Source organism: Paraflavitalea sp., from assembly GCF_059502485.1.
This window is the reverse complement of the sequence record NZ_JCACET010000010.1, coordinates 1,557,133-1,672,475: the sequence shown is the minus strand read 5'-3', so window position 1 is coordinate 1,672,475 and position 115,343 is coordinate 1,557,133. Positions and strand designations below refer to the sequence as shown.

At 45.7% G+C, this 115,343-nt stretch carries 101 protein-coding genes (2 of these 101 only partly in view); 75 read left to right on the top strand and 26 right to left on the bottom strand.

Annotated elements, in window-relative coordinates; all coding sequences use genetic code 11:
• Nucleotides 1–612, top strand: the 3' portion of a protein-coding gene (locus AC5JBY_RS23915; RefSeq protein WP_495907185.1) for a GNAT family N-acetyltransferase. The gene continues 405 nt to the left of window position 1, outside the view; only the last 612 of its 1,017 coding nucleotides appear in the window; its start codon lies beyond the left edge, outside the window; it ends in the stop codon at nucleotides 610–612.
• Here AC5JBY_RS23915 and AC5JBY_RS23910 read toward each other — a convergent pair.
• On the bottom strand, nucleotides 609–1,289 hold the full coding sequence (locus AC5JBY_RS23910) for a 2-C-methyl-D-erythritol 4-phosphate cytidylyltransferase (RefSeq protein ID WP_495907184.1): 681 nt from the start codon (nucleotides 1,287–1,289) through the stop codon (nucleotides 609–611). The genes AC5JBY_RS23915 and AC5JBY_RS23910 overlap by 4 nt on opposite strands.
• A 588-nt stretch (nucleotides 1,290–1,877) precedes the next feature.
• Entirely contained in the window at nucleotides 1,878–2,252 is a 375-nt protein-coding gene (locus AC5JBY_RS23905) for an STAS domain-containing protein (RefSeq protein ID WP_495907183.1), read from the bottom strand.
• A 94-nt stretch (nucleotides 2,253–2,346) separates the two neighbouring features.
• Between AC5JBY_RS23905 and AC5JBY_RS23900 the strand changes: the two genes are divergently transcribed.
• The 8 genes from AC5JBY_RS23900 (at nucleotide 2,347) to AC5JBY_RS23865 (ending at nucleotide 12,536) form a co-directional block, all read left to right on the top strand.
• Entirely contained in the window at nucleotides 2,347–4,869 is a 2,523-nt protein-coding gene (locus tag AC5JBY_RS23900; protein WP_495907182.1) for an ATP-dependent Clp protease ATP-binding subunit, read from the top strand.
• Between the two features lie 452 nt (nucleotides 4,870–5,321).
• Nucleotides 5,322–6,011 carry a (d)CMP kinase gene (cmk, locus tag AC5JBY_RS23895; protein WP_495907181.1) on the top strand — a complete coding sequence of 230 codons (690 nt, stop codon included), beginning with the start codon at nucleotides 5,322–5,324 and terminating at the stop codon, nucleotides 6,009–6,011.
• A gap of 240 nt (nucleotides 6,012–6,251) precedes the next feature.
• A complete protein-coding gene (locus tag AC5JBY_RS23890) occupies nucleotides 6,252–7,643 on the top strand; it encodes an MBOAT family O-acyltransferase (RefSeq protein WP_495907180.1) in 1,392 nt (463 codons plus the stop codon).
• Nucleotides 7,644–7,655: 12 nt separating this feature from the next.
• On the top strand, nucleotides 7,656–8,546 hold the full coding sequence (locus AC5JBY_RS23885) for a hypothetical protein (RefSeq protein ID WP_495907179.1): 891 nt from the start codon (nucleotides 7,656–7,658) through the stop codon (nucleotides 8,544–8,546).
• A 390-nt stretch (nucleotides 8,547–8,936) separates the two neighbouring features.
• Entirely contained in the window at nucleotides 8,937–10,550 is a 1,614-nt protein-coding gene (locus AC5JBY_RS23880; RefSeq protein ID WP_495907178.1) for a T9SS type A sorting domain-containing protein, read from the top strand.
• A gap of 490 nt (nucleotides 10,551–11,040) precedes the next feature.
• On the top strand, nucleotides 11,041–11,484 hold the full coding sequence (locus AC5JBY_RS23875) for a TerB family tellurite resistance protein (protein ID WP_495907177.1): 444 nt from the start codon (nucleotides 11,041–11,043) through the stop codon (nucleotides 11,482–11,484).
• A 249-nt stretch (nucleotides 11,485–11,733) separates the two neighbouring features.
• Nucleotides 11,734–12,030, top strand: a complete 297-nt coding sequence (locus AC5JBY_RS23870; protein ID WP_495907176.1) for a hypothetical protein — start codon at nucleotides 11,734–11,736, stop codon at nucleotides 12,028–12,030.
• Nucleotides 12,031–12,260: 230 nt separating this feature from the next.
• Nucleotides 12,261–12,536 (top strand): hypothetical protein, encoded by a 276-nt coding sequence (locus tag AC5JBY_RS23865; protein WP_495907175.1) that lies wholly within the window; start codon nucleotides 12,261–12,263, stop codon nucleotides 12,534–12,536.
• 101 nt (nucleotides 12,537–12,637) lie between these two features.
• Here AC5JBY_RS23865 and AC5JBY_RS23860 read toward each other — a convergent pair whose 3' ends face one another.
• Nucleotides 12,638–13,108, bottom strand: coding sequence for a hypothetical protein (locus AC5JBY_RS23860; RefSeq protein WP_495907174.1), 471 nt, complete (start codon nucleotides 13,106–13,108; stop codon nucleotides 12,638–12,640).
• Between the two features lie 478 nt (nucleotides 13,109–13,586).
• Between AC5JBY_RS23860 and AC5JBY_RS23855 the strand changes: the two genes are divergently transcribed.
• Nucleotides 13,587–14,366, top strand: a complete 780-nt coding sequence (locus AC5JBY_RS23855) for a hypothetical protein (protein WP_495907173.1) — start codon at nucleotides 13,587–13,589, stop codon at nucleotides 14,364–14,366.
• A gap of 316 nt (nucleotides 14,367–14,682) precedes the next feature.
• On the opposite strand, the gene AC5JBY_RS23850 is transcribed toward AC5JBY_RS23855, so the two are convergent.
• Together AC5JBY_RS23850 and AC5JBY_RS23845 are read right to left on the bottom strand one after the other, a co-directional pair.
• Nucleotides 14,683–16,875 (bottom strand): glutamine synthetase III family protein, encoded by a 2,193-nt coding sequence (locus AC5JBY_RS23850; protein WP_495907172.1) that lies wholly within the window; start codon nucleotides 16,873–16,875, stop codon nucleotides 14,683–14,685.
• 170 nt (nucleotides 16,876–17,045) lie between these two features.
• On the bottom strand, nucleotides 17,046–18,284 hold the full coding sequence (locus AC5JBY_RS23845) for a hypothetical protein (RefSeq protein ID WP_495907171.1): 1,239 nt from the start codon (nucleotides 18,282–18,284) through the stop codon (nucleotides 17,046–17,048).
• A 47-nt stretch (nucleotides 18,285–18,331) separates the two neighbouring features.
• On the opposite strand from AC5JBY_RS23845, the gene AC5JBY_RS23840 reads away from it, so the two are divergent.
• Nucleotides 18,332–19,492, top strand: a complete 1,161-nt coding sequence (locus tag AC5JBY_RS23840) for a glycosyltransferase family 4 protein (RefSeq protein ID WP_495907170.1) — start codon at nucleotides 18,332–18,334, stop codon at nucleotides 19,490–19,492.
• A 16-nt stretch (nucleotides 19,493–19,508) separates the two neighbouring features.
• Here AC5JBY_RS23840 and AC5JBY_RS23835 read toward each other — a convergent pair whose 3' ends face one another.
• A complete protein-coding gene (locus tag AC5JBY_RS23835; RefSeq protein WP_495907169.1) occupies nucleotides 19,509–20,525 on the bottom strand; it encodes a glycosyltransferase in 1,017 nt (338 codons plus the stop codon).
• 92 nt (nucleotides 20,526–20,617) lie between these two features.
• Between AC5JBY_RS23835 and purL the strand changes: the two genes are divergently transcribed.
• The 3 genes from purL to proC all read left to right on the top strand — a co-directional run bounded on the left by purL (nucleotide 20,618) and on the right by proC (nucleotide 24,718).
• Nucleotides 20,618–22,852: a phosphoribosylformylglycinamidine synthase subunit PurL gene (gene purL, locus AC5JBY_RS23830; RefSeq protein WP_495907168.1), complete on the top strand. Its 2,235-nt coding sequence runs from the start codon at nucleotides 20,618–20,620 to the stop codon at nucleotides 22,850–22,852.
• A gap of 68 nt (nucleotides 22,853–22,920) precedes the next feature.
• Nucleotides 22,921–23,910 (top strand): ADP-glyceromanno-heptose 6-epimerase, encoded by a 990-nt coding sequence (gene rfaD / locus AC5JBY_RS23825; RefSeq protein ID WP_495907167.1) that lies wholly within the window; start codon nucleotides 22,921–22,923, stop codon nucleotides 23,908–23,910.
• A 10-nt stretch (nucleotides 23,911–23,920) separates the two neighbouring features.
• Nucleotides 23,921–24,718 (top strand): pyrroline-5-carboxylate reductase, encoded by a 798-nt coding sequence (gene proC / locus AC5JBY_RS23820; RefSeq protein ID WP_495907166.1) that lies wholly within the window; start codon nucleotides 23,921–23,923, stop codon nucleotides 24,716–24,718.
• A gap of 65 nt (nucleotides 24,719–24,783) precedes the next feature.
• Here the strand turns inward: proC and AC5JBY_RS23815 are convergent, their stop codons facing one another.
• Complete coding sequence (locus AC5JBY_RS23815) at nucleotides 24,784–25,860, bottom strand: hypothetical protein (protein ID WP_495907165.1); 1,077 nt, start codon at nucleotides 25,858–25,860, stop codon at nucleotides 24,784–24,786.
• 370 nt (nucleotides 25,861–26,230) lie between these two features.
• Between AC5JBY_RS23815 and AC5JBY_RS23810 the strand changes: the two genes are divergently transcribed.
• From AC5JBY_RS23810 to AC5JBY_RS23795, 4 genes are all read left to right on the top strand, one after another.
• Entirely contained in the window at nucleotides 26,231–26,416 is a 186-nt protein-coding gene (locus AC5JBY_RS23810; protein ID WP_495907164.1) for a hypothetical protein, read from the top strand.
• 300 nt (nucleotides 26,417–26,716) lie between these two features.
• Nucleotides 26,717–28,366, top strand: a complete 1,650-nt coding sequence (pyrG, locus tag AC5JBY_RS23805) for a CTP synthase (RefSeq protein WP_495907163.1) — start codon at nucleotides 26,717–26,719, stop codon at nucleotides 28,364–28,366.
• A 228-nt stretch (nucleotides 28,367–28,594) separates the two neighbouring features.
• Entirely contained in the window at nucleotides 28,595–30,421 is a 1,827-nt protein-coding gene (gene yidC, locus AC5JBY_RS23800; RefSeq protein ID WP_495907162.1) for a membrane protein insertase YidC, read from the top strand.
• A 285-nt stretch (nucleotides 30,422–30,706) separates the two neighbouring features.
• Entirely contained in the window at nucleotides 30,707–31,360 is a 654-nt protein-coding gene (locus AC5JBY_RS23795; RefSeq protein WP_495907161.1) for a hypothetical protein, read from the top strand.
• Between the two features lie 30 nt (nucleotides 31,361–31,390).
• On the opposite strand, the gene AC5JBY_RS23790 is transcribed toward AC5JBY_RS23795, so the two are convergent.
• On the bottom strand, nucleotides 31,391–31,735 hold the full coding sequence (locus tag AC5JBY_RS23790) for a hypothetical protein (protein WP_495907160.1): 345 nt from the start codon (nucleotides 31,733–31,735) through the stop codon (nucleotides 31,391–31,393).
• Nucleotides 31,736–32,028: 293 nt separating this feature from the next.
• Here AC5JBY_RS23790 and AC5JBY_RS23785 point away from each other — a divergent pair, with 293 nt between their 5' ends.
• From AC5JBY_RS23785 to AC5JBY_RS23775, 3 genes are all read left to right on the top strand, one after another.
• Nucleotides 32,029–33,447 carry a tetratricopeptide repeat protein gene (locus AC5JBY_RS23785; RefSeq protein WP_495907159.1) on the top strand — a complete coding sequence of 473 codons (1,419 nt, stop codon included), beginning with the start codon at nucleotides 32,029–32,031 and terminating at the stop codon, nucleotides 33,445–33,447.
• A gap of 104 nt (nucleotides 33,448–33,551) precedes the next feature.
• Nucleotides 33,552–34,322 (top strand): phosphosulfolactate synthase, encoded by a 771-nt coding sequence (locus tag AC5JBY_RS23780; protein ID WP_495907158.1) that lies wholly within the window; start codon nucleotides 33,552–33,554, stop codon nucleotides 34,320–34,322.
• Nucleotides 34,322–35,056: a shikimate dehydrogenase family protein gene (locus AC5JBY_RS23775; protein ID WP_495907157.1), complete on the top strand. Its 735-nt coding sequence runs from the start codon at nucleotides 34,322–34,324 to the stop codon at nucleotides 35,054–35,056. The genes AC5JBY_RS23780 and AC5JBY_RS23775 overlap by 1 nt, the downstream gene beginning before the upstream one ends.
• A gap of 35 nt (nucleotides 35,057–35,091) precedes the next feature.
• On the opposite strand, the gene AC5JBY_RS23770 is transcribed toward AC5JBY_RS23775, so the two are convergent.
• From AC5JBY_RS23770 to AC5JBY_RS23750, 5 genes are read right to left on the bottom strand one after another with little or no spacing between them, the layout of a single operon-like run.
• A complete protein-coding gene (locus tag AC5JBY_RS23770; RefSeq protein ID WP_495907156.1) occupies nucleotides 35,092–35,523 on the bottom strand; it encodes an acyl-CoA thioesterase in 432 nt (143 codons plus the stop codon).
• A gap of 12 nt (nucleotides 35,524–35,535) precedes the next feature.
• On the bottom strand, nucleotides 35,536–36,459 hold the full coding sequence (locus tag AC5JBY_RS23765; protein ID WP_495907155.1) for a hypothetical protein: 924 nt from the start codon (nucleotides 36,457–36,459) through the stop codon (nucleotides 35,536–35,538).
• Nucleotide 36,460: 1 nt separating this feature from the next.
• Entirely contained in the window at nucleotides 36,461–37,039 is a 579-nt protein-coding gene (locus AC5JBY_RS23760; RefSeq protein WP_495907154.1) for an RNA polymerase sigma factor, read from the bottom strand.
• A 54-nt stretch (nucleotides 37,040–37,093) separates the two neighbouring features.
• The gene (gene rdgB / locus AC5JBY_RS23755; protein WP_495907153.1) at nucleotides 37,094–37,684 is read right to left on the bottom strand and encodes an RdgB/HAM1 family non-canonical purine NTP pyrophosphatase; all 591 of its coding nucleotides are present in this window, start codon (nucleotides 37,682–37,684) and stop codon (nucleotides 37,094–37,096) included.
• Nucleotides 37,685–37,714: 30 nt separating this feature from the next.
• Nucleotides 37,715–38,395, bottom strand: coding sequence for a hypothetical protein (locus AC5JBY_RS23750; RefSeq protein ID WP_495907152.1), 681 nt, complete (start codon nucleotides 38,393–38,395; stop codon nucleotides 37,715–37,717).
• A 136-nt stretch (nucleotides 38,396–38,531) separates the two neighbouring features.
• On the opposite strand from AC5JBY_RS23750, the gene AC5JBY_RS23745 reads away from it, so the two are divergent.
• From AC5JBY_RS23745 to AC5JBY_RS23730, 4 genes are all read left to right on the top strand, one after another.
• Complete coding sequence (locus AC5JBY_RS23745; protein WP_495907151.1) at nucleotides 38,532–39,596, top strand: branched-chain amino acid aminotransferase; 1,065 nt, start codon at nucleotides 38,532–38,534, stop codon at nucleotides 39,594–39,596.
• 116 nt (nucleotides 39,597–39,712) lie between these two features.
• Nucleotides 39,713–40,093 (top strand): 30S ribosomal protein S12, encoded by a 381-nt coding sequence (gene rpsL / locus AC5JBY_RS23740; RefSeq protein WP_054281116.1) that lies wholly within the window; start codon nucleotides 39,713–39,715, stop codon nucleotides 40,091–40,093.
• A 95-nt stretch (nucleotides 40,094–40,188) separates the two neighbouring features.
• Nucleotides 40,189–40,656 (top strand): 30S ribosomal protein S7, encoded by a 468-nt coding sequence (gene rpsG / locus AC5JBY_RS23735; protein ID WP_495907150.1) that lies wholly within the window; start codon nucleotides 40,189–40,191, stop codon nucleotides 40,654–40,656.
• A 333-nt stretch (nucleotides 40,657–40,989) separates the two neighbouring features.
• Complete coding sequence (locus AC5JBY_RS23730) at nucleotides 40,990–44,895, top strand: T9SS type A sorting domain-containing protein (RefSeq protein WP_495907149.1); 3,906 nt, start codon at nucleotides 40,990–40,992, stop codon at nucleotides 44,893–44,895.
• A 56-nt stretch (nucleotides 44,896–44,951) separates the two neighbouring features.
• Here AC5JBY_RS23730 and AC5JBY_RS23725 read toward each other — a convergent pair whose 3' ends face one another.
• A complete protein-coding gene (locus tag AC5JBY_RS23725) occupies nucleotides 44,952–47,579 on the bottom strand; it encodes a S8 family peptidase (RefSeq protein WP_495907148.1) in 2,628 nt (875 codons plus the stop codon).
• A gap of 507 nt (nucleotides 47,580–48,086) precedes the next feature.
• On the opposite strand from AC5JBY_RS23725, the gene fusA reads away from it, so the two are divergent.
• From fusA to AC5JBY_RS23560, 33 genes are all read left to right on the top strand, one after another.
• The gene (fusA, locus tag AC5JBY_RS23720; RefSeq protein ID WP_495907147.1) at nucleotides 48,087–50,237 is read left to right on the top strand and encodes an elongation factor G; all 2,151 of its coding nucleotides are present in this window, start codon (nucleotides 48,087–48,089) and stop codon (nucleotides 50,235–50,237) included.
• 163 nt (nucleotides 50,238–50,400) lie between these two features.
• Nucleotides 50,401–53,331: a T9SS type A sorting domain-containing protein gene (locus AC5JBY_RS23715; protein ID WP_495907146.1), complete on the top strand. Its 2,931-nt coding sequence runs from the start codon at nucleotides 50,401–50,403 to the stop codon at nucleotides 53,329–53,331.
• 246 nt (nucleotides 53,332–53,577) lie between these two features.
• Nucleotides 53,578–57,144: an FG-GAP-like repeat-containing protein gene (locus AC5JBY_RS23710; protein WP_495907145.1), complete on the top strand. Its 3,567-nt coding sequence runs from the start codon at nucleotides 53,578–53,580 to the stop codon at nucleotides 57,142–57,144.
• Between the two features lie 313 nt (nucleotides 57,145–57,457).
• On the top strand, nucleotides 57,458–61,132 hold the full coding sequence (locus tag AC5JBY_RS23705) for a T9SS type A sorting domain-containing protein (RefSeq protein WP_495907144.1): 3,675 nt from the start codon (nucleotides 57,458–57,460) through the stop codon (nucleotides 61,130–61,132).
• A 664-nt stretch (nucleotides 61,133–61,796) separates the two neighbouring features.
• Nucleotides 61,797–63,998 (top strand): S9 family peptidase, encoded by a 2,202-nt coding sequence (locus AC5JBY_RS23700; RefSeq protein WP_495907143.1) that lies wholly within the window; start codon nucleotides 61,797–61,799, stop codon nucleotides 63,996–63,998.
• A 13-nt stretch (nucleotides 63,999–64,011) separates the two neighbouring features.
• Nucleotides 64,012–64,800 (top strand): hypothetical protein, encoded by a 789-nt coding sequence (locus tag AC5JBY_RS23695; RefSeq protein WP_495907142.1) that lies wholly within the window; start codon nucleotides 64,012–64,014, stop codon nucleotides 64,798–64,800.
• A 98-nt stretch (nucleotides 64,801–64,898) separates the two neighbouring features.
• A complete protein-coding gene (locus tag AC5JBY_RS23690; protein WP_495907141.1) occupies nucleotides 64,899–66,701 on the top strand; it encodes an LTA synthase family protein in 1,803 nt (600 codons plus the stop codon).
• A gap of 87 nt (nucleotides 66,702–66,788) precedes the next feature.
• Nucleotides 66,789–67,625, top strand: coding sequence for a hypothetical protein (locus tag AC5JBY_RS23685; protein ID WP_495907140.1), 837 nt, complete (start codon nucleotides 66,789–66,791; stop codon nucleotides 67,623–67,625).
• A gap of 53 nt (nucleotides 67,626–67,678) precedes the next feature.
• Entirely contained in the window at nucleotides 67,679–68,506 is an 828-nt protein-coding gene (locus AC5JBY_RS23680; protein WP_495907139.1) for a hypothetical protein, read from the top strand.
• Between the two features lie 123 nt (nucleotides 68,507–68,629).
• Nucleotides 68,630–68,935: a 30S ribosomal protein S10 gene (gene rpsJ / locus AC5JBY_RS23675; RefSeq protein WP_014220852.1), complete on the top strand. Its 306-nt coding sequence runs from the start codon at nucleotides 68,630–68,632 to the stop codon at nucleotides 68,933–68,935.
• 437 nt (nucleotides 68,936–69,372) lie between these two features.
• Nucleotides 69,373–69,990 (top strand): 50S ribosomal protein L3, encoded by a 618-nt coding sequence (gene rplC / locus AC5JBY_RS23670; RefSeq protein WP_495907138.1) that lies wholly within the window; start codon nucleotides 69,373–69,375, stop codon nucleotides 69,988–69,990.
• 65 nt (nucleotides 69,991–70,055) lie between these two features.
• Entirely contained in the window at nucleotides 70,056–70,694 is a 639-nt protein-coding gene (gene rplD / locus AC5JBY_RS23665) for a 50S ribosomal protein L4 (protein ID WP_495907137.1), read from the top strand.
• Nucleotides 70,695–70,725: 31 nt separating this feature from the next.
• On the top strand, nucleotides 70,726–71,025 hold the full coding sequence (rplW, locus tag AC5JBY_RS23660) for a 50S ribosomal protein L23 (RefSeq protein WP_495907136.1): 300 nt from the start codon (nucleotides 70,726–70,728) through the stop codon (nucleotides 71,023–71,025).
• Nucleotides 71,026–71,120: 95 nt separating this feature from the next.
• On the top strand, nucleotides 71,121–71,960 hold the full coding sequence (gene rplB / locus AC5JBY_RS23655; RefSeq protein WP_495907135.1) for a 50S ribosomal protein L2: 840 nt from the start codon (nucleotides 71,121–71,123) through the stop codon (nucleotides 71,958–71,960).
• 44 nt (nucleotides 71,961–72,004) lie between these two features.
• A complete protein-coding gene (gene rpsS, locus AC5JBY_RS23650; protein WP_276481263.1) occupies nucleotides 72,005–72,277 on the top strand; it encodes a 30S ribosomal protein S19 in 273 nt (90 codons plus the stop codon).
• A gap of 85 nt (nucleotides 72,278–72,362) precedes the next feature.
• Nucleotides 72,363–72,707, top strand: coding sequence for a 50S ribosomal protein L22 (gene rplV, locus AC5JBY_RS23645; protein WP_495907134.1), 345 nt, complete (start codon nucleotides 72,363–72,365; stop codon nucleotides 72,705–72,707).
• A 25-nt stretch (nucleotides 72,708–72,732) separates the two neighbouring features.
• The gene (gene rpsC, locus AC5JBY_RS23640; RefSeq protein WP_495907133.1) at nucleotides 72,733–73,590 is read left to right on the top strand and encodes a 30S ribosomal protein S3; all 858 of its coding nucleotides are present in this window, start codon (nucleotides 72,733–72,735) and stop codon (nucleotides 73,588–73,590) included.
• A 69-nt stretch (nucleotides 73,591–73,659) separates the two neighbouring features.
• Nucleotides 73,660–74,082 (top strand): 50S ribosomal protein L16, encoded by a 423-nt coding sequence (rplP, locus tag AC5JBY_RS23635; protein ID WP_495907132.1) that lies wholly within the window; start codon nucleotides 73,660–73,662, stop codon nucleotides 74,080–74,082.
• Between the two features lie 40 nt (nucleotides 74,083–74,122).
• Nucleotides 74,123–74,332 (top strand): 50S ribosomal protein L29, encoded by a 210-nt coding sequence (gene rpmC / locus AC5JBY_RS23630; protein WP_495907131.1) that lies wholly within the window; start codon nucleotides 74,123–74,125, stop codon nucleotides 74,330–74,332.
• 107 nt (nucleotides 74,333–74,439) lie between these two features.
• Entirely contained in the window at nucleotides 74,440–74,697 is a 258-nt protein-coding gene (gene rpsQ / locus AC5JBY_RS23625; protein WP_119051018.1) for a 30S ribosomal protein S17, read from the top strand.
• A 114-nt stretch (nucleotides 74,698–74,811) separates the two neighbouring features.
• Nucleotides 74,812–75,180 carry a 50S ribosomal protein L14 gene (rplN, locus tag AC5JBY_RS23620; RefSeq protein WP_167290996.1) on the top strand — a complete coding sequence of 123 codons (369 nt, stop codon included), beginning with the start codon at nucleotides 74,812–74,814 and terminating at the stop codon, nucleotides 75,178–75,180.
• Between the two features lie 105 nt (nucleotides 75,181–75,285).
• The gene (gene rplX, locus AC5JBY_RS23615) at nucleotides 75,286–75,624 is read left to right on the top strand and encodes a 50S ribosomal protein L24 (RefSeq protein ID WP_495907130.1); all 339 of its coding nucleotides are present in this window, start codon (nucleotides 75,286–75,288) and stop codon (nucleotides 75,622–75,624) included.
• Nucleotides 75,625–75,638: 14 nt separating this feature from the next.
• Nucleotides 75,639–76,202 carry a 50S ribosomal protein L5 gene (gene rplE / locus AC5JBY_RS23610; RefSeq protein WP_495907129.1) on the top strand — a complete coding sequence of 188 codons (564 nt, stop codon included), beginning with the start codon at nucleotides 75,639–75,641 and terminating at the stop codon, nucleotides 76,200–76,202.
• 82 nt (nucleotides 76,203–76,284) lie between these two features.
• The gene (gene rpsN / locus AC5JBY_RS23605; RefSeq protein ID WP_495907128.1) at nucleotides 76,285–76,554 is read left to right on the top strand and encodes a 30S ribosomal protein S14; all 270 of its coding nucleotides are present in this window, start codon (nucleotides 76,285–76,287) and stop codon (nucleotides 76,552–76,554) included.
• A gap of 110 nt (nucleotides 76,555–76,664) precedes the next feature.
• The gene (rpsH, locus tag AC5JBY_RS23600; protein ID WP_495907127.1) at nucleotides 76,665–77,063 is read left to right on the top strand and encodes a 30S ribosomal protein S8; all 399 of its coding nucleotides are present in this window, start codon (nucleotides 76,665–76,667) and stop codon (nucleotides 77,061–77,063) included.
• 146 nt (nucleotides 77,064–77,209) lie between these two features.
• Complete coding sequence (rplF, locus tag AC5JBY_RS23595) at nucleotides 77,210–77,764, top strand: 50S ribosomal protein L6 (protein WP_495907126.1); 555 nt, start codon at nucleotides 77,210–77,212, stop codon at nucleotides 77,762–77,764.
• A gap of 49 nt (nucleotides 77,765–77,813) precedes the next feature.
• Nucleotides 77,814–78,164 (top strand): 50S ribosomal protein L18, encoded by a 351-nt coding sequence (gene rplR / locus AC5JBY_RS23590; protein WP_495907125.1) that lies wholly within the window; start codon nucleotides 77,814–77,816, stop codon nucleotides 78,162–78,164.
• Nucleotides 78,165–78,205: 41 nt separating this feature from the next.
• Nucleotides 78,206–78,724 (top strand): 30S ribosomal protein S5, encoded by a 519-nt coding sequence (rpsE, locus tag AC5JBY_RS23585; protein WP_495907124.1) that lies wholly within the window; start codon nucleotides 78,206–78,208, stop codon nucleotides 78,722–78,724.
• 78 nt (nucleotides 78,725–78,802) lie between these two features.
• Nucleotides 78,803–78,985 carry a 50S ribosomal protein L30 gene (gene rpmD / locus AC5JBY_RS23580; protein WP_495907123.1) on the top strand — a complete coding sequence of 61 codons (183 nt, stop codon included), beginning with the start codon at nucleotides 78,803–78,805 and terminating at the stop codon, nucleotides 78,983–78,985.
• A 54-nt stretch (nucleotides 78,986–79,039) separates the two neighbouring features.
• Nucleotides 79,040–79,489 (top strand): 50S ribosomal protein L15, encoded by a 450-nt coding sequence (rplO, locus tag AC5JBY_RS23575; RefSeq protein ID WP_495907122.1) that lies wholly within the window; start codon nucleotides 79,040–79,042, stop codon nucleotides 79,487–79,489.
• A 178-nt stretch (nucleotides 79,490–79,667) separates the two neighbouring features.
• Nucleotides 79,668–81,008: a preprotein translocase subunit SecY gene (gene secY, locus AC5JBY_RS23570; protein ID WP_495907121.1), complete on the top strand. Its 1,341-nt coding sequence runs from the start codon at nucleotides 79,668–79,670 to the stop codon at nucleotides 81,006–81,008.
• 80 nt (nucleotides 81,009–81,088) lie between these two features.
• Nucleotides 81,089–81,904, top strand: coding sequence for a type I methionyl aminopeptidase (gene map, locus AC5JBY_RS23565; protein ID WP_495907120.1), 816 nt, complete (start codon nucleotides 81,089–81,091; stop codon nucleotides 81,902–81,904).
• Nucleotides 81,905–81,991: 87 nt separating this feature from the next.
• On the top strand, nucleotides 81,992–83,224 hold the full coding sequence (locus AC5JBY_RS23560) for a BaiN/RdsA family NAD(P)/FAD-dependent oxidoreductase (protein WP_495907119.1): 1,233 nt from the start codon (nucleotides 81,992–81,994) through the stop codon (nucleotides 83,222–83,224).
• 109 nt (nucleotides 83,225–83,333) lie between these two features.
• Here the strand turns inward: AC5JBY_RS23560 and AC5JBY_RS23555 are convergent, their stop codons facing one another.
• Nucleotides 83,334–83,789 carry a DinB family protein gene (locus AC5JBY_RS23555; RefSeq protein WP_495907118.1) on the bottom strand — a complete coding sequence of 152 codons (456 nt, stop codon included), beginning with the start codon at nucleotides 83,787–83,789 and terminating at the stop codon, nucleotides 83,334–83,336.
• A 278-nt stretch (nucleotides 83,790–84,067) separates the two neighbouring features.
• Here AC5JBY_RS23555 and rpsA point away from each other — a divergent pair, with 278 nt between their 5' ends.
• A complete protein-coding gene (gene rpsA / locus AC5JBY_RS23550) occupies nucleotides 84,068–85,996 on the top strand; it encodes a 30S ribosomal protein S1 (RefSeq protein ID WP_495907117.1) in 1,929 nt (642 codons plus the stop codon).
• A 416-nt stretch (nucleotides 85,997–86,412) separates the two neighbouring features.
• Here the strand turns inward: rpsA and hxpB are convergent, their stop codons facing one another.
• Nucleotides 86,413–87,069, bottom strand: a complete 657-nt coding sequence (gene hxpB, locus AC5JBY_RS23545) for a hexitol phosphatase HxpB (protein WP_495907116.1) — start codon at nucleotides 87,067–87,069, stop codon at nucleotides 86,413–86,415.
• A 123-nt stretch (nucleotides 87,070–87,192) separates the two neighbouring features.
• Here hxpB and AC5JBY_RS23540 point away from each other — a divergent pair, with 123 nt between their 5' ends.
• The 5 genes from AC5JBY_RS23540 to AC5JBY_RS23520 all read left to right on the top strand — a co-directional run bounded on the left by AC5JBY_RS23540 (nucleotide 87,193) and on the right by AC5JBY_RS23520 (nucleotide 90,791).
• Nucleotides 87,193–87,732: an RNA methyltransferase gene (locus tag AC5JBY_RS23540; protein ID WP_495907115.1), complete on the top strand. Its 540-nt coding sequence runs from the start codon at nucleotides 87,193–87,195 to the stop codon at nucleotides 87,730–87,732.
• Nucleotides 87,733–87,742: 10 nt separating this feature from the next.
• On the top strand, nucleotides 87,743–88,687 hold the full coding sequence (locus AC5JBY_RS23535; protein ID WP_495907114.1) for a UbiA-like polyprenyltransferase: 945 nt from the start codon (nucleotides 87,743–87,745) through the stop codon (nucleotides 88,685–88,687).
• 16 nt (nucleotides 88,688–88,703) lie between these two features.
• A complete protein-coding gene (gene ruvX, locus AC5JBY_RS23530) occupies nucleotides 88,704–89,117 on the top strand; it encodes a Holliday junction resolvase RuvX (RefSeq protein ID WP_495907113.1) in 414 nt (137 codons plus the stop codon).
• 80 nt (nucleotides 89,118–89,197) lie between these two features.
• Nucleotides 89,198–89,776 (top strand): peptide deformylase, encoded by a 579-nt coding sequence (gene def / locus AC5JBY_RS23525; RefSeq protein WP_495907112.1) that lies wholly within the window; start codon nucleotides 89,198–89,200, stop codon nucleotides 89,774–89,776.
• 82 nt (nucleotides 89,777–89,858) lie between these two features.
• Nucleotides 89,859–90,791, top strand: coding sequence for a hypothetical protein (locus tag AC5JBY_RS23520; protein ID WP_495907111.1), 933 nt, complete (start codon nucleotides 89,859–89,861; stop codon nucleotides 90,789–90,791).
• Nucleotides 90,792–90,946: 155 nt separating this feature from the next.
• Here AC5JBY_RS23520 and AC5JBY_RS23515 read toward each other — a convergent pair whose 3' ends face one another.
• Nucleotides 90,947–92,017 carry an RluA family pseudouridine synthase gene (locus AC5JBY_RS23515; protein ID WP_495907110.1) on the bottom strand — a complete coding sequence of 357 codons (1,071 nt, stop codon included), beginning with the start codon at nucleotides 92,015–92,017 and terminating at the stop codon, nucleotides 90,947–90,949.
• Nucleotides 92,018–92,090: 73 nt separating this feature from the next.
• Between AC5JBY_RS23515 and lipB the strand changes: the two genes are divergently transcribed.
• Nucleotides 92,091–92,846 carry a lipoyl(octanoyl) transferase LipB gene (gene lipB, locus AC5JBY_RS23510; protein ID WP_495907109.1) on the top strand — a complete coding sequence of 252 codons (756 nt, stop codon included), beginning with the start codon at nucleotides 92,091–92,093 and terminating at the stop codon, nucleotides 92,844–92,846.
• Here lipB and AC5JBY_RS23505 read toward each other — a convergent pair.
• Together AC5JBY_RS23505 and AC5JBY_RS23500 are read right to left on the bottom strand one after the other, a co-directional pair.
• On the bottom strand, nucleotides 92,843–93,796 hold the full coding sequence (locus AC5JBY_RS23505) for a hypothetical protein (RefSeq protein ID WP_495907108.1): 954 nt from the start codon (nucleotides 93,794–93,796) through the stop codon (nucleotides 92,843–92,845). The two genes, lipB and AC5JBY_RS23505, sit on opposite strands and share 4 nt — an antisense overlap.
• Nucleotides 93,797–93,945: 149 nt before the next feature.
• A complete protein-coding gene (locus AC5JBY_RS23500) occupies nucleotides 93,946–94,866 on the bottom strand; it encodes a 1-aminocyclopropane-1-carboxylate deaminase/D-cysteine desulfhydrase (protein WP_495907107.1) in 921 nt (306 codons plus the stop codon).
• A 58-nt stretch (nucleotides 94,867–94,924) separates the two neighbouring features.
• Between AC5JBY_RS23500 and AC5JBY_RS23495 the strand changes: the two genes are divergently transcribed.
• Nucleotides 94,925–95,824, top strand: coding sequence for a nucleotidyltransferase family protein (locus AC5JBY_RS23495; protein ID WP_495907106.1), 900 nt, complete (start codon nucleotides 94,925–94,927; stop codon nucleotides 95,822–95,824).
• Nucleotides 95,825–95,910: 86 nt separating this feature from the next.
• On the opposite strand, the gene AC5JBY_RS23490 is transcribed toward AC5JBY_RS23495, so the two are convergent.
• Both AC5JBY_RS23490 and AC5JBY_RS23485 read right to left on the bottom strand, forming a co-directional pair.
• Nucleotides 95,911–97,023: a S1 family peptidase gene (locus AC5JBY_RS23490; protein ID WP_495907105.1), complete on the bottom strand. Its 1,113-nt coding sequence runs from the start codon at nucleotides 97,021–97,023 to the stop codon at nucleotides 95,911–95,913.
• Nucleotides 97,023–97,595, bottom strand: coding sequence for an RNA polymerase sigma factor (locus AC5JBY_RS23485; RefSeq protein ID WP_495907104.1), 573 nt, complete (start codon nucleotides 97,593–97,595; stop codon nucleotides 97,023–97,025). Before AC5JBY_RS23485 ends, AC5JBY_RS23490 begins: the two co-directional genes overlap by 1 nt.
• A gap of 212 nt (nucleotides 97,596–97,807) precedes the next feature.
• Between AC5JBY_RS23485 and AC5JBY_RS23480 the strand changes: the two genes are divergently transcribed.
• The 6 genes from AC5JBY_RS23480 (at nucleotide 97,808) to AC5JBY_RS23455 (ending at nucleotide 105,827) form a co-directional block, all read left to right on the top strand.
• Complete coding sequence (locus AC5JBY_RS23480) at nucleotides 97,808–98,005, top strand: hypothetical protein (RefSeq protein WP_495907103.1); 198 nt, start codon at nucleotides 97,808–97,810, stop codon at nucleotides 98,003–98,005.
• Nucleotides 98,006–98,650: 645 nt separating this feature from the next.
• Complete coding sequence (locus tag AC5JBY_RS23475; protein ID WP_495907102.1) at nucleotides 98,651–100,009, top strand: UDP-N-acetylmuramate--L-alanine ligase; 1,359 nt, start codon at nucleotides 98,651–98,653, stop codon at nucleotides 100,007–100,009.
• 17 nt (nucleotides 100,010–100,026) lie between these two features.
• Nucleotides 100,027–100,794 (top strand): exonuclease domain-containing protein, encoded by a 768-nt coding sequence (locus AC5JBY_RS23470; RefSeq protein WP_495907101.1) that lies wholly within the window; start codon nucleotides 100,027–100,029, stop codon nucleotides 100,792–100,794.
• 77 nt (nucleotides 100,795–100,871) lie between these two features.
• A complete protein-coding gene (locus AC5JBY_RS23465) occupies nucleotides 100,872–101,669 on the top strand; it encodes a polyprenol monophosphomannose synthase (RefSeq protein WP_495907100.1) in 798 nt (265 codons plus the stop codon).
• Between the two features lie 32 nt (nucleotides 101,670–101,701).
• Nucleotides 101,702–102,595: a DMT family transporter gene (locus AC5JBY_RS23460; protein WP_495907099.1), complete on the top strand. Its 894-nt coding sequence runs from the start codon at nucleotides 101,702–101,704 to the stop codon at nucleotides 102,593–102,595.
• Between the two features lie 160 nt (nucleotides 102,596–102,755).
• Nucleotides 102,756–105,827: an alpha/beta hydrolase family protein gene (locus AC5JBY_RS23455; protein ID WP_495907098.1), complete on the top strand. Its 3,072-nt coding sequence runs from the start codon at nucleotides 102,756–102,758 to the stop codon at nucleotides 105,825–105,827.
• 92 nt (nucleotides 105,828–105,919) lie between these two features.
• On the opposite strand, the gene AC5JBY_RS23450 is transcribed toward AC5JBY_RS23455, so the two are convergent.
• A complete protein-coding gene (locus tag AC5JBY_RS23450; protein ID WP_495907097.1) occupies nucleotides 105,920–106,636 on the bottom strand; it encodes a hypothetical protein in 717 nt (238 codons plus the stop codon).
• 98 nt (nucleotides 106,637–106,734) lie between these two features.
• On the opposite strand from AC5JBY_RS23450, the gene AC5JBY_RS23445 reads away from it, so the two are divergent.
• Nucleotides 106,735–107,229 (top strand): SixA phosphatase family protein, encoded by a 495-nt coding sequence (locus AC5JBY_RS23445; RefSeq protein ID WP_495907096.1) that lies wholly within the window; start codon nucleotides 106,735–106,737, stop codon nucleotides 107,227–107,229.
• A gap of 173 nt (nucleotides 107,230–107,402) precedes the next feature.
• Here AC5JBY_RS23445 and AC5JBY_RS23440 read toward each other — a convergent pair whose 3' ends face one another.
• On the bottom strand, nucleotides 107,403–108,770 hold the full coding sequence (locus tag AC5JBY_RS23440) for a dihydrolipoamide acetyltransferase family protein (RefSeq protein WP_495907095.1): 1,368 nt from the start codon (nucleotides 108,768–108,770) through the stop codon (nucleotides 107,403–107,405).
• 101 nt (nucleotides 108,771–108,871) lie between these two features.
• Nucleotides 108,872–110,128: a CinA family nicotinamide mononucleotide deamidase-related protein gene (locus AC5JBY_RS23435; protein ID WP_495907094.1), complete on the bottom strand. Its 1,257-nt coding sequence runs from the start codon at nucleotides 110,126–110,128 to the stop codon at nucleotides 108,872–108,874.
• Nucleotides 110,129–110,616: 488 nt separating this feature from the next.
• Between AC5JBY_RS23435 and dacB the strand changes: the two genes are divergently transcribed.
• Nucleotides 110,617–112,029, top strand: a complete 1,413-nt coding sequence (gene dacB / locus AC5JBY_RS23430; protein WP_495907093.1) for a D-alanyl-D-alanine carboxypeptidase/D-alanyl-D-alanine endopeptidase — start codon at nucleotides 110,617–110,619, stop codon at nucleotides 112,027–112,029.
• A 279-nt stretch (nucleotides 112,030–112,308) separates the two neighbouring features.
• Here the strand turns inward: dacB and AC5JBY_RS23425 are convergent, their stop codons facing one another.
• Both AC5JBY_RS23425 and AC5JBY_RS23420 read right to left on the bottom strand, forming a co-directional pair.
• Nucleotides 112,309–112,719 carry an acyl-CoA thioesterase gene (locus AC5JBY_RS23425; RefSeq protein WP_495907092.1) on the bottom strand — a complete coding sequence of 137 codons (411 nt, stop codon included), beginning with the start codon at nucleotides 112,717–112,719 and terminating at the stop codon, nucleotides 112,309–112,311.
• Between the two features lie 116 nt (nucleotides 112,720–112,835).
• Complete coding sequence (locus AC5JBY_RS23420) at nucleotides 112,836–113,243, bottom strand: DoxX family protein (protein WP_495907091.1); 408 nt, start codon at nucleotides 113,241–113,243, stop codon at nucleotides 112,836–112,838.
• Between the two features lie 276 nt (nucleotides 113,244–113,519).
• Between AC5JBY_RS23420 and AC5JBY_RS23415 the strand changes: the two genes are divergently transcribed.
• Nucleotides 113,520–115,343, top strand: partial view of a tetratricopeptide repeat protein gene (locus tag AC5JBY_RS23415; RefSeq protein WP_495907090.1) — the 5' portion only. 1,203 nt of this gene lie beyond the right edge of the window; the window shows 1,824 of its 3,027 coding nt (coding positions 1–1,824); the start codon lies at nucleotides 113,520–113,522; the stop codon falls past the right edge of the window.

The following is a 115,343-nucleotide window of genomic DNA, read 5'->3' as shown; positions in this document are numbered from 1 at the left end:
GAGACTATTTACAACGAATACAGGAACAATGTGCGCCGGAATGTTAAAAAGGCGCAGCAGTTGAATTGCCGTTATGCAACTGATATTCCGTTGGATGAAATAATCACGCTGGCGCGATGGCAGATACAACAGCAGGTGACCAATATAGGGGAAGAGGATTACACGCACTTTAAAGAGCTGTTCAATTACCTGGTATCGTTGGGTGAGGAAGGGGGTGTTGCGGAACGCAACGGAATAGAGCTTCGAGGCTACAAGCCTCGAAGAGCGACGGCCTACAAACCTTGCAGCGCAGCAACCAGTGGGGTATATACTTCAAATAATGAGCTGGTGGCTTCCTGTGTGTGGTTTTATTCACATGGGAGGGCTTACTACATTTTAGTGGGCAATCATCCCAATGGGAAAACGATAGGTGCTTCGCACTTCCTTATTGACCGGTTCATTCATGAACATGTGGGGCAGGAATTGTTGTTGGATTTTGAAGGTTCTGATGTTGCCAGTCTGGCATTCTTCTATAGTAGCTTCGGCGGGGTGAAGGAAGTATACCCGGCTTTGCAGTTTCAGCGTTTGCCCTGGTGGCTGCGTTGGAAAAGCAAAGGCTACCCGACTCTCTAAATCCCCATTTCTCTTTCTTCGAGTATCTTCTCTGCGATCAGCACATCGATGGGATGGGTGATCTTGATATTGGTAGATTCTCCGTCAATGAGGTGGATCTTTACGCCCAGCCGCTCTACTACACTGGCTTCGTCGGTGAAAGACTCTTCGTACTCCTGTTCGAAGGCTGCTTTGACGATATCGCTGTAAAACGTTTGTGGGGTTTGAATGATGCGCACCTTGCTGCGGTCGATGAACTCATTGCCATCGAAGGTCTGGATGCGGATAGAATCAACCGCACCGATGGCGGGGATGGCGTTGCCACGTTCCTGTGCCATCTGGTAGCAGCGGCGTATCAATTGGGGGGTGAGCAGGCAACGTACTCCGTCGTGCACAAAAACGATTGAATGGTGGTGGATATGTGACAGGCCATTGCGGACGGAATGAAAGCGTGTTTCCCCGCCTGCCGTCATCCAGATGCGATCGGGAGCGTGGGTGGAACGGAGTATTTCCTGACCGGTTTCAAGATGGGCTTCAGGGAGTACCAGGATGATCTCAAGATCGGGGAATGCGTCCAGGAAAGCGGTAAGCGTATACCACAATACTGGCTTGCCCTGAAGGGGGAGAAACTGTTTTGGAACAATGGTGCCCATGCGCATACCTGAACCGCCGGCTACAATTACTGCGTATTTTTTCATGTAAGGGTTAGCGTCAACTTTATTATAATGTACTGGTTAAGAGTACAAATAGATTTAATTAGCTGCAAAAAACTTTTAGCGAATCCGGATTATCTGGTTTTTCAGTAGGAATGTATCGCCCGCTCGGTTTTTAACCCTGATGCAATCCAAAAAAAAGCGACTGCCGGGTGTTAGTCGTTTGACAAGAGAAACAGCCACTGGCGACAATGAATCAGAAGAACAATAGGTTTCGGCATAGCAAAGAATACCTGGGCCTTTTGAGCCTAACCTAAAACTGAACACGGTAAGGGCTGGGTGGCTGCATTGGAGCTTGCCTGCTTTCAAAACGGCGTCTACCGTAATTAAATCGGTTTGGCCGGCAATGGAAACCTTGTAGGGAAGCTGCTTTCCCTGGCAGCTATCCTGGGCAATCGTTAGGAATGAGAACAAAAATAAACACAGGAAAGATAAAACAAAGATTCTCATATTAACCGTCTCTTCCTGTTATAACGTTGTCATTACACATAAAATTATAGCACAATTGTACTAAGTCCTGTCTTGTATGATTGGTATCCTGATACCCGTATCGGGTTGATCCTGACACGAAATTTACTCTCCTCCCAGGAGTTCCCGCTCGATCTCTTCCATTTGGACAATGTCCCAGGCTTCGCTCTCGGTAGGCGTTACATTCATCAGCTCAAGGATACCAGCTTTTTCCAGGGATTCTTCTACGTCTGGTTGCAGCTCGCAGATGACGAAGGAGGCTCCCTGCTCGTAGAAGGTTTGTTGTAACTTTAACAGGTACTCTCCGGCAGCATCGTCCACCTCGTTAATGTCTTTAACAATCAGGATGATGTTTTTAACGTCATTTTGGAGGAAGGGAAGTAAACATTCATCCAGTTCTGCTGTCATATTAGCAGATAAAACTGGTTCAATGATCGTTATGGCATGGAATTTTTGCTTGGTATCAATTTTGACCTGCATACACACTTAATGTTTGTTAACAGCCGTTAATAAAGAGGCGAGAACATAAGTCAAAAATATTCGTTATTATTGTATAACACAACAAATTACAAAAATGGATAACAATTTTTCAGCCCAGGTAAAGGAGATTATTTCGTTTAGCAGGGAGGAGGCTTTGAGGCTGGGGAATGATTTTATCGGTACTGAACATTTGTTGCTTGGGTTGATTCGGGAAGGTGAAAATACGGCAGTGCGAATACTCAAGAGCTTCAATGTTGATCTCTACGAACTGCGTAAAGAAGTAGAATTGGCCGTCAAGGACAAAACCGGTAAGAACATCGCCAACATAAACAGCTTACCCCTGACCAAACAGGCAGAGAAGGTCATCCGGGTAACAGTGCTGGAGGCGAAGGCCCTAAAGAGCCCTACTGTAGAAACGGAGCACCTTATGCTCTCCATACTCAAGAACAAGGAAAACATAGCTACTCAAATCTTAAATCAGTTTGACGTGGATTACGATTTATTCAGAAACGAATTAGGCGTAGTGAAGAGCAATGATGTTCGTAGCGAATATGCCGATGAGAACGAAGACGATTTCGATGAGGAAAAGAAATACTCACAACAGAAGTCTCGCCAGGCAGGTAATGCCAAGAGCAAGACGCCTGTACTCGACAATTTCGGTCGTGATATCACGCGGTTGGCCGAGAGCGGAGCACTGGACCCCATCGTAGGCCGGGAAGAAGAGATCGAGCGTGTGTCTCAGATCCTTTCCCGTCGTAAGAAGAACAATCCGATCCTCATTGGTGAGCCCGGCGTTGGTAAAACAGCGATCGTAGAAGGTCTGGCGCTGCGTATCGTGCAGCGTAAAGTATCCCGGGTATTATTCGACAAACGTGTTATTTCACTCGACCTTGCTGCCCTGGTGGCAGGTACCAAATACCGTGGCCAGTTTGAAGAGCGCATGAAAGCGATCATGAACGAGTTGGAAAAGAACCGTGATGTGATCCTCTTCATCGATGAGATACACACGATCGTAGGTGCCGGTGGCGCCAGTGGTTCACTGGATGCTTCCAACATCTTCAAACCAGCCCTTGCCCGTGGCGAACTCCAATGCATTGGCGCTTCTACACTGGACGAGTACCGCATGTACATCGAAAAGGATGGTGCCCTCGACCGTCGTTTCCAGAAAGTAATGGTTGAACCACCAAGCGTGGACGAAACCATCCAGATCCTCAATAACATCAAGTCTAAATACGAAGACTACCACAACGTTACTTACAATGACGAGGCTATCGATGCCTGCGTGAAGCTGAGTGACCGCTACATTACAGACCGTCTGTTGCCCGACAAGGCTATCGACGTGATGGATGAAGTAGGCGCCCGTGTGCACCTGAAGAACATCAATGTGCCTAAGGAGATCCTGGACCTTGAAAAGAAGATCGAGGATGTGAAGGTGGAAAAGAACAAAGTGGTAAAGAGCCAGAAGTTTGAAGAAGCTGCCTCCCTCCGTGATACTGAGAAGCGTTTGCAGGAAGAGCTGGAGAAAGCAAAAGCAAGCTGGGAAGAAGAAAGCAAACACAAGCGCTACCCCATAGATGAAGAGGCCATTGCCGAAGTAGTGAGCATGATGACCGGTATTCCGGTGAAGAGAATGGTGCAGGCCGAAACTGAGAAGCTGCGCAACATGACGATCGACATGCGCAATATGGTGGTTGGTCAGGACGACGCCATTACAAAGGTGGTGAAAGCCATTCAGCGTAACAGGGTAGGGTTGAAAGATCCTAAGAAACCTATCGGTACATTCATTTTCCTCGGACCTACCGGGGTCGGTAAAACCGAGTTGGCAAGAGCGCTGGCCCGCTACATGTTCGACTCAGAAGATGCGCTTATCCGTATCGATATGAGTGAATACATGGAGAAGTTTACTGTAAGCCGTTTGATTGGTGCGCCTCCCGGCTATGTAGGATATGAAGAGGGTGGTCAACTTACCGAGCGTGTACGCCGTAAGCCATACTCTGTGATCCTTCTGGACGAGATCGAGAAAGCTCACCCCGATATCTACAACATTCTGTTGCAAGTGCTGGATGATGGTCAACTGACCGACGGCCTTGGCAGAAAGGTAGACTTCAAGAATACATTGATCATCATGACCTCGAACATTGGTGTACGCCAATTGAAAGACTTTGGTGATGGTGTAGGGTTTGCAACAGCTTCCCGTCAGCAAAATGCGGAAGAGAACAATAAAGCAGTAATTGAAAAGGCCCTGAAAAGGACTTTCTCTCCTGAGTTCCTCAACCGTATCGATGATGTGGTGATCTTTAACTCACTGGGCAAGGAGCATATCTTCCTGATCATCGACATCCTGATGAAGGGTGTAATGAAACGGTTGAACAGCCTTGGATTCAGCCTTGAGCTTACTGAAGAGGCCAAGAACTTCATCGCTGAGAAGGGATATGACTCTCAATTTGGAGCGCGTCCGCTGCACAGGGCTATCCAGAAATACCTGGAAGATCCGCTGGCTGAAGAGATCCTGAACCTCAATATCAAGCAAGGTGATGTAATGCTTGCCGACCTTGATAAGGACAAGACCAAGATCCTCTTCACGCTGAAAGTGACCAAAGAGAAGTCTGAAGCATAAACATTCGTAACAGTTCTATATAAGAAACCCTCTCCATTAACCGGAGAGGGTTTTTTGTTGCCTGCTGGCGACAGCCTATCGAAGCAACAAGCCTTCACTCGTTGCCTTTATGCCTCACAATGCCTTGTTGCCTGTAACTTTCTTGATTTCGATCACACACTATTAAATATCACATAGCGTTTATATTGCAAGTCCCTCTGTTTTTTATGCTGGAGCCTGGCCTGGACATTTTCGCAATGTCGATCCCCCGGTTACAGACAATGGTAAAATCCAATGCTTATGATAACAAGGTGACTTACGCGTAGTAGGTCCGGTAAATCGTCCCGCTACATTTTTAATGCCGTTCTACCTGTGTGGAGCGGCATTAACTTTTAATTGCTGTCCAATATTACTTTTACGACACAGGTTTAGCGATGCTTTTGCCAATTCATTGTATTTCTTAGTTTTGCGGAGTGGAAAAAAAGATCATCATTACTATTGACGGCTGGTCATCCTGTGGCAAGAGCACCGTTGCCAAGCAATTGGCGCGTGAGTTGGGCTATGTATACATCGACAGTGGTGCTATGTACCGTGCTATTACCCTGTATTTTCTGCGTAATCACTTAGACTGGACTCACCACGAGGCGGTAGAAGATGCTTTGAAGAAAATAAAGCTCGAGTTCCTCTCCAATCACAAGAATGGTCAAAGTGAGATCTACCTCAATGGGGAGAACGTGGAGTATGTTATCCGCGACCTGGTAGTGGCTGAAAAAGTGAGTGAAGTGGCTGCCATTAAAGAGGTGCGCCAGTTTGCCGTGAAGCAGCAGCAGGACATGGGCAACAAGAAGGGTATTGTGATGGATGGGCGCGACATTGGTACCGTGGTGTTTCCCAGTGCCGAACTGAAGATCTTTATGACTGCTGATAAGGCTATCCGTGTTCAGCGCCGTTTCCGCGAACTGTATGAAAAGAATCCCAACATCACCATCGAAGAGGTGAAATCCAACCTGGAAATGAGGGACTATATCGATTCTCATCGTGAGATAAGCCCCCTCCGTCAGGCTGAAGATGCTTTACTGCTCGACAATTCCAAGCTCACCATGCGGGAACAACTGGATATTGCGCTGGGCTGGGTGCACGAGCGGCTTAAGGATACCGAATAGGCACAGGCTGGGGAATTTAATGGCTTTTCGGCTTTACGTCTCTATCCTATATAATAAATTTTCCTATATTGACGTTTAACTGGGTAATTTTCAGTTGGCAATAACGCAACGCGGTACGGGCCGTTTCCGGTTATGGACTGATTTGCTTTACTTTGCCCCCGGTTTCTTTTACCCTTAAGCTAAGCCAGGATGGTATTCAACAGTATTACATTCTTAATTTTTAGTGGTATTTTTTTCCCTTTGTATTTCCTTACCAAGGGAAAGCTGCGCCTGTGGTGGATCCTGCTGGCGAGCTACGTGTTTTATGGTTGGTGGGACTATCGTTTCCTGGCCATTATCATGATCTCCACGTTCATGGACTTCAATTTCGGTAAGCTGATCGGGGCTACGGAAGACAAGACCAAGCGACGTACTTACCTCATCTTCAGCATGATCATGAACCTTGGCTTTCTGGGGTATTTCAAGTATTTCAACTTCTTTATCGACAGCTTCGTGGTCATGATGCACAAGTTTGGCTTCCAGCCTTCTATTGGCACCTTGCAGATCATGCTGCCCATCGGTATCTCGTTCTATACTTTCCAGAGCTTATCGTACACCATCGATATCTACCGGCGTGAAATTCCGGTGGAGCGTGACATGCTTAAGTTTGCGGCCTTTATCGCGCTCTTCCCGCAGCTGGTGGCCGGGCCTATCGTTAGGGCCAGGGACCTGCTGCCACAAATGAATACCGATAAAAAGTTTGATTGGGATAACTTCAACTCCGGCCTTGGCCGTATCCTATGGGGTTTCTTCAAGAAGGTAGCAATCGCCGATTCGCTGGCGCCCTTTGTCGACCAGTGCTGGGCCGACCCCTCCAAATTCTCTTCTTCACACCTCTTTATAGGCGTCATCTTCTATTCGTTCCAGATATATTGCGACTTCTCGGGTTATTCCGATATCGCTATCGGTCTGGCGCGCATCATGGGTTATCGCTTCGTGGAGAATTTCAAAACGCCTTATTTCTCGCAAAGTTTCAGTGAGTTCTGGACCCGCTGGCATATCTCTCTTTCCGGCTGGTTGCGCGATTACCTGTACATTCCTTTGGGAGGTAACAGAAAAGGGAAGTTCCATACGTACAAGAACAACATGATCACCATGCTGCTGGGGGGGCTATGGCACGGGGCCAACCTCGCCTTTATATTCTGGGGCTTCTTGCATGGTGTATACCTAATTGTGCAGCGTATTACCACGCCCATCTGGCGAAAGTTTGTGGCGATCGTGCGTATGCCGGCATTTATCAACTCGGCCATTTGTATTGTGATCGTATATGCTTTGACTGTACTGGCGTGGATCTACTTCCGTTCGGGAAGTATGGGGCATAGCGCCTTTTCGGTGGCTAATACTATTATTGGCCGGATAGCTTCTTTGGAAGACTTTACCTGGTTTAGCGTGCTTAACAAATATCAGGTGATGAAGGGCATGTTATTATTGTTCATCTTGTTGAGCGTGGAGATCACCAACCAACGTTGGTCATGGAACGTGTCGCAGCTGCAGCGTCCTGCGTTGCGGATAGCGCTCTTTGTTTCTGTGTTGTGGCTGATTGCCTTGTTTGGTACGTTCTCTGCAAACTCTTTTATATACTTCCAGTTTTAATCTGAATAGCGCATGAAGAAAGGAATTTGGGTTATAATGTTTCTGGTCGTCCTCTTCCTGGGTGACCGTTTGATAGGCTGGTTTTTTCAACAGCAGATCACCAAAAGTCAGTTCCGCTATTCGCGTATGTACCGGGGCGAAGGCGAGGCCGATATTCTCATTGTGGGAAACTCCCGTGGTCTCAACTTTTATCAGCCTACCGTAGAGAAAGCCACCGGCCTAAAAACTTTCAGTCTTTGTTATTATAGTATGCCTTGTGAAATAGCTACGGTGCTTACGCAGGATTACCTTGATAAATATCCCAACGTTAAAACTGTACTGGCAGAGATCACCATGGTAGAAATGTCGGATGATAAACTGCTGCCGGGCTTTACTACTTATATTCCTTATTCTGAAAGGATCGATTCGGTGCTGAAGAACAATGTGAAGGAGACCTGGAATTACGCTCATTTCTCTCATGTGTACCGCTTCAATAATGAGGTGTTTCAACGGGCCATGTATTATCGCAGTAAGCTCGATGACGACTGGTATTTTGACCATACTATTACGCCTGACCTCATCGAACAGGCGGCTCACCGCAGCGTAGAGTTTAAGGTGCCTGAGAAGCATGTAGCAAACATCAAAAGGCTGGCTGATTATTGCCGCGCTAAAAATATCAATCTTCAATTGGTAATAGCCCCTTTCTTCCCGGGCTATACGGTTAAACGGCTGGATGTGCTGAAGCAGCAGGTGGAAACCGCCACCGGCTATCCTGTGCATGATTACAGCCATGCTGTGACCGATACGCTGTCTTTTACCGATTACCTGCACGCCAACCTCAAAGGGGGCGCTGCGATCGTAAATATCATGGTAAAGGATGGGGTGCTGCCTGTAGCCAATAAACAGGTCGCTAACAACAAATAATTATAATACCGGTTGTTTCTCTGCAAGAGCTTAATGCTCTAACCAGATGCCGTTCCCGGGGCGTTAGCCCGTGAATTGGCCTGTTCTGTTCATGTTGCTCCGTATTTTCTGTAGTTGCGTATAGTAAAATATCTATTACTGCCTGATTTTCAATTATTATCACATCATTTCTGGAACTACTTTCCATGAATGGGAAAAATTCCCACCTCTTTTTGTATTGTGTATCTGGTACAATAAAAATATAATGGTGTTTAGTCATTGGTTGTAATTTGTTGATTGATAGCGTGCTACGTAGTAGGTAGGGGCTCATGTATCTGGGTATATCGATGGTCATTTTTCAAAATTGGCGCGTCGTTGGAATCTACCATGCCAACCAACTGATCGTAGAAAATGAAGCATCTGTACCCTAAACATCTTATCAGCAGTGGGCTGATGTTGATCACCACCATCACCTTTCTGCAGCCTGCAGCGGCTCAATGTCCCGCAGGTAGTATTTCTAATACAGCCGGTAACTATAACAATGGTCAAACGGTTTGTATCTCCACCAACTTCAGCGGTAATATCAAGATTACCAATGGCGCTAAAATGGTCATTGTGAGTGGTGGTAATTATACTGGTAACATCGACGGTAACCAAGGTTCCACGATAGAAGTAAAAGCAGGAGGGACATTTAATCCAGGTACTGCCAACAACCTGGCTTCGGTAATCACTGTTGCGAAAAATGGAACGGCGATATTGTCTAATGCAGGTTTTTCAAATGGATTTGGCGTAACTAATAGCGGCTCATTTACCTGGGGCAGCTTTAACCAGAACCAGGCTATTACAGTTTCCAATACTTCCTGCGGTACCATGACTTTTTCGCAGGACATCAATTTACAGAATGGAACTACGCTTAATAACAGCGGTACTATGACCATGCAGGGATTGAATACCAACAGTGGTACTACGATCGATAATCGTGGCAGGCTTACTGTGAATGGGAATATCAATTTTGCCGGGCTTTTAAAGAATCAATGGCAAGCGGTTTTCAAAGGAAGTACCAACAACTTCAATAACGGAGACTCTATTATCAACTTGTATACATTGGTATTCAGGAATGCTATACAGGGCTCTTTCAGGATGCGTAACGATGGATTGTTCTGGGTAGGCGGTTCTTTCCAATACAACGGAGGTGCTATCCAGATGAATCGTACCAATGCACAGGTAAGGGTGAGTGGAGCATTGTCTAACAATGGCACCATGAGAGGTAACGGCAAAATATACATAGCGGGTTCATTTTCCAATGGCGGTGGAACGCTTACCGGTAAGAGCGGTGCTGAAAGGCTTTTTATCAGTCAATCGGTGCCCAATGGTAGTGCCACCAATGTACAGGTAAACAATGGTATGGCGGCAGAAGATACAGCCACTTATGCTGGCGGTGCTGGTAACCCTGATGTGTCCTGTGCTATGTTATTACCGATGGTCGTATCATCACTAAAGGGAACCTACGATGGAAGTGTGATCAACCTTAGCTGGGCTACTACTTCTGAAATAAACGGCAAGCAGTTTATGGTGGAATACAGTACTGATGGTTTGAACTTTACAACAGCTGGTGCTGTGGCTGCCAAAGGAAACAGTACTGAAAGGGTGAATTATCAATATCAATTTACAAAGGTAAACAGTGCGACGCTTTACTTCAGGTTGATGATGGTGGATGTTGATGGCCGTACTGAATATAGTAATACCATCCTGGTAAAAACTGTCGGTTCGCAAAAGATCACAGCGGGTGTATATCCCAATCCTTTTGCCGAGAAGCTGGAAGTAACGACTACGCTTACGAAATCATTGCCGGTGAATGTAAGGCTGCTGGATATGAATGGACGGCTGGTTAAAAGTCAGGTATATTCCGGTCAAAGTGGATTCAATAAATGGACGCTCACAGGCTTGAACGAGCTTAACAAGGGCCTGTATATTATAGAGGTGACGGCTGGTGAAGAAAGGTGGATGCAAAAAATTATCAAATAAGCATAAGTGGTTTTATAGGTAAGTACAAGGTGGTTTATTTTTCATTAATCAGTGGTGAAGAAGCCCCGTCGTAAAGACGGGGTTTTCTTTTTGGCGCCGGGAATAATGGCTTTTTGGCAGGGAGCGTGTAAAAAATTGAAAATCATTTGGGGGCTGGTATAATAAACGGTGGAAAATGACCGTTAATGGAATCCACTGTTTTTGTGATAGAACAGTGTGGTATATGGAGCCTGGAGGTGTACTGATGCGGATCTGTGGGTGTTTTTTTAATGGATGATGTTACCAAAATACACTAACGATTATGATAATGCATTAGGTTAAACCTTACCCTGTGATACAGGATTGCTCTGAAACCTGCTAAAAGAAGCCCGTAGCATTCGCCGCCCCGCCTGGCGCCTTATGCTCCGGGCTTCGCCAATTATAATCACTGCTTTCTCTCTTTTCAACTTTCCAACCTGTCAACCCTCCCCGTGGCCTGAAAATTGAAGCGATGCACCCAAAAGAACCTATGTATACTTCTGTAATAAATAGTCAGGACCAGGCGCTGTGTCACCTGTTTTTCCATTGCATATTGAAGGATGGTGAAATGGCGGATAGGGAATTGGATGCTGTATCGGATAAACTGGTGCAGGCCGGTCTGAATAAAGCGCTCAATTTCAAAGACGAGATCATTAGTTACCGTGAATACAGGGATAGTGTTGCTGATGAACAGGAATATTTGCAATACCTGATCGAGCAGATCAATCCTGTGAATGAACTGGCATTGTACACTTATTGCGCGGAGTTGTTGTTAAGTGATAATGTATTGACGGAGGAAGAGGAAAGTTTATTAAACAGCATTGGTGAAACATTGGGGCTTGATGATCATGAGCAGGCTACTGCAAAAAAAATAATGGTGCAACGGAAGGTTGTAGAAACGGAGAAAATATTCTGATCATAGTTTTGATGGCTTTTGATTTTTAAGGATGGCATTTATGTCATCCTTTTTTATTGATGCATGTCAAGGCTAATTGCTTATTGATATAAGTGATTAATTCATTTGTTAAAGGGTTTCTAAAAGAATGAATACTCAAGTATTTGATAGTCATAGTTTCTCCTGATTTATTAACGTGATTGGGGCTGTAAGTGGCACGGGCATTGAATAGTAGGGGTAGCACAGCATTATTCACCAAAAAGCACGGCTATGAAACAATCGTTCAACATCAGGTTCAAGTACCCGTTCAAGGAAAAGAATATTTCCATTGAACTTACGGGAGATGTAACGCCGCATAACTCTACGCCCTATTTTATAGTGAGCAATATTCGTTTTGCGAATCATCCGGAAGGACCGTATGATGCATTTCCTGAAATCAAACTTCAGCAACGTGAATTGCATGGCGAAAAGGTATGGGTGCACATGGACACTCAGAAAGAGAGTGAACTGAGCCATATCGTTGGTCAGGCAATTGAAGATTATTTGTCACGCAATGCTTCATCGTAAGTTGACTATAGTTCAATATATTCCTATGGACCACGCCGGGTAATAACCGGTTATACGGAGACCGGGGGCTTAACAGCTTCCGGTTTTTTTTATGCCTGTGGAATGTGTCTACGCAAGGGTGTGGAAATTTTTCCTTATGGGGAATGGTTCAAAGGGGGCTTGTTGTGGCATCGTTTTTTAACCTATTACCATGAAGTATAAATCATTTTATTCACCTAAAATGAAATGTTATGACACGAGGAAATAGAGCTAACAGATCAATTGGTGGCGCCGGCCTGGAACAAGGCGGTCCTAATTTAGGTAATGATTATAGTCGTGATATAAGTCGCGAGAATGCTGCTGATGATACTACCAGGGTAGTAGTACCTCATAATAATCAACCTCAGGATAAAAGGAAACAAGGTAATCAAACCTGGAAAGAGGATGAGCAGTCTTCTACCTGGAAAAATGATCCAAATAAGCAGCATAATCAACAGTGGAAAGAGGACGATAGCATTAATGATTAGCGATAGATATTAACTAATATCTGTCGTACATATGAGTGAACAATCTGAAACGCAGCAAAGATTGCGAAAAAGGTTGTTCACTTTTTTATGCTACTGAAATGTTACTCGCCGTGCATATAATCGTCGATGTTTTCGAGTGCATCGTCATTTAAAAACTCCTTGCAGGTGCAATATTCGCCCAGGGGGCAGGAGGGGGGATCGTAACTGCACAATTCAAATGTATTGAGGTTGTTGTTGCTGATCTCTGTTTTAATATCCAGCGTACTGACCAGCAGTTCATATTCTTTAGTTAAAGGAACATCATCGGGAATATCAGTATCGAGGTTCCAGGTGAACATCATTTTGCTGAATGCGGCGCATATTCGTTCTAACTGTAAGCTATTTAATAAATGAGTAGGGGGGAACTGCTCCTGTTTCAGCCCGCAGTAATACCCGAATGTGTACTGGGGATCATTTTCATATTCTTCTAATTCTTCATCTGCCATATCCGGGTAAACATAGCTGAGCACGGGCTGAACGGGGCGTTCTGCCTCCAGGATATCGGATAAAAGATGTACTACATACGCTTCCATGAGCTTGAGCTGTTTTATTGCCCTATACTGATATACGAGAAATAGCGATAAAGGATTTCGGATATAACCAACTAACCAAAAGAAAAGTTTAGCTATAGGTTGTAAGCTTGCGTGAATGAATGGAAAACTGTACTAAGTGTTTTAGTCAGGTTGTAGGTTACAGGGCTTCGGTTGTAAGGATTGAGCGGCTACTCAAAGGTGTTGATTGTGAAGCGACTGAATATTTTTGTATATGGGAAGTAATTAGAAGAAACGCGATCTCCGTTTTAGTGAAGTACGCCTTTAATATGGCGTTGACCGGGAGCATCCATGGATCATCTCTTCAGGAACCCGGGAGTAGCCCAACAGGACCAGGATCAGAAAGTCTTTGAGCGTTTTCGGGCAATCCGGACAATTCGGTCAATTTGGCCTAAAATGGCCTATACCTGTTGTCCGGTTTGATGAATATAATTAAATTCAGGCATATAATCCAGTTCCCATGGCAAAACAAATAGCCGGACTCTGTTTCCTTGAAGGCACCTTCGATGGTCTAACTCTCTATAAAATGGATGGGCAGTATTATGCCCGCGCCAAAAGTTCTCTCTCCTCCGAACGAGTTAAAACGAGCCCCGAGTTTCGGTGGACGATGGTCTACGCACGACTGTTGGCCCGTGCCTCAAAGATCGGTTCGCAGATCTATAGGGGGCTGCCACCCGGCTGGCGACAGTTCTGGATGTACCGCAGTTTTACCGGAGAGGCTTTTACTTTATTAGAGGAGAATGCCTACAGCGACGAGGAAGTAAAACAGCTTTTGTGGACATGTTATGTTGAATACTGGGAGGAGCGCAAGGTTGTTGATCCTGATAACCTTATCTGGCAGCCCAGGCCTAAGAAGGTAAGAAAGAAAAGGAAATACAGTGAGGAATCTATACAGCGTATGCTGAAACGCAAGGGTAAGGATGGCAAACCTAAGTGGAGAGATCCGGAGGAGGAAGAGCGGAAACGGCAGCATAAAGCGATGAATGATGCGTGTTATGAGCGTACGATGGAGCGGCAGCGGCTGGCATTGATTGAAGAAGAAAAGCTACAAGCTACGCCTCGCAGAGCGTTTGAGGGCACCGTTGTGGAGTCAGAGATGCTGCAGCGGGGCTATGCATGGAATAGCCTGTACGTTGATTGGTGGGTGGCGAAGGAACGGGATAAAAAAGAAACCCCGCCTTATAAAAAGCGGGGGTGCTCCCATTCATATGCGTTAACCATTAAACCTTATCCTATGTAATAAACTACGGAACATCATGCCGGAAAGATTTCAAAAATGAAAAAAAAGACGGTTTGTGTGTTTTTTGTGGATAGGCTATCAGTAATGCACATGTTTTTTAGGGCATTGATCTTATGTGGGTATTTTTTGACCTTGTAGGAGGTCGAATAATTTCTATGCAGAAGTCGTGAATTCAGGAGGAGGGTACTGTTCCTAACGGGGTAAAGTACTTGTAGTGGGTTATTGCGTGTTGCCACAAAATAAAGAACCCCTCTACTTTCGTAGAAGGGCCCCTTTGCTTGTCATGTCAGTGTACCTATTTGATGATTGTACCTGATTATCTCAGGAACAACATTTCGCGGTATTTAGGCAGCGCCCAGAAATCGTCAGCTACCAACAATTCCAGTTTGTCAACACTGTAACGGATATCATCGAAGAAAGCATCCTTTACCTGGCTTTGGTAAGCGATGGCCTTTGTACGGGTATCGCTCATAGCATTGGCAGTTTTACGTGCTTCGATCATCTTCTCTACCAGTCCGCTCACCTTGCTGATGTGCTCAGAGATCTTTTCGAGTATTTGCTTTTGGTTGGCATAGGTCTCTTCCTTCAGGCCAATCTCTTTCAGACCCTTGATATTCTCGATCAGGGTATTCTGATACTTGATAGCTGCAGGCAGTACATGGCTGGTGCAAAGCTCACCCATGATACGGGCTTCGATCTGTACGCGCTTGATGTATTTTTCCAGCTCGATCTCGTGACGAGCTTCCAGCTCTACGTGGTTCAGTACGTTCAGTTGTTCGAACAGTGCTTTGGAGCTCTCTGTAACCATTGCATCCAATGCCAGTGGTGTAGTGCGTACGTTGGGAAGACCGCGTCTTTCTGCTTCGTGGTGCCATTCGTCGCTATAGCCATCACCTTCAAACAATACCTTCTCGCTGGCTACGATGTACTCGCGGATCACGTGCATGATGGCGATCTCTTTTTTCTCACCCTTTTCGATCAGCGTATCTACATCTTTCTTGAATTGCTTCAGCGTAGCAGCCATGATACTGTTCAGAGTAGTCATTGCGTTGGCGCAGTTTGCACCTGAACCTACCGCGCGGAACTCGAACTTGTTACCGGTGAAGGCAAAAGGAGAAGTACGGTTACGGTCGGTGTTGTCGAGCAACAGTTCAGGAATGCTGCGGTGCAGGTCGAGCTTCAGGATGGCTTCATCCTGCTCGTCGAATTTACCACCTACTCTTTCTTTCACGTCAGCCAGTACCTTGCTCAGGTATTGTCCGATGAATACAGAGATGATGGCAGGAGGAGCTTCGTTGGCACCCAGACGGTGGTCATTACCGGCAGAAGCGATAGAAGCCCGCAGTATTTCAGAATAATCATGAACAGCCTTGATCGTATTTACGAAGAAGGTCAAGAACATGAGGTTTGTCTTTGGTGTTTTACCAGGAGCCAGCAGGTTTACGCCTGTATCTGTAGCAAGGCTCCAGTTGTTGTGCTTACCACTACCGTTGATGCCGGCAAATGGCTTCTCATGCAACAGCGCGCGCAGTTTGTGACGACGGGCAACGCGGTCCATGATGTCCATGAGCAAAGTATTGTGGTCAACAGCTACGCTCACTTCTTCGAAGATAGGAGCACACTCGAACTGTGCAGGAGCCACCTCATTGTGACGCGTACGTAAAGGAATACCCAGTTTGTAAGATTCTGTTTCGTAATCGCGCATGAAAGCATACACTCTTTCGGGGATAGAACCGAAGTAGTGGTCTTCCAGTTGCTGGCCTTTAGCAGGCGCGTGACCAAATACGGTGCGGCCGCTCATTACCAGGTCAGGACGGGCGTTGAACATCGCTTCGTCGATGATGAAATACTCTTGCTCCCAGCCTAATGTTGCAGAAACTTTGCTTACGTTCTTATCGAAGTAGTTACAAACTTCTACTGCAGCTTTGTTCAGGGCTTCGAGTGATTTCAGCAGGGGAGCTTTGTAATCCAGTGTTTCGCCGGTATAGGAAACGAAGATGGTTGGAATGCAAAGTGTTTTACCAGTGCCGATCTCCATAACGAAGGGAGGAGAAGAAGGATCCCAGGCTGTGTAACCACGTGCTTCAAAAGTAGCGCGGATACCACCGTTGGGGAAAGAAGAAGCATCAGGCTCTTGTTGTATAAGTGCGTCACCGTCAAAGGTTTCGAGGGCACTGCCATCGCCTTTCAGGGTGAAGAATGAATCGTGTTTTTCAGCTGTTGTACCTGTTAATGGTTGAAACCAGTGTGTATAGTGTGTAACACCTTTGCTTTCAGCCCATTGACGGAGGCCGGCAGAGATTTGATTTGCCATAGCCCTGTCGATCTTCTTGCCACCTTTGATAGAGGTCAGCAGGCTTTTGTAAGCCTCATCACTTAAGAATTCACGAGCTGTTTTAAGCGTAAATACGTTCTCACCAAAGATCCCGGTAATTTTGGTTGACCCGTCCACCGCCGTACCGTTCGAATGCGTCAGGTCGTTGATAGCTTTAAAGCGTAATGATTCCATTTCTTATTTTTTTGCGTGTTGTGCAAATAAACAATAAATGAAGGGGATAAAAAACTTTTTGGGTGTAATGTGCATTTTTTAAATAAAATGTGAGGAAAAGCATGTTATTTTTGAATGAAATGCTAAAAAAGACCCCAAAATACCTGTTAGATTTAATATTTTTCTTTTTACTAATTTAATGCCTGCTTACGGGTTTTGAGCACCAGGGCAAAACAGGCTATGAGGAGTAGCTCCGGAATGATCTTATACCGCACGATAGCGCCGGGAAATGGGGTTATATATCCAATAAATAAATAGAGAGAAACGCTGAATATCAATAATATTAATAACAGGGGGTGAGTACTGAATCCAATGCTTTTGTCGCGCCGCACTGTTGCGAAGAGTATCAGTGCCCATAAAAACATGATTTCCAGGGCTGTCATAATTTGCAAAATGCCTTGTGCTTCCCATATAAAAGGCCGGAGAAATGTATTGCTTATTGCCTGAGGCAGTACTTGTAAGAAGCTGCCGATGGTTGGGTGGAGTGTATCGAGTTGAAATCGTGTATTGCCTTTCAGGGCCATAAACTCCTCCTGACGGATTACAATCATTGCCGGCAGGTTGGGTACACCCGGCAGCCAGGTGCTTCCGAAGAATACTATAACGGCTATCCCATAAACGATTGATAATACAGGTATTGGTTTACGGTTGAACCGTACTATTATCCACCAGCTGATCAATGCCGGTGCCAACAACAATATGATCTCGTTTCTGAGTATAAAGATGCCTGCCAGGCCCGCCAGCAAGTACAGGATAGAAGTCTTTCGGTGTTGTTCTATCCATTTCCAGGCATGCAGCAGCAATAGGGATAAGAAGACCAGGATCAATCCATCGGCGCGTATGCCACTGAGCCAGAATACTACTGGTGGAAAGAAGAATATGATGGCAAGCAGTATCTTCCTTTTTTGCGGGAATATGCCTGCGAGGAGTTGGAACAGCCAATAGTGGCCCCAGAATGTAAGAAAGCTAAAGAAGATGGCATTGGCATAATAATTTCCACGGCTGATGATGTTGAAGATGCCGAGTGTTTTGGCGATCATGCAATATTCGAGGTCAACGAGGTAGAGGCTCAATGCCTGCCATATATGGCCACCCGAATTGCGCCATGCTGTGGCTGGCGTCAGTTCCCAAAAAAACTCGCCGGGATGCTCCATTAATAGCTTGTATTCGTGCAGGGATAGTTCATTGTATTTCCAGGTGTCGTCGCCACCGTAGTAATGCATGAACAGATAGCCATAAGCGCAGGCCATGAGTGCCTTAAATGCAAAGGCCATGAGGGTTTCCGGCATGGTGAGGCCGGGGGTGGCGCGGCGTACCAGACGGACTATCAGGAAGACAAACAATAAAAATAATAGCAATGTAATGACCATGTGAAGGGCTCCTGGTTATGGTAATTGCGTCCAAATCTATACATTTGATGGAATATTTGCCAATGTCCGGTATTTCTGCTTCACATAAAAGTTGCATAGCCTTCGTGTCGAACAGTGCCTGGTCGGTGTATAATTTCCGGCTGGATGTGATCAATAACCTGCTTGCTCAAGGCTATGATGTGATCGTGCTGGCGCCGGATGATCCGTATTCGGGCCTGCTCCGGGAAAATGGCTGTCGTTTTGTTCCTATCTCTTTCGACAATAAAACAAAGAATCCTTTTCGAGACTTTTTGTTCTACCGCCAGCTGAAAAGGCTGTATGGTCAGTTCAAGCCTGATTTTATTTTTCATTATGTGGCAAAGCCTAATATTTATGGGTCTCTTGCTGCTGCTGCGAATGGTATTCCTTCTGTGGCTGTGGTTACGGGACTGGGGTATGCGTTTGCCCGGCGCAACTGGCTTTACCGTATAGTGAGGAGGTTGTACAAAGTGTCGCTGCGCAAGGCGAAGGAGGTATGGTTCCTCAATAATGAGGATGCGCGTGTTTTTATCGATGAAAAGATCGTGAATATTGAAAAGGTGAAGGTGCTGCCGGGCGAGGGTATCAATACTGCTTATTTTGCTCCCATCCAATCCAACCGGCATGCTGATCAGTCTTTTACTTTTCTGATGAGTACGCGCCTGCTTAAAAGTAAAGGAGTTGGGTTGTATGTGGATGCCGCCCGTATTTTGAAAAAGAAGAATTACGATGTTCGTTTCGAGCTTATCGGGTTCTTTGAAAATCATCATCCTGATTCTATTGCGCAGGAAGACTTGTCGCGCTGGGAAAAGGAAGGGCTTATTCACTATGGTGGTTTTGCTGAAGATGTGCGTCCCTGGCTGGCTAAGGCTGATTGTTTTGTATTTCCCTCTTTTTATAATGAAGGTATTCCGCGTTGTCTGATGGAAGCTGCTGCGATGGAATTGCCTGTCATCACTTCTATGAACCGGGGTTGTAAGGAAGTGGTGTTGAATAATTCTACTGGTTATATCTGCAATCGTCATGACCCTTTTGATCTTGCCGATAAGATGGAAAGGATGATCAATCTTTCACTCGATGAGCGGGCGCGCATGGGAAAAAATGGCCGTTCGCTGGTAGTGCGTAAGTTCAATATCACGAACGTGATCGATGAATATACGGATACGTTGCAGGGAGATCTGCCGGATTGATTTTGGGATAGATAACTCACAGACTAAACGCCTGCGGAAACTTCGATTGTAGAAATTCTATTACGCCCGATTTTTTTATTTGTTGTTCCCAGCTCCATGTTGATAGGTCTGGATATGTGTAGTTGTATGCATTTACTTTCTCCCAGGTGAAGTTGGACAGGTCCGATTCCAGGAAAAAATAGTTGCCTCCATACTGTTGCTGGAAGTTGTGCATCCAGGCAAAATGAGTGGTAATGATGGGTGTTTGGCAGGCTGCATACTCTAATAGTTTGGTAGAGGTTTGCTGGTTGTGGGGTGCTATATCGGGTTTATAGTTGATCGTAAAACGTGATTGACGGATCAGCTCCAGAACCATTGATTGCTCTACAGGTCCTTTAAAGACAATATTGGTTGCTAAGCTGTACCTGGCTTGCAGGTGTTCATAATTTTTGCTCACCACTAATAATGTATATCCGGCCATGGGGGCGCCCGGCTTAAAATGGTCCAATAAGGTATCTATGTGGGTGTCTGGTGTTATGGAGCCTACATAAATGAAGTCATATAATTTATCGGCAGCAGGTGGTGCTGGTGATAATTGTTCATCCCACAGTCCCATATCGCGGAAGCCGTAGGGCACATTGTCTCTAAATGAAAGGCGTTGTTTTACATATTGATTCAGGAACAACCGGTAATCCGGCCGGCTGTTCAGGTAGCGTTTGGTGAGGTCTTTCCATTGACGGGCAGGTGGAACGGATGCAGATGCGTATTCATGGATGCGGTAGATGTCTTTTTGCCGTTTGGAAAAATCGGTTCCCATCAGCCACCATTCTACTTCTCTTTTTTGTTGACTGAGCTGGTCCGGCGCAGCTGTTATGCAGGTAATATGGTACCTGCTTAAAAAGCGTCGATAGGCTTCTATTTCAGGCAGAAATGCTTTGTTGTTATGTACAAATACGATCGTCATCAGGGTTATCAAACAGCGATAAAAATAAATGTTTCTGTGGTAAAAGCGGGCAAGCTGCTTGTCAATCAGCCGCTTGTACTGGAATTTCAAACAGTGTAAGCTACTTTTTATCAACATTTTGCATAAAAAGAATGCTAAATCAGGAATCCTAAATCCAAAATCGGACGTACTTTTGCGGCACCATGGAAATATCAGTTAAAACGGCGCAACAGTTGCGCCTTACTCCCGAAGAATTTGAGCTCATTAAAGAAAAAATTGGTCGAACTCCCAACTTCAACGAATTGTGTGCCTTCAGCGGCATGTGGAGTGAACACTGTAGCTACAAAAATTCGATTAAATGGTTAAAAACGCTGCCCCGTGATGGTCAAAAAATGCTCGTAAAGGCTGGTGAAGAGAATGCCGGTCTGATGGATATTGGCGATGGTTATGGCGTAGTTTTTAAGATAGAATCTCACAATCACCCTTCTGCTATCGAGCCCTTCCAGGGTGCCGCTACCGGCGTAGGGGGTATTCACCGCGATATTTTTACCATGGGCGCGCGTCCTGTGGCTTCTCTCAACTCTTTGCGTTTTGGCCACCTGAAGGATGCCAAAACCCAACATCTGCTGTCGGGCGTTGTACACGGCATTGGTCACTATGGCAACTGCTTTGGAGTTCCTACAGTGGGTGGGGAGATCTACTTTGAAGGTCGTTATCACACCAATCCGCTGGTTAATGCGATGAGTGTTGGTATCGTGAAAAATGGCGAAACTATTTCTGCTACTGCTGCCGGTATTGGCAACCCTGTATTCTTTGTGGGTTCTGCTACTGGTAAGGATGGTATTGGTGGTGCTTCTTTTGCCTCGGCTGATATCACTTCTGAAAGTGTGCAGGAATTGCCAGCTGTTCAGGTGGGTGATCCTTTCCAGGAAAAGAAATTGCTGGAGGCCTGCCTGGAAGTGATTCAAACGGGTGCTGTGGTTGGTATGCAGGACATGGGTGCTGCCGGTATTATTTGTTCTACTGCCGAAATGAGTGCTAAAGGTGGTGTTGGTATGCGGATCGACCTGGATAAGGTGCCTACGCGCCAGGCGAACATGAAAACATGGGAGCTGTTGTTGAGCGAAAGCCAGGAGCGTATGCTGATGGTGGTGGAAAAAGGCAAGGAAGAAGCTGTTAAGAAGGTATTTGAGAAATGGGACCTGCCTTGCTCAAACATCGGTGAAGTAACTGCTGATGGCCAGCTGAAATTTTACATGCATGGAGAACTGGAAGCCGAGTTGCCTGCTGAACTGCTGGTGCTTGGTGGCGGTGCTCCTCAATATACCCGTGAATATAAAGAACCAGCTTACCTCGAAAAGATCAAAGCTTTCGATGCTGCTGCTATCGCTGTGCCTGATGATCTGAAAGCTGTAGCGGAAGAACTGGTGACTATTCCCAACATCGCTTCGAAGCGTTGGGTGTATGTTCAATATGATAGTATGGTAGGCGCGGGTAATGCTTCTACCAATGAGCCGAGTGATGCGGCGGTGGTTATTGCCAAGCCAACTGATAAGGGGCTGGCGCTGACTACTGATTGTAATAGTCGTTATGTTTTTGCTGATCCTTATAAGGGTGCGATGATCGCGGTGGCTGAAGCTGCGCGTAACATTGTATGTAGCGGTGGTTTACCATTGGGTGTAACGAACTGTCTCAACTTCGGTAATCCTTATGATCCGGAAGTTTATTATCAATTTGTGCATGCCATCAAGGGTATGGGCGAAGCTTGTCGCAAGTTCGACACGCCTGTTACCGGTGGTAATGTGAGTTTCTATAATCAGAATCCTGATGGTGCTGTTTATCCTACGCCAACCATTGGTATGGTAGGTTTATTGGATAGTGTGAAGGATAAGATGACCATGTTCTTTAAAGAGGAAGGTGATGTGATATTCCTCGTTGGTAAAGCGAGTGGAGATATCAACTCTTCTGAATACCTGCATAAAATTAAAGGGGTAGAGCACAGTCCTGTTCCTCATTTCGATCTGGACGAAGAGTTTGCCCTGCAACAAAAAATAGCTGAACTCATCAAGGCTGGCGCCATCGAGTCTGCTCACGATGTGAGTGAAGGCGGTTTGTTCATTACTTTGCTGGAGTCTTCTTTCCATGGTAACCTCGGTGTCGATGTGGTAGCTTCTGATAGCGCCATCCGTAAAGATGGTTTCTGGTTTGGTGAGGCACAAAGCAGGGTAGTGGTGAGTGTGAAGCCTGCCAAGGTAGCGGCTTTCCGCAAACTGCTGGGCGATCATCCTTTTGAAGAGCTGGGTTTTGTGACCAATGGCTCTATCGAGATCGATGGCATGAACTGGGGTAATATCATTACCTGGAAAGAAAAGTATGATACGGCTATCGAGAACCTGTTGGCTGGTACACAGTCTGAGCAGGCTTTGAGTGCGCTGTAATGGTGAGTGGTGAGTGGTGAGTAGTCAGTTGTGGGTGGAGATGGTTAATGTGCATAAAAAATCAACAAATGGACAAAGCTTCAACGATAGTAGTAACCGGTGCTGCCGGGTTCATCGGCAGTGCCCTGGTTGGCTTTCTTAATGAAAAAGGATATAGTAATCTGATCCTGGTAGATGAATTTGAGCGTACTGATAAGTATCCTAATCTGCAAGGCAAGCGTTTTGTGGAAAAGGTGGACAGGGACCAATTTTTCACCTGGCTGGAAAAGCAAGCCAAGCCGGTTGACTTCATCTTTCATATTGGTGCACGCACTGATACTACTGAATTCGATTATTCGGTGCATGAGCGACTGAACGTAGAATATACCAAGAGCGTATGGGCCTATTGTGTAAAGCACCGTGTGCCACTGGTATATGCCTCTTCTGCAGCTACGTATGGTGCCGGAGAGTTGGGTTATGATGATGATCATGAAGTACCGTATAGGCTGAAACCTTTGAATCCTTATGGTGTTTCAAAGAATGAGTTTGATAAGTGGGCTTTGGAGCAGGCACTTCAGCCTCCTTTCTGGACTGGATTGAAGTTTTTCAACGTATATGGCCCTAATGAGTATCACAAGGGCCGTATGGCCAGTGTGATATGGCACTCTTTCAACCAGATAAAGAAGGATGGGGTAGTGAAGTTGTTCAAATCGCACCGTCCTGATTTCAAGGATGGCCAGCAGTTGCGTGACTTTGTATATGTGAAGGATGTACTGAATGTTTGTTTCTGGCTGATGGAGCATTCCGGTGGCGGGGTTGGCAATGGATTGTACAACCTTGGTACCGGTAAGGCAAGGAGTTTTGAAGATCTCGTGAAGGCTACTTATGCCGGACTGGACAAGGATTCCAACATTCAGTTTATCGACATGCCGGAGGATATTCGCGATAAGTATCAGTATTTCACAGAGGCCAATATGCAAAAGCTGATCAATGCCGGTTATTCTCAACCTTTTTATTCACTTGAGCAAGGGGTAGACGACTACGTGCGTAATTACCTGGCTCAGGGTAAGTTCTATTAAACCTATTTCCATGAGCAACAAGATCGCTATCATCGGTGGCGGTAACCTGGGTACCGCGATTGCTGAAGGGCTCATCAACAGTGGCTTTTCAAAACCTGAACATATTCTTATCACCAAGCGGAATGTGAAGACTTTGCATGGTTTGCAACAAAAGGGTGTGCTAGTGAGTGATGATAACGTCGAGGCAGTAGGTTTTGCCAACCTCGTCATCCTGGCAGTAAAGCCTTTCCAGGTGAATGATGTGGTGGGTAAGCTGAAGGATGTGCTGGACCCTGCAAAGCATGTGCTGGTATCTGTGGTGACCGGTATTACTATCGATCACCTGGTGAAAGCGGCTGGTAAGAAAGTGCCCATCATTCGCGCCATGCCTAATACGGCTATTGCGATCCAGGAAAGCATGACTTGTTTGGCTGCTCATGAAGTGAGTAAAGAACAGGTGAGTTATACGGAAGATCTGTTTAACCAGCTTGGCCGTGTTGTGTGGATCGATGAGAAGCTGATGGATGCCGCTACTGTGTTGGGAGCTTGTGGTACGGCTTATGCAATGCGTTATATTCGCGCTAATATTCAAGGTGGCATAGAAATTGGATTTGATGCGGCTACTGCCACGCTCATTGCGGCGCAGACAGTGAAAGGGGCGGCTGAGTTATTGTTGAAGAAGGGGTCGCATCCTGAGCAGGAGATCGATAAGGTGACCACGCCCAAGGGCTGCACTATTGCCGGGCTGAATGAAATGGAGCATCAAGGATTCAGTTCTTCGCTCATCAAGGGCATCGTGGCCAGTTATGATAAGATTGCTAAAGATTAGTTTTAGTTACACATAAATCGTCCATCTTCAGGGTGAGTACTTGCTTAAGTGCTCACCTTTTTTTATTAGTAAAACTTTCCGTTCTCGATATCGACCTGGAAGGCACGGAGGTTGACGAGGCGCTTTTCGTATTGTGAAAATTCATTGGCGCCTGCTGAAGCCAGCATAACCGGCAGGCCCATACCTGCAATGACCGGCATACGCAAGCCCAGTGTTTCCATTGACGCCGATCCATAAAATTCCCAGGTCTTGTTCTGGTTGTACAGTGGAAAGAAGTTGGAGCCCATTCTGATAAAGACAGTATGTCCATCGCTAAAGCCCCATATATTTTTTTTAGCGTAGTACTGTCCATCTTTTTCTTTTACATAAACTACATCGGCCAGTGATTCGAATCTTACCTGGAAATCGGTGCAGGAGGGATGGCTGCTTTTGAATTCATTGTATGATAGGTAAACTCCTTTTGCTGGTTGTGGCAATGCAGGGGCGTTTGTATACTGGTTGTTGAATGCGTCGATGTCGGTTTGTGTCAGTTTTCGCTTGTTGAGTACGCGTGCATAATCGATGCGACTGAGTGTTTCCAGTCCTTTTACAAAGCTGGATGCAATGAAGCCGCCGGAGGTATAGCTGTTGGTCTTGCGTACATAGATCACAGAATCCATGCGGTAAATCGGGTGGTATGTTTCTTTTGTCTGGAGGTATATCTCTGCTTTGAGGTATAGCCAGGCATTGCGCACATGGGTATTGTGGAGGTTCAGTTCTGCGGAGTCGAATTCGGACAGCCATAATTTTTTTACATAGATCACCAACTTGTCGCCGGAGGTGGACGTGAGGTTGTTTTTGAAATGATTGTTTAAAAACGCTGTGAGTTCATCGGCTGTGTTGGATGCAAAGCGGTATTTGTAGGAGCGCCTGTCTTTGGTAGAGCGGTAAAATCCCAGCTTGGTGGTATCAGGACGTATGTCTCTGATCTCAATGGCTGAAAAGGGCAGGGCTATTGTTTGTTCGTTGTTATCCGCCAACGGGTAAATGACTTTGTACCTGCTTTTATTAGATGGAGATAGCTCTGTTGTTACTTTGTTTTGTGCAAAGCTGGTTATTGACAGCAGAAGGGTGCCGGCAATAATTGTAATCAACCTGTTCATGCGAAATAATTAAAGCAGTTATGAAATGAGTGCAGGGCTCATCCACAGGCTAATTGATTTTGAACGGTTCTTGTAAAGGGAGAGAGGATCAACAGGAGGGTATACATTCTATCTGATCCTAAAGTACAAAACTTACCTTGAATTCGCCAAATTTCTGGCCTCAGTGTGTTAAATATAATATAGCTGCGTGATATTACCCGTATAAGGTCGAGATACCCATAAAAGGCAAATATTATTCGTAAAAAATTCGTTGCCAGCCACGTATTCATACGGAAATGTCAATAAATCCTGTTTCAAGCCTTGCTTATGAAATAAAAATTGCCTTACTTCGTTTTAGAATTTACCTTTAATTCCCTGATCCAATTTTACTATGAAAAGTGAGAGGTTTACTTTATTCGTCTTACTGGTAGAGATTATCGTGATTGGTGTATTACACACCGCCAAAACCAGCCGGCCTCAGACGCCCATCCAAACTGCTGTAACTACAGAGCAAAAGCCGCCTACGCAGGCTACTTATCAATGGAATAATAATTTTACCCTTATCAGATTGAAGTAGCTATCCGACAGTTTTTCCACATTATCATTTCGTGATTTTTGCCAGCTAAAAAATTGCTGTATCTTTGCATGACCTTCAGGAAATAATTATATCCCCTAATGTGGTTTTCCGCTGGTCAGTAACCGAACTGGTTCAATAATCAAGCAAAAAAGTAGTACGCCAGATAATGCAGACATCGATGTACCCCTGTTAATCCATTTGGCAGGGACCCTCAACGATGTGTGTGTGGCTTATTGTTTTGTACCTGTGTCCTAAACCAAAGCAGCTGATAATATTGTAAACTGATTATAACCATATATTATGGCCAAGTACATTTTTGTTACAGGAGGCGTAACTTCTTCATTAGGTAAAGGGATCATTGCCGCATCTTTAGCGAAGCTATTGCAGGCAAGGGGTTTAAGGGTAACCATTCAAAAATTCGATCCTTACATCAATGTTGACCCTGGTACGCTGAATCCCTACGAGCATGGGGAGTGTTATGTTACTGAGGATGGTGCCGAGACTGACCTGGACCTTGGTCACTACGAGCGTTTCCTGAACATTTTTACCACGCAGGCTAATAACGTTACTACCGGCCGTATCTATCAAACTGTTATTAACAAGGAGCGGGAAGGCGCTTTTCTCGGTAAGACGGTGCAGGTAATCCCGCACATTACTGATGAGATCAAGCGCAGGATGTTGTTGCTGGGCAAGAACAATGAGTATGATGTAATCATTACCGAGTTGGGTGGTACTGTGGGTGATATTGAAAGTCTTCCTTTTATCGAGGCGCTGCGCCAGTTGCAATGGGAGCTGCCTGAGGAGGATACTGTGGTGGTTCACCTGACGCTTATTCCTTATTTGAAGGCTGCTAAAGAATTGAAAACCAAGCCTACTCAACACAGTGTGAAGATGTTGAGCCAGGAAGGTGTTCACCCGGATATCATTGTGTGCAGAACTGAAAGGCCGTTGTCGCCCGATCTGCGCCGTAAAATTGCGCTGTTTTGTAATGTGAAGGCGGAAGCGGTGATCGAAGCTGCTGATGCGCCTACTATTTATGAAGTGCCATTGGCCATGATGCGGGAGAAGCTGGACCTCATTTGTATGAAGAAGCTGAACCTGAAGCTTACCAATGAGCCTGATCTTCATCGCTGGAAGGAATTCCTCGATAAATTGAAATATCCCAAGAGCCAGGTTACTATTGGCCTTATTGGTAAATATATCGAGCTGCAGGATGCTTACAAGTCCATCCTGGAGGCTTTTGTTCATGCCGGCGCCATCAATGAATCTAAAGTGCAGGTTGTCAACGTGCACAGTGAGTTCATTACTGAGGATAATGTTGCTGAAAAGCTCGCTAATCTCGATGGTTTGCTGGTTGCTCCCGGCTTTGGCCACCGTGGGGTAGAGGGTAAGATCATTGCTGTGAAGTATGCCCGCGAAAATAACCTGCCTTTCTTCGGTATTTGTCTTGGTATGCAGATGTCGGTGATCGAATTTGCGCGGGATGTGCTCGGTTTGCAGAAAGCTCATTCCACTGAAATGGATCTTAATACCCCTGATCCGGTTATAGACCTGATGGAGGAGCAAAAGAAGATCACTGCCAAGGGTGGTACTATGCGTCTTGGTTCTTATACCTGTCAAACGCTGGAAGGCAGTCTGGCCCGTCGTATTTATGGCAAGGAAATGATCACTGAGCGTCACAGGCACCGTTGGGAGTTTAATAACCAATATCTTACACGTTTTGAGGAGGCAGGTATGGTTGCCAGCGGTAAGAATCCGGAGAGTGGTCTGGTAGAGATTGTTGAGTTGCCTAGGCACCCCTTCTTTATCGGTGTTCAATACCATCCTGAACTGAAAAGTACGGTGGAGAACCCACATCCGTTATTTGTGCACTTTATTAAGGCTGCCAAGGATTATGCTGATCAGAAGAATGCTGTGAAGAATCCTTTGTTGCAGAGTGAAATGATATAATTAGCTGAAGTCAGGTGTTCTGCGTTCAGCTTCAATAGCCGGGAGTCAGTTTATTGCTGATTCCCGGCTTTTTTGTAACAAGTGGCCCCGGACGGCGACATATGTGCAGGTTATCTGACTTTCCTACTTCCGGTTGCAGGCTCTCGATTCTTGCTCCAGACTCTGAACTCCCGACTCAGGACTGACCCAGATTCCCCTATCTTTGCACCTCTTCTAAATTTTGTACTAATGAACATGGATCGCAATACGATCATTGGCTTTGTATTACTGGCGGGCTTATTATTCGCTTACCTGTTTATCTCCACTAAAAATTCTCATGATCTACAGGGGCAGCGCCAACATTATGAGGATTCTGTAGCCCGTGTAAAAAGGGCGATGGATTCCGTTGCAGCTATTGCTCAAAAGGATACTACTATCAAGGCTATTCTGGGTAATGACAGCCTTGCAAGAATTACTCAAGGCGTAGAAAAGCTGGTTGTTGTAGAAAATGAAGTGCTTAAAATTACTTTTTCCAATAAGGGCGGTCAGCCGGGTAAAGTAGAGCTTAAGAAATACAAATCTGTTGATAGCAACCTGGTGGTGCTGAACGGTCAATCTTTCGATAAGATATCTTACCGGGTCAATGCCGGTTCTCAAAATTCTGCAGAGGTCGCTGATCTTTATTTTCTTGGTGGCGATGTTGTAAAGAATGCTGATAACAGTCAAACTATCACTTTCCAGATGCCGCTTTCCAATGGTACACTGGTGCATAAGTTTACTGTGCGGCCTAATGATTACCTGATCGACTGGAATGTGCAACTGGGTGGGGCTGATAAATTGTTGACGCAGGGTGCTTTCAACCTGACCTGGCAGGATCAGCCAACCCAGCATGAAAGTGATGTGAAGTATGAGCGTTTGCAAACTAATATCGGTTATTACTCTGATAATGATTTCGACTATATCATGTCGAAGACTGAGAAGAAGCTTGACAAGCAAGTGCAATGGGTATCTGTATCTCAGCAATTCTTCAACACCACGTTGATTGCCAAGAATGGTTTTTCTTCTGCCGATATCAAGTGGTTAAGGCATGTTGATTCTACCAACAAGATCGCTGATGTAACGACTTCTTTGCAGACTAAACTGCCCTTGGGTGCTGATGCTGCTTTTCCAATGCAGCTTTATTATGGTCCTAACGATTACCGCATTCTGAAAAGTCAGCCGGTACCGGAAATGGATAAGATCATCAACCTCGGCCGTGACTTGTATACTTTTGTGCGCCCCATCAACAAGTATATTGTGATGCCGGTGTTCAATTTCTTTGATAGTTTCATCGGCAGTATGGGTGTGGTAATTTTGCTGCTGACGTTATTCATCCGTTTGCTGACTTCTCCATTGATGTATCCAGGTTATCTTACCAGTGCGAAGATGAAGATCTTAAGGCCTGATCTGGCTAAGCTGAAAGAGAAGTATCCTGATCAGCAGCAGTTTGCTATGGAGCAAATGAAGTTTATGCGTGAGGCGGGTGTTAATCAATTTGCCGGTTGCTTACCCAGCTTGTTGCAAATTCCTATCTTCTTTGCGTTGTATAGTTTCTTTAACTCCAATATCTCTCTGCGTGGTGAAGAATTCCTGTGGGCCAAGAACCTGGCGTCGTATGATGTGTTGTTCCAGTTTAATTTCGAGATCTGGGGATTGGGTAATCACATTAGCTTGTTTACCATTACGGCCTGTCTTACCAGCTTTTTGATCTCTTTCTATAACATGGCTTCTACGCCTGACCAGGGCAACCCAGCATTGAAATACATGCCTTATATCTTCCCGTTTGTTCTGTTGTTCGTATTCAATAAACTGCCGGCGGCTTTGACATGGTATTACACTGTGTCGAACATCATTACGTTGTTGCTGCAGTTTGTGATCCAGAACTACATTATCAACCACGATAAGCTGGTAGCGAAGATCGAAGAGACGCGCAAGAAGCCGAAGGCAAAGTCCAAATGGGCGGAGCGCCTGGAGCAAGTGCAGGAGCAGCAAAGGAAGATGCAGGAAGCGAAGGCAAAGCAGCAGGGGAAGAAGTAGTTGAGAGTTGATATGTTGAAAAGTTGATAGGTTAAAAGGTTTAAAAGAGATACTACTACGAATCAAGTGTTCAACAATATGACCGGCTGGTACTTCCAGCCGGTTTTTTATTGGGTAGTTTCTTTTCTTATTAACTTACCAACTTGTTAACTTTTATACTTTCTATTCAAGTATTTCGTTAAAAACCAGGCTAATAGTGCCTTAAATTGGCCGGTTGTTATTATTTTAGGCAACGGTTTTCAATACTTGTCTCGTCTTTATGACATCTGATCAACCCGGATAAACATGAAAAAGTATATTGGTCTTTTCACGCTGAACCTGCTCCTGCTGCTGACAGCTATGGGGCAGAAGAAGGTTTCTGAGCTGACCCTTGTGTATGATGCTTCTATTTCTTCTGGCAGCAAGGAACCTAAAATGGCTGATGCGCTGGATGGTGCTACGACTACTGTTTATCTCAAGGGTAATATGAGCCGCACGGAGATGGTGAGTGCACTTTTTTCTTCCACGACTATTCATGATTCTAAAGCTGGTACTGCTGTGATCTTACGGGAAGTAAGTGGTCAGAAGATCCTGATCAGGATGACAGCCGACAACTGGTCTGAGAAAAATAAGCGGTATAATGGGATGACGTTTACCGACACCAAGGAGACCAAGTCGATTGCTGGTTATAATTGTACGAAGGCCGAGGCCAAGCTGGCTGACGGCACTACTTTTACTGTTTATTATACTACCGATATAATCCCCGAGAATAAGGATTACGACTCTCAGTTCAAAAACCTGAACGGCCTGCCCCTGGAATATGAGCTGGTTCAGGGTAAACTTACCATTAAATACACCGTGTCAAAGATCAACCTAAACCCGGTGCCTGCCTCTAAGTTTGACATACCAAAGAGTGGCTATCGTGAGTTGACCTACGACGAAAGCAAGAAGATGAATTAATGACTTTTAATGATCTTTTAATCGTAAAGCTTACTTATGAAGCTTTATTTTAAGATCTAAGAGGTTGAGATTTGACTTAAACGTAGGTTTAGTGTTCATCTTTACCTGCTGTGGCAGCATGTAAACTGTACTGCCTCTTTGGTAGGTAACTACCGTGTTGTAGGTGATGAAATTTCTGCTACGTTCGCTGCTGAAGATGTGACTTCCTGCGTAGGAAGGTCCAGCTTTTAACGTGAAGCCATTAGTGGTTCTAATGGGCGTGTAGATTGGTTTTAGCGGCGTCTCTGACTTCTTCTTACCACCACCGCTGCTGGCTACTGCCGCAAGCGCTACCGCCCCAATCATCGCACAACTGATGAGGGTCTTTTTAAGCATGTGGTTAAGTTTAAGTGTAGAGTTTGCCTTCATATCTAACGCAAAAATAGTTAAAAAATTTTAGAAACCTTTAACCGATCATCCCAAAGATTATAATCTCTTTAACGATTAGAGATGTCGAATTGTTAGTATTTCCATAAAAATGACACTGCTTTTTTGGAGAATGTTGCATGTTAACGTTAAAATATTCTAAATCAATGACTTTGTTAATCACTTATTAACATGATGTCAATAAGAAAAAATTGGTATGGTTCCATGAAAAAGCTATTTTACATAAACCTTTGCTTAAATACATGAGAGACAATCCATCACGTAATGACAATGAGGAACTTAGGGAGTTGGTGAAGCAGTTTCAAAACCTTAAGTCAGGCCGCAGTCACTCTTTCCTGGACGAGGAAGCGTTTGAGCGAATTATTGACTATTTCGACGACCGGGAGGATCTGCAACAGGCATTGGAAGCTGCCGAGTTGGGTATCGAGCAATACCCGTATTCGGCCATGTTACTCATCAAAAAGGCTGACCTGCTCATTGCCACCCGCCACTATCATGAGGCGCTGCGTATTTTGCAGCATGCCGAGTTGCTGGACAGCAACGATATCAACCTTTATATATTGAAGACCGACGCTTTCCTGGCGCTTGACCAGCAGGAGAAGGCGGTGGAGTTGCTGGAAAACGCGCTGCAGCTTTTTGAAGGGCAGGAGCGTATCGAGTTGTTGTTCGAGCTGGCCGACGTGTATGACGATTACGAAGAGTTTGATAAAATATTCGATTGCCTGAAGCTGATCCTTGAGCAGGAGCCTAACAATGAGGAGGCACTGTATAAGATCTGCTTCTGGACCGACTTTACTGGTCGTAATGAGGAGAGTATCCGCCTGCACCAGCAGATCATCGAGGAGTACCCGTATAGTGAGCTGGCCTGGTTCAACCTGGCGGCTGCCTTCCAGGGGCTGAAGCTCTACGAAAAGGCTATCGATGCCTATAAGTACGCGATTGTTATTGACGAGAAGTTTGATTACGCTTACCGTAATATGGGAGATGCTTATATCCGGATGCGTAAGTATAAGGATGCTATCGAGGTGCTGGAGAAGGTGTTGGAGCTTTCAAGGCCCGAAGATGTGATCTATGAGGCTATTGGTCATTGCTACGACCGGATGAAGAATTTCGCGCAGGCAAGGTTTTATTATCGTAAGGCTTCGCACCTCAACGTTGAGGATAGTAAGCTGCATTATAAGATCGCCTGTACTTATATTAATGAAGCGCAGTATACTACTGCCATCAAGCACCTGGAAACTGCTTTATCGATCCATCGCATGCAACCTGAGTATAATATGGCGATGGGTGAATGTAAAATGCAGCTGGGTGAATTCAAGGAAGCTATTCAATATTTTTCCAATGTGGTGCGTCAGCGTCCACGGAATATCTCCAGTTGGGAGGCACTGATCCGTTGTCTGTATAATGGCGAGTTTTATGAAGAAGCGCTTGAACAGGTGAAGGCGGCGATCAAGATGACGGAAGGCAAACCGCTCTTTCTCTTCTATCTATCAGGTGTTTATTTTGCACTTGGTAAGGTAAAGGAGGCTTTATTACAGCTGGAAAATGCCATGAGCGTAGCTCCCAAAATGGTAAAGAAGCTGGTTCAATTGAATCCTGCTATCCTACAGCACCAAATGGTGGTGGATGTGGTAGCGCGCTACAAAAAAAACAAGTCATAACAGCCAACTGAAATTCAGACAAAGGAACCGGGGCAGCGCAAAATTTATCTCTTTCCCCTATTTTTGCGGCTGCTTTTGAAAATCCTAATAGTAAAATCCAGCGAATGAATTTCAACCTCTCTCAGATGCCCGATAGAAACTCTAAGCCTCGTACCAACGGTATTACGATGGTAATGGACAAGGGTCTTAGTATTCCTGAAGTGCATAATTTCCTGAGTGTATCCGGCCCACATGTAGATATCGTGAAGCTGGGATTTGGGACTTCTTTCGTCACTCCCAACCTGCGTGAGAAAATAGAAGTTTATCAATCCTACAATATTCCCATTTATTTTGGTGGTACTTTGTTCGAAGCTTTCCTGGTGCGCAACCAGTTCAATGACTATATCGAGGTTTGCAAAGACTACGGTATTAAATATATGGAAGTGAGTGATGGATCCATCACTATTCCTCATGCCGAGAAATGTGGTTATATTGAAAAGCTTACCAAGCACGCTATTATCCTCAGTGAAGTAGGTAGTAAAGATGCTGCTCATATCATTCCTCCTTATAAGTGGATCGAGTTGATGCGTGCCGAGCTGAATGCCGGTGCTACTTATGTGATCGCTGAAGCGCGCGAAGCGGGTAACGTGGGTATCTATCGTGGCAGTGGTGAAGTTCGCGAGGGGCTGGTTCAGGAGATCCTTACTCAAATTCCTGGTGAGAAAATCCTTTGGGAGGCTCCTCAAAAGGCACAGCAACTGTATTTCATCGAGCTGCTGGGATGTAATGTGAACCTTGGTAATATTGCTCCTACTGAAATGATCTCTCTTGAAGCGATGCGTGTTGGCCTTCGTGGCGACACTTTCAGTTTATTCCTTAATAAAGAAGAAGCATAATGAAACTGTTTGGGCTGATCGGTTTCCCGTTAAGCCACTCTTTTTCCCAGAAATTCTTTACTGACAAATTCAGGGTAGAGGGTATTGCTGGTTGTACGTACCAGAATTTCCCCCTTGAAAATATCGATGCTTTGCGGGAGGTGCTGGCGCAGCATCCACATCTTGCAGGGCTCAATGTGACTATTCCTTATAAGGAAAAGGTGATCCCTTATTTGCATCATCAAAGTGATGTGGTAAAGCAGATCGGCGCCTGCAATTGTATCAAAATAGTGAATGGTGAATTGCATGGTTACAATACTGATGTAACGGGCTTTGAGGAGTCGCTCAGGCCGTTGCTGGAAACGCATCACCGTAAGGCGCTGGTGCTGGGCACTGGTGGCGCTGCCAAGGCTGTTCACTTTGTGCTGGAGAAGCTGGGTATCATTTTCCTGGAGGTGTCCCGTAATCCTTCTTCCGGCCGGCAGATCAGTTATGAGCAGCTGACACCTGCTGTGTTAAACGATCATACGCTTATCATCAATACTACTCCGGTGGGCATGTATCCTAATGAACATGACTGCCCGCCTTTGCCTTATTCGGATCTCACTCCACGTCATTATTTGTTTGACCTGGTATATAACCCGGCTAAGACTTTTTTTCTCCAAAAAGGGGAGGAGCAAGGGGCTGCGATCAAAAACGGGTCTGATATGCTGGTGATCCAGGCTGAAGAGAGCTGGAGGATTTGGAATAGCTGATCCTTCGCGACCCTTCGACGGGCTCAGCGTGACATTTACGATTGAAGTTTTACTTTTACTTCTTCTGGTATGGCGGCTACTTTTTTCTTTGCATAGTCGTAACAAACCATGCCTGTTTTGGCGGCGGCTACCAAGACTGTCTTTTCACTTGTTTCTTTTTCCAGTTTGTAGTAGAGCTCAAATGCTATTTTGGAGAATTCGGTGGCTACTACCGATACTTTTACCTGGTCGGCATAGAATAGTTCGTGTTTGAACTCAATGCCTACATCGCTCATGATAACTCCCAGGCCGGCCATATCCAGTTCGCCATAGCCATGGTGTTGCATGAACTGCACTCTTGCTTCGTGTATGATGGAAAGGATGGTATCGTTGCCGACATGTCCGCCATAGTTGAGGTCTGTGATACGGATGGGTATGGTTGTCGTAAAGGTGAATTGTTCGGGAAGGTCGACTTTGATGCGTGCCATGAATATTTGTTCTTATTGTTCTTCTATCAGCTCTTTCAGTGTCAGTATATCCAGGAAGTTGTTGGCTGTGGGTGCGAAGGATGCCTGCTGCATGAGTTTTGAGCGCCATTGGCTGAAGCGGCTTTTCCATATATTGTTTTCCCGTATCACTGCATCGAAGTATTCGGCCGGATCGGTAGCTGCATTCAGGTCGGTCAATACCGGCAGGAATTTGGCGGAGATGCGTGTTTGTTCTCCGTTGGGGCAAGTGATGATGATGTAGTTGTTATCGTGTGTAATGATCAGGCTTTTGTCCATGATCACATTGCCGCTGGCATCTTTGATGAGTGGGGCTTTAATTCCATTGCGTAGGGTCGTGACCTGGGCACGCAAGCCATCTATTTCCGCATGTTGAATATCTTCCATGGGATCTATCTCTGGCATGGTATTGCTCACATAATTGGCGTTCAATGCTTCGGTGACATTTACGCGGCGGGCAACATTAATGGTTGTACGACGGCGGCCTCCAATGGATGCATCGATAGCTGGCAGCGAAGGTTGTACCGGCAGATCGTTATTGATGGTGGTATTATTACCAGGTGTTGTCGGTTCCTGTGTGCGTTGCACAATGTTCGTATTATCCGGAGCGCTGTTTAGGAAGTTCCAGGTGAGGAAGCCTACTATGGCCAATACAGCTGCCGCTATGGCCACTTTGCGAAAGGGCAGGCGGATCACTTTGGCGGGTGCTTCCTGGGGTGCTGGTGTGATCTGGAGGGCCAGTGCAATATGATCCCAGGCAGCGGATGGGGGTGGTGTTTCCCAATCGTATAGTTTTTCTGCGATCTTACTTTCGCTGGCATCAAATTCTGTATCGAGGCGGGTGCTAATAGTATCCCACGCGCCAGGTGGCGGTGCTGCTTCGAGGTTGAGGAGGATATGTTGTACGTTAGCAGACATATTAGCGGGTAAAGGACTTTTTTGTATCGCTTAAGTATTGCGTGATCTTCTTTTGTAATATCGACTTGGCCCGTGCCAATTGCGACTTGCTGGTTCCTTCACTGATACCCAACATTTCTCCGATCTCTTTGTGTGAGTATCCTTCTACTACGTACAGGTTGAACACTGTGCGGTAGCCGGGTGAAAGTTCCTGGACAAGGTTTATGATATCTTTTTCTGCCAGGCTGTCGAGTGCTGTTATATCCGCATCTTCTATTGTATTTTCTTCTTTTTCACTTACGCTGGATAGCTGGGCCGTTTTTTTACGGAAGTGTTCAATAGAGGTGTTTACAAACACTCTTCTGACCCATCCTTCAAATGACCCTTCTGCCCGGAAGCGATGCAGGTTTTTATATACCTTGATAAATCCTTCCTGCAAGAGGTCCTGGGCATCATTTGTATTATTGGCATAGCGCAGGCACACGGCATACATTTTAGGGGCAAACCTGCGGTACAGTTCTTCCTGCATACGCCTATCGCCCGCAATACTGCCCTTTATCAAGTCGGATTCAGAGATGTTATAGTTGCTTTTTTGATCCAAATTTTAATATAATAATATGAATTGTGAGGTCGGGCTGTTATTCAACAGGCCATATTAAGCTTGTTGCACCACTTGCTGCAAAAAAGAAACCAGCTTGTCTGCCGCCTTTTTCCGGTGGCTGTACTGTCCTTTTTCCTCCAGGGTCATTTCGGCAAAAGTACGGGTACTTCCTTCCGGAACAAAAACAGGGTCATATCCAAAGCCTCCGGTCCCTTTTTTATCGTGGATAATTGTCCCTTCACAAATGCCTTCAAACAGGTATTCCTGATCGCCCCACAATAAGGATATTACGGTACGGAACCGGGCTGTGCGTTGGGGATTATCTCCCAGTTTGCCCAGCAATTTTTCAATATTCTTATCGAATGCTTTGTCTTCTCCTGCATACCGGGCGCTTTTTACGCCTGGTTCTCCATTCAACGCGTCTACTTCCAGGCCAGTATCTTCACTGAAGCAATTTTTACCGGTCAATTGCTGTATGGTGCGGGACTTCTGTGTGGCATTGGCCTCAAGCGTATCGTAGGGCTCGGGGATATCAATGTCGATACCTGCTTCTTTGAGGCTGATCACCGTAATCTGGTGGCCGATGGCTGCCTGTATTTCCTGCACCTTGTGGGCGTTGTTGGTAGCGAAAATAAGTGTAAGCAATGTGTATGGTTTGTTTTTTAGGCTTTTGTTCTATACTCCGAATATCTTCTTCAGGTTATCCCACAGTCTCCGCTTCAACAGTTTTCCTTCTTCAGATTCCTGGTTCAGTTCTTCCAATGATGGGGTGTACAGGTAGGTTGTTCCTGCGTATTCCTGGGGTTTGAACATGGGGAAGGAGAGGGGCAGGCCTGTTTCTTCGGGGCTGATGCCGAATAAGAGGACCTGTTTGGGGTATAATTGCTCTTTCAGCTGATTAATCTCTACTTTCCGACTGGCATCGTTGACAATGGCAACATCGCCCAGGTTGAGTTTGCAGGCGCCCAGCATCTTCGTGAGTAGTTGCAGGTGTTGCTCCGGCAGGAATGCTTCTCCGTCAAACTGTACGATGATGGCCACGTGTTGCTGGTTTTTGCCCAGGAACTTGTAGGCGCCGGTGTCGGCCGTTGCCGGTTGTGCCGTTGGTTTCACTGCTGGTGCAGTGGGCTGTATTGTTTCTACGGGTGCTGTTGCGGCGGTAGTGACCGGCGGGTTCGAATCCTGTCTTCCCGGCGTAGCAGCAGTAGTTGCTGCTTTCGCTTCAACTGGCGCTGGCGCTGACTCGGGCGCGAATGTTACTCCGCCTTCCACGGCTTTTCCTTCTCCCTGCACTACGGCTTTTTTGTAGAGCCCGGCAATGACTACTCCCGGCAATTGTATATTAAAGGCTGACATAATAATATTATTTAATAGCTTCTGTACTTCAACTTTCCTTGACTTATGTCGCACTAACAATTGTTAGCAATTTATGCCTGGATTTTTTGCAGGCAAAAACTTTAATTGTTTCTTTGTGGCTCAAAAATACTGGATTATGATCGATGCTTATAGTATACCTGTGACAAAAATTGAGCGGAGTAAATTGAATGATATTCCATTGGAAAACATTCCTTTCGGTAAATATTTCACTGACCACATGCTGGAGGCTGATTATGAGAATGGTGAGTGGAAGAATGTGGAGATCAAGCCTTACCAACCACTGGTACTGAGCCCTGCCCTGGCTTCTTTGCACTATGGTCAGGCTATTTTTGAAGGTATCAAGGCTTACCGTAATGATGATGGTGAGGCTTATATTTTCCGTCCCCAGGATAATTTCAAGCGTTTTAATATATCTGCTACGCGCATGCAAATGCCGGAAGTGCCTGAAGAGCTTTTTATGGAGGGTATGCGTCAACTGATCCAACTGGATAAGAACTGGATCCCTGCCAGAAAGGATCACTCTTTGTATGTGCGCCCTTTCATGTTTTCTACTGATGAGGTGATTGGTGTAAAGGCTTCCGATACTTATAAATTCATGATCATCCTTAGTCCGACGGGTCCTTACTATTCAGCACCTGCGCGGATCTATGTAGAAGAAAAATATACGCGTGCCGCTCCGGGTGGTGTTGGTTATGCAAAGGTGGCCGGTAACTACGGCGCCAGCATGATGGTGACTGCTGAGGCCAAGAGCAAGGGTTATGACCAGGTGCTGTGGACTGATGCTGTTGAGCACAAGTATGTCCAGGAGATCGGTACCATGAACGTGTTCTTCATTGTGGGTAACAAGGCGCTTACGCCTGACCTGGGTGCCGGGACGATCCTGAACGGTGTGACCCGCGCCAGTGCGATCACCATTTTACGAGAAATGGGGTTGACGGTGGAGGAAAGGCCTGTGAATATTGAAGAAATGATCGAAGCTTATAAGGCTGGCCAGCTCCGGGAGGTATTCGGCACCGGTACGGCTGCTACTATTTCGCCTATTAAAGAGCTGAAATACAAGGATTTTGTGATGACCTTCAACGTAGATGCGTGGACAACTGCGCCTGAAATGAAGCGTCGTTTGGATGATATCCGTGAAGGAAGAACGGCTGATAATCATGGCTGGATGTACAAGATTTAGGGCTTTTTGCAGGAGTTATCCACATAATCAGGGAGAATTCTTCAAAATTTCAAGTAAGATTTGGTATTTAATGGGCTGAGGTTTACCTTTGCCCTCCCAAAAATAAAAGGTTCAGAATGCCTACAATTCAACAATTGGTAAGAAAAGGAAGAGAGATCATCAAGGCCAAGAGCAAGTCAAGGGCTTTGGATAGCTGTCCGTTCCGTCGCGGTGTTTGCACCCGTGTATATACAACTACTCCCAAAAAGCCTAACTCGGCTTTGCGTAAGGTAGCTAAGGTACGTTTAACGAATAAGGTAGAGGTGATTGCCTATATACCCGGTGAAGGACATAACCTGCAGGAGCACTCCATTGTGTTGGTTCGTGGCGGTCGTGTAAAGGACTTACCAGGTGTACGTTACCATATCGTACGCGGTAGCCTTGATACTGCCGGTGTGAAGGATCGTAAGAAGAGCCGTTCTAAATACGGTACTAAACGTGAAAAGGCTAAGAAATAATAATCGCGTATTACGCGGATTGTTAAGATTTCACAGATAAAAAATACAAGGATAGACCGGCCAAATCCGGTTAATCCATCAAATCAGCGATAACAATGAGGAAGACTAAAGCCAAAAAAATTGCCCCGGCTCCAGACGCAAAATATAATGATGCACTGGTTACCCGTTTTGTAAACAACCTGATGTGGGAGGGCAAAAAGAATACGGCATTTACCATTTTCTATGATGCTATGGATCGTATTTCCAAGCAAACCGGTGAGAATGGTTATGAAATATGGAAAAAAGCTTTATCCAACGTTACTCCGGCGGTAGAAGTACGCAGCCGTCGTATCGGTGGTGCTACTTTCCAAATTCCTGCTGAGGTACGTGCAGACAGGAAGATCTCTCTGAGCATCAAGTGGCTCATTCGCTACACCCGCGACAGGAATGGTCGTAGCATGGCTGAAAAGCTGGCTAACGAAATCCTGGCTGCTGCCAAGGGTGAAGGTGGTGCTTTCAAGAAGAAAGAAGATACGCACCGTATGGCTGAAGCCAACAAGGCTTTCGCTCACTTTAAAGTATAATCTGCCCGGCAGATCATCATATTCAAAGGCCATCCCATATATGGGATGGCCTTTTTCATGCTCCAACATATCAAGTTATTCACATTCATGTTACGCCTTCGAAAATTTAATCTTCCGCCAGGAAGGCTCTCCTCAGCAGACCTAAAGCTGCTCTTAATCAACGGTTCTGTGCATAATTAAATGGGTTTATGTGTTTCGGATTGGTACATGACAAATGTCATTTTATTAGCAACTTATCCATACTGGCTTGCATTAATGCCTAAAACCTATTTACTTTATCCTGTATTTATTGAGATCATATCCTATAGAAAAATAATCCGAAATCGTACCCTAATGAAGAGCCTGTTGAAACTGACGCGCAGGGGGCTTCTTGTAATTCCCCTACTTATCCTGCATCCGCTTATTGGGTGGACCCAGGATTGTTCTACACTTAATTTTACCGTTACTACCACGGAGTCGCGATGTATTGCCACGGGCGGCATCAAGGTGAATATCACCGGAGGTTCCGGCAGTTATAACATTAAAGTAACGGGACCTGTCTCCACCGCTTATACTTCTTCTACCAACATTACCGGTCTTTCGGCTGGCGCCTATGTGGTGAGTGTAAAAGACATCAGCACCAATTGTGTGATTGATAAGTATAATGTAGTGGTGCCTGGTACTTATGCCGATCCGCGGTTTGTACTGACTAAGACCGATGTGACCTGTATAAACGGTACCGATGGTACCATCAGTGTGGCGGGTATGCAGTTTGGCCGATCCCCATTTACTTATACTCTTGTAGCGCCTTCTCCTGTCGGAGTAGGCACTACCAATTCTACGGGTACCTTTACCGGTCTGATTGCTGGTGAGTATGCTGTGCAGTTGAAGGATTCCTGCGGTGGTCAACAGACGCGCCGCGCTACTATTCTCAACTACCAGTGGTGGATCGATGGTGTGACGGTAGCCAAAGTTGGTTGCGACAGTGCCCAGGTGACGGTGAAGTTGAAAGACAGTAAGGGTAATACCACCGGCTTCAGTGGTTTCAGTTATGGTGTGGTAAGAGCGGCAGGTGATACTGTATGGTCTTCCAACAGTAATTTCCGTTTTTACCTTGGTAATAAGCGTTCGGTAAAGGTGGTTATCAAAGACCCTTGCGGAACCATGCAGGTTACCAACTGGGTTGACCCCAACGTACCTACTGTGAATGCCAATGTGAATACTTCGAACTTTACGTGTAACACTTTCAATGCTACAGTAACTGGTCAAAACAATCTTACTAACCCTATTTACAGATTATATAATAGCAGCAATGTATTGATTTCTACTAATTCTACTGGTTCTTTTACTGGTCTCGCTTATGGCAATTATTGTGTTGACGTACGAGACAATTGTTACGATACTACTATCAGACGTTGTTTTTCAGCTACCAGGCCCAAACCCGCATTGGGTAACAACGTCAATATCTCCAACAGGGTGTGTGCCACTTTTTCTGCTACCATAACCGGGCAAACGAATCTTACGAACCCGACTTATGAGTTGTATAATAGCAGCAATATCCTGATCGGTACCAATACGAATGGTGTGTTCAATACCATTCCTTATGGCAGCTACTGTATCAAAATGAAGGATGGTTGTTATGATACGACCATTACCCGTTGCTTTACTGAGACTGCGCCGAAACCATCGGTAGGTCTTAATATTGGCACCAGCAATGTGGGTTGTAATACTTTCACTGGTAGTGTGCAAGCTCAATCTAATCTTACCAATCCGCAGTACTGTTTATATAACAGCAGTAATGTGCTGATTGGTTGTAATACCATCGGTACGTTTAACAATCTGGCGTATGGTACAAATTATTGTATCCGCATCAAGAATGATGTGTGTTATGATACTACTATCACCCGTTGCTTCAATGTGCCAAGGGCGTTGCCCAGTGTTGGTAACAATCTTAATCTTACGCAGAACTGTAGCAGCTTTAACGTGAGCGTAAATGGTCAGACCAACCTGAATAATCCCAACTATTGCCTGTATAATTCAAGTAATGTGCTGGTAGGTTGTAACTCTACGGGTCAATTCAATAACCTGCCTTATGGTTACTATTGTATGCGTATCAGCAACGATCCTGGCTGTTATGATACAGTTATTGTGCGGTGTTTTGAGCCGGTAAGGCCGAAGCCTTCTCTTTCTTCTGTTGTGAATATCAGCAACAAGGGTTGTGATGGCGTAACGGCCAAGATCTCTGGTTCAAATCTGACCACGCCTAAGTATATTTTGTATAATTCGCTGAATCAGCCTATTGACAGTAATACGAATGGTACGTTCAATAATGTGCCTTATGGTTATAACTGTATCAGGGTGAGGAATAGTTGTTATGATACGCTTATGGAAAGGTGCTTTACGGTAAATCGTGATGTTCCTTCTGTAACGAACGTATCTATCACCAACAAGGCTTGTTCTGGGTTTGATGCCCGGGTAAATGGTCAGAACAACCTGAAGAACCCTGTGTATAATGTTTATGATACGCTTGGAAATCTGAAGGCTACCAATGGTACGGGCATTTTCTATAACCTGCCTTATGGTTATTATGATGTGAAAATCAAGGATACCTGTTATGATACGGTGATCGTTCGCCGCTTCAATGCTGATCCTGTTCCGATCGATATTGGTGTATCGGCTATGGAGTCCTGTACTTTTGGTACTACCGATGTGCGGGTAACGTTCAATACGGGTAATGCTCCTTATCGTATCGATGTACTGAACCCTGTGGGTGTATTGGTAACGTCTGTGACGTCGGCTACCAGTCCTGTAATGATCAATGCGCTACCTCCGCTTAGTGGTGGTCAGCAGTATAAAGTGATCGGTATCGATAATTGTAATGTGCGTGATACTGCGTTGGTAACACCGAAGCCCAGTATTGTGAACAAGACGAAGTTCGTGAAGTCGAAATGTCCGTCGGGCGCCTGGGAAAATGGTGCTACTGATATTGACATCGATGTGAACTCCAATATGGGTGTGGTGACACCGGTGATCATCAAGAAGAACGGCAATAATGTTACGATCAACTTTACTTCGAATGTAGGTTCTTCGTTCAAGTTCGTTGACCTGGAGCCTGCTGTTTATATCATGCAGTATAGTGTGCCCAGTTGTACGGGTAAGCTTTATGATACCATCGATGTGGTGCCTTATAGCTTCCCGGGTCTGCAACAGTCGGCTGCTTACCAGTGTGATAACAACAACTTTAGTGTAGGTGCAGCGGTAACTGGTGGTACTGGACCTTTCAATTATGAAGTGATCGGTAGTGTTCCTGCTTCGCCGAGTATTATTACATCTGGTCAGACGAGCCCTGTATTTACCATTACCAATGGTGTTCAATACTCTCTGGTTCGTTTGCGTGCGGTGGATGCCTGTGGTAATGCGACGCTGAATGACGTAAACATTCTGCCGCTGGCTAATACGATCATTTATGCCAGCTCGGATTGTTATTATCAGAATATCGACCTGCATGTGGATTCAACTGCCAATGCGAATTACAGGTGGTTTAAGAAAACAAGTGCTACGGATAGTTTGTTGGTGAGTACTACCACTTCTTATAAGATACCTTATCTGTTGCCTTCCGATACAGGTATGTATGTTTGTCACATGTCGGTGAACAATGGTTGTTTGACCAAGCTGTCTTACTTCCATGTGTCTGGTATGTGTAGTGGTACGCTGCCAGGCCAGGTGAAACTGTCGGGCAAGGAACTTAACGGTGCTGTTCAGCTCAACTGGGTGACGCAGCAGGATGTAGATACTAAGGAATACATTGTTGAGCGTAGCAATGCCGGTAATGGCCAATATGTTGCTATCGGCAGTGTAAACTCACGACAATCGGGCAACCGGAGTATGTATGCCTTCACGGATGATGCACCGCTGCAGGGTACCAATTACTACCGACTTCGCATTGTGGGCAAGGATAATCAAGCTATCTATAGTAATGGCATTTCTATAAAAATGGCCGCTGTTCATAGTATTACGGTTTATCCCAACCCTGTGAAGCAGGTATTGAACATCTCGCTGTTGTCTAAGTCGCAGGAGAGCTACCGGTTATCGCTGTTCAGCAATACTGGTCAGCTGGTTCATGAGCAATTGGTTAAAAATGTGCAACAGACTACCATTCAATATCACCGTTCATCGCAGGTGAAGAGTGGGGTGTATATGTTGCGCATCACTGCGCTCAACAGCCAGGAAACGTATGTTTATAAAGTAATCTTTGAATAAACTCTTTTTTGAGGTTTAAAAGAACAAGAGGCCCCGTGAGAACGGGGTTTTTTGTTTTAATATACCAGGATGCTGCCCGTTTGTTCTCTCTTTCCTTCTTTGCGGATAATGTAGAAGTAGGCGCCTTTTTGCAGGGCTCGTAATGGTAATCTTTCGTGTAGCTCTTGCAATCGTCTGTGAAGAACCTGTTGGCCTGAGGTGTTGTATAAGGTGAGGGTACTGTTGCCTGGTGTGGCGGTGAGTATGTTGAGGAGGGAACTTCCGGCAACGGGATTGGGAAAGAGGATGTAGGTGGCTTCGCCGAAGTTGTATACTGTTTCGGGCTGGCTATAAATAACTGAGCCATCGGTGCGCTGGATCTTGAGGCGATAGGTATTAACGCCCCGTTGCAGGTTGTTATCGGTTAATTCATATTGCAGGCTGTTAACCGGCTCCACGGTTTGTGAAGTAGCATAGCCTGTAATGCCCAACTTCTCCACTATGATCTTTTGTATGGCATAGCGTGTGCCTAATTCGATCTGCAGGCTGGCTGTATTGTTGACGAGATCGGCGAGGAAACTTTTGATGTAACAGCTTACTCCTTGTGTTGTATAATCGAAGGTATAGGCTTTCATGGCGGTATAGCCCCCAGTGAATAATGGCGCCACAGTGAAATGTAAGGACGGGCTAACTGCCTTCTTCAACACAATTGCCGTATCGTTGGTGATGACCAATGGGGCGAGGTATTGATTGGCGAGGCTGTAAACCATAAACCTATCGACTCCGGCAGGCTTGTTCCAGGTGAGTAAGAATGAATCGGGACAATTGAATCCTGTGGTTGCTCTTAATCTTGTTGATATGGTGAAGGTATCGGATATAAAGGATTGGCTGCCGGTGGTTATTTTCAGCAGGGCAGTGGTATACCTGTCCGGAGCGGACCAGGTGTAGTAGCCTTTCGTAAGGTCTACATCATTGGCGATCTGTTGCCATTGATTGCCGCCATCAGTAGAATAATCGAGCCGGGCAGGTTGTGGGTTGTTGAAGGTTGCGGACCAACGCAAGGTATTGTTTTCGCCTGTGCGTATGTAATCGGCTTTAACCGGATAGTACCAGTGAAAGCGGTCGGCGGTGTCGAGGTGCCAGGCAACAGCAAATGACTGTGTGCCGGATGGTATATCGTATCCCTTTATCTGTATAGTATATGTGCCTGGCGCTGGATTATCTACTGTGATCTGTTCATTGTTGTTCAGGCTGTCTCTTTTTCTTGCAGGTAATTGTGCTAATGCAGCAGCATTGGCTGCGTGGTTCAATACCCAGGGTTGCCAACGTTCTCCCGTGGTTGTATTTACCAGTTCGAGGTCTATGTCGTTGATCAAGGCTTTGGGGGTATTGGGTGTGGCTGGTTGATCGTACCAGCACAATGTTATTTTGAGTTGTTTTATACCTGCCGGAATAGTGAGTGGGATGTTTTGTGTTTGTGTCTGACTAATGCTACCGGTTGTGTGCTGATCCTGTTGTGCTGCTTCAACAGCTTTGATTGCGTTTACACTTCCGTAGCCTGTTTGAAAGTCGATACCTGGTGTTGCGATGTCATCGGCAGTGTTGAGTAGTATAGTTTTTACCAGTGTGGCTGATGGTAATGATCCTGTTTTATTCTTGCAGGCTTGTTGTATCAACAGGGCAATGCCGGAAGTTATGGCTGCGGCACCTGAGCTGCCATCTACGCCAAATGCTACGAGTTCGGGTTTTACCCGGCCATCGTAAGCGGGGCCTTTAGAGCTTAATGCCTCTGGTTGGTACAGGCCATTGATGGCGCCCACGGTGATCATGTTCTTGCCCATCTTGAAACTGCCCGTGATATTGGCATAATTGGGAATGCTTGTATAGGGGCCTTGTGTGCTGGCTTGGTTGCCGGCATTGCCAGCGGAGAAAATGTGGAGTAGTGATGGGTTGACAATGCTGCTGGCATCGTAAGCGGCGGCATCGGCGCCGTAATAGTTTTCAATGCCGGTGCCATAGGAGTGGTTTTGTACGGTGATCTGGTATTGCTGGTAGGCGCTGTTGGCATCGGGCAGGAGGGTGGCAAAATTGGAGGAGCTAAGGGTGGCCGCCCAGGCGGCGCCCCGGCCGGTGTGGTCGCTGTTTCCTCCTCCACCCATGATGGTGCTCATGATGCCCGCATGCTGGGTAATGTCGGGTGAGCTCAAAGGGGTGGGCAGGAACCTGCCTTTGAAGTCGATATCAGTGGTGTCGGGTTTATTTTCCTTAACGGAGACCGTCAGTCCGAGGCCATTGAGGGAGGGGTACCGGCCATACGCTGTATTGACCTGGTTGGTGGTGTTGTCCATCGTGTTGATGGCCTGTTCTTCCCGGGGCTGGCGGGGCTGATCGACAAAGGTCACCCAAGGAGCCTGCAATATTTTGTTTATCAATATTTTATGAGTTGTCTGGATCACCAGCAGGTTCGTAGGCGTGTATACTGCGGTTATCTTTACCGGCAGTTGTTGTTGGACCAGGAAGGTTTTAAAGGCTGTGGTATCGGTAACTGTGAGCCACCAGGTGGACGTGGTATCGGGTTGTGCGGTGCTTTTTAATGAGAGCAGGCGGGGGGAGAGTTTGGCACGCAGTAAACTATTGTCTGGTTGTTGAGCATTGATAACCAGACAAATGCAGCAGCAGATGGTCAACAGGATACTGTTTCTCATGTGACAAAGGCTAATGGTCCTTAAATGTAACTGTTTTTTGGCTTTGGCCCACGTTTTCAGTATATTGTGTAAGGATTGTTTTATGTATGCGTTCTATGTACAGTAATCCAATTTTAAACAGGCTTATATTGATCAAACCCTTGTCTGTAAAGGGTTTGCCAATTGAAATGAATACATTTCCGCGTCCAGCCTGCATTTGAGGCCTGTTGTCTTACTATTCCCTTACTACTGTCTTACTATTGCCTTACTATTGTCTTGCCTTTACTGTGGAGCATCTATGGAAATGCTATGGCGGAGCTATGGGAGATATATGGGAAGACTATGGGAGGGATATGAAGGGGATGGTACTTTGTATGGGCATATTCGGGGCCTGTGGGCCTGTTTTCCACATTTAATCTTTTGATCTCCTTGAATCTGATTTTTCCGGTAGTTTTTGCTTACCTTTGCGCACTTATTTTCAGGGTATTTTGCCCTGTACACAATTAAACAGTAAACAACAACAAAGTCATGGCAGACTTACGATTACAGAGAAACTTTGGTATTGCGGCGCACATTGATGCCGGTAAAACCACAACTACGGAGCGTATCCTGCGCTATACCGGTATGATCCACAAGATTGGTGAGGTGCACGATGGTGCGGCTACTACCGACTGGATGGAGCAGGAAAAAGAAAGGGGTATCACTATTACCTCTGCTGCTGTTAGCTGCCAGTGGAATTTCCCTACCGTAAAAGGTAAGGCCGATGCTAACACTAAAAAATATTATTTCAATATCATTGATACTCCAGGCCACGTGGACTTTACTGTAGAAGTAGAGCGTTCTATGCGTGTTCTGGACGGTCTGATCGCCCTGTTTTCTGCGGTTGACGGTGTAGAGCCTCAATCTGAGACTGTTTGGCGCCAGGCTAACCGTTATAAAGTTCCCCGTATCGGTTTCGTTAACAAAATGGACCGTTCCGGTGCTGACTTCCTGATGGTGGTTAAGCAGGTAAAAGAAATGCTCGGCGCTAAAGCCGTTCCTCTTCAATTGCCTATCGGTGCAGAAGATGATTTCAAGGGTGTGGTTGACCTGATCAAGATGAAGGGTATCATCTGGCACATGGAAACTGAAGGTATGACTTTCGACGAGATCCCTGTTCCTGCTGATATGCAAGCTGAAGCTGAAGAGTGGAGGCAGAACCTGATCGAAGCGGTGGCTGAATATGATGACAAGCTGATGGAAAAGTTCTTCGATGATCCTAACACGATCACTGAGGAAGAAGTACACGAAGCTATCCGTAAGGCTACTATCGATCTGAGCATCGTTCCGATGATGTGCGGTTCTTCTTTCAAGAACAAGGGTGTACAAACTGCACTGGATGCGGTTTGCCGTTACCTGCCTTCTCCTGTAGATATCGACGATACTGTAGGTACCAATCCTGATACCGGCGAACAAGAAACGCGTAAACCTGATCCTAAAGCGCCTTTCGCTGCATTGGCCTTCAAGATCATGACTGACCCCTTCGTAGGTCGTCTGGCATTCTTCCGGTGTTATAGTGGCCACCTCGATGCCGGTTCTTATGTATTGAACGTAAGAAGTGGTAAGAAAGAGCGTATCAGCCGTATCATGAAGATGTTTGCGAACAAGCAAAACCCTATCGATTTCATCGAAGCTGGTGATATCGGTGCGGCTGTAGGTTTCAAGGAAATCAAGACCGGTGATACGCTGTGTGATGAAGATCATCCGATCACTTTGGAAAACATGTTCATTCCTGAGCCTGTAATCGCGATCGCTGTTGAGCCTAAAACTCAGGCCGACGTTGATAAAATGGGTATGGCTATTGCCAAGCTGGTAGAAGAAGATCCTACACTGCGTGTAAATACTGATGAAGATACCGGTCAAACCATCCTTCGTGGTATGGGTGAGTTGCACCTGGAGATCATCATCGACCGTATGCGTCGTGAGTTCAAAGTAGAAGTAAACCAGGGTGCTCCCCAGGTTGCTTATAAAGAGGCGTTCCGCAAATCTGTTGAACACCGTGAGATCCTGAAGAAGCAAACGGGTGGTCGTGGTAAGTTTGCGGACATCATCTTCGAACTCGGGCCTGCCGACGAAGAGTGGCTGACAGCAAACCCTAAAGAGAACCTGCAGTTCGTGAATGATATCTTCGGTGGTTCTATCCCCCGTGAGTTCGTTCCTGCTATTCAGAAAGGATTCCAACAATCTCTGGGTACTGGTGTATTGGCCAGCTATCCTGTTGAGAATGTTAAGGTTCGCGTATTCGATGGTAGCTTCCACCAGGTTGACTCTGACGCCATGTCTTTCGAGCTTTGCGCCAAGCAAGGTTTCCGTGAAGCGGGCCGTAAGGCACAACCAGTTCTGCTGGAGCCTATCATGAAGGTAGAGGTTATCACTCCTGATCAGTACATGGGTGATGTGACTGGTGACTTGAACCGTCGTCGTGGTATGCTGGAAGGCATGGACAGCCGCGGTGGTGCACAGGTTATCAAAGCTAAAGTGCCTTTGAGCGAAATGTTTGGTTACGTAACTCAATTGCGTAGCTTAAGCTCTGGCCGTGCTACTTCTACCATGGAGTTCAGCCACTATTCTCCTGCACCTAACAACATCGCTGAAGAGGTGATTGCGAAGGTGAAAGGCAAGATGAAAGTGAGCGAATAAGCGATATCAAAGTCTTATTAATACAGCCCTCCGCTTAGCGGGGGGCTTTTTTTATTTGGTAAAGTTGAATTTGTTTATGGTTTTTTATATTTGGATGCATCTTACTATCATTAGTCCGTACCTGCTAAGCATTCAATCCTCTCGTCAATAGCCAAAACGTATTATGAAAAAAAACTTTACGCTATTCCTTACTTGTCTGTTTTCTTTAACAGCATTTGCACAAACGCCTTCCATTCAATGGAGTAAATATTTTACAACTTATTGGGATATCGAACTGATCTACGATGTGAAGCCAACTACTGATAAGGGTTACATCATAGCAGGGTATGATACGGGGTATTCTTTCAGTAAAAGCAGTGTGTGGAATAAGGCCAACAGCGGACAGGCCTGGATTGCCAAAACGGATAGCCTGGGTGCTATAGCCTGGTCATTGTCGCCAGGCAACTGGGCTGGGGGCTATCTGGTGGATGCTGCTTTTACTACTGTTGAGCAAATTGCTGATGGCGGCTATGTTGCTGCCGGCTTTGGACGTATGTACCCTGATCCTATGGTGGGTCATGTGGCGAGGTTCAGCAGCACGGGTGCAATACTTTGGACCAAGGCTTTTGGGGGAGCCGGAGCCGACAGGTTATTTGCAATAAAGCAAACTGTAGACGGAGGCTTTATTGCCGCAGGTCAGGCCAGCTCAACGGATGGGGATATTGTTTCTAATCATGGCGGTTCGGATCTGTGGTTATTAAAGCTGGATGCCGGTGGTAATAAGGAATGGTCACTTACTTATGGCGGTACGGGTAACGATACTGCTTATACTATTGTTCAACTACCCGATAATGGATACCTGGTGGCTGGCACTTCTACTTCTGCCAATGGAGACCTTGCGGGAAACAAGGGCGCTACAGATGGGTGGCTGCTGAAGGTAAATGCCGCCGGCGTGCTGCAATGGCAAACGAATCTTGGTGGCAGTGCCCGCGATGTTATTAATCGCCTGGTGAGGAATGCCGATGATACTTATCTGTTATCCGGCTACTCCTTCTCCAATGATGGAGATGTGAGCGCCAATCATGGACAGGCGGATGTTTGGGTGATAAAAACGGATAATGCAGGAAGCATACTGTGGTCTAAATTATATGGCGGGTCGAATGATGATGCGGCTTTCGACCTGAGGCCAGCAACGGATAATGGCTTTTTTGCTGCCGGCTTTACTGAATCAGGTAATGGTGATGTTGTAAGTGCGCATGCAGGAGGTTCCGATCTCTGGATATTAAGGCTGGATGTTGCGGGCAATTTGTTGTGGGAACGTTGTGCCGGTACCGTCAGGAGTGAATTTGCTTTTGCCGTATTGCCGGTCAATAATACTGATTTCATAGCTGCGGGTGCGGGTGAACCATTACTGCAACCAACCTGGGGACCAGATTACGGCGACGGATTATTTATACGGTTTGGGTACGCCAATACTATCAAAGGCACTTTGTTTCTCGATGAAAACAGTAACGGTATAAAGGACCCAGGTGAGAGCTTTTTTGATCAAGCTATAGTGACTGCTCAAAAAAGGGAATATTCCTGGTCGGCTACTCCCTACAATGGGCTATTTACTATTTCGGCTGATACAGGAACTTATACCACTACAGTGCGGGTAAATCATCATTATTATACGGTTGTGCCGGCTTCGGTTCAGTCTGTTTTTACTACGTATTACAATACTGATTCGATAAGTTTTGCCGTACAGCCGCTTCCGCTTAAGAAAGACCTGGTGATGGATATTATACCCTGGAATGCAGCAAGGCCGGGGTTCAGGTCTACTTATAGCCTTCAATATCAAAATGCTGGTACGATAGGAGTGCCATCGGGAACTGTGAGGTTTGTAAAGGACAACAGGACTACTTTTGTTTCGGCATCGCCTGCACCGGATATTATTACGGCGGATACATTGGAATGGAACTTTACAGGACTGGCTCCTTTCACTTATCAGTACATCACCTTGCAATTGGATGTTGCTGCTCCGCCCACAGTGAACATTGGGGACACGCTACGTTATGTTGCTATGGTAGGGCCGGTTACAGATGATGAAACGCCTGAGAACGATACCGCGAGGTTGCGGGTGCTGGTAAGAGGTTCCTACGATCCCAATGATAAAACCGAGTCCAATGCTGGTGTGATCACACCTGCACAGGTAAATGACGGCGAGTATCTTAATTATCTTATCAGGTTCCAGAATACGGGCACTGATACAGCATTCAATGTAACCATCAGGGATACGCTGGATACACAGCTTGACTGGAACACGTTGCAGATGGTTGCCGCCAGCCATCCTTACCAGTTATCAATAACAGACAACAATAAGCTAAGCTGGGTATTCAATAATATCCTTTTGGCTGATAGCAATATCAATGAACCTGCCAGTCATGGATATATTGCTTTCCGGATCAGGCCCCGTGCAACTGTTGCTGCAGGCGATACCATCCGGAATACAGCGGGTATTTATTTCGATTTCAATCCGCCTGTAGCTACCAATATGGCAAAAACGGCTATTGTCTTACAGGCTACTTTGCCTGTAAGCCTGGCATCTTTTAAAGCCGTACTGAATGGTGGTGTGGTAAACGTAAATTGGAAAACAGCCACGGAATATGGTAGTGATTATTTCGAGGTGCAGCGAAGCACGAATGGCGTAGATTTCGTTACTATCGGTAAGCTGTCCGTAAAAAATGTTGCTACCGGTGCTTCTTATGCATTTACTGATGAGACGCCGGCAACGGGGTATAATTATTACAGGTTGAAAACGGTAGATCTGAACCGCAGCAGTAAGTTGTCGCACATTGCTATTGTGTTGGTGAAAGAGGTAGATATCGTTTCGACTGTTTATCCTAATCCAACGGATGGAGAAGTAACAGTGGACGTAAAAGGGAATGTAACCGGTAATGTAAGTGTAGCTATCATTGATCAGTCGGGCAGGGTAGTGCTGGCGAAAGTATTTGGCCGGCCTTCCGGCAACCGGCTTATTGAACCATTATCGTTGGGTAAGGTCGCAAAGGGGATATATACTTTGCGTGTTACTGTGGGGAGCTCCACCACATTGCATAAACTGATCGTGAGGTAACAGGTTGGCTTTTTTTATTACAGGCAGTTATCCCATTTTTGGGAAGAAATCCTGCTGCACGGTTATAGCCTAAAACTGCACGGTTTTGGGTCGATTCTGCACAGTTACAGGTTTGAGCGCGGGGTAAGGGTGGGATACGTATATTTGGTTTATCTTCCCAAATTCCAATCTTATAAAGACCGGGTCTGTTTTTCCGATACTTCCCTGGAAGGCCACTTACCATTCCATTTAAACCTGGTTGTTTTTATGAAGAAGTTTTACTTACTGCTCACGCTGTGTGCTTTATCGTATACTATCACTTTTGCCCAATCCAATGATTTTCAATTTGCGGCTCCCCAGGGTGTATATGCCGGGTCTGCTAATAATTTCCTAGGTATTGCTACTGCCGATTTCGATGGTGATGGCAGGGCTGACGTAGTTGGCATCTTGCAGGATGTAAATGCTTTCTGTCTCTTTAAAAACAATAGTACCGGGCATGTTGCTTCCTTCAATGCCAGGGTAGACTATCCACTGGCTGGAAAGCCTGTCAGCATTATTACAGGTGATGTGAACCTGGATGGAAAGCCTGATGTGGTGGTACAAACCTGGCAGCAGGATGGGATCGCTGTTTTCTGGAATACAAGCTCCAATGGCGTTATTTCTTTTTCCCAGCGTGTCGATTACTTTATGCCTGTTTTCCAGTTTAGCTCTTATCAAAATAAACACCTGACAATAGGAGATTTTAACAGCGATGGGCTTCCAGACATTGTTGCTGTGAATGGAACGGAGCCAGGCGTGTATGTCTTTCAAAATGGGGGAGGGTCAACCATTAATTTCCTGCCTTACCAGGCGTTTGCCACTCAGATATCTTCGTCCTTTGCTGTTGTGGCGCAGAATTTTGATACGGATCAAAAGCTTGACCTTTTTATCATCAATACGCTTGGTTACTTGTTGAACCTTAAGAACCAAAGTGGCGGTAATCAAATATTGAATATACAATTTACCCAAGGGACACCTTTTATGGCGCAGACCGGTTCGCCGAGAGGTATGATCGCTGCAGACTTCAACCAGGATAGCAAACCCGAGCTGGCGGTAATAACGCATACGAAACAACTGGAGGTATATAAGAATATAACTACTACCGGCACCCCGGCTTTTGCCGCACCCGTATTATTACAGGTTGATAATACCGTTACGCATCTAAACGAAGCTGACTTCGATATGGATGGTAAAAAAGATATGTTGATCATCAGCAATCCTTCTTCCGGTGGAGTTGTTTCATTATTTAAGAATACTGGTACAGGTGGGAATATCGGATTTGCTGCGAAGCAGGATATAAGCTTCGCCTACAGTGCTCAACAAGCTGCCATAGCAGATTATAACAATGACAAAAAAGCTGATATTATAGTTATAGATGGTAGTGCTAATTTTTATGTGCTGAGTAATCTTACAAGTCCGTCAGTGACGCCCAATGTTCCTGTTATAACTTCTTTCTTCCCGACATCTGGCCCTGTGTGGAGTTCAGTAACTATTAAAGGAAAGCATTTTGGGAATACTGCATCGGGTAATACTGTTTATTTCGGCGCCATGAAGGCTACTATTACTTCTGCCTCCGATACGCTATTGACTGTTGCTGTGCCAGCCGGTACGACCTATGAGCCTATCACTGTTACTAACTCTGCTGGGCTGAAGGCATATTCCGATCAACGTTTCATCATTACTTTTCCCGGGGCTATGGACTCACTGGTAGCTACTGCTGCTTTTGGAGAAAGGGTCATGTTTACCGGCGACAGCATAATGTTGGATATGGCCATGGGTGATCTTGATGGTGATAGTATGACAGATATTGCAACGACTGCTTTTGGTGGCGGGATGGTTTCTATATATCGTAACACCAGTTCCAATGGGGTTATTTCGTTTGCAGCAGGCTTAAAGTTTCCGGATGCCAAGGTTCGAAGTCTTGCTATTGAAGATATAAACGGAGATGGGAAACCTGATATTATAGTTTCCGGTTTAGCCAACTATGTTACCATTTTCAGGAATACCAGTACATGGGGTAATCTTTCTTTCCAGCCACATTATATCATTGCCGGCAGGTCTACTAATGAAATTGCGGTAAGAGATCTGGATGGCGATGGAAGGCCCGATCTTGTGATGGAATCGTACAGCTCCAATGGACTTATTGTTATGCGTAATACCAGTGAGGGGGGAGGCATTTCATTTGGGCCTGACGATTTCTATACTTTAGGTGAATTCTATCCGCGTGGATTGACGCTTGAAGATATGGATCAAGACGGGAAGCCAGACATTTGTTCTGATGCTTATATCTCCACATTGGACAGTCTTTATATTTTCAGGAATACAAGCACTCCCGGGATAATTACATTCGCAGCAAAACAAGGATTTAAAAGAGGGGGAAGGGGATCGTACGACATCAAGGCTGGTGATCTGGATGCTGATAACCGGGCCGATCTGGTTGTAGGTAGCTGGGCTACTTCCATCAGTTTATCTGTGCTGGCCAACAATAGCAGTATGGGAAATATAGCATTGAACGACCCCATACGTTTAGTAACAGAAAATGGCCCGCAGGACCTGGCGCTGGGGGATATCGATGGAGATGGTAAGCCTGACATTGCAGCAGGGAATGCTTTTGCCAATACTCTATCTATAATGGGTAATAAAAGCGTACCCGGGACTATTTCCTTCAAGGGTACAAGCTTTATGAACGGAGGTACTTTCCCACGTGGTATTAGCCTGGGAGATATCGATGGAGATGGTAAACCCGATCTGGCATTATATAGTTACAGAGTAGATAGCATTTCTATTTTTCGCAATAAAACAGGTGAAGCGTTGGTTATTCCTTCCGGTTCCAATCCCGTTACCGGCGGTCTGTTCAATAAAGTAACGGTTGATCCTACTATACAAACTTATCAAGGGCATCCTTATGTGCAACGGCATTATGACGTGACGCCCGCCAATAACATATTAACTGCTACGGCTACTCTTACTTTGTTCTTTACACAACAGGAGTTCGACAATTACAATGCTCACCCGGCGCATGGGCTTGATCTGCCGCATCATGCTACTGATGATCTCAATAAAGCCAATCTGCGTGTGTATCAATATCATGGCTTCAGCACCACCAGCTTGCCTGGTAGCTACAGTGGCAACGGCATGGAAATAGATCCCGATGATGCAAAGATCGTTTGGAATGCGACGACTTTTCAGTGGGAGATAACGTTCGATATCAACGGCTTCAGTGGCTTCTTTATGGGCTCTGCCGGGAATAGCCTTCTACCGGTAACTATTGTCTCCTTTGAAGGTAAGGTAAGGGATCATGTAGCTATGTTGAAATGGAAAACCACCCGTGAAATCAACGTATCTCATTTTGAGTTGCAGCGTCGTGATAATGGCAGTGAGTTTATCACAATCGGAAAGATCAATGCTTCGAACGGCAGTGATCTGGAATATGATTATCATTATAATGACGACTTGGGTAGCTCAGCGGTGTATTATTACCGTCTTAAGATAGTGGATATAGATCAAAGCGTAACGTACAGTAAAACTGTGATCGTGAGACCGGACGCTGTGAAGGCGCTAATAACGCTTGGTCCAAACCCCGCCAAGGATTTTGTGGTAGTGAAGCACCCTTCTATCCGGAATGCTGTTCAATTGCGGGTAGTAGACGTGAGCGGAAAGGTGATCAAGGCTGTAAGTGTGGGCAATAATACCTTACAAACGAAGATCATGCTGACAGGAGTGCCCAAAGGAACTTATACGATCGTGTGGGATGAGGGGGCAAGCTCAGTTAGCCAGGTACTGATCGTTCAATAGATTGCCTGTTACCTGATATAATGGAACTGTCATACATAAGCCTCGCCGGACCGGCGGGGCTTTTTATTGGCAGTTATTCCGTTTTTGGGAAAGACTTTCGCTGCACGGTTATAGCCGGAAACTGCACGGTTTTGGGCTGATTCTGCACGGTTATAGGTTGTGTCGGAGGGATATGCCCGGCTGGTTTATATTTGTGATCTTTCTGCTATTAGAGTCCATGCTTATTTAAAACCTTACGCTGCTTTCAATCATCCTGCCTGGAATACCTATCTGAATAAAGAGGTTATAACTTATTCATTTTAAATCAGACTTCATGTTGTACGGAATCAGTGCGGCCTTAAAGAAAGTAAGGTTGTTTTTATTGATATGCATTGCTTTAGGAGGTAATGCATATGCACAATTGCCTTCTATTCAATGGCAAAGATCGGTAGGTGGGACGCAAAATGAATATGACGGTGACCGCGAAACCCACGTTAAAACCATCAGGACCGCAGATAACGGGTACGTGCTACTGGGTACTTCTTATTCGAGTGATGGCGATGTGAGTACTAACTATGGATCTCATGATCTTTGGATCTCTAAATTCAATGATAAAGGTGTTTTACAATGGGAGAAGAGTTTTGGTGGTAATGGCTGGGATTGGGGTAGTGATGTAAAACAAACAAGTGATGGAGGATATGTCGTTTGTGGCACTACCAATTCGCAGGATGGTGTTTTTGCGGGACGCCCGGGCGCTTTTGATTATTGGTTGCTTAAGTTATCGTCTTATGGCGAGCTTGAGTGGCAGAAATTTTATGGAGGTACAGATAATGATTATGGAACGTCTTTGTTGGTGGCCGATGATGGCGGATATGTGATGTGTGGCCGGGCTACTTCGAACAATAAGGATGTGTCTGGTAATCATGGTGGGTTGGACATATGGCTTTTGAAGGTGGATAATACGGGCAGCCTGCTGTGGCAGCGATGTTTTGGAGGCGGGTATAGTGAATTTGGCGGTGTGATAGAGAAAACGCAGGACGGCAATTATATTATAGGCGCTTATCAGGCGCAGACGGGTAGCAATATTATTACTACCGCAAATTTCGATGCTTATGTTCTGAAAGTGGATACGGGTGGTAATGAGTTATGGCATAAGAAGTATGGTGGCAGTTATTATGAAGACATACGGCGTATCATTCCTACAAGTGATGGGGGGTATATTTTTGCAGGCACTACCAGGTCTAATGATGGTGATGTTTCCGGCAATCATCCTGCCGCATTTGGACAAACTCCTTATGACTTCGATCAATGGATCGTTAAGCTGGATGCAACAGGGAATATTTTGTGGCAAAAACCTTTGGGCGGCAAATTTTGGGATCATGCTTTTGATGTTGCTGAATTGTCAGATTCTTATATCATTTGTGGCTATGCTAATTCAAATGATGGGGATGTGAGTGGTAATCACGGTATGCTGGATGGTTGGATCACGAGGTTAAGTAATAGTGGTGCATTGCTTGAACAGAAGTGTTACGGTGGGAGCGATGCAGATGCGTTTTATTCTTTACTGGTATTGGATGAGCATGAGTATATAGTAGCAGGGACCAGTGGTGAAGCTAACGGAGACGTTGCTACCAATCATGGGATGTCTGACATGTGGTTGATGAAATTCAGTAATAAACCATTTCAGTTCAATACCATTAAAGGAATTGTTTATAAAGACGAAAATGGCAACGGCATGAGGGATGTAGGCGAGGAATTATTTGATAATAAATACATGTTGATCAAAAGTAATGTTGGCGATACTCAACGATATAAAAATACCGGCATTGGTACTTTTGAGACGCGGGTGGATACGGGAAGGTTTACAAGTTTAGTTGCGGGCAATGACGCGGGTTATCGTGCGGCTCCCCGTCATCATGTATCTGTATTTCCCGGTTATAACAATACGGATGAGTTTAGCTTTGGTATGGTTCCGTCCGGCCTTGTATCTGATGTTCTTGTGTTTGTGGATACGATTAAATCTATACGTGCCGGCCTGACAGCGCAATATGCTGTTCACTATACTTATCGGGGAACACGTACTACGCTCGATGGACGAATTAAAATAGTAAAAGACCCACGTTTAACTTATCAGTCTTCGAGTGTTCCGTTGGCAGGTGTACGTGGCGATACGCTGATCTTTTCGGTGAGTAATCTGCAACCACAAATTATAGGAAACTTTACGCTTGAGTTGTCCGTGCCTAATGTTCCTGTGGTCAATATAGGCGACAGCCTGGCTATCCATTATAATATCATGCCTGTGACGCCTGATTCTGCTTATTTCGATGTGTGGGATATCATCAAGCACCGGGTGCGCAAGCCAATCAATAATATTCAGGGTTATGCTTATGTGGATCTTAACGGTAATAACATGCCTGAGGATGATGAGCCTTTCTTTTATGATGGCATTGTAACTGTGGAGAAAAATGGATCTGTATTTGCTTCTTCACTGGCATTCGGCACTTTCGATATTGAAACTGATACGGGCAGGTATATTACGAAATTTCAAACGAACCAGCCTTATTATCAAATAAGCCCATCTGCCCAGGCATCTGATTTTGCTACTTACAGTAACGTCGATTCTGTAATTTTTGCGCTGAAACCTTTAGCGGGCATACGTGATCTGCAGGTGCATATTGCTCCGTTGTCTAATGCCAAACCTGGTTTTTCGACTGATTATATCGTTACTTATTTCAACAAGGGTACTGATACGGTACCTGCCGGTTCCATCAAGCTTACCAAGAGTGCCCGGACAACCCTGGAAAATGCTGATGTAATGCCTGACGTTGTGAACCAGGATACGCTTACCTGGAATTATGCTGCTTTATATCCTCTCGAGGGAAGAAGTATTTATATTCAGTTGAAGGTAGATCCACCTCCTGCAGTGAATATGGGAGATACCTTGAAGTTCGTTGCTTCAATAAGCCCTGTAGGCGGTGATACGCAGCCGGATGATAATGTCTTTGAACTGAAGCAGCTTGTCGTGAATTCATTTGATCCGAATGATAAAATGGAAGTCCATGCCGGAACGATGACGCCTGCGAAAGTGCTGGATGGTGAATATCTTACTTATATGATCCGTTTTCAGAATACGGGTAATGCTACGGCTACGCATGTAATTGTTCGTGATACGCTGGATGCCAAGCTTGATTGGAGCACGCTTGAGATGATCATGGCCAGTCATAATTACCGGCTTACCATAGATCAACAGCATCAGCTCTCATGGGCTTTCAATAATATCAATCTGCCTGACAGTTTTGTGGACGAGCCTGGCAGCCATGGTTATATTTTGTATCGTATTAAGCCGCATGTGACACTGGTACCGGGTGATACGATATATAATGCGGCCGGTATTTATTTTGATTATAATCTGCCTATTCAAACCAATAATGCCAAGACTGCCATTGTAAGCTTGTCTACTTTGCCTGTCACTCTCACCTCTTTCAAAGCTGTATTGAGTGGTGCGGTGGTAAACCTTAGCTGGAAAACGGCTGCTGAGTTTAATAGTGAATTTTTTGAAGTACAGCGAAGTTCCAATGGGGTAGATTTTTTCACCATCGGTAAGGTGCCTGCGAAGAATATTGCTACCGGTGCTTCTTATGCATTTACTGATGAGACGCCGGCAACGGGTTATAATTATTACAGGCTGAAAATGGTGGACCTGAACCATAGCGGTAAGTTGTCTCCAATAGCCATCGTGCTGGTGAAAGGGGCAGATATCGTTTCGACTGTTTATCCTAATCCAACGGATGGCGAAGTAACGGTGGACGTAAAAGGGAATGTAACCGGTAATGTCAGTGTAGCTGTAGTTGATCAGGCGGGCAGGGTAGTGCTGGCGAAAGTATTTGGCAGGCCTTCCGGCAACCGGCTTATAGAGCCTTTGTCGCTGGGTAAGGTCTCAAAGGGGATATATACTTTGCGTATTACTATAGGAGGCTCCGCCACATTGCATAAACTGATCGTGAAATAGATTGCCAGTTACCTGATATAATGGAACTGTCATATATAAGCCTCGCCGGACCGGCGGGGCTTTTTTATCCGGGGGGTGGCAAAAAACTGCTTCTTTGTCAGGCGAAAAAGCCTGTCGATTGCACACTTATCCGCCAAAACTGCACAGTTACATCGATATTATACACACTTATAGGTTTGTATTGTAAAATGGCACTTCCTGTCATATATTGCAGTGGTAGCCCCTAAACTACTGGCTTTTGATTAGCGCGACCCACCGAGGTGGGCAGCAACTCTCCCCAAAGTGAATTCGAATAGCAATGATGAAATCACGTAAAAGGGCCTCTCCGTAGAGAGGCTTTTTTATTGCGCATATCAGGGTGGGTCGCCCTCAAAGGGCGACCCACCTTGAGCGCTTCCCATTTATTAAAGGTTTATTAAAAGGGAGGAGGGCATTAAACCATCTTTTTCAATAAATGTCAAACAACCGTGTAAACGGAACGGACGTAGTGTGCCCTAATAATCTCCCGGTTTTTAGTTTCAGGTCAAAGGATATACGTTTCCTTTTCTTGTAAGGAAGCTATGGTTAGCAGTCCCGGCTTTGTGCCGGGATTTTTTATTTGGTGAATCCCGGTTAAGCTGGATTCAGACTTTTGCTTTAATTTCCCGCCCTAAATTTTTAACGCATGAAATGTCAGGCTGCCTTCAAGGCAAGATTGTTTTGTTTAGTCCTGGGTTTGTTATCCGTGCAATTGCTGCAGGCTCAGGGTTCTGTCAAATGGGCCAAAGATGGGAATAGTTATTTCAGTGCGCAGGGTGGTGAACTGGCTCAGTTTATCCTTCCCCAGAACACCAAGACTGTCTTGCTTTCCAAGGAGCAGCTGACCCCGAAAGGACAAAAGCCCCTGGCTTTCCGCAGCTTCGCTTTTTCCGATGATGATAAGAAGGTATTGTTGTTTACCAATACCAAGAAGGTTTGGCGTCTGAATACCCGGGGTGACTATTGGGTATATGACCGCACCGCTAATTCGCTGAAGCAGGTAGGCGCAAGCCGTCCGGCTTCTTCGCTCATGTTTGCCAAATTCTCGCCCGACGGTTCAAAAGTGGCTTATGTGAGCGAGTACAATCTGTATGTGGAAGACCTGGGCACTGGTGCTGTAAAGCAGCTGACTACTGATGGTAACCGCAAGCTTATCAATGGTACTTTCGATTGGGTGTATGAAGAGGAGTTCTTCTGCCGGGATGGTTTCCGCTGGAGCCCCGACAGCAAGCAGATCGCTTATTGGCAGATCGACGCCAAGAATACCAAGGATTACCTGATGGTGAATAATACGGATTCTATTTACCCTTTTGCTGTTCCTGTGGAGTATCCCAGTGCGGGCGAAGCGCCTTCTCCTTTCAAGGTAGGGGTGGTTGACATTGCTTCTGCGCAGACTAAATGGATGAACATTCCTACTGATCCTGTTTTGCAAAGCTATGTTCCGCGCGTAGAGTGGGCGGCCAATAATACCGAACTCATTATTCAACATCTCAACCGCAAGCAGAATGAAAGCCAGCTCATGCTGTGCAATGTTCAAAGTGGTGCAGCGCAAACCATCTATACCGAAAAGGATTCTGCCTGGATCGATATCCTGCCTTTGTGGGATAACGACTATATCTGGGGCGGCTGGGACTGGCTTAATGGGGGTAAGGAGTTCATCTGGCCTTCTGAAAAGGATGGCTGGCGCCACCTTTACCGGGTAAGTCGTGATGGTAAGAAGGAAACGCTGATCACCGTGGGTAACTATGACGTAATGGAAATTACCTGTATCGATGAGAAGGCTGGGTATGTGTACTTTATGGCTTCGCCTGATAATGCGACGCAGAAATTCCTGTACCGCATCAAGCTGGATGGCAAAGGAAAAGCTGAGCGCGTTTCTCCGGCTACTCAGCAGGGTACGCACGACTATGATGTGTCGCCCAGTGCCAAGTATGCTCAACACACCTTTTCCAATTACTACACTAATTATGCTTCTGAGCTGATCTCCCTGGCCGATCACAAGGGTGTGAATGGGGAGAATAAGGTAGCTGACGCTGTAGCAAAAGCCAACAAGGCGGCTTCTAAAGTAGAGTTCTTTAAAGTAAAGACTTCTGAAGGCGTAGAAATGGATGCCTGGATGGTGAAGCCTACTAATTTCGATCCCAACAAGAAATATCCCGTGGTATTTTATGTATACACTGAGCCCTGGGGCCAGAACGTGAAGGACCAGTTTGGTGTGGAAAGCAATTTCCTGTATCAGGGTAGCATGGCGCAAGATGGTTATATCTATATCTCTATCGATAACAGGGGTACTCCTGTTCCTAAAGGAAGGAACTGGCGCAAGGTGGTATATCGTAAGATCGGGCTGGTGAATATCCGGGACCAGGCGTTGGCAGCTGCCGAAATCCTGAAATGGCCTTTTACGGATACCAGCCGTGTAGCTGTGTGGGGATGGAGCGGCGGTGGCTCTGCTACGCTTAACCTCATGTTTCAATATCCCGAGATCTACAAAACCGGTATTTCTGTGGCCGCTGTGGGCAACCAGCTGACTTATGATAATATTTACCAGGAAAGGTACATGGGCTTACCTCAGGAAAACAGGGAAGATTTTGTGAAGGGTTCTCCCATCACTTATGCCAAGAACCTGAAGGGTAACCTGCTTTACATCCACGGTACCGGGGATGATAACGTGCATTATAATAATGCTGAAATGCTTGTCAACGAGTTGATAAAGTATAACAGGCAATTCCAGCTGATGTCGTATCCCAACCGTACGCACAGTATTTCGGAAGGTGCGGGCACTTATCAGCACTTGTCTACTTTGTATACTAATTATCTGAAACAACATTGTCCTCCAGGGGCGAGATAAAGTAGCGTAATTCATGCGCAAAAAAGCAAGGTTTTGGAAAGGCGTATTGATTGTTTTGGTGATAGCCGGAGCATTATTATTCGCTTTTAGCAACTCCTTGCTTTTTGCTTTTCAGCGCATGCGTCTTGGTCAATTGGATTGTTCTGTTGATAAACGGCAGATTGCAGGTAGTAACATCGCTAACCTGCAGGGTTGCCAAAAGTTATGGGTTCACCGGGTTAATAGTTTTGAAAGGTTACAGGTGATACAGGATCACTTCGGTGGCTTTGAATGTGACCTGGTGTTTGACAGAGTGGCTAATACGTTTAGGATTACTCATCCTCCTGCTCCTGCCAATGACCTTACGGCTGATGATTATTTCCGCTGGTTGAAGTCATCGGGCAAAAAGATGTGGCTGGATGTAAAGGACTTTCAACCGGCAGATGTGGAAGCCGGGGTCAGGTATTTCTTACAAAGTGATAGTTTGTATCATATCCGGGATCAAGTGGTTGTTGAGTCTTCAGAACCGGCTTTGGTAAACAGGCTTGCCACAGCCGGATTTATTGTTTCCTATCTTGTGCCGCCTCAATTTTTGGAAGGCAACAGCGGGGATACAGGTATCAATCTTTTGCCGGAAGTGTCTTTTGTATCGCAGGAAGATCGTTTTGTAGCGGCTTTAAAGCGTCGTTATCCGCAGAAGAAGATCATTACCTGGGCATTGTCTTTTGATAATTACTTCAATCTTTCTCATTTTCGTTCTCTGTTGTCTGACACCACTATTGGTATTGTATTGATCAATATTAAAAGCAGGCACTATAAATAATGGGCTTTTCAATATTCAACAGTCTTAGGAAAGTAAAAGTGTTGCTGCTTTTTATGCTTTTCTGGCTTGTTGTATATGGCCTGATAAGGGTTGTTTTTTTGAACATTTACTTTTCGGATAGTATTGCTGGCGTGTCTTTGTTCAAGGTGTTTTACTGGGGTTTCCGGATCGACTTTACCATTCTCTTTTATATCAACCTTCCTTTCTTTCTTTATTACCTTTTCCTGTATGATCTTCTACCGTCAAAGCCGGCCCTTTGGATTGCCTGGGTGTTGATGGCTGTGAACATCCCTTTTCTTGCTCTTAATCTTATCGACCTTGTTTATTTCGGTTTTGTAGGAAGGCGAAGTTCGGTGGACTTGTTGTATGTAGTGAAGGATACTATGGTGGCTGTTCCAGGTTTCCTGGTGAGTTACTGGTACTTATTAGTGGGCCTTGTCTTCATTATACTATTATTTATCGTTGTGGGGAGGCGTTTACTAAGGGCTACTGAAGCTGTTCGTGACAAGCGTAGCATCATTAGCTGTTACCTGGCCGGTTTGCTTGCTTTGCTGATCATGGCAGGCGTGGCGTATGGTGGGACTGGCAGGCCTATCATGCCTTCTACTGCTTTGTTGTATTTTTCACCCGAGTATCAACCGCTGGTCAACAATTCCTCTATCACTTTTTTATATTCTGTTGTAAGGCGGCAACAGCATTTGTCGGTTAAAAGCTTTTTTACTCCCCAGCAACTGGATTCCTTGTTCACCATCCGGCGGCAGTATCCGGCAGCCGAGCCTTTTCAGAAAAAGAATGTTGTGGTCTTTATCCTGGAAAGCTTTTGTAAGGAATATCTCGATCCTTCCAGTCCATTCAGAAGCCGAACGCCTTTTATGGACTCTCTTATCGGGCACGGTACGTGGTTTTCCAATGCTTATGGTAATGGTGATGGCTCTAATAAGGGGCTGGTCGCTATCCTTGGGAGCTTGCCTACTTTCATGGATGAGCCGTATTATTATTCGGCTTACAGTCATACAAAATTCAATGGTATCGGATCGATCCTTCAGCGGGAGGGTTACTCCACGCATTTCTTTATGGGGGCGTCTCCGGATCATTATGGGTTTGGAAAGTTTTGTAAAATGGCTGGCATCGATCATTATTATTCCGAAAAGGAATTCGGAGATAAGCGTTTTCATGATGGTCAGTGGGGGATCTATGATCATAAATTCCTGCCTTATGCTGCCAGTGTATTGAAGCAGCAACAATCTCCATTTTTTGCTACTGTGTTCAATCTTTCCACGCACAGCCCTTTTGCTGTGCCGGATGACCTGCGTGCCCGATTTGAAGGCCCGGGGTTACGTCCCATGCAAATCAGTGCTGCTTATCTCGATTATAGTTTACGGCTGTTCTTTGATTCGATCAGGGATGAACCGTGGTATCAAAATACGTTGTTTGTTTTTTCGGCCGACCATTCTATCAATGTTGTGTTTGACAGCCGGAATAGTGGTTTTACTTTTTACCGTATACCTATTTTTATATTTGACCCTGCGGATACTGCTCACCGGGTTATCGATCATCCTGTTCAGCAATTCGACATTGTGCCTACCATCCTTGACAAGCTTCATTATGCCAAGCCGTTTATGAGTTTCGGTTATTCAGTAGAGGACACTACTACCCGCTACGTTTTTAACAAATTCAAAGGGATATCTCAGCTTACCGATAACAGGTTCATATTGGGATATAATGATGAAAAGGATCAATCTGTTTTTTTATATAATGTGAGGGTTGATCCTTTTATGCAGGTAAATCTGCTGCAGGATAGTGTGTATGCTGCAGACAGGACGCGTATGGAGCTGCATATGCGTGGATTGATACAGCGTTATAATAATTCGCTTATCAGGCAACAGCTTCTTGTGGAATAGCTTTGTATTAAAATCTCCTCAATTCGGTTTTCCTTAACGTCGATGGCTGCCTGCTCAGCTTAAATTAGCTTCAAAACCTCTACATCTATGAAGTTAATTCTACCCGCCCTGATCTGCTCTTTATTGGCTTCCTGTGGTGTTTACCAGGTGATGACTGTCAGCAGCCGGGAAATACCTCAAAACAAGCTTGGCGAATTTGTTGTGGAAAATGACAGTCTGGTGCTGACCTACAATTTCAATGGTCAGAATGGGCCTATTACGATGATGATCAAAAACAAGCTGCAGCAGCCGTTGTATATCGACTGGAAGCGCTCGGCGCTGATCATTAATGAGCAAGCTATTAGTTATGCGCCTGGCAAAATACGCATAGAAGGTGCTTTTGGGGCTTCTTCTTATCATTGGGACCTGCCTTCTGACCCTGTGCCGGTGACCACTACTGCGGGCAGGTTAAGCGCTACTGCCCAACTTCCTTCGGATATTGAGTTCCTGCCGCCACAAACGTACGTTACTAAAAAGCTGATGGGTATTACCAACCAGGGGTTGAGTAACCTGCCCGATTCCATGTTCTCCAAGAAGAAAATCCCGCTTATGGGTGGGGAAAGTCAGGAAATGATCAAACTGGCCAATTTTACGGCAGCTACCACGCCATTGGCTTTCCGGAGCTACCTCACTGTAATGATAGGCGATACCCAGCCCAAACCGGTGGTTTATCAGCATGACTTTTATGTGTCTGAGCTGGTTCAAATGGTCAATCCGCCGAGTTCAATGGGGGGAGATACCCGGGGGGACCGCTTTTTTGTGGTGCCCAGTGCGGTGAATGACAGCATGCCGGCCGGTTATGGGATTGTAGGGGGGAGGGCTGTGCTGAAGAGCCAGGTGCGCAGCCAGCCGGTGACCATGCCTGCTAAGGTTGTGAAACACTGATGGCATTTTAACAAATCCTTCCTTCGGGAATTTCTTATTTTAAAGTAAAAAAAATGCGGCTAACTATACCCGTTCTTTTTCTCCTTGTATTTGCCTCTTCCTGCAACAGGTACCAGTACCTTGGCATTAATAGTGAGCAGGTGCAAAAGGATGATCGACAAGCGTTTACGATCGAGAACGACACATTGCAGATCGTGTACAACTTCAACGGCAAGAATGCACCGGTCAACCTGTTGGTCAGGAACAAGCTGAATAAGCCTATTTATATCGACTGGAAGCGTTCTGCATTGATTATCAATGATAAAGCAATCTCTTATTCCCCTGATGAAGTTGCGCTAAAGGGTGTGGTCAATGGCAGGACCATCGATTGGGTCGAGGGTTTTAGCTCTACCCAGGCTGGTTTGGATGTGACGGCTACGTTGCCACCAGGCATTCAAATGATCCCTCCTCAGTCGTTTGTGACCAAGACTCCCATGGGGGTGACCAATAAATTACTGAAGAACTTCCCGGATTCGGCCTTGCAGAAGATCGGGCTTACCCTGGATGATGGCTCTACCGCTGTTGCCCGACAAGCATTTTTTGAAGCAGATAGTTCTCCCTTGCAGTTCAGGAGTTACCTGGCCATCGTGGTGGGCGACAGCAGTGCACCTGTGCCGGTGGCCTACCAACATAGCTTTTATGTATCGGAGCTGTACCGCACATTGGTTAGGCCCAAGAGGTTTACTTTGTACCGCGACCGGCCGGGTGAGTGGTCGTATGTGGAGGAGGTGACTGGCTTCGGCAAGTCGGCTGCTACCGGTTTCGGGGTGTTGGCGGGGGCGGCGATCCTGGCTACCGATGCCTGGTTGGAGAGCAAAAACGGTCAATCTGGCCGGAAATAGCGTATTTTTACGGTGTCGTGAATGTTTTTTTACTCGCAGGGGCAAAAAATTATCTTTAAATCTTTTGTAAGTATTCAAACTCCACTTACCTTTGCATCCCCATTAGAAAAATGGGATTGAACTATGTCTCAACGAATCAGAATCAAATTACAGTCTTACGATCACAACCTGGTAGACAAATCTGCCGAGAAAATCGTGAAGACAGTGCGCAGCACCGGAGCGGTAGTAACAGGTCCTATTCCTTTACCTACCCGTAAGAAGATTTTTACAGTATTACGCTCTCCGCACGTGAATAAGAAGAGCCGTGAGCAGTTCCAGTTGTGCACGCACAAGCGTTTGCTGGATATCTACACTTCTTCCAGCCGTACGGTGGATGCCCTGAGTAAGCTCGACTTGCCCAGTGGTGTAGAAGTTGAGATCAAAGCCTAATTAGAACATTGATGAACCCTGTCAGGGTTCTAAAATCCTGACAGGGTTTTTTCATGTATCAATACAGAAGCCGCCTACGCTAAAGCTTCGGCGGCCGACGAAAGTTCTTTCAAACCCATCTGCAAACTTTGTTACCGTTGGTAACGGATAAAGCAGCGCTGGGTAAATCAACAAGGAAAATCTGAGTGGGTGTTATAGCCTGCCAGGTGTTATAAAAACTAAATATGAACTGACCCTTCGAGGTTAGTTTACTGCCGGTACTTCGAATTCTGCGGTTTTCATGTAAGATGGAATAAAGCAGATAATAAAAGAAAAGGTCGGCAGCAAACGGGGATTGAAGTTGCCATGGTTGTGCCTTCTCTGTCCGCCCGGACAGCAAGGTTGTGACAATCATACTGCAAATGTCTCTTTAACCGAGAAGGCAAAAACGAACAACGATGAAAGGAATTATTGGCAAAAAAATCGGGATGACCAGCATCTTCAGTCCTGATGGTAAACAAACAAGTGTTACCATCATCGAAGCAGGTCCCTGTGTTGTAACCCAGGTCAAAACAAAAGACACTGATGGTTACAGCGCTGTGCAGTTAGCATTCGGCGACAAGAAAGAGAAGCACACACTCGCTTCAGAAAAGAATCACTTCGCAAAGGCCAATACAGCCGCAAAAAAATTCGTAAAAGAGTTCCGTGATTATTCCATAGAGAAGGCTCTTGGTGAATCTGTTACTGTTGACATTTTCGCTGAAGGCGATAAAGTTGAAGTTGTAGGTACTACCAAGGGTAAAGGTTTCCAGGGTGTTGTAAAGCGCCACGGATTCAGTGGGGTAGGTGAGCAATCACACGGTCAGCATGACCGTCAACGTGCCCCCGGTTCTATTGGTAACTCATCTGATGCTTCACGCGTATTCAAAGGTATGCGTATGGCTGGCCGGATGGGTCAAGACCGTGTTAAGGTAAAAGGTCTGAAGGTTGTTAAGATCTTCCCAGAAAAGAACTACATCCTGGTTAGCGGATCAGTTCCCGGACACAACGGCTCAATTGTATTAATTCAAAAATAATCACGCTGTCAAGGCGAGCCGTTGTAAAGCGCCTCTCCTTAACAGATCGATAAAAATAGCGTACGATGCAAGTAGATGTATTAAATATAAGCGGTAAGAAAACAGGTCGCTCAGTAGAGTTGCCTGATGAGATCTTTGGTGCTGAGCCAAACGATCACGTAATCTACCTGGCTGTAAAGCAATTTCTGGCTGCACAACGTCAGGGTACTCACAAAGTGAAAACCCGTGCGGAAGTACAAGGTGCCAGCAAGAAGCTGCACCGTCAAAAGGGTACTGGTGGTTCCCGTAAAGGTAACCTGCGTGCTCCTATCTTCAAGGGTGGTGGTACTATCTTCGGACCTAAGCCTCACGGTTATGATTTCAAGCTGAATCGTAAAGTGAAGGATCTGGCCAAGATCAGCGCCCTGTCTTACAAAGCGAAAGAAAATGCTATCGTAATTATTGAAGATCTCAACCTGGAAACTCCCAAGACAAAGACTTTTGCCGGAGCTCTGAAAGCGTTGAATATCGACAGTAAGAAATCTCTGGTTGTTCTGCCCGAGTACAACGATAACCTGTACCTGAGCCTGCGTAATGTGCCTTCTGTAATTGGTGCACTGATCGCTGACCTGAACACTTACGATATCGTAAATGCCGACGTACTGGTGTTTACTGAAAGCGCTGCCAAAATCTTCGTTGATGACGAAGCAGAAGTAACAGCATAATCAAATTTTCAAATTCTCAAATTAGAGTTATATGAAACTCGCAGAAGTACTGATAAAGCCGATTGTAACCGAGAAGAGCAATAAGCTCTCTGACAAGAGCAGAACTTATGCTTTCCGGGTAAATCGCAAAGCCAATAAACTGGAAATCAAGAAAGCGGTAGAAGGTTTTTACAGTGTGAATGTGATCGACGTGAACACTATCGTAGTTCCAGGTAAGGCTAAGAGCCGTTTCACCAAAGCCGGCTTCATCTCCGGTGTAAAGCCTGCTTACAAGAAAGCGTATGTAACAGTTGCTGAAGGTGAGACTATCGACCTGTACGCTAACATTTAATCTTGCCCGCCACGGCGGATGATTAATAAGAATGGCGCGTCAAACGCCGCAAAGGATTGACAAAACGATTTTTAACACAGAATAAGAATTAAAACATGGCACTGAAAAAGTATAAACCAATTACGGCCGGAACCCGCTGGAGAATTGGTAATGCATATGAGGAAGTGACAACGAATGTTCCTGAAAAGAGCCTGGTAGAGAAAGTAAAGTCTACTGGTGGCCGTAATGCTCAGGGACGCCGCGCAATGCGCTACATCGGTGGCGGTCACAAGAAGATGTATCGTATCGTTGATTTCAAGAGAAACAAGAAAGATATTGAAGCTACTGTAGTTTCTGTAGAATATGATCCGAACCGTACTGCTTTCATCGCGCTGCTGAACTATGCAGATGGTGAAAAAAGGTATATCCTGGCTCCTCAGGGTTTACAAGTTGGTTCTACTGTTATTTCCGGTGACGCTGTTGCTCCTGAAATTGGTAATGCTCTTCAAATGAAGAACATGCCTTTGGGTACCAACGTTCACAACATTGAAATGCAACCTGGTCAGGGTGGTAAGCTGGTACGTAGTGCCGGTACTTCAGCCCAACTGACGAACAAGGAAGAGCGTTATGCAGTATTGAAGATGCCTTCTGGTGAGTTGAGAAAAGTATTGATCAACTGCTTCGCTACTGTAGGTATCGTAAGCAATGGTGATCATAACCTGGAGATGGCTGGTAAGGCTGGCCGTAACCGTTGGAAAGGTATCCGCCCCCGCACCCGTGGTGTAGCGATGAACCCTGTAGATCACCCGATGGGTGGTGGTGAAGGTAAATCTTCCGGTGGTCACCCACGTTCAAGGACCAGCAAGTATGCGAAAGGTCAGAAGACACGTACGAGGGGTAAGGGAAGCGATAAGCTGATCATCCAACGTAAGAACGGTAAAAAATTGGCTAAGTAATTAACCGCTGATTTTAAAACTTCAAATTTTCAAACTAAGTATATATGGCTCGTTCGATAAAAAAAGGTCCTTATGTAGCTGCTAAACTGGAGCATAAAGTACTGGCCGTAAACGAAGGCAAAGCAAAGAAGGGTGTTATCAAAACCTGGAGCCGTCGTTCTACCATTACTCCGGACTTTGTAGGTCATACCTTCGCCGTACACAACGGTAATAAATTCATCCCGGTTTACGTGACTGAGTTTATGGTTGGCCATAAGCTGGGTGAGTTTGCACCTACGCGCAACTTTAAAGGACACTCAAGCAAAAAAGTATCTTAATAAAATAGTCAGGAGTCGAGAGTAAAGAGTCGGGAGTTAATCACCGGACTCAAGACCCGGAACTCTGAACTTGAAATTTAATAAAATGGAAGCAGTAGCTAAACTGAGAAATTATCCCACATCACCCCGCAGAATGCGTTTGCTGGCTGATGAGATCCGCGGTGTAGAAGTGGAGAAAGCCCTGGCTTTGCTGGAACACCATCCGCAACATTCCGCCACTCCTTTGTTCAAGCTGTTGAAAAGCGCTATTAACAACTGGGAGCAAAAGAATGAAGGCAAAAGTGCTGCTGATGCAGGACTGGTGGTAAAGACAATCTTTGTTGACGGCGCCCGCACCCTGAAAAGGATGCTGCCTGCTCCTCAAGGAAGAGCTTATCGCTTACGTAAGCGCAGTAACCACGTAACGCTCATTGTTGACGCAAAAGCTTAATTATAAAATTTTCAAATTAGAATAAATGGGTCAGAAAACAAATCCTATTGGTGCCAGGTTAGGGATCATCCGCGGTTGGGAATCTAACTGGTATGGTAACAAAAAAGATTTTTCTACCAAGTTGATCGAGGATAACAAGATCAGGACTTACCTGAATGCCCGTATCAACAAAGGTGGTATCTCCAAGATCGTTATTGAGCGTACGCTGAATAAACTGATCGTTACCATTCATACCTCAAAACCCGGTATCATCATAGGTAAAGGTGGTGGCGAAGTAGATCGTATCAAAGAAGAGTTGAAGAAGCTGACTGGTAAAGACGATGTACAGATCAACATCCTCGAGATCCGTCGTCCTGAACTGGATGCGATGATCGTAGGTGACACTATTGCCCGCCAGATCGAAAACCGTATCAACTACAAACGCGCTATCAAGATGGCGATTGCTTCTGCTCTCCGTATGGGTGCTGAAGGTATCAAGATCAAAGTGGGTGGCCGTTTGGGTGGTGCTGAAATTGCCCGTACGGAAGAAATCAAACAAGGTCGTACACCTTTGCACACACTGCGTATGGATATCGACTACGCTAATGTGTTTGCATTGACTGTGTATGGTAAGATAGGTATCAAGGTATGGATCTGTAAAGGTGAAGTACTTGGTAAACGTGACCTGAACCCGAACCTCGTAGGTGGAAAGAGCGATGTGAATGACCGGAGAGACCGGAGAGATGGTGATGACCAACGTGGTGGTGATCGCAGAGACGACCGCAGAGGCGGTGGTGGCGGTGACCGCAGAGGCGGCGGTGGTGGTGATCGCAGAGGCGGCGGCGGCGGTGATCGCAGAGGCGGCGGCGGTGCCGGCCGTGGAGGAAACAACAGAGGACGCTAATAGCGGCAGGGGATATCCCCCGTTAATTGGAGGTCTTCAAAAATTATCAAATTTTCAAACTGTTAATAGATGTTACAGCCTAAAAGGACGAAACACAGGAAAGCGCAGAAAGGACGCATCCGGGAAGTAGCCAAGCGTGGTACTACTATCTCTTTTGGTTCTTTCGCTCTGAAAGCCCTGGAACCAATATGGTTAAACAACCGTCAGATCGAAGCTGCGCGTCAGGCGCTGACCCGTTCAATGAAACGTGAAGGTAATGTGTGGATACGCATTTTCCCTGATAAGCCAATTACCCGTAAGCCTGCCGAAGTGCGGATGGGTAAAGGTAAAGGTAACCCCGAGTTCTGGGCTGCTGTAGTGGAACCAGGCCGTATCATTTTCGAGTGCGACGGTGTAAGCGAAGCGACAGCAAAGCAAGCGCTTGAACTTGCTGCTCAAAAGCTTCCCATTAAAACAAAGTTCATCGTTCGCCGGGATTACGTGGAACAATAAGCACTAAGGCGAATATTTGAGAATATTCAAATCGTATATCATGTCTAAGAAAATTGATTTTGTAAAAAGCCTGAAAGAGCTGTCTGTAACCGACCTGAAAGCCCGTATACAGGAAGATGAACTGCGTCTGAAGAAGCTGGAGTTTGCTCATGCTATCTCTCCCCTGGAGAACCCTATGAGTATCCGCGGCCTTCGCAAAGATCTGGCTCGTTTGAAAACAGAGCTGAAGCAAAAACAACAGGCTGTTTAAAGCTGTTAGCAGTTAGCTCTTGGCAGTTAGCTGTACTAAGTAAAAGAGAACAAACTAAATAAGTTGAGCGCTAATAGCTAAGTGCTAAAAGCTAAAACCTAAAGAAAATGTTAGATAGAAATTTGCGTAAAACAAGAACTGGTGTTGTTACCAGCAATAAGATGGCAAAAACCATCACTGTTGCTGTTGAAAGAAAAGTAAAGCACCCGATCTATGGTAAGTTCGTAAAGAAAACCACGAAGTTCCATGCTCATGATGAAAAGAATGAGTGCACTATAGGTGATGTGGTAAAGATCATGGAAACTCGTCCGCTCAGCAAAACAAAGCGCTGGAGACTGGTAGAAGTGGTAGAAAAGGCGAAGTAAGGAATATGCGGTTAGCTATTGGCCATTAGCTGTTAGCTCACACCGTCGGAATATAACTAATTTTCATGGGCTATTGGGCTAACCCCTAATAGCTAAAAGCTAAAAGCTAATACAATGATTCAGCAAGAAAGCAGATTAAACGTAGCTGATAATAGTGGTGCCAAGGAAGTGTTGTGTATCCGTGTGCTGGGTAACAGTGGCCAGGATTACGCGAAGATCGGCGATAAAATTGTTGTTACCGTAAAGGATGCAATTCCTGCCGGTGGTATCAAGAAAGGTACCGTTACAAAGGCCGTTATCGTTCGTACCAAGAACAAGCTGCGTCGCAAGGACGGATCTTATATCCGTTTCGACGACAACGCAGTGGTACTGTTGAACGCTTCTGATGAGCCTCGTGGTACGCGTATCTTCGGACCTGTAGCGCGTGAACTGCGTGATAAGGGTTACATGAAGATCATCTCTCTGGCCCCGGAAGTACTGTAAATAAAGCTACGAGCTACGAGCGATCAGCTACGAGCCCGTTCCGAAATAGATTTTTATAACGCTATCAGCTCGCCGTTCGCAGCTCATAGCTCAAAGCTTAAAAAGATGAGCAATCGTTTTAAACCTAAGTTCAATATTAAAAAAGGCGACACCGTAGTGGTAATTACCGGTGACGATAAAGACACAACGAAACCCCGCAAAGTGCTCGAAGTGTTTCCTGACAAGGAAAGAGTACTGGTTGAAGGTGTAAATATCATTACCCGCCACACCAAGCCTTCTGCCCGTGATACCAAAGGTGGTATTGTGAAGAAGGAAGCGGCTATCCACATTTCGAATGTGAAGTTGTGGGATGCCAAGAAGGGTGAAGCCACCAAGGTTAAACGTACCCGCGAAAATGGCAAACTGGTACGTGTTTCCAAGAAATCCGGTGAAGTTATAAAGTAATAAAGCTTTAAAAAATGAGCACAACAAAATATACTCCGAGATTAGCAGACAAGTACAAGAAGGACGTTGTACCTGCCCTGATGAAGCGCTTTAACTACGGCAGCCTTATGCAGGTTCCACGTCTGGAAAAGATCTGCCTGAACCGCGGTGTGAATGGCGCTGTAAGCGACAAGAAACTGGTGGATATTGCTGTAGACGAGCTTACACAGATCACTGGCCAGAAAGCGGTGACTACTATGTCTAAAAAGGACATCTCTAACTTCAAACTGCGTAAGAACATGCCTATCGGCGCCCGTGTTACTTTGCGTGGTGTGAAAATGTATGAGTTCCTGGACAGGCTGATCGCTACTGCTCTGCCCCGCGTACGTGATTTCAAAGGTATCAATGAAAAAGCGTTCGACGGTCGTGGTAACTATACACTCGGTGTTACTGAGCAAATCATTTTCCCGGAGATCGATATCGATAAGGTAAACAAGATCACCGGTCTTGATATCACTTTCGTAACAACGGCTGGTACCAACGAAGAAGCTTTCGAGCTGCTGAAGGAAATGGGTATGCCGTTCAAGAAGAAAGACTAAGTAAGAAATATAAAATACAAATACGGGGTTAGATAGCCTCAAGCGCTGATCCTGACATTTTAAATTCGAATTTCTAATTATTATGGCAAAAGAGTCAATAAAAGCCAGACAAAAGAAAAGAGAACATATGGTAGCTCAGTATGCTGAAAAGCGTGCTGCATTGAAAGCTGCCGGAGAATGGCAAGCACTGGATGAACTGCCGAAGAATTCTTCAAAAGTTCGTCTGAAGAACCGTTGCCAGTTAACTGGCCGTCCTAAGGGATATATGCGTTACTTCGGTCTCTCCCGTGTTACATTCCGTGAGATGGCGCTTAACGGCAAGATCCCAGGCGTTCGCAAGGCTTCCTGGTAATATACGACGCAGCAGGATATGGGTTACGGTAATTATCAGTCCCGTGACAGTACATCCTGTGTGTATGAGATTCAATCTAATTCTGAACTGATACAATAACTTATTATAAAATGGTAACAGATCCTATAGCAGATTTTCTGACCAGAGTTCGTAACGCGCAATTGGCCGGCCACCGGATTGTTGAAATCCCGGCTTCTAACCTTAAAAAGCGTATTACAGAGATCCTGTATGATCAAGGCTATATCCTGAAATATAAATTTGAGGATGACAGCAAACAAGGTGTGATCAAGATCGCCTTGAAGTATGATGCCCAATCTAAAGAACCTGCGATCAGGTCACTGGAAAGAGTAAGCCGTCCTGGTTTGCGTCAGTATGCCAGCCCTGGTGAGTTCAAACGTGTAAAGAATGGTCTGGGTGTTGCTATCATCAGCACTTCTAAAGGTGTTATGACTGATAAGCAAGCGAAAGTGCAGAATGTAGGTGGCGAAGTTCTTTGCTATATCTATTAATTGTACGGGCTTTTGGCTAACGCTGAAAGCCCTCAACTATATTGTTACTGGTACATTAAGCCCGACCTATAGAGGCTGACCGGCCAGCGACTAAAACCAACCCGGCGGCAACTCCGGAAAACAAAAAACAATAAACTAATTTTTTTATGTCTCGTATAGGTAAACAACCCATCGCATTGCCCAGTGGTGTTACTGCTACTATCGGTAAGGATAATGTGTTGACTGTAAAAGGCCCTAAGGGTGAACTGAAACAAGCTATCGATCGTGATATCGCTGTAGAAGTAAAGGATAACACTGTTACTTTCACTCGTCCAACAGATCAAATCCGTCACCGCGCTATGCATGGTTTATACCGCGCTCTTGTTGCCAACCTGGTAAAAGGCGTAACTGAAGGTTATAAAAGAAACCTGGAGTTGGTGGGTGTAGGTTACAAAGCTTCTAACCAAGGTAATCTGCTTGACCTGTCACTGGGTTACTCTCACAATATCATTTTCGAGATTCCCAAGGAATTGAAAGTAGCTACTTCCCAGGAAAAGGGTGAAAACCCCAAGATCATGCTGGAAGGCATCGATAAACAACTGATCGGTCAGGTAGCTGCCAAACTGCGCAGCCTGCGTAAGCCCGAGCCGTACAAAGGTAAAGGTGTTAAATACGCTGGTGAAGTTATCCGTCGTAAAGCTGGTAAGGCTGCTGGTAAATAATTTGAAAATTAGCCGCCCGGCAGTATCGGGCGGCATAAAATAAAGAGCAATGAATAAATTAGTTAAAAGACAGAAAATCCGCTACCGGATCCGCAAGAAAGTATCTGGTACAGGCCAAAAACCAAGGCTGTCTGTTTTCAGAAGCAACACTGATATCTATGTGCAACTGATTGACGACGTTAGTGGTAAAACATTGGCTGCGGCTTCTTCCAGGGATAAGGATATTGCTGCTCAGAAGGTGACAAGGATCGAAAAGAGCAAACTGGTAGGTCAGGCAATTGCCCGCAAGGCTACTGAACTCGGTATTACTATCGTAGTATTTGACCGTGGTGGTAACTTGTATCATGGCCGTGTGAAGAGCGTGGCTGATGGTGCCCGTGAAGGTGGTTTGCAATTCTAATCCTTTTGGATAATTACAATTAAAATCGTCAATTCGAAATAATGGCAAAAGTTAATTTAAACAGAGTTAAAGCCGGCGATCTTGAGCTGAAAGAGAAAGTGGTAGCCATCAACCGGGTGGTAAAAACCACTAAAGGTGGTCGTGCTTTCAGTTTTTCTGCCCTGGTTGTAGTAGGTAATGAGAATGGTGTTGTTGGTCATGGCCTGGGTAAAGCCAAAGAAGTACAGGAAGCTATTACTAAAGGCATTGAAGATGCCAAGAAGAACCTCATAAAAGTGCCCATCATGCACGGTACTATTCCTCACGATCAGTGGGCGAAAGTTGGTGCTGCCAAAGTATTGATCAAGCCAGCCGCTCATGGTACTGGTGTGATCGCCGGAGGTAGCATGCGTGCGGTATTGGAAAGCGCTGGTGTTACCGACGTATTGGCTAAATCAATGGGTTCTGCCAATCCTCACAACGTGGTGAAAGCTACTTTTGGTGCGCTGGCCCTGTTGCGTGAGCCTATTACTGTTGCCAAGCAACGTAAACTGAACCTGAAGAAAGTATTTAACGGATAACATTTCAGTCGGGAGTCAGGAGCCGTGCGTCGAGAGGCGATCGGCTGTTGGTGAAAGACTGATCATAATGATTAAATCATGAGCAAGATTAAGATCACCTTAGTAAAGAGTGGCATTGACAGACCTGAGCGCCAGAAATTAACGCTCCAGGCGTTGGGCCTGAACAAGTTGAATTCTACCAAAGAGGTAGAGGCAACTCCACAAATACTCGGTATGGTGCGTACAGTAAGCCACCTGGTTACCGTAGTAGAGGTTAAGTAATTATCAATCTTTAAACGCGAGGGGAGATTCCCCGTTGAGTAAAAATCAAAAAACATGAAATTACATCAGATCAAGCCCGCAGAAGGCGCAACGCATAAAGAGAAAAGATTAGGTCGTGGTGAAGCATCCGGTAAGGGTGGTACTTCTACCAAAGGTAACAAGGGTGGTCAAAGCCGTGCTGGTTACCAACGTAAGAATGCTCATGAAGGTGGACAGATGCCAATCCAGCGTCGTTTGCCAAAACGTGGATTTAATAATATAAACAGGGTTGAGTATAAGGTGTTTAACCTCGGCCAGGTTGATCATCTCGTTGAGAAATATGAATTGAAAGAATTCTCCCTGGAGAACTTATATATCAATGGACTGGTTAGCCGCACTGACCTGGTGAAAATCCTGGGTAATGGTGAGGTGAAGAGCAAAGTAGCTTTCAAAGTGAATGCTATCAGTGAAAAAGCGAAAGCTGCTATCGAAGCAGCAGGTGGCACAGTAGAAATTGTAAAGTAATTTTGTGTAACTTGCATAGACGCATCTTAGAATGCGTCTTTTTTGCTTTAAAACGCTTAGTAGCTAACCGGTTATATAACGGACAGCAGGTTTGCCATAAGGATTGAAATGGTCTTTGCAGCAAACCTGTTTTGTGGTTTAAAAAAACAGAGGCCATCATAAAAAATTTCTGGATTCCGTGAAAAAATTCATACAAACCCTGAAGAATATCTGGAGTATTGAGGAGCTGAAGAGTAAGATCCTGGTGACCATTACTTTGATAGCCGTATACCGCCTCGGTACTCACATCGTGTTGCCTGGTATCAATCCTACTCTGATCAATACCAACGCATCTGGTGGTGGTATTCTTGGCCTGATCGATGCTTTTGCCGGTGGCGCCTTTTCTCAGGCTTCTATTCTGGCTTTGGGTATCATGCCTTATATCTCTGCTTCTATCTTCATGCAGTTGATGACCATTCTTTATCCCCCGTTCCAGAAAATGCAAAAAGAGGGTGAGAGTGGCCGTAAAAAGATCAACCAATACACTCGTTTCTTAACAGTGGCTGTTGCCATCCTGCAGGCCAGTGCTTATGTGGCTTATCTGCACCAAACTAATAAGGACGCGATGATCCAGGAGTATTCCAGCTATTTCTGGCTGTCTACTACTGTAATCCTCAGTGCCGGTACTTTGTTTGTAATGTGGATTGGTGAGAAGATCACTGATAAGGGATTGGGTAATGGTAGCTCTGTGATCATCATGGTGGGTATCCTCGCTCGTCTTCCTCAGTCGCTGATGCAGGAGTGGAGTGCTAAAACTACCGGTGCAAGTGGCCGTGGTATCCTGTTGTTCGTGATCGAGATCGCTGTTCTTGTTGCTATCATCATGGGATTGATCATCCTGATCCAGGGTGTTCGCAAGATCCCGGTTCAATATGCCAAGCAAATTGTAGGTAACCGCCAGTTTGGTGGTGCCCGCCAGTTCCTGCCTATCAAGGTGAACAGTGCAGGTGTAATGCCGATCATCTTTGCTCAGGCGATCATGTTCCTGCCTACTTTGTTGTCTAACTTCGATTCTACGCGTGGTCTTGCCAAGATATTCGGTGACCACAGTAACTTCTGGTATATGTTGATCTACGCTGTAATGGTGATAGGTTTTACCTTCCTGTATACAGCTTTGATCTTCAACCCCAAGCAAATTGCCGATGACCTGAAGCGTAACAACGGTTTCATTCCTGGTGTAAAGCCTGGTCAGCCTACTGCCGATTATATCGGTGCGGTAATGGACAAGATCACTTTACCTGGTGCGGTATTGCTGGCTGTGGTAGGTATCCTGCCTGGTTTTGCACAACGTCTTGGTATTCAGCAGTCTTTCTCTTCCTTCTTTGGTGGAACTTCTCTGCTGATCATGGTTGGTGTAATCCTGGATACACTGCAACAAATTGAAACTCAACTTTTGATGCGTCAGTATGATGGTTTGATGAAGAGTGGACGCGTGCAGGGCCGCCAAACGGTATCTCCCGCTTCTCCGGCATCTCTGTAATAACTGATTATACAACTTTAAAACCTGGCAACTGTTATAGTAGTTGTCAGGTTTTGTTTTAAACAAAAGATGCTACGATAATGGTTTATATTAAAACACCGGCTGAAGTAGAGTTGATGCGCCAAAGTGCTTTATTGGTGAGCGCTACTTTAGCTGAAATTGCCAAGTTGCTTCGCCCCGGTATTACCACCTTATCGCTCGATAAGACTATTGGCGAGATGATCAAAGATCATGGTGGTGTTCCTTCTTTCCTGGGCTTTCATGGATATCCGTTCAATTCCTGTATCTCCGTAAATGATGTGGTGGTGCATGGTTTTCCGAATGAAAAGGAGCTGAGGGATGGTGATATTATCTCTGTTGACATTGGTATCATCAAGAATGGTTATCATGGTGATCATGCTTATACTTTCGCTATTGGCGATGTAAAGCCAGAGGTGCTGAAGCTCATCCGTATTACCAAGGAATCGCTGTATAAGGGTATCGAACAGGCTATAGCCGGCAACCGCGTAGGTGATATAGGCAGCGCTATCCAGGAGCATACTGAAAAGAAGTATGGCTATGGTGTAGTGCGTGAGCTGGTAGGCCATGGGTTGGGCAAAAGCTTGCACGAAGATCCTCAGGTGCCGAACTATGGCAAGCGGGGTTCCGGCGGCAAACTGAAGGAAGGAACTGTGTTGGCTATCGAACCTATGATCAACATGGGTAAGAAGGAAGTGTACACTGAGTCTGATGGCTGGACTGTGCGTACTGTAGATCATTCACCTTCTGTTCACTTTGAGCACGATGTGTGTGTGCAAAAGAACCAGGCTGATATCCTGTCTGACTACAGCATTATTGAAGCCGCAGAGAAGGCTAATGCCCACCTGGTTACTGACCAGTCAGTATTGGTTGGATAAAGCTAATAGTGCTAAAACTTAATCTTACTATATAAACCCTCTTTAGCAGAGGGTTTTCTTTTACCTGACAGGTTTCAATTGGATAATATGGCTGATAAGAAGAAAAGGTTGGTTGTAATTGGTGGTGGCGCCGCTGGTTTTTTCTGTGCGGTGAATGCTGCACGGCAGCATCCTGCATTGGAAGTGATCATTCTTGAAAAGAGTAATAAGGTATTATCCAAGGTAAAGGTATCGGGTGGGGGGCGTTGTAATGTGACGCATGCCTGCTTTTCTATTGCTGATATGGTGAAGAAATATCCGCGGGGCGCGAACTTCCTTAAAAAGACGTTCCATCAGTTCTTTACTACTGATACTATTGAATGGTTCCGGGAGCGTGGTGTGGCATTGAAAACGGAAGACGATGGCCGTATGTTTCCGGTAACTGATTCGTCGCAGACTATTATCGATTGTCTTTTGCGTGAAGTGAATAAGTATAGGGTAGAGGTGAGAATGTCTTCGGATGTTCAACGTTTGCAGCGTACTGGGGACGGATTTGTAATCGAGCTTTCCGGTGACAGGACCCTGACTGCTGATTATGTATGCGTCGCTTGTGGTGGTTATCCTAAGTCTTCTATGTTCGACTGGCTAAAGCAGTTAGGTCATACTATCGAAGAGCCTGTTCCATCACTGTTCACATTCAACATGCCGGGCAACAGTATTACCCAGCTTATGGGTGTATCTGTTCCTGATGCTCATGTACGTATTACGGGCAGTAAGTTGTCATCGCAAGGGCCTTTGCTGATCACGCATTGGGGCATGAGTGGTCCTGCGGTATTACGGTTGTCGGCGTGGGGCGCACGAGAGTTGTCTACTGGTAACTATCAATTCAACATTCAGGTAAACTGGTTGCCGACGTATAATGAGAATAGTCTGAGGGATGAGTTGCAGCGGCTGCGTTTTGAACTGGCTGCTCAAAAGATCAGTAACCGCAATCCTTTTGGCTTGCCTCAAAGGTTGTGGGACTATTTCCTGGAGCAAGCTGGTATTGGCGGTGATATCCGATGGGCCGACCTGCCGGCTGCAGCACAGAACAAACTTGTTAAGGTACTTTGTGTACAGGAGTTTGCTGTGCGTGGAAAGACGACTTTCAAAGAGGAGTTCGTAACTGCGGGAGGGATCAAGCTGGTTGAAGTAGATGCTCAAACCATGCAGAGTAAACTGATGCCTCATCTGTTCTTCGCCGGCGAAATACTGGATGTGGATGGTATTACGGGTGGGTTCAACTTTCAGCATGCATGGACCAGTGGGTTCATTGCAGCCGGGGCTATTGCAAAGAGTTGATAGTTCTTAAATGTATACGAGGTGACACCTTCCTTTGCTTCGCAAGCGAAAGGTGTCACCTCGCAGAGAATCAGGCACCCTTCGACAGGCTCAGGGTGACAATAATATTTTATGCAGGCTGCTTAACTACTAATCTTCTGTGGTAGTTGATCTGCCCGATGTGGTAGTTGAGGTGGCCCAACAGGTAAACGAGGAAATACTCGGTATTTACCATTTCCCCATTGATAGGCAGTGGATAGTTCTTATCCAATTGTTTTCTGCTTACCTGTTCGAGGGTATCTTTTACAGCTGTTTTGGCTTCCTCTATTTCGTTGAGTAATTTAACCTTGGCGATGTTCTTCACTTTGAATTCGGCCTCGCGGTTACGTACGTAACCTGAATCGTTCAATACGGCTCCTAAAAAATGCTGGAGGTTTCCTGTGAGGTGCATGCACAGGTTGCCGCCGGGATTGTTAATTCCTTCGCCTGCAAGCCAAAGGCTGGCATCGTCGGGGTATGCGTTAATTTCTTCTGTGAGTTTGTTCAGGCTTTGCTCGAATAACTGAATTAAAACCGGTGTGATCATTGTAAACGGTTGGTGTAAAAAGGTTTCAAAAATAACAGAAAACTGTTTGTTGTGAAATGTTTTGCAGAAAAATAATAATCAACAACAGGTCATGATCATAAATCAAATGCCAGGATGGAAGTCGGAATTACGCCCTTGCGGGGATGTTTTGGGACAGCCTCTGTAAAACCTTGCGGGTGAGGCCTTTACCGGGGTGAAAAAACAGCAAAAAACCGCTCCTGTTCAGCATTTTGACGTATCTTTGCACCCCCGGAATAAAAACCCTCCGGGATTCTATCATGTTTCAAAATTTAATTGTTAAACAACTAAACGCTGATGCACAGGAGTCTTCTGCAGCACCTGCTGAAGAGACTACAGCGACAATAACTGCACCTGTGGCCGCTCCTGTTGTGGAAGATGCAGGTGCGCATGACGATTTCGACTGGAGCATTGACAAGCGTAATGTGGCTTCTTACTCTAAAGAAGAGAAGGCTAAGTATGACGCTGTTTATGAAGGTACTTTCAAAGCTGTTACCGATGGTGAGCTGGTGAAAGGCCTGGTGGTAGCTATGACTAAAACAGACGTAGTTATCAACATTGGTTTCAAGAGTGACGGTCTGGTTTCCCTGAACGAATTCCGTGACCTTACCAACCTGAAAACAGGTGATGAGGTTGAAGTGATGGTAGTTGAGAAGGAAGACCGGGAAGGTCACCTGAACCTGAGCCGCAAGCAAGCGCGTATCACACGTGCCTGGGAGCGTATCGTGGAAGTTCACAAGACTGGCGAAGTTATCACCGGTACTGTTACTTCTAAGACTAAGGGTGGTCTGATCGTTGATGTGTTCGGTATGGAAACGTTCCTGCCAGGTTCACAGATCGACGTTAAGCCTGTAACTGATTACGATCAGTTTGTAGGTAAGACCATGGAGTTCAAAGTAGTGAAGATCAACGAAGCTATCAAGAACGCTGTAGTATCTCACAAGGCCCTCATCGAAAGCGATATCGAAGCACAACGTGCAGAGATCATGAGCAAACTCGAAAGAGGTCAGGTGTTGGAAGGTACTATCAAGAATATTACCGACTTCGGTGCATTCATGGACCTGGGTGGTCTGGACGGTCTGCTGTATATCACCGATATCAGCTGGGGACGTATCAGCCATCCGAGCGAGGTGTTGAAGCTGGATCAGAAGCTGAAAGTGGTGGTACTGGATTTCGACGACGAGAAGAAACGTATCAGCCTTGGTCTGAAACAACTGACTCCTCACCCATGGGATATCCTGCCAGAGAATGTGCATGAAGGTTCTGTAGTGAAGGGTAAAGTAGTAAACATCGAAGATTACGGTGCATTCCTCGAAATCATGCCTGGCGTAGAAGGTCTGGTTCACGTAAGTGAGATCACCTGGGCTAACACCCCGATCAACGCTAAGGAATTCTTCAAGCTTGGTGACGAGTACGAAGCTAAGATCGTTACACTCGATAAGGGTAGCCGCAAAATGAGCTTGTCTATCAAGCAAATGAGCGAAGATCCCTGGAGCACTATCGAAACTAAGTTCCCTGAAGGAAGCCGTCATACTGGTCTGGTGAAGAACATCACTCCTTACGGTGTGTTTGTTGAACTGGCTCCTGGTATCGGTGGTATGATCCACATCAGCGACCTGAGCTGGCTGAAACGTTTCAATCATCCTTCTGAGTACACTAAAGTTGGTTCTAACATCGACGTAGTGATCCTCGGTATCGATAAAGAAAACCGCAAGCTGCAGCTTGGTCACAAACAACTGGAAGAAGATCCCTGGAATGCACTGCAAGACACATTCGCTGTGGGTTCAGTGCATGAAGGAACTGTTATCCGTCGTGATGACAAAGGTGGTATCGTTCAACTGCCTTATGGTCTGGAAGGATTTGCGCCTAACCGTCACCTGACGAAGGAAGATGGTAAGAGCATGGGTGCTGATGAAACATCGCAGTTCATGGTGATCGAATTCGATCGCAATGAAAAACGCATTGTTGTATCACACACACGTCTGTGGGAACAATCCAAGGTAGAAGAGAAGGAAGCTGCCCGCAAGGAAGCTCGTGCTGAAGCCGACAAGACCAAGAAGGCTGTTAAGAATATCCAAGGTAAAGTAGAAAAAGCTACCCTCGGTGATCTGGGTGCTTTGGCTGAGATCAAAGAAAAGCTGAAGCAGGAAGAGAAGCAAGGTGGTGATGCTACTGCTCCTAAAGAGTAATTCAAGACAGTAGTTACCTGATATAAGCGTTCCGGATTACCGGAACGCTTTTTTTATGCTTTTATATTTGTGTGTTTAATGTAAGAGGCTGAGTGCTGCCGAAGTCTTAGACAAAGCTTATCCCGCTTTGTACTCCACCTGTTATCTGTAGCTTATTTTGATCTCTGCAGTCTTTATGTTGGGTTATTTCGTACCTTGGCTGTCCATTTTACAGTAGCATTTTCCGCACTCCCTATGTCGCTCTGATTGTTAGTCATCCCCAACCCAGACATGTTTTCATTTGGAAGGTCATTCCTAACTATTCAAAATCTCCAATATGAAAAACGAAAAGATGCAGCCTTTGTATTTGCTGATGGTGATCCTGATGCTGATATGTTTCTTTCATTGCAGCACATAACAGATCTGCTTATCTGTTGTTACAGCGCATTCAATATATGTTCATTTACCTCCAGCAGGGATGATAACTTTTTATCTGCCGCATCCCAGCGGGTTTGCTGTTGGTGGTGTGGCGCAGGTATTACAATACACTTCATACGGGCCGCTTTTACAGCGATCATTCCATTGAACGAGTCTTCAAAACAAACGCATTCCAACGGTGACACTTCCAGTGCCTGTGCGCAATCGAGGTATACCTGCGGATGGGGTTTGCCGTATTTTAATTCTTCTGCCGAGGCGATGGCCTGCAGGTAATCATTGATCTGCAATTTATCTGCTACTACTTTCACCAACGCGAGGGGAGAGGAGGTAGCTATTCCTATCTTAAATCCACGGTCCCGGAAGAATTGAAAGGTCTGTTCTACGCCCGGCATGGCAACACCACGTGCGCCTATTTTTTCAATAGCTTTCTGGACGATGGTCAACTCGGCCGTCAGCGCATGTTTCTTGTCGATATTGAACCAGGAAAACCACCAGTCTACCCATTCTTTTGTGCGTAGCCCGGTGCTGTAGTGGTATTGTTCGTCGGTCAATGTTACATCAAATTGCGCGAGTGTTTCTTTACCGGCCTCTTCCCATAATGGTTCGGAATCGATGAGCAGGCCGTCCATGTCGAAAATTACTGTCGTTGGTTTCATTATATGTTGCTTGCTTGTTTTCAAAAAGAAGGGGCAAAAATAGCGAAAACGTGAGATGTCAGACGTGAAAGGGGCTCACCTCTCGTGTTTCACTTCTCACGATCTCTTCCGTACCTTTGCGTGATGCGCAAACTGAGCATGGACGAGCTGAACCGTAAATCCTTAGATGAGTTCAGGGGATCGGATAAAATACCTATTGTAGTGGTGCTGGACAATATCCGCAGCATGCACAATGTGGGCAGTGTTTTCCGTACAGCGGACGCTTTCCTGCTGCAGGGTATTTACCTGTGTGGTTATACCCCACAGCCGCCACACCGGGATATTCATAAAACGGCGCTGGGGGCTACTGAAACCGTGAACTGGAAGTACTTCAATACCACTATGGAAGCTGTGGAGGAATTGCGGGCTGCCGGATACCAGCTTTGGGCCATAGAACAGGTGGAAAATAGCGTGCCTTTAAATAGCTTTGACGCCAACCAGGCGGCCCCGCTGGCTGTTGTATTTGGGAACGAAGTAAGTGGTGTGGAAGCGGAGGTTATCAAGGCCTGCGATGGTTGCATAGAAATTCCCCAGTTGGGCATGAAACATTCCCTGAATATCTCGGTGGCTGCCGGGATCGTGTTGTGGGAGCTCGTCCGTACAAAGCTGAACATTCAATCGTGAAACATTTGCAATGTCTACAATAAAGAACTATCTCTCTCTCATCAAATTCTCCCATACCATCTTCGCGATGCCTTTTGCGCTGATTGGGTTTTTCCTGGGGGTAACTTATTCTTCTTCGGCTTTGTTTGCAACAGAGCAATCGAACCTGAACATAACTATCGGTTGGGCCGAGCAACCTGCTGTAGCAGCCAGAAAGGTATTATTGATCAAACTGGCTCTTGTTATCCTCTGTATGATTTTCGCCCGTAGTGCAGCCATGGCTTTCAACCGTTATCTCGACAGGAAGTTTGATGCCAGGAATCCACGTACAGCGATCCGGGAAATTCCGGCAGGTATTCTGAAGGCTGATCGTGTGTTGCTCTTTACAATTGTAAGCAGTATCCTGTTTATGGTCTGCTCCTGGTTCATCAACCAGCTTTGTTTCTTCCTCTCTCCTGTAGCTTTATTTGTGGTCCTGTTCTATAGTTATACCAAACGCTTTACACCACTGTGTCATCTTGTGCTGGGCGTGGGATTGTCACTGGCTCCTATAGGTGCTTTCCTGGCGGTAACCGGTCAGTTTGCTTTGCTGCCCATCCTTTTTTCGCTGGCTGTAATCTTTTGGGTGAGTGGCTTTGATATTATCTATGCACTGCAGGATGAGGAGTTTGATAAGTCGCACAAGCTGCATTCTATACCTGCCTGGCTGGGTAAGGCTAAAGCATTAAGGGTCTCGGAATTGCTGCATGTGCTAAGTGCTGCATGTGTTATTGCGGCCGGTATCTATGGTAGTTTCCATTGGTTGTATTGGATAGGTATTGCTGTTTTTGTTGGTATGCTTATTTACCAGCATTCTATTGTAAAGCCCAACGATCTGCGCAGGGTAAACCTGGCATTTATGACGGCCAATGGTATTGCCAGTGTGGTATTTGCCGTATTTGTCATTGCCGACGTGCTCATATTTTTAAATCACTAATCAGCTACTATCTTTCATGGCGCGCATTCTCTCCATAGATTATGGCCTCAAAAGGACCGGCATAGCGGTCACTGATCCGTTGCAGATCATTGCTTCGGGACTTACAACGATCGAGTCGCCCAAGCTGATCGCTTTTTTAAAAGACTATTTCTCCAAAGAAACGGTTGAGCTTATCATCATCGGCGAACCCAAGAACTGGGACGATACGGATACGCACGCTACTCCTTTGGTAAAGAAGATCGTTGAAAGGATAAAGAAAGAGTTTCCTGCCATGCCGCTTAAAATGGTGGATGAACGTTATACGTCCAAGATGGCGTCTCAGGCCATGATCGAGATGGGGCTAAAAAAGAAGCAGCGGCAAAACAAGGCGCTTGTGGATGAAATTGCTGCCACCATCATGCTGCAGGAGTATCTGCAAAAAATGGGCTAAAAATGCGGCTTATTTGGCGTATATTTGCCGTTGCAATTAGAATTTAACAATCGTATAATCAAGCATTTAAGTATACAAGCATGATCCTTCCCATCGTAGCTTACGGAGCACCGGTATTACGTGTTGTAAGCAAGGATATTACGCCGGATTATCCAAATCTGTCCAAACTGATAGAAGATATGTGGGAAACCATGTACGCCAGTAATGGGGTAGGGTTGGCTGCTCCGCAGATCAACCGCGATATCCGTCTTTTTGTGGTAGACAGTTCCCAGATCTTCGAGAACCAGGATGAAGATGAAAAGGGCAAGTATCCCGATGAGCCAGGTATCAAGCAGGTATTCATCAATGCACATGTGAAGGCGCTCAATGGCAAAGAATGGGCTTATAATGAAGGGTGTCTCAGCATTCCCAAAATACGGGAAGATGTGACCCGTCATGAAGAGGTGACGCTTGAATATGTGGATGAGCAATTTGTTCCACAAACTAAAACTTTCAATGGTATAACCGCCCGCGTTATACTGCATGAATATGATCATATCGAAGGTAAGTTGTTTATCGACTACCTCAAACCGCTGAAACGTAAGCTGCTGAAAGGGAAACTGGATGACATTACGAAAGGGAAGATAAAAGTGGACTATAAAATGTCGTTCCCTAAATAACTGTTTGGTAACAATTCTTAAAAGCGGCTTAATAATCAACACAGCAACTACATCTCTTAGGTGGAATAACTATATTACAGGTATGAAGGCTTTGGCTTTTATATCTGTACTTTTTTGTAGTTATGCCTCCTATGCCCAAAAGGATTCATCGGTTAAGGTAAATAACAAAGCAGTCACCCTGAAAGAGGTGGTGGTACGTAGCAACCTCAATGTTCCCGCCTTTATTGATCGTGTAAAAGAGGATACTACTTTCTATAAGGCTTTTCGCAACCTGAAAGTGTTGGGCTATAAAGCGCTCAATGATATCCGCATGCAGGAGAAGGATGGCAAGGTGAAAGCAACGCTCAACAGCCGTACACAGCAGGTGGTGAAGGACAGCTGCCGGTGGATGACGGTGCTGGAAGAGATTACAACCGGCGACATGTACGACAAGAACCGCAACTTCAACTATTATACTGCCAATCTGTATGCGGGTTTGTTCTTTGCCCGGGATACCATTTGTGGTGAATCGAACATTGTAAAGGGGAATGAGTTCAGCACCAAAAACAAAAGTGGTATTGAAAAGCACAAGGAGCAATTGAAGATGTTGTTCTTCAATCCGGGTAAGAAGATACCAGGCATACCTTTCATAGGCAACAAGATCGCGGTGTTTGATGAGGAAGTGGGCAAGTTGTATGATTACATCATAGACATGAATACTTTCAACGGGCAGATGTGTTATATCTTCAAACTGATACCCCGTAGTGATCTTACCAATGGTGAGAAAGATAAGATCGTGATCAATGAGATGACTACCTGGTTCAACGTAGATAACTGGGATATCGTGGCCCGTAATTATGACCTGAGTTACAATGCCGGTGTGTATAGTTTTGATGTAAACATGGAAGCAGAGATGACGAAGTTTGAAGACCTGCTGGTGCCTAAGGTGCTGCGTTATAATGGTACCTGGGGGGTGGTGTTGAAGAAACGTGAGAAAGCGGTGTTTACTGCTACGTTGTTTGACTTTACGCGATAAGATGATAATACATTTCTAAAGTAAATAGGTGACACCTTCTGAAAAGGTGTCACCTATTTACTTTTAAGTATTTTGTTAATTAGGCTAAAGCCTAGTTAGGTAGTAATCCTTGTATCCCGGTCCTAAAGGACCGGGCAATTCCCTTCACTTAGCCCTCATAAGATAATATTCTTCACTTGCACATAATGGCGCCACTTGTCGATCACCTGCTGCATATCATTGGGTATTTCGCTGTTGAAGACCACGTCCTGGCGTGTGCGGGGGTGCTTAAAGCCAAGGGTTTTGGCATGCAGGGCATGCCGTGGGCAGAGGGCGAAACAGTTGTCTACAAACTGTTTGTATTTGCTGAACACGGTACCCTTTACGATCCTGTCACCACCATATACTTCATCATTAAACAATGGGTGGCCGATATGCTTCATGTGTACACGTATCTGATGGGTGCGTCCTGTTTCCAGTTCGCACTGTACCATCGTTACGTAGCCAAAACGTTCCAGTACTTTATAATGGGTAATGGCTTCTTTACCGTGTTCGCCATCAGGATAGGCATCAAATATTTTGCGGAAGCGCTGGTGCCTGCCAATGTGTGCATTTACGGTACCGCTGTCTTCTGCCACATCACCCCATACCAATGCTACGTACTGGCGATGTATCGTGTGGTTGAAAAACTCTTTTGCAAGGCTGGCTACTGCCTTTTCTGTTTTGGCCAATACCATCAGGCCGCTGGTATTTTTATCGATGCGGTGTACTAATCCGAAACGGGGTAACACTTCAGCATTCAGTTCACTGTTCTGTTGCAACAAATACCAGGCTACTCCATTGATGAGGGTGCCACGGGGGTTACCGCTGGCAGGGTGAACTACCAGGCCTACCGGTTTGTTAATGATCAGGATATCGTCGTCTTCGTACTCGATATTCAATGGCATCTTTTCCGGTACTATATCTTCGCCCTGTACTTCTCTATCGGAGTATACAATGATCTCTTCTCCGGGCTTGATCTTGTGATTGGATTGGACCTGCTTGCCATTGATCAGTACACGACCGCTTTCGATAGCCTGCTGTACTTTATTGCGTGAAGCGTTCTCAATTCGTTGTACCAGGAACTTGTCCAGCCGCATGGGCTCCTGACCCCGGTCTACCACCAGGTTCATGCGCTCATATAGTTCCTCCGAGCCTTCCGCGCTGTCGTCCAGCTCATTGTCCAGCTCAATATCTTTTTTACTCATGACTGCCACTGAATTTGGCGCAAAGGTAAGATATCGGGCTGAGTAGTGATAATCACGTAAATTTGCCGTTGCTATGGCCAGTATTGATAAACAGCCCGTATTTTTTGAGGACCTGGGTGCTATGCCCTATCAGGCAGCCTGGGATTACCAGGAAAGGCTCCTGAAGGAGAATGTAAAGAAGAAAGCCGAGGTCAGAAACCTGCAACCTGTGACCGAAGGTGTTGATTCAGCAGTTGTTACCATCCCTGATTCGCTACTCACCACTCACCACTTGCTTTTTGTGGAGCATCCGCCAGTGTATACCCTCGGCAAAAGCGGGGATATGGCTCATGTGCTGATCAGCGAAGAGGACCGGGTAGCCCGGAATATTGAGTTTTTTAACACCAACAGGGGGGGAGACATCACCTTCCATGGTCCTCAGCAACTGGTGGGTTATCCCATCCTCGACCTCGAAAGGTTTTATACGGACCTGGGCAAATACCTGCGCAACCTGGAGGAAGTATTCATCCTCACCATGGCTGAATATGGGCTGAAGGGGGAACGTTCATCTGGTGAAACAGGCGTTTGGATGGATGCTTCGGTGCCGGGCAAGGAGCGCAAGATCTGTGCGATGGGCATCCGCTGTAGCCGCTGGGTAACGATGCATGGTTTTGCTTTCAATGTAAATACAGACCTCACGTACTTCGATAATATCATTCCCTGCGGTATTTACAACAAGCAGGTGACCTCTCTGCAGAAGGAGCTGGGTTATAAGCTGGATATGGAGGAAGTGAAGGCTAAAGTGAAAGCCAACTTCGAGCGGGTATTCAATGTGGAGCTGGCTTATTAATCTTTCGGTATAAAGAACTTGTGTTGTTCTTTCACCTTACCATCATCGAGTAATTCAAAGCGGAACCAGCCTGCGTGCAGGAAGTTTGTCTTATCTACTACCAGATAGGGTTCTTTTACATGTTTTACTTCGAAGAGGAGTGTTTTGTCATCTTCAAAGAACTTCACTGTGTAGGTATTGCTTTTGGCATCGGGGAGGGAGATGACCACGTTGCCGCTGTTGTCGGTGAATACGTATTTGGAAGGTCTGTATACTTCTTTAGGAATGAAGGGCTTCAATAAGATGGTGTCCATGTTCTTAAAAGTCAGTGTATCCTTGGTGCGCAACACGATGGAATCCCTGAACTTCTTTAATGACTTCTCGGAGACCTGCATGATCACGGTGTCCCGTCTTTTAACGATGAAAAAGCGCTCCGGCTCGGGTGCTGGTTTAGGCTTTTCTACAGGTGGCGCCACCGTTACCGGTTTGGCGGGTTCTTCTTTCTTCACGGATTCCCGTATTTTCTCTTTCAGCAGCTCGGCTTCTTTGGGGGCTATGTTATCTGCGATCACCACCCGCTGCCGGGCATTGTTTTCCGGTACCATATCCTGCTGTTGACCTTCGGGGCTTTGACTTTGGGTCGTATCTGCACGTTTAGACTGCGTGAAAACATACTTGCCGCTATCAAGTACAATAAAGAGGCGGTAAAACATTTTTGGACTGGCGCCTTTGGCATCGAGGTAACCATTCTGGGGAACAGAAGGGTCGGGCACCGTCAGGATGGTTTTGAAGAGTTTTATGCTATCTGTAGAGCGTTGAATGCTGATCTGGGTGACTTTGGGGTAAGTGTTTGTCCAACTGATGATCACTTTGTCGTTACCTCTTGTGTAAGCGGTAAACTTTGGCAAGGTATCCTGTGCAAGGGTGTTGAGAGAAATCAATAGCAATACAAACGATACGATCCTTGTCATGAGCCTATAACGAATTTGTCGGTGGTTCTATTTTAGTGCCGCAAAGATACGGCTGATGATGCGCTTCAGGCTTAATGGATAGCCAATTTTATACCGGTTATGGGAATTACGCTTATAAATCCTAAAATAATGCCTTTAAAGCCATTTGTTTAGAAAGACAGGGTTTCAGGCGCCAGCGACCGGTTTCCTTGTAATCCGCCGCTGTGGACGAGTAAAATCCTACTATTGGAGGGGAAATAATCCTTATGTATAAGGTTTTCAATTCCATACATTAGTTTCCCCGTGTATACAAAATCGGTTGGTAATGTATAGGTTTTGTATAATTTATTCATAAAATCGATCAGGGTATTGTTTTTACGGGCATAGCCGCCAAAGTGGTAGTCGTAAATGACCGAAAAGCGGGAGGACGCGGCATGGGCCTTTACAAAGTCCAGGATGGTGTTGTGTTGGTGGTCGGCTATTTTAAGGCTGCTGAACCCAAGAGCATGCTGGTGGGGCAAAAGGGCGTTTATAAGGCCTGTAAACATGGTTCCCGTGCCGATAGCACAGGCCACATGCGTGTAGGGTTGCAGATTGGCCAGCGACAAGATCTCTGTGGCTCCCCGTATGCCTTCAGTCCCCTGCCCACCGGCGGGTACTACGAGGTAGCCGGGATGTGCTTCCTGCATGGCTGCTATCAGGTTTTGCTCATCCTGAAAAGTAGTGCGGGATACAAACTGTAGCTGCATGCCATAAGTCTGCACTTCCAGTAGAGTAGGGGAAAGTGTTGTGGCGGATTCGCCACGCACGATGCCTATAGCGGGAATGTCTTCCAGCTTACAGGCAATGGCTGTTGCCACGAGGTGATTGGAATAAGCGCCGCCAAATGTGAGTATACCTTGCTTTTGTGCTTTGGCTTGTTGCAGGTAATACTTCAGTTTAAACCATTTGTTGCCGGAGAGGACCGGATGTATGAGGTCGAGGCGCAATACATCTGCATGAACGCCTTTGGCATGCCAGGATTCATTGGGTATAGATTGTACGATGGCCTTTGTGTAATCGACTGGCTGGTATGTATTAATAGCCGGCAAGGTTTCTTTTGATAACTTATTTTTATATTTTCGTGCCCGAAACTTTAAAAATACGATAATGCAACCAACCTTGTTGATATTAGCTGCCGGTATGGCCTCCCGCTATGGAAGTATGAAACAGATCCAATCTTTTGGGCCCGGTGGTGAAACGATCATGGATTACTCTATTTATGATGCTATCCGTGCCGGTTTTAAAAAAGTAGTATTCATCATACGGAAGGATTTTGCAGATGATTTCAAAGCGATCGTGGAGCCAAGGTTAAAAGGCCGTATCGAGATCGATTATGTGTACCAGGACCTGAAGGCTTTTACTGAAGGTTTCGATGTTGCTCCTGACCGTGCCAAGCCCTGGGGTACTGCTCATGCTGTACTCTGTGCTAAGGATACCGTTAAAGAACCGTTTGCTGTGATCAATGCTGATGACTTTTATGGTCGTGACGCATTTGAGAAGGCTTATAAATTCCTCACTACCGACGTTAGTGCCAAAGTATGGTCTATCATTGGTTATGAGCTGTTGAAAACCCTGTCGGACAATGGTACGGTAAACCGTGGTGTGTGCCAGGTTGATGCGCAGGGTAATCTTACTTCTATTGCCGAGCGTCTTAACATCGTTATGAAAGATGGAAAGATCCAGACTGATGATTCTTTTGTTCCGAAAGAATTGCCAAGGGATTCCAGCGTGTCTATGAACTTCTGGTGTTTCGATCCTGCTGTATTTGATTATTCTCTGGGTCTTTTCAAAACATTCCTGAAAGAGCAAGGCACTCAATTAAAGTCTGAGTTCTTCATTCCTATCGTAGCTGACCAATTCATCAAGGATGATGTTGGTGTGATCAAAGTGATCCCCACTTCTTCTGATTGGTTTGGCGTTACGTACAAAGAGGATGCGCCTGAAGTGAAGGCCAACCTGGAGAAGCTGGTTAATGCCGGTGAATATCCTCCTGCTTTGTGGAGCTAAGCATTGCTTATACCAACTAAGTATAAAAAGAAAAACTCCGCTGATCAATCAAGCGGAGTTTTTTTATTGTCAGAGCAAGAGTAATATTAGTAGCGTATTACCATGAACATACAGTCTTCAATTTTCTTGATCTGTTGTACACGGTCGAGACCTTTGATGGAAGAGGGCAGCAACAACTTGATGCGATCTTCGTTTGTGCTGTCTTTCCTGATCTCGTGCAGGGCGGTGAAGATGTTCTTCGTGCGGCTGGAGAATACAACGCCTTCTGCAGTGGTTTGCTTACCGCTCAGGATGCCGATCACTTCGCCGCTGTGGTTGAAGATGGGGCCACCTGAGTTACCGGGATTGGCTGAAATAGCCAACTGGTAAGTTGTAGTGTCTCCATTATAACCGGTCTTGGCGCTCAGGTATCCTTTGTTATAAACAATTTCAGAGGTAGGACGGGGAAAGCCCATCGTGAATATTTCTTCGCCCAGATCGGCTGTATTTTTTTGCAAGGCGTAGGGCAGTGATTTGACAGACTGGTAACGGTTGTCAACGATCTTCAACACTGCGATGTCTGTTTGTTTGTTAACGTACAGGGTAGAGACCTTGAAATAATCGCCTTTGATATTCTGAATATATACTGAATCTGCATCGGCTACAATGTGTGCGCTGGTTACCAGGTATCCTTTTCCATCGATGAGGAAACCGGTACCTCCGCTTTTAGGATCAGCTGCAGGACGCGAGGGGGCTGCAGGGCCAGACTTTTCTATCAGTGTTACCTTCTGGTCGGTGCGCTGCTGTTTCATTTTTACTTTGTCCAGCTCCTGGGAAAGTAAACGGATCTCGGAAACGGGTTTGGGTGTAAAGTAGTAGACCATTGCACTGATCGTAAGGGCTGTGATGCCGGCGATACAGGCTGCCACCGCTACTACGCGCTGGTATTTCTTCCACAATTGGATCACTGTGGCTTTAGGTGCTTTATCCTTAATGGAGCCGGTTTCAGCCAATTGGGTATGTACTTCGTTCAGGGTTGATTTGAACTGTTTCCAATCGCTGAAGCGGTCCATCTGCTGCAGGAACATAGTGTGTTCCACCACCAGCTGGTCTACTTCCGGGTTGGTTTTGCGCAGTTGTTCAAAGTATGCCCGTTCTTCGGCGGGCATCTCATTGGCCAGGTAGCGCTCCACGGCATCCAATATTTGCATCTCTTCCATCACAGCGTATTGTTGTTTTTATAGGCGGCGAAGAATAGCTTCTTGAGCCGCATTAAACATTTGTATTTCTGGTTCTTGGCATTGTCGGCATTCGTGTATCCAAAATGGCTCGCAATGTCAAGCATGTTCCTTTTCTGTATATAGAAGGCTTCGAGGAGGCTGCGACAGGGTTCACCGAGGTGCAACATGGCTTTTTCCATCATCTGGAACTCGGTATTCCGTTGTCCATGTGCTTCGAGTTCATCTTCCACCGGTACTGTGTCACTCAGCCCATTGATATCCGGAACGAACTTTTGCTGCTGCTGGAGCCTTTTTAGCCACAATCGCCTGCAAACTGAATATACATAGGTCTTTAACAGGCAATTGAGCTCAAAGGTTCCTGACTTCGCCTTTTCATATAACACGATCATGGCTTCCTGGAAAACGTCCCGTGCATCGTCTGCTGAGCCATTGTTGTTGATTATCAGCGTTTGCACCATATTATAGTGCTGCTTATAGATCGTTTCAATGGCTTGCCGGTCATTTTTTGCCAGTCCTTCCAATAAAGCTATTTCCCGGGGATCTGTTTTCAACTTGAACCGTATTATTAATACCCAAATTAATGAGAAGTAACCCAAATATCCTGCTAAAATGAAGGAAAAAAGGGGGGCACCGGCGCGCAAAGTACTGTGTTTCAGGGCCGGGAAAAAATATTTATAATTTTTTTAGCGAGGGGAGGTTACCTTTTTCTCTTTCCAGTATTAATCCTTAAATCATCTGTTAACAAAACAAAAAAACGGTACAAATGAAAAAGCTCCTGTTAGTTTTAGCAATTGGCGCATTCGTAGCATCTTGCAATGACGGTGGAACTGGTGAAGGAACTAAAGACACTACCACTACTCCAGCGGCTCCTGCTCCAGATTCAGTGACTACTACTCCTGATTCTCTGACTGCAAAGCCTGATTCTGCTACAGCTGCTGCTGCTGACACTCTGAAGAAATAAGTTTTTTTTCATATGGCAAGCAATCGTTAGAGGCCGTCCTGTTCACAGGATGGCTTTTTTCGTTTTCGGCAGTGTCGGCAATACCGGCAGTCGGCAGTACTGGTTGCTTGCATTTTCACGTAATAAAAAAAGGCATCACATAGTGATGCCGTCCAGAAGTTTGTCTCTTTTGTGGTCCGGGAATGGCCTTAGTAGCCTACCATTCCTCTTGTTGATTTGCAACCGCCTTTAGAAGTAGTGCAAGAAGATACAGTTACACCAAGAGCAATTACTAATGCGAGAATAGTCAAAATCCGTTTCATTTTTTGTGGTATTTAAGGTTGAGAATAAGCCTGATGAATGAACCTTAAAGGGATGTAAATACAACGATCATCAGGAAATTCAGAGGAGCGGATTAAGCTACTTCAGAGGAGTGGATGAGTACGGATTTGAATAGGATTGGAGAGGGTAGTAAGGGCTAGTCGCGTTTGATGAGTCAAAGAAACAAACTAAATCCGGTTCTTGCAAGTGTGTGGCATAAAAAAATGTGGGGGTGGACACAATAAACATACCACGAACTGGTATAAATTACTGCTACATAGATACTAAAACATGCTAATCAAGGCATAAAACGATTAAAATCTTATCTTTCGGCTTTGCAGCACTATGAAAGTACACTTTATAGCTATCGGCGGCAGTGTGATGCACCAGCTGGCCCTGGCACTCAATAGGAAAGGATATACCGTTACAGGCAGTGATGATGAAATTTTCGAACCGGCCCGTTCCAATCTCTCCAGGGAAGGGTTATTGCCGGAAACCACTGGATGGTTCCCTGAAAAGATCTCCCCGGATATCGATGCTATTATATTAGGTATGCATGCCAAGGGTGATAATCCCGAACTGGAACGCGCCAAGGCATTGGGATTAAAGATCTACTCTTTCCCAGAATATATTTACCAGGAAAGTCAGCAGAAGACAAGGGTGGTTGTTGGTGGCAGTCATGGCAAAACCACTACTACTTCCATGATCATGCACGTGTTGAAGAATGCGGGGAAGGCTTTCGATTACCTCGTAGGTGCCAGGCTCGAAGGTTTTGATCAATCGGTCAATATAACTAACGCCCCTGTCATCGTATGTGAGGGTGATGAATATCCTGCCAGTGCACTGGAGAAAAGACCCAAGTTCCATTTTTTATTTCCTCATATCGCTATCCTCACAGGTATTGCGTGGGATCATATCAATGTGTTTCCCACGTTTGATTTTTACCTGGAGCAGTTTGTCATTTTCATCAATAAAATAGAAGCGGGTGGTTTGCTTATCTATAATGAAACAGACCCTGTATTGAAGAAGCTCGTTGATGATAACAAACGAAATGATATACGTTATCAGCCTTATGGTATTCCCACTCATACCATCAAAAATGGTATAACATCCGTTAGTATCGGTCAGCATACCGGTACGTTGCAGGTGTTTGGTGATCATAATCTCATGAACTTATATGCTGCCTGGTTTGCCTGCAAGGAGCTGGGTCTCGATGAGGCGACTTTTGTCAAAGCCATTGCTTCTTTTACCGGTGCTGCCAAGCGATTGGAGCTGCTGGCCAAGAGTGAGCAGACCATCGTATACCGCGATTTTGCGCATGCTCCTTCCAAAGTAAAAGCTACTATGGAGGCGGTGAGGCAACAATATCCCCAACGTAAATTGATTGCTGTATTGGAACTACATACCTTTAGCAGCCTGAATGAACAGTTCATGAAGGAGTACAGTGGTGCTATGGATAAAGCGGATGCTGCGGTTGTTTTCTATTCGGGACATGCATTGGAATTAAAGCGCATGCCACCGCTGCCAAAAGAAAAAGTAATTGAAGGGTTTGGAAAAAAAGACCTGGCCGTTATAAATCAAAAGGAGGAACTGGTACAATGGTTGCAGTCACAGTCATACCAAAACGCCAACTTGCTTTTGATGAGCTCAGGTAACTATGATGGAATAGATATGCTTACATTTGCAAAAAAGGTGACCAATTAACCCAATATCAAAACTTGATGTTACAGTTAGCACGACCATTAGCGATCATTGACCTGGAGACCACTGGTATCAATCTTAGTACTGATCGTATCGTTGAAATTGCCATTGTGAGAATTCAACCCGACGGGACAAAGACAGTAAAGCGTAAGCTGCTGAATCCTGAGATTCCCATTTCGGTTGTTTCCAGCGATCTGCATGGCATTACCAATGAAATGGTAAAAGACGCTCCCACTTTCAAGCAGGTAGCCAACGAGATCAAACAGTTTCTGGATAATTGTGACCTGGCGGGTTACAACTCCAACCGTTTCGACATTCCCATGTTGGCGGAAGAGTTTCTGCGGGTGGGTCTCGATTTCGATTTCAAAGGCCGCCGCCTGATCGATGTACAAAAGGTGTTTCACCTCATGGAGCAGCGCACACTTAGTGCCGCTTATAAGTTCTACTGTAACAAAACCCTGGAGGGAGCCCATGGCGCCGAGGTAGATGCTACTGCTACCTGGGAAGTGCTGGAGGCGCAGGTGGTTAAGTACCCCCAGCTGGGTAATACCGTGGAAAGCATCCTGAAAGTGATCGGAGAAGATAATACGGTGGATTTTGCCCGCCGTATGGTGCTGGAAAACGGCGTGGAAGTATTCAATTTCGGTAAGCACAAGGGTAGGGCCGTGGCAGATGTTTTGAAGGCAGAACCCCAGTATTATGATTGGATGATGAAAGGAGATTTTCCTATGCATACCAAGCAGAAACTCACCGAGATATTCAATAGGACTTTGTTAAAGAAGGGCTAAAATTGGCTTGTGGGGAATTTAAGGATAACCACCCACTCAAATGCCTTAAATTTGTGAATATCATTGATTGCCTGGATTTGGAAAAAATAGTAATCATACCCACTTATAATGAGCGTGAGAACATTACGCCCATCATTGACGCAATATTTGCTTTGCGCCAGGACTTCCATATATTGGTAATCGATGATGGATCTCCTGATGGTACGGCTGATATTGTGAAAGGGCTACAAAAGCAATATACCAATCAACTGTTCCTTGAACAGCGTACCGGTAAATTAGGATTGGGTACTGCTTATATCCACGGATTCAAATGGTCGCTGGCACGCGGATACCGTTTCATCTTCGAAATGGATGCCGATTTCTCCCACAATCCCAATGATCTTCAACGTTTATATGAAGCCTGCAAAAATGGCGCTGATGTTGCCATTGGCTCACGTTATGTAGCAGGCGGCGGCACGGTGAACTGGCCACGTGACAGGGTGTTGCTTTCCAAAGGCGGCTCTCTGTACACCCGTTTGATCACCTGGATACCTGTAAAAGATACTACTGCGGGCTTTCTTTGCTATCGCGCCGAGGTATTGGACGCTATCAATCTTGATGAGATACAGTTCCTGGGTTATGCTTTCCAGATCGAAATGAAATTTGCTGCCTGGAAGCTTGGCTTCAAGATCAAAGAAGTTCCCATCATATTCCAGGACCGCAAGTTTGGTGCCTCCAAAATGCACAAGGGTATCGTGAAAGAAGGTATCCTCGGTGTGCTTAAACTTCGCTGGTACAGTCTCTTCAAAGACTACCGCAACCGCGTTAAAAATACCAACACAACGACTACGTTCCCCTACATGCAAAGAGATGACAAGAAGGTTAAAATGGGTTAAATAACTCCAGACTTTCTGGCTTATCTTGCCTCATGCGCAAAGCGTTCCTGCAATTACATGGTGCTGTTGTCCTCGCTGGTCTTACCGGTATTCTGGGCCGATTGATCGATCTCAATGAAGGCTTGCTGGTGTGGTATCGCCTGATGATCACTGCGGTTACATTATGGGTATTGTTTTTCTTCACTAAAAAGCTACAACGCACAAGTTTCCGTGAAATCCTCAAGATTGTAGGTGTGGGCGCTATTGCTGCGCTGCACTGGGTTACATTTTTTGGGAGTATAAAATATTCCAATGTATCTGTAGGTGTGGTGTGCTTTTCTGCTATTGGCTTTTTTACTGCCATCTTCGAGCCCATCATTGCGCGCAAAAAGATGAACTGGGTTGAGCTGTTACTGGGTCTGATCGCTGTTATTGGTATTTCATTGATCTTTCATTTTGATCCTCAATATAAGATAGGTATCATAGTGGGGCTTATTTCTGCCTGGCTGGGTTGCTTATTCCCGATCTTCAATCGGCAGCTGTTACAAAAGCATACTGCCGAAACGGTGACGTTGTATGAATTGAGCGGTGGCTTCCTTTTCTTATCTATTTTACTGCCTTTTTATCTGAATTATTTCCCGGCAGATCATCTGTTGCCTGGCTGGACCGATCTTATTTGGCTGCTGGTGCTGGCGTGGCTGTGTACGGTATGGGCCTTCCACCTGTCGATGAACGCGCTGAAGAAAATATCTGCTTTTACGGTGAATCTTACTTACAACCTGGAGCCGCTTTATTCTATCGTATTGGCGTTTTTATTGTTCCGGGAAGACAAACAGCTGGCAGACTCCTTCTACCTTGGTTTGCTGTTAATTGTAATATCTGTGCTGTTGCAGAACTGGTTCTTTTTCAGGGCTCATAAAAAGGCTTCCCTTGCCGCTAATGCGTAGCAACCTGCTAACTGCTGCTACCTGATAGTTTAATACTAACAACTGTTTTTACCTGCTGCTGAAGGCTGCCCATTTCTTTATGAGCGGCCACAATGCCTGATGGCAAAAAACGTCCAATATCTCTTTAGCCTAACTTTATTTTCCAAACCAAAACAAGAAAATGAGAAAATTCTTCTACCTGCTACCGGGGGTACTGTGCATCTCCCTGGCAGTAACGGCTCAGAAAAAGCCCCTCGATCACTCCGTATACGATGGCTGGCAAAGCATCGGTGAGCGGGCTATCAGCAACAATGGTAAATATGTGGTCTATGCTATTACTCCTCAAGAGGGTGATGGTACATTGGTGCTGCAGGCTGCCGATAACTCCTGGAAGAAGGAAGTTCCCCGTGGTTATGGTGCTTCTATTACAGAAGACAATCGCTTTGTTGTTTTTAAAATACGTGCTCCTTTTAAAGAAACCCGCGACGCCCGGATTAAGAAGAAAACCCCTAATGATATGCCCAAGGATAGCCTGGGTATTCTGGAGTTGGGTAAGGATGAAGTGAAGAAAATCGCCCGTGTAAAGTCATTTAAAGCTCCGGAGAAAGGAACTGGTCAGTGGATAGCCTACTTATTGGATAAGCCTGTTGTTGAAGCTACCCGTGGTGGTGGCAGGGGATTGCCTGATTCGGTAACACGCCTGAACAACATGCTGCGTATGGCCGACAGCCTTGTGCGTGTGGCCGATAGCCTCCGCAATAAAGCTAATGAAGCCAAGACGAAAGGTCTTGCCGTGTTGCAATCTGCTCCTCGTGGCGAAAGCAACACTGGCGGTGGTGGTAACGCTGGCGCTACCTCCGGTGCTGGTGGTGGCGCTGCCAGAGGTGGTGCAGCTCCTGCAGGCAGAGGCGGCGGTGGCGGTGGCCGTTTTGGTGGTGCTGCTTTTGCTGCTGCCAGCGATGGCGAAGAAGGAACTGAACTGGTATTACGCAATCTTTATACTGGTGAAGAAAGAATATTCAAGCTGGTAAGTGAATATTACTTCAGTGAACCGGGTAATACGCTCATCATCAAAATGACTAAAGCGAATGGTAATAATGCTTCCGAGCCTGCTTTGTTGTGGGCCAGCCTGCCTGGTGGCAAGGTAGACACGGTGATGACGAAATTCAATGATATCAGGAGTGTTTCACTTGACGAACAAGGTGGTCAACTCGTGTTTGTTGCAGAACGCGACAGTGTTGCCAAGGCGTTGCAAAAGTTTTATAAAGTGTGGTATTACAAACCTGGCATGGACAGTGCCAAAATGCAGGTAGACCGTTCTACTGCCGGTGTGAAAAAAGGTCTTAGCGTTAGTGAGAATTATATCCTCACCTTCAGCAAGGATGGAAAGAAATTATTCTTTGGATTGGCTTCTATCAAGCGACCAAAGGATACTACGCTGGTTGATTTTGAAACTGCCCGCCTGGATGTATGGCACTACAATGACGACTACCTGCAACCACAACAATTGGTGCAGTTGAACAATGATCTTCGCAGGAGTTATACTTCTGTGCTCAATATTGGTTCTGGTAAAGTAGTACAATTAGGTTCTGATACTACTGAAAATATTCAACTGGTGGATGAAGGTAATGCCGATTATGTACTGGCTATTTCCAGCAAAGGCAACCGTGTAGAGGCTCAATGGCAGGGTTTTGCCCGTCAAAAGGCTTATATCGTTTCTACTACTGATGGCTCTGCTAAATTCGTAAAGGATAAACAAAGAGGGTTTTATACTATTTCTCCCAAAGGAAACTTTGTTATCTGGTATGATATGACCACCAAAAACTATTTTACTTACCAGGTAAGTACTGGTACTGTGAGGAATATCACTCAGAAGATCACTGATCATTTGTATGATGATGAAGATGATCATCCGGACGATCCTTCTTCTTTTGGTACTGCAGGCTGGCTGGATGATGATGCGGCTGTGTTGATCAACGATCGTTATGATATCTGGCAGGTTGATCCTACCGGTGTGAAAGCGCCCATTAATGTGACCGGTGGTTATGGTAAGAAAAACAAGATCGTGTTGCGTTATGTGCGTACTGATCGTGATAAGCGTACTATTGCTCCGGGTGAGCAAATTCTGCTGAACGCTTTCAATCGCGTTAATAAATATGATGGCTACTTTACCAAGAAAATAGACGTAGCTGGTGATCCCGTACAAATGAGCATGGAGCCTTATTCTCATGTAAACCCCACAAAGGCCAAACAGGCAGAAGTATATATCGTAGGACGTATGAATGTTCAGGAAGCTGCCAACGTATATTCTACTGCCGATTTCAAAAACTTCACGCGTTTAAGTGAGATCAACCCACAACAAAAGGAATACAACTGGCTAACTTCCGAGCTGGTGAAGTGGAAGATGTTTGATGGCAAAGAAGCGGAGGGTTTGTTGTTCAAACCAGAAAACTTCGATCCCAAGAAGAAGTATCCTGTGATCTTCTACTTCTATGAAAAGGATGCCGATGATCTGTACAACTACCGGGCTCCTGCACCCAGTGCGTCTACTGTCAACATCGCTTACTTTGTAAGTAATGGTTATTTAGTATTCGATCCCAATATTTACTATAAGAATGGTGAGCCTGGTGAAAGTGCTTATAACTCTGTAGTATCTGCTGCTAAGCATATGGCAAAGCAACCGTGGGTTGATTCTACCAAAATGGCGATCCAGGGTCAAAGCTGGGGTGGCTACCAGGTGGCTTACCTCGTGACCCGTACTAAAATGTTTGCTGCAGCCGGCGCCGGCGCACCTGTGGCCAATATGACCAGTGCTTATGGTGGTATCCGCTGGGGCACGGGGCTTAACCGTCAGTTCCAGTATGAGCACTCTCAAAGCCGTATTGGCGCTACGCTCTGGCAAAAGCCAGACCTGTACCTGAAGAACTCTCCGCTCTTCAAGGCTGATAAGGTGGCTACGCCTTTGCTCATCATGCACAATGATGCCGATGGTGCTGTGCCCTGGTATCAGGGTATTGAGTATTTCACTGCTTTGCGCCGTCTTGGTAAAAAGGTGTGGATGCTGCAATACAACGGTGAAGATCACAACCTCGTAGAAAGAAGGAACCGTAAGGACCTGAGCATTCGGCTGGCGCAGTTCTTTGATCATTACCTGAAAGGAGCGCCTGCTGCTAAATGGATCGCTGAGGGTGTGCCTGCTACTGATAAGGGCGTTGATTGGGGCACTGAGATTGTAGAGAAGAAGGCGTTTTAAGGAAGTTGAAAAGTTAATTGGTTAATAAGTTGAAAGGGAAACATCTCAATGATGTTTCCCTTTTCTATTTGTAAATGTTTTTGCTTGAATGCTTAAGCGGCGGTGGAGATATATCTTACCAGGCTGCGCTTGGCGATGGGTAAGAGGGTTTCATCTACCGGGAAGGTGAGTTCCGTTTCAATCGAGTACACTGCCGGGTTGGGCAGGTCTCTTTTCTTACGTATCAGTTCGGCTTTGATGTTTTCGTAAGTGTTTACTGTATTTCTTTCCCACCTGTCTATATACTCGGTTTTGATGGCCCTGTATTTTTCATCGTGCTTTTCAAAAAAGCTCAGGCGGTATTGATATACGCGGGTGTTGCGGTGAGTACCTTCACTCAGGAAGAAATAGCCTTCCCGCACATCTAACGGTATAAGCCCAACCGGGAATATGATAAGCTTGTTTTCTACGAACTCATATATCTCTGTTCCATTACTAATGGCTTTTTTGATCTTGTTGGTAGCGTAGTTGATAATGTCTTCCAGCTCCTGCATCATCTCATCGTCTTCAATGATCTGTTCGTATAGCAGTTGCAGTTTTTCCATTTGTACGCCGGTCAGTGTTTTGGGAAACTGCTCTTGCAGGTACTTCTTGTTTTCGCGGAAGGCCACCAGGTTGTTGTAGTGGAAGATCACGTCTGCCAGCTGTGGGTAGAGCTTATTGGAGTCGAAGTAGCGGTTTACTTCCTGGAGATAGGCCAGCAGGGTATACTTTTTCAATTCAAAGTCAATATAACCATCGGCAAACCAGGTGTCTGAAAGTGTTTTCATCTGGTAATTTTGTGTTTTAGGCGGTTAATTGAATTTACGAAATTTTGACCGTTGTTGCAAAATGACGTTTAACTTTAAAGTGTTAAAACTACTGCTTTATGAAGTCCATGCTATCTGTCTTAGCCTTGCTCTTATTGCTAACGTCTTGCAGCCATACTTATTATGTGGTGCGCCATGCTGAAAAGGGAACTACGCCGGCCAACGACCCGCCGCTGACAGCGGCTGGCGAACAGCGTGCCCAGGCGCTAAAAGACTCTTTGGCGACTAAAAACATCGCCTATATCTTCTCTACCAATACTGTTCGCACTAAAAGCACGGCAGAGCCGCTGCGCAACCTGCTGTCGCTGACTACCCAAATCTATGGCCCTATGCCCGACTCTGCGTTTATAGCCAAACTGAAGGGTTTAAAGCGTAGTACGCTGATCGTGGGGCACAGCAATACCGTAGACAATATTGTGAACGGGCTTACCAACAACAATACGATAGCTGCCGACCTGCCTGAAACCGAGTTCAATAACCTTTTTGTGATAAAGTATAAACGTTTCCTGGGAACACGGATCACATTCAGGCACCTGCATTATGGCGCCAATTAAGAAGGACCAATGTCGTTAATGTAAGGTGAGTCTCCCTGCCGCCCGGCGTAGCAGCGCCGCAGGGAGGCCTACCTTTACCTCGCCGTTTTGAGAAAGCGACCCACCCGTAGCGTTTAATAAAAAAGCCCGGGCTTTAGCCCAGGCTTGCTTAAAAATAGCCAGCAACACAACACTTAGATTTCCCGATCGGGATTAAAATGTTCCAATTCTTTGGCAACGGCGTTGAGGAAGGTAGCTCCCAGTGCGCCGTCTATAATGCGGTGATCGTATGACATCGACAGGTACATCATGTGGCGGATCGCGATTGAATCGCCTTGCTCTGTTTCTATCACCACAGGTCTTTTCTTGATAGCTCCCACGGCCAGGATCGCTACCTGCGGCTGGTTGATGATGGGGGTGCCCATCAGGCTACCAAACGTACCCACGTTGGTGAGGGTAAAGGTGCCGCCCGCAGTATCATCTGGTTTCAGCTTCGCATTCCGTGCATTATTGGCCAGGGTGTTTACCTGTTTGGTAAGCCCTACCAGGTTTAGCTGGTCTGCATTCTTGATCACCGGAACGATCAGGTTGCCGGAGGGCAGGGCTGCAGCCATCCCGATATTGATATCACGTTTGAGAATGATCTTATCTCCATCCACACTGCTGTTGAGCCAGGGGTACTTCTTGATGCAACGTACCACTGCTTCGATGAACAGGGGCGTGAAGGTAAGTTTTTCTCCTTCGCGTTTTTCGAATTCTTTCTTTACACGTTCGCGCCACAATACCATGTTGGTAACATCAGCTTCTGTGAAGCTGGTAACGTGTGCGCTTGTATGGGTGCTGTGGACCATGTGGTTGGCAATTGCCTTCCGCATACGGTCCATTTCGATGATCTCAACATTGCCTGTATAAGAAGCAGGGAGTTGTGAGGAGGTAACAGCTTGTGGCTTTTGTTCCTGTGCAGGGATAACGTGTGCCTGACTCGCTGGTTTCTGCTCGTAGCTTGTAGCTCGTGGCTCGTGGCTTGTAGCTTCGTACACAGGAGCTTTTCCTGCTTTCTTTGCTTCTACATATTGTAAAATATCTTTCTTCGTAACGCGACCTTCATTGCCAGTGCCCGGTATCTTTTCCAGCTCGGTCATGCTTACGCCTTCACCGGCTGCGATATTCAGTACCAGGGGAGAGTAGAACCGTCCGGCATTGCCGTTTACGACAGCTGGCTGGTTGATGGTGGTTGATTGCCAACTTCCGGTTGCCGGCGACTGGTGGCTCGTAACTGGTTGTTGTGGCTTTTGTGCAGGGGTCGTGGCAGGTTCTGCTGCTCCTGTACGTATGCGCGCAATGACAGTACCGATAGGCACTACATCATTTACATTGAATAATATCTCGTCTATAACGCCTTCGGCTGTTGAGGGCACTTCACTATCCACCTTATCCGTGGCTATTTCCAGCACGGTTTCATCCATCTTCACGGTATCGCCGGGTTGTTTGTGCCACTTTAAAACGGTGGCTTCCATAATACTTTCGCCCAGCTTAGGCATCACCAGGTCAACAACTGCCATAATGAGATTCTGGTTTTTTGGTTTTTAGTGATTGGTTCTGGCGCAAGGGGTCTTGCGTTTCAAAGCGTCAAAGGTAAGGGTTTTGCTAACAATCGTTCGCATTACCCTTGTTCTGCAATAAATTTTCTCAACAGGTTGAGGCTGTTGTTTGCAGTCATCTCGATATTCCGCATCCTGTCGAACCGGAAATTGAACAACTGTGTCACAATCTTCTCCCGGTTGCCGACTGCCACCCATACCATGCCCACCGGTTTTTCGGCGGTGCCTCCATCCGGTCCCATAATGCCGGAAGTGGCCAGCGCATAGTCGGTATTGAGGGTCACCAGTGCGCCCTGCACCATTTGCCGCACGGTTTCTTCGCTCACGGCACCTGTTGCTTGTAATGTCTGGGGCGACACTTTCAGCACGTTTTCTTTCACTTCATTGGCGTAAGATACTATACTGCCTTTATAATATGCACTGGAGCCTGGCACTGATGTGATGATGTGGGCAATATACCCGCCTGTGCAGCTTTCGGCCGTGCACATTGTTTTGCCCTGTTCTTTCAGCAGCTTGCCCACCACCATGTTGAGTGGCAGGTCCTCGTCGATCACCATCCAATGCTTTACGAGGATTTTTAATTTATCGAATTCGGTATCTAATGCTGCATCGAGTTGGGCTTTGTCTGTTCCCGAGCCTGTGATGCGCAGGCGCACCATGCCATAATTGGGCAGGTAAGCCAGTTTAAAGTGGGCAGGAAGTGCTTCTTCCCAACTTTGTATATGGTCTGCGATATAGCTTTCTCCCACGCCGGCTGTCAGCAATGTACGGTGAGAAATAAAGGGCATCGTAAAGCGCTGCTGTAATCTTGGCAACACCTCAGTTGTCATCAGGCCCTTCATTTCATGGGGTACGCCGGGAAGGGAAACAAATACTTTTCCATCTTTCTCGAACCACATGCCGGGTGCCGAGCCGCGGGCATTGTGCAACACCATGCATACATCGGGCACTTCTGCCTGCTTCATGTTGCGATCAGTAATGGGCCGGCGATATACCTGTTCAAACAGATATTTTACATGAGCCAGCACATTTTCATCTACCACCATTTTGCCGCCGAAATAGTTGTTGAGTACCGGCTTGGTGATATCATCGGCCGTGGGGCCGAGGCCACCAGTGATCAGGATGATCTGTGTGTCGCGGCTTTGATCGTCGAGGGCATTGATGATCTCCTGTTTATTATCACCCACTGCCACCCGGCGCTTCAACCAAATGCCTGCTTTATTCAACTCCTGCGCCATCCAGGCACTGTTGGTGTCTACTACCTGTCCTATCAATAGTTCATCGCCAATGGTAATGATCGATGCTAAAACCTGTTCCATATCTTCTGAATTGGGGAACAAAGGTAGGGGAGAAGTTGATAGGGTGATAAGTTGAAAAGTTGACACGAAACGCCCTACTGTTTTTGGTAAAAACTGCACTTTTTGGTCAACTCCACTATTTGAATACACTATCCATACTTCTGACATACCGTTGACATACTTCTGTTATACTCCAGCCCTACAGCAGGCCCTTCGATTTTGCTTTTGAAATCTTCCTTTCTGTCATTGTTGCTGTCCAGTTGTCATCAATCGTGAAGCTAATCAAATGTAGTGCTAACAATCGATGGGCAAAACTGCGGATTGAGCGAAACCCTTCCAAGTAGGACAAATCAGTTCAAACAAGGAGAATCGGGGATTTTCAGAACAACGCTGTCTGGCCGCTTGAGCGGCCTGACTATACTTTTAGGACAAGGTAAACTGTGTGGCACTGCTCATTGTTTGTTGACAACTTTTGCTTAGGTTGGTGTTACTTAATCTGAATGCAAGTTATGAGGTCTATTTTCTTTCTTTTTGCCTGTTTGTTTTGTTCGCTAATAATGGTGGCGCAATCGCTTCCGCAAAAACTGGTAACGGCTGTGCAGCAATTTGAAGCCGATGCACAAATGAAATACGCCATCTTTAGTTTGTATGTGGCGGATGCTAAAACAGGTACGTTGGTATACGAACATAACAGCAATGTGGGTCTCGCGCCCGCCAGTACGCAAAAGCTTTTTACCAGTGCTGCTGCTTTTGAATTGCTGGGAAAGGGATTCCGGTATAAGACGGATATCGGATACAATGGCAAGATAGAGAAGGATGTATTGACCGGCGACCTGCATATCAATGGCAGCGGTGATCCTACGCTTGGTAGCTGGCGATGGAAGGACACAAAGCCTGATTCTGTACTTAACAGGATCGCGGCTATTCTTAAATCTAAAAAGATCAGTAAGATCGATGGCCGGATATTGTTGAATGATGCTGTTTTTTCCATTCAACCTATTCCGGGTGGCTGGATATGGGATGATATTGGCAATTACTATGGCGCCGGTTGTTGGGGCATCAACTGGCGGGAAAATCAATATGATCTGTTGCTCAAGCCGGGCAAGACAGAGGGTGAGTTGACTTCCATAGCTGGCACCAATCCCGACTTTCAGTCTGAAGGGCTTATGAACCTGATCACTACCGGCAAAAAGGGTAGCGGCGATAACGGTTACATTTATATGCCTGCTTACGCCACATTTGGTTTTACCCAGGGAACTGTGCCATTGGGTGATACTTTTAAAATATCGGGTGCGCTTACTAATCCTCCTGCGCAGTTTTCAAGAGAATTGGAGATGGCACTGCTTAAGCAAAAGATCAAACCTGATGGTCCTTCTAAAATATACATCGAGAAAACGGCGAATAAAAGAAGCTGGCCAGTTATGCAGGAATCGCTTGGTGAATTGCTGTCTCCTCCGCTTGACAGTATCAATTACTGGTTCTTGCGTCGGAGCATCAACTTGTATGGTGAAGCGCTGTTGAAGACATTGGCAGCTCAAAAAGGAGAAAAGGGAGCTACAACTGAACAAGGTGTTGAGTTGGTTCGTAATTTCTGGCAGCAACAGGGCATCGATAAAGCGGCTATTCATATTATGGATGGCAGTGGTTTATCGCCACAAAATCGCGTTACCACGCGCTCTTTGGTACAGGTATTACAATATGCAAAAACGCGACCCTGGTATTCGTCTTTCTACAACTGCCTGCCCGAATACAATGGTATGAAAATGAAAAGTGGTTCTGTTGGTGGCGCGCGTGCTTTTGCTGGTTATCATACTGGTAAGGATGGAAAGGAATATGTCTACGCTATTATCGTCAACAACTACGATGGCTCTGCTGGTGAAGCAGTGAGGAAGATGTATAAAGTGTTAGATGTGTTGAAGTAGGGCCAGTGGCTGGTATAAAAGAGAAAAACATCCGCTGGGGATGTTTTTCAAAGGACTTCTGGACGGGAAATAAACGGTTTTCCTTCATTGGATCTGGACTGGTTTTTCTCGGACTGGGTCTGCTGGCTTTTTAAGGATATTGGTGCTTAGTTTTTCAGCGACATTGGACTACTTGGTTTTTCCTGGATTGGTGACACAAAGAAATGGCTTTTAACCGCTTTTGCTAACTTTCAGTGGTTAAGGAATCATTAAGGAAACATTAACAAGGGTGGGTCAAATTCAGGCAAAATAGGCCGCCAGGGCCTCTTTCAGGTCGGCAGGCATGGCTGCTTTAGCCTTCGTTTTGATATCCAGAAAGAACAACACGACCTTGCCGGTGGTCAGCAGCTTTTTCTGCTCATTGTATACTTCGTGATGAAACTCTATGCGGTGATCGGTGGGCAATTCCCGTAATGTGGTTTTAACAGTGATAAGGTCATCATAATGTGCCGGGCGCAGGTACCTGCATTGCATTTCTACCACTGGCATCATCACGCCATTTTGTTCCATGTCTTTATAGGTAAACCCGAGTTGCCGGATTGATTCCGCACGGCCTACTTCAAAGTATTGTGCATAATTACCATAATAGACCACATCCATCTGATCGGTCTCTGCGTATCGTACGCGTATGTTGGTTTCCGCTATAAACATCTTGAATGTTGAGTCGTTATTGACAAAGGAGACACCTTTTGAAAAGGTATCTCCTTTGTATAGTGATGAACTCTATTATTATTGCTAATAGCTAAGGACTAAAAGCTAACAGCTTTTTATTTACCCATAGCGCCATCAACACTGGCTTTACCGGGGCCGATGATGAGGATCACAATAAAGCCGAACATGAACAGCGCAGCATGTTCTCCTTCACCAAATATGTCGAGGTTATGTCCTTTCCACAAGGCAACAAACATGGCGATGGCGGGTGGTATGGCTGCGAGCCTTGTTGCCAACCCCAATACCACAAAGAGGGCGCAAAATAACTCCGCAAAAACGGTCAGACCGAGTGATGCTGTATTTCCGATGCCCATAAAGTTGATGAACTTTCCTTTGTATTGGGCAAAGTGTACCAATTTATCGTAGCCATGTGGCAACAATAGTCCGCCCATGGCGAGGCGAAGCACCAGGGCACCAAAATTGAAGGCACCGGCGGTGTAGTTAGTGGATAGTAGTTTACTCATCAGGAGGATGTTTTTTCAAAAGTAATGGTTTTGTTTTTGCAATTCATAATCAAAAAGAATTGTTAATCCTTGCACTTATCCACAGTGTTAGGAACGATCTTTGGTCGTACATAAAATAATTAGAAACTTTACCACGTTAAAAACCCAGCAGGGGCGCCAACTGAAATGCAATACGAATGTCGAACTGGAAGTAAGAATTCAATCACTAAAATCCGATTCGTTGTTCGTAATTTTTTTTGCTCCCCATCCAAAAAGTACTGAATAAAAAAGCAGGGAATGAAAAAAACGACAGCTATCATTGCTCTTCTTGGTTTTTCCCAATTTTCTATTGCGCAGCAAACCCGTTTTCTTAACGATCCCCAGGCGTCTTATAAGCAGGCGAAGGAATACTTTCAGCGTGAACAGTATAGCCTGGCTTATCCGCTACTCAAAGACCTGCAGTTAAAGCAGCGTGAGACTGATATCATCAACCAGGCCATTCCTTACCAGGAGGTAAAATACTATACTGTTGTATGTGCGCTCAAGCAAAATGAGAAAGGGGCCGTTGCGAAGGCAAAGGATTTCATCGATCTCGAGGATAACGATGTTCGTACACAGATGATGGGTTATCACCTGGCTGAATATCATTTCCGGGAGCAGAATTATACGGAAGCGATCCCTTTATACGAAAAGGTAGATATCTCCAATCTTACCAACCGGGAGATCGCGGATATGAAGTTTCACCTGGGGTATTCTTATTTTACCAATAAGCAGTTTGCCCAGGCCAAACCGATGTTCGATGCCATCCGGCAAATGAAGAACGATCCGAACTACATCGATGCCAATTACTACTATGGTTTTATATCGTTCTACGATAAGAAATACAATGATGCGCTGGCCGCATTCAGGGTAGTAGAGGATCATGAGAACTATGGGAAGGTGGTTCCTTACTATGTAGCCAATATTTATTATGCGCTGGGGCAAAAAGATAAGGCGCTGGAATATGCAGAAAGCAAGCTGAAACGCGGCAATCTGCATTATGATCTTGAAATGCGCCAGATCGTAGGTCATGCTTATTTTGAAAAGCAGCAGTACGACAAGGCGTTGCCTTACCTGGAAACTTATGTCAACAAATCTGACAAGGTGCGCCGGGAAGATGTATATGAACTTTCTTATAGTTATTATAAAGCCAATAACTGGCACAAGGCTATTGAGGGATTCAGGCAGATCAGCGGTAAGGATGATTCACTGGCACAGAATGCGATGTACCTGCTGGGCGATGCTTACCTGAAAACGAATCAGAAAGCCAATGCCCGGAATGCCTTCCTGATCGGTGCTGCCAATAACAGCAACGCCAAACAAAAGGAGATATCGATGTACAACTATGCCAAGCTGTCTTACGAACTTGGCTACCAGGATGTGGCACTGACCGAACTGCAAAAGTTCACGCAGGCTTATCCGCAATCTGAATACAACAATGAAGCGCGCGAGCTGATGGTGAGCGTGCTGGCCAATACCAACAATTACAAGGATGCGCTGAGCTTGCTCGAAGGAGTGAAATCGCCTTCGCCCAATGCCCGCCGTCTTTATCCCAAGATATTGTATGGCCGTGCTACCGAGCTGGCCAATGATGGTATGCTGGTTTCGGCCATGGAGTTGCTTACCCGTGCCGAGATAGATCCCAACAATACTTCGGTATTGCCTTTTGTGCAGTTCTGGAAAGGGGAGATCTCTTACCGTCTTAACAAATTGGATGATGCGATCCGGTATTACTTCGACTACCTGAAAAATCCAGTGGTAAATGGTGAGGTGAATCCGATAAATGCGAAATACAATCTTGGTTATAGCTTCCTGAAAAAGGAGAACTACAAACAGGCGCAGGGATTTTTTGAGCAGGTAGCTTCTGCTTCTCCCAAGATCAATGCTGCCGCCATCGAGCAGGATGCTTATGTACGTATTGCAGATTGTTATTACATGAACCGCGATTACAAGAAAGCGGAAGCCATGTATAATAAGGTGCTCGATTATTCCTGGCCATCCAGCGATTACGCTACTTTCCAAAAGGCCATGATCGCCGGTGTTAACAATGGCAAGGAGAAGATCAACTTGCTTTCTTCTATC

Coding starts and splice junctions, on each gene's coding strand:
- AC5JBY_RS23910 (WP_495907184.1), bottom strand. CDS start 1,289: ATGAAAAAATACGCAGTAATTGTAGCCGGCGGTTCAGGTATGCGCATG.
- AC5JBY_RS23905 (WP_495907183.1), bottom strand. CDS start 2,252: ATGCAGGTCAAAATTGATACCAAGCAAAAATTCCATGCCATAACGATC.
- AC5JBY_RS23900 (WP_495907182.1), top strand. CDS start 2,347: ATGGATAACAATTTTTCAGCCCAGGTAAAGGAGATTATTTCGTTTAGC.
- AC5JBY_RS23885 (WP_495907179.1), top strand. CDS start 7,656: ATGAAGAAAGGAATTTGGGTTATAATGTTTCTGGTCGTCCTCTTCCTG.
- AC5JBY_RS23880 (WP_495907178.1), top strand. CDS start 8,937: ATGAAGCATCTGTACCCTAAACATCTTATCAGCAGTGGGCTGATGTTG.
- AC5JBY_RS23875 (WP_495907177.1), top strand. CDS start 11,041: ATGCACCCAAAAGAACCTATGTATACTTCTGTAATAAATAGTCAGGAC.
- AC5JBY_RS23870 (WP_495907176.1), top strand. CDS start 11,734: ATGAAACAATCGTTCAACATCAGGTTCAAGTACCCGTTCAAGGAAAAG.
- AC5JBY_RS23865 (WP_495907175.1), top strand. CDS start 12,261: ATGACACGAGGAAATAGAGCTAACAGATCAATTGGTGGCGCCGGCCTG.
- AC5JBY_RS23860 (WP_495907174.1), bottom strand. CDS start 13,108: ATGGAAGCGTATGTAGTACATCTTTTATCCGATATCCTGGAGGCAGAA.
- AC5JBY_RS23855 (WP_495907173.1), top strand. CDS start 13,587: ATGGCAAAACAAATAGCCGGACTCTGTTTCCTTGAAGGCACCTTCGAT.
- AC5JBY_RS23850 (WP_495907172.1), bottom strand. CDS start 16,875: ATGGAATCATTACGCTTTAAAGCTATCAACGACCTGACGCATTCGAAC.
- AC5JBY_RS23845 (WP_495907171.1), bottom strand. CDS start 18,284: ATGGTCATTACATTGCTATTATTTTTATTGTTTGTCTTCCTGATAGTC.
- AC5JBY_RS23840 (WP_495907170.1), top strand. CDS start 18,332: ATGGAATATTTGCCAATGTCCGGTATTTCTGCTTCACATAAAAGTTGC.
- purL (WP_495907168.1), top strand. CDS start 20,618: ATGGAAATATCAGTTAAAACGGCGCAACAGTTGCGCCTTACTCCCGAA.
- rfaD (WP_495907167.1), top strand. CDS start 22,921: ATGGACAAAGCTTCAACGATAGTAGTAACCGGTGCTGCCGGGTTCATC.
- proC (WP_495907166.1), top strand. CDS start 23,921: ATGAGCAACAAGATCGCTATCATCGGTGGCGGTAACCTGGGTACCGCG.
- AC5JBY_RS23815 (WP_495907165.1), bottom strand. CDS start 25,860: ATGAACAGGTTGATTACAATTATTGCCGGCACCCTTCTGCTGTCAATA.
- AC5JBY_RS23810 (WP_495907164.1), top strand. CDS start 26,231: ATGAAAAGTGAGAGGTTTACTTTATTCGTCTTACTGGTAGAGATTATC.
- pyrG (WP_495907163.1), top strand. CDS start 26,717: ATGGCCAAGTACATTTTTGTTACAGGAGGCGTAACTTCTTCATTAGGT.
- yidC (WP_495907162.1), top strand. CDS start 28,595: ATGAACATGGATCGCAATACGATCATTGGCTTTGTATTACTGGCGGGC.
- AC5JBY_RS23795 (WP_495907161.1), top strand. CDS start 30,707: ATGAAAAAGTATATTGGTCTTTTCACGCTGAACCTGCTCCTGCTGCTG.
- AC5JBY_RS23790 (WP_495907160.1), bottom strand. CDS start 31,735: ATGCTTAAAAAGACCCTCATCAGTTGTGCGATGATTGGGGCGGTAGCG.
- AC5JBY_RS23785 (WP_495907159.1), top strand. CDS start 32,029: ATGAGAGACAATCCATCACGTAATGACAATGAGGAACTTAGGGAGTTG.
- AC5JBY_RS23780 (WP_495907158.1), top strand. CDS start 33,552: ATGAATTTCAACCTCTCTCAGATGCCCGATAGAAACTCTAAGCCTCGT.
- AC5JBY_RS23775 (WP_495907157.1), top strand. CDS start 34,322: ATGAAACTGTTTGGGCTGATCGGTTTCCCGTTAAGCCACTCTTTTTCC.
- AC5JBY_RS23770 (WP_495907156.1), bottom strand. CDS start 35,523: ATGGCACGCATCAAAGTCGACCTTCCCGAACAATTCACCTTTACGACA.
- AC5JBY_RS23765 (WP_495907155.1), bottom strand. CDS start 36,459: ATGTCTGCTAACGTACAACATATCCTCCTCAACCTCGAAGCAGCACCG.
- AC5JBY_RS23750 (WP_495907152.1), bottom strand. CDS start 38,395: ATGTCAGCCTTTAATATACAATTGCCGGGAGTAGTCATTGCCGGGCTC.
- AC5JBY_RS23745 (WP_495907151.1), top strand. CDS start 38,532: ATGATCGATGCTTATAGTATACCTGTGACAAAAATTGAGCGGAGTAAA.
- rpsL (WP_054281116.1), top strand. CDS start 39,713: ATGCCTACAATTCAACAATTGGTAAGAAAAGGAAGAGAGATCATCAAG.
- rpsG (WP_495907150.1), top strand. CDS start 40,189: ATGAGGAAGACTAAAGCCAAAAAAATTGCCCCGGCTCCAGACGCAAAA.
- AC5JBY_RS23730 (WP_495907149.1), top strand. CDS start 40,990: ATGAAGAGCCTGTTGAAACTGACGCGCAGGGGGCTTCTTGTAATTCCC.
- AC5JBY_RS23725 (WP_495907148.1), bottom strand. CDS start 47,579: ATGAGAAACAGTATCCTGTTGACCATCTGCTGCTGCATTTGTCTGGTT.
- fusA (WP_495907147.1), top strand. CDS start 48,087: ATGGCAGACTTACGATTACAGAGAAACTTTGGTATTGCGGCGCACATT.
- AC5JBY_RS23715 (WP_495907146.1), top strand. CDS start 50,401: ATGAAAAAAAACTTTACGCTATTCCTTACTTGTCTGTTTTCTTTAACA.
- AC5JBY_RS23710 (WP_495907145.1), top strand. CDS start 53,578: ATGAAGAAGTTTTACTTACTGCTCACGCTGTGTGCTTTATCGTATACT.
- AC5JBY_RS23705 (WP_495907144.1), top strand. CDS start 57,458: ATGTTGTACGGAATCAGTGCGGCCTTAAAGAAAGTAAGGTTGTTTTTA.
- AC5JBY_RS23700 (WP_495907143.1), top strand. CDS start 61,797: ATGAAATGTCAGGCTGCCTTCAAGGCAAGATTGTTTTGTTTAGTCCTG.
- AC5JBY_RS23695 (WP_495907142.1), top strand. CDS start 64,012: ATGCGCAAAAAAGCAAGGTTTTGGAAAGGCGTATTGATTGTTTTGGTG.
- AC5JBY_RS23685 (WP_495907140.1), top strand. CDS start 66,789: ATGAAGTTAATTCTACCCGCCCTGATCTGCTCTTTATTGGCTTCCTGT.
- AC5JBY_RS23680 (WP_495907139.1), top strand. CDS start 67,679: ATGCGGCTAACTATACCCGTTCTTTTTCTCCTTGTATTTGCCTCTTCC.
- rpsJ (WP_014220852.1), top strand. CDS start 68,630: ATGTCTCAACGAATCAGAATCAAATTACAGTCTTACGATCACAACCTG.
- rplC (WP_495907138.1), top strand. CDS start 69,373: ATGAAAGGAATTATTGGCAAAAAAATCGGGATGACCAGCATCTTCAGT.
- rplD (WP_495907137.1), top strand. CDS start 70,056: ATGCAAGTAGATGTATTAAATATAAGCGGTAAGAAAACAGGTCGCTCA.
- rplW (WP_495907136.1), top strand. CDS start 70,726: ATGAAACTCGCAGAAGTACTGATAAAGCCGATTGTAACCGAGAAGAGC.
- rplB (WP_495907135.1), top strand. CDS start 71,121: ATGGCACTGAAAAAGTATAAACCAATTACGGCCGGAACCCGCTGGAGA.
- rpsS (WP_276481263.1), top strand. CDS start 72,005: ATGGCTCGTTCGATAAAAAAAGGTCCTTATGTAGCTGCTAAACTGGAG.
- rplV (WP_495907134.1), top strand. CDS start 72,363: ATGGAAGCAGTAGCTAAACTGAGAAATTATCCCACATCACCCCGCAGA.
- rpsC (WP_495907133.1), top strand. CDS start 72,733: ATGGGTCAGAAAACAAATCCTATTGGTGCCAGGTTAGGGATCATCCGC.
- rplP (WP_495907132.1), top strand. CDS start 73,660: ATGTTACAGCCTAAAAGGACGAAACACAGGAAAGCGCAGAAAGGACGC.
- rpmC (WP_495907131.1), top strand. CDS start 74,123: ATGTCTAAGAAAATTGATTTTGTAAAAAGCCTGAAAGAGCTGTCTGTA.
- rpsQ (WP_119051018.1), top strand. CDS start 74,440: ATGTTAGATAGAAATTTGCGTAAAACAAGAACTGGTGTTGTTACCAGC.
- rplN (WP_167290996.1), top strand. CDS start 74,812: ATGATTCAGCAAGAAAGCAGATTAAACGTAGCTGATAATAGTGGTGCC.
- rplX (WP_495907130.1), top strand. CDS start 75,286: ATGAGCAATCGTTTTAAACCTAAGTTCAATATTAAAAAAGGCGACACC.
- rplE (WP_495907129.1), top strand. CDS start 75,639: ATGAGCACAACAAAATATACTCCGAGATTAGCAGACAAGTACAAGAAG.
- rpsN (WP_495907128.1), top strand. CDS start 76,285: ATGGCAAAAGAGTCAATAAAAGCCAGACAAAAGAAAAGAGAACATATG.
- rpsH (WP_495907127.1), top strand. CDS start 76,665: ATGGTAACAGATCCTATAGCAGATTTTCTGACCAGAGTTCGTAACGCG.
- rplF (WP_495907126.1), top strand. CDS start 77,210: ATGTCTCGTATAGGTAAACAACCCATCGCATTGCCCAGTGGTGTTACT.
- rplR (WP_495907125.1), top strand. CDS start 77,814: ATGAATAAATTAGTTAAAAGACAGAAAATCCGCTACCGGATCCGCAAG.
- rpsE (WP_495907124.1), top strand. CDS start 78,206: ATGGCAAAAGTTAATTTAAACAGAGTTAAAGCCGGCGATCTTGAGCTG.
- rpmD (WP_495907123.1), top strand. CDS start 78,803: ATGAGCAAGATTAAGATCACCTTAGTAAAGAGTGGCATTGACAGACCT.
- rplO (WP_495907122.1), top strand. CDS start 79,040: ATGAAATTACATCAGATCAAGCCCGCAGAAGGCGCAACGCATAAAGAG.
- map (WP_495907120.1), top strand. CDS start 81,089: ATGGTTTATATTAAAACACCGGCTGAAGTAGAGTTGATGCGCCAAAGT.
- AC5JBY_RS23560 (WP_495907119.1), top strand. CDS start 81,992: ATGGCTGATAAGAAGAAAAGGTTGGTTGTAATTGGTGGTGGCGCCGCT.
- AC5JBY_RS23555 (WP_495907118.1), bottom strand. CDS start 83,789: ATGATCACACCGGTTTTAATTCAGTTATTCGAGCAAAGCCTGAACAAA.
- rpsA (WP_495907117.1), top strand. CDS start 84,068: ATGTTTCAAAATTTAATTGTTAAACAACTAAACGCTGATGCACAGGAG.
- hxpB (WP_495907116.1), bottom strand. CDS start 87,069: ATGAAACCAACGACAGTAATTTTCGACATGGACGGCCTGCTCATCGAT.
- AC5JBY_RS23540 (WP_495907115.1), top strand. CDS start 87,193: ATGCGCAAACTGAGCATGGACGAGCTGAACCGTAAATCCTTAGATGAG.
- AC5JBY_RS23535 (WP_495907114.1), top strand. CDS start 87,743: ATGTCTACAATAAAGAACTATCTCTCTCTCATCAAATTCTCCCATACC.
- ruvX (WP_495907113.1), top strand. CDS start 88,704: ATGGCGCGCATTCTCTCCATAGATTATGGCCTCAAAAGGACCGGCATA.
- def (WP_495907112.1), top strand. CDS start 89,198: ATGATCCTTCCCATCGTAGCTTACGGAGCACCGGTATTACGTGTTGTA.
- AC5JBY_RS23520 (WP_495907111.1), top strand. CDS start 89,859: ATGAAGGCTTTGGCTTTTATATCTGTACTTTTTTGTAGTTATGCCTCC.
- AC5JBY_RS23515 (WP_495907110.1), bottom strand. CDS start 92,017: ATGAGTAAAAAAGATATTGAGCTGGACAATGAGCTGGACGACAGCGCG.
- lipB (WP_495907109.1), top strand. CDS start 92,091: ATGGCCAGTATTGATAAACAGCCCGTATTTTTTGAGGACCTGGGTGCT.
- AC5JBY_RS23505 (WP_495907108.1), bottom strand. CDS start 93,796: ATGACAAGGATCGTATCGTTTGTATTGCTATTGATTTCTCTCAACACC.
- AC5JBY_RS23495 (WP_495907106.1), top strand. CDS start 94,925: ATGCAACCAACCTTGTTGATATTAGCTGCCGGTATGGCCTCCCGCTAT.
- AC5JBY_RS23490 (WP_495907105.1), bottom strand. CDS start 97,023: ATGGAAGAGATGCAAATATTGGATGCCGTGGAGCGCTACCTGGCCAAT.
- AC5JBY_RS23480 (WP_495907103.1), top strand. CDS start 97,808: ATGAAAAAGCTCCTGTTAGTTTTAGCAATTGGCGCATTCGTAGCATCT.
- AC5JBY_RS23475 (WP_495907102.1), top strand. CDS start 98,651: ATGAAAGTACACTTTATAGCTATCGGCGGCAGTGTGATGCACCAGCTG.
- AC5JBY_RS23470 (WP_495907101.1), top strand. CDS start 100,027: ATGTTACAGTTAGCACGACCATTAGCGATCATTGACCTGGAGACCACT.
- AC5JBY_RS23460 (WP_495907099.1), top strand. CDS start 101,702: ATGCGCAAAGCGTTCCTGCAATTACATGGTGCTGTTGTCCTCGCTGGT.
- AC5JBY_RS23455 (WP_495907098.1), top strand. CDS start 102,756: ATGAGAAAATTCTTCTACCTGCTACCGGGGGTACTGTGCATCTCCCTG.
- AC5JBY_RS23450 (WP_495907097.1), bottom strand. CDS start 106,636: ATGAAAACACTTTCAGACACCTGGTTTGCCGATGGTTATATTGACTTT.
- AC5JBY_RS23445 (WP_495907096.1), top strand. CDS start 106,735: ATGAAGTCCATGCTATCTGTCTTAGCCTTGCTCTTATTGCTAACGTCT.
- AC5JBY_RS23440 (WP_495907095.1), bottom strand. CDS start 108,770: ATGGCAGTTGTTGACCTGGTGATGCCTAAGCTGGGCGAAAGTATTATG.
- AC5JBY_RS23435 (WP_495907094.1), bottom strand. CDS start 110,128: ATGGAACAGGTTTTAGCATCGATCATTACCATTGGCGATGAACTATTG.
- dacB (WP_495907093.1), top strand. CDS start 110,617: ATGAGGTCTATTTTCTTTCTTTTTGCCTGTTTGTTTTGTTCGCTAATA.
- AC5JBY_RS23425 (WP_495907092.1), bottom strand. CDS start 112,719: ATGTTTATAGCGGAAACCAACATACGCGTACGATACGCAGAGACCGAT.
- AC5JBY_RS23420 (WP_495907091.1), bottom strand. CDS start 113,243: ATGAGTAAACTACTATCCACTAACTACACCGCCGGTGCCTTCAATTTT.